This is a genomic window from Candidatus Pedobacter colombiensis (assembly GCA_029202485.1).
Lineage (GTDB): Bacteria > Bacteroidota > Bacteroidia > Sphingobacteriales > Sphingobacteriaceae > Pedobacter > Pedobacter colombiensis.
Genome location: CP119313.1, coordinates 2,652,889 through 2,768,231, shown reverse-complemented (window position 1 = coordinate 2,768,231; position 115,343 = coordinate 2,652,889). Strand labels below are relative to the sequence as shown.

The following is a 115,343-nucleotide window of genomic DNA, read 5'->3' as shown; positions in this document are numbered from 1 at the left end:
TTTATACAACCCACCAATTGCTTTCTTAAAAGCACTTTTGCTAATTTTAAAACGATAGTAAATATCATCCGGAGAGCTTTTATCACCCAATGAAATCACGCCACCACTATCTTTCAGATCTGCAAGCAAAACATCCTTAGTTTCCAGAATGTGGCCATAGCCCATAGGTTGTAAGCTCAGATCTATTTTACCTTCTACACGTATCTTTTTAATCCATCCCTTGCGAGTTTCGCCAGGATTTAGTTCATCGAATAACTCATTGGTATATAAAAGACCAATGTATTTATTATCTATGATGGCATTATAACCCAAATCTGAGCGGTCAACAATCAATAAACTGACCTCATCACCTTCTTCAAGATCTATATCATCTTCCTCAACATAATTTACAAGTTTAGAAGAAGCCACCATACGGTCATTACTTTCATCTAAAAACACGTAAACTACATGTTTGTCACCTTTAAACATTGGGCGCTTCTGCTCGCGTTTAGGCACGTAAATATCCTTACCTAAACCAATATCCATAAATGCACCACCGTCTTCGGTTTCATCAACTACAGTTAAGTAAGCAAAATCACCTACACAGGCATAAGGTTTTTTAGTAGTCGCTTGAAGCCTGCCATCTTTTTGCATGTAAACAAATACATTCAGGTTATCACCAACTTCAGCATTTTGAGGAACATCGACATAGGGTAGTAATACTTCTTTTTCACCTTCCGTTAAAATCAGACCCTCTTCCGTTTTCTTTATTATCCTAAGGTCGTTGTATTGTCCTATTGCTATCATTTCACAAAGGTAGCATTCTATTGTCGTTTTCTATGTTCTTCAATAATTTCTAAGTAATGTTTACCTGTAGTTTTTTTCGTTTCCAGTCCACCGCATTCCAATCCGAACAAAACTTCAAGTTTTCGGGCAATTTTAAATGGAATATCCTCCTTGTCGTGGATAGATATATCCCTGTAGTTGTAAAAAGTGGTTATTCCCTTACCAATAATCTGAGGAATTGCCTTAAGAATGATCTTGTATTCACTTCTTTTTAAGTTATCTAGACATTCCTCGATTTTATATTTTTTAGGCAATAATTGTTTGTTTTGAGCATTTTCTTCCATAATAACAGTATAAATTATTGCAAGTCTATACTGAATGTGATATAAGTTGGTTAAAATATTGGTTTTGTTTTCGTTATTTTTCTCTACAAAATACTTTTGCAGGAAGTATTAAAGAAAATACTTCACCATTAAATGTACCCTTAAGCAGATGCATAGCTATTTTGCTACGTTTACCTGCCGAACAACACAATACAATTCTTTGAGTGGCAGATAATTCATTGAGATGATCATTTAAACTATAAAGAGGGATATTAACTCCACCAATGTTGTATTCCTCATATTCATAGGCTTCTCTAAGATCGACCAATTGATAATCAATTTGATCAGTTTTCCATTGCTCTAAATCTTGGATCTGTATCTCTGCAGTGGTTTCTTTAGCTATATGTTGTAACTGATTATTACCGCTTGTTTTTCCAAAATTAAAACGCTGCGTTTCATTGTTCAGTGCATTAAAAACAAGAAGTTGTCCCGATAAGACCTCACCAAAGCCACAGATGACTTTAATCGCCTCATTAGCCATTATGCTACCAATAATCCCAGGTAAGGTACCAATTACTCCACTTTCCCCACAATTTGGAACCTCATCAGGTAAAGGTGGTTCCGGATAAATCGAACGGTAATCAGGACCTCCATTAAAATTAAATACAGATATCTGCCCTTCAAACTGAAATATAGAACCAAATACAAGTGTTTTATTTAAGGAAACACAAGTGTCATTTACCAGATAGCGGGTAGGGAAATTGTCAGAACCATCAATAACCAGATCGTATTGTCCGATTAGTCTTGCGGCATTTTTATCAGTTAGCCGGAAAGGGTAAGCTGTAAACTGAACGTCAGGATTAAAAAGTTGCAGTTTTGCAGCAGCAACATCAGCTTTATGCCGGCCTATATCTGACATCTGGAACAATACCTGCCTGTGAAGGTTGGTCTCATCCACTATATCATCATCTATGATGCCAATATGGCCAATACCTGCCCCTACAAGATACAGCAGTAGAGGGCAGCCTAAGCCACCTGCGCCTACAACTAGTACCCTGGTATTAAGTAATCTCTGTTGTCCATCAACCCCCAATTCAGGAAGTGTAATTTGTCTGTCGTACCGTTTTAGTGTGCTTAATGGTCTCATCTTTCAAATCTTTATTTCATTCTATCTCAGTGCAGTATCCCAATCTTTCCAAACAGCTTCATAACCTTGTTTGGAAATCATTTCTGCGATTTCAATGGCACTTCGTTCATCCGAAATCTCAAATTGTTCCAGGGATTGAGGTTCTACTGCATAACCACCAGGATTAGTTTTAGAGCCTGCGCTCATTGCTGTAATGCCCAGTTTAATGATGTTATCTCTAAATAGATTGGACTCTCTTGTAGAGATAGACAGTTCTACTTCCTCATTGAACAACCTATAAGCGCATATCAGTTGGACGAGTTCTCTGTCGTTCATTACAACTTTAGGTTCTAATCCTCCACTAAATGGCCTTAACCGAGGAAAAGAGACGCTGTACTTACTTTGCCAATAGGTTTTTTCAAGGTAATCCAGGTGCATTGCAGTATAGAATGAGTCGGTACGCCAATCTTCCAGACCAATCAAAACTCCTAAACCCATTTTATGAATGCCTGCCTGTCCCAATCTGTCCGGCGTTTCCAAACGATACTGGAAGTTTGATTTTTTGCCTTTTGGATGATGCTTTTTATAATCTTCCAGATGATAGGTTTCCTGATATACCAATACAGTGTTTAAGCCATAAGGTCTAAGTTCTTCATAGTCTGTAAGATCTAATGGCTGTACTTCCATAGAAATGTGTGCAAAATGTGGCCCAATCAGTTCCAGTACTTTTTTAAAGTAATCGGTATGTACTGACTGGTTAGCTTCGCCGGTAACTAATAACACGTGGTCGAAGCCCATTTCCTTAATTACAGCAACCTCCTGCATAATCTCTATGGGAGAGAGGGTTTTGCGTTTTACCTTATTGTCGTAACTAAAACCGCAATAGGTGCAAATGTTATTGCATTCATTTGAAAGGTATAAGGGCACATACATTTGTATTACACGGCCAAAGCGCTTCATCGTTAGCTGCTGACTGATCTGTGCCATTTGCTCCAGGTAAGGAGCTGCGGCAGGGGAGATCAGTGCCTTAAAATCTTCCAACGTTCTTTTACGTGCAGATAAAGCACGTTCTACATCAGCGGCAGTTTTGCTGTAAATACTTTTACGGGTTTCATCCCAGTTGCATTGCTCAAAAATGTCATTAAAACCAGGCATAACAATTAATCTAAGAATGAAGTAAGCGGACTGCTGGCTACCGCATGATTGCCAATTGCACCCAATTTTGCTTTATAAGCCATTCTACCAGCCTCAACAGCAATTTTAAAAGCATTGGCCATCAATATTGGATTTTCCGAAACGGCAATGGCTGTATTTACCAATACCGCATCAGCACCAATTTCCATGGCTTTAGCCGCATCAGAAGGCGCGCCAATTCCGGCGTCAATGATCACAGGTACATTGCTTTGATGAATGATGATCTCCAGAAAGTCTATGGTTTTTAGCCCCTTATTACTGCCGATTGGTGATCCTAGAGGCATTACAGCCGCTGTCCCCACATCTTCCAGTCGTTTACATAAAACCGGATCAGCATGTATGTAAGGCAATACAATAAAGCCGAGTTTAACCAGTTCTTCTGTCGCTTTTAAAGTTTCAATAGGGTCGGGCATCAGGTATTTTGGATCAGGATGGATTTCTAGTTTTATCCAGTTGGTTTCCAGTGCTTCCCGGGCTATTTGTGCGGCAAATACAGCCTCTTTTGCATTCCTTACACCCGATGTATTTGGGAGTAAGTTGATATGAGGATATTTTAGGTGTAATAAAATGTCGTCCTCATCGGTATGCATATCCACTCTTTTAAGAGCTACCGTAACCAATTCTGAGCCTGAAGTTAAAAGCGCTTCTTCCATTTGTATAGAAGAACTGAATTTTCCGGTACCTGTAAACAGGCGGGAGGTAAATGTTTTGTCTGCTATTTTTAACATAATAGTTGATTTATGTTGTTTAAAATAATTGCGGTGTTAAGCTGATTGGTCAGTGCTCCAGATACTGCTACGCCGTGTATCCCTGTTTGCATCAGTAAAGGAATATCTACCGTTTCTATTCCACCAATGGCGATAACAGGTAAGTACATACCGGCTTCACGAGCTTGTTTCATAAGCTCGATATATCCCTGCAAACCAATCACCGGGCTTAAATTCTGCTTGGTGGTGGTAAATCTATAAGGACCTAAACCTATATAATTCGCTCCTTCATCGGCTCTTTGCAGCATATGAGCTAAAGTATTTGCTGTTCCACCAATAACCATGTCAGGTCCAACAATAGCCCTTGCTTCTGCTATGGGCATATCAGCTAAACCCAAATGCAGGCCATATGCCTCCGCCTTTAATGCTACCAGCGGGTAATCATTTACAATTAATTTGGCTCCATGTTTTTTACACAAGGCAGCTGCTTCAAGAGCTAATGGTAATACCTCTGCCTCAGTTTGGTCTTTAACCCTTAGCTGTATCCATTTTCCACCAGCAAGTAAAACCCTTTCAATGGATTGTAAATGAGAGCTGCCAATAGGCGATTGAGATATATAATGTAGTTTGTCTATCATAATTTATGATACCCTAAAAGGGTATTATTACTATTTAAAAATTGTTCAATGTATTGTTTGGCAAGGGTACAAGCGTTTAAAAGTGTAAATCCTTTTGCCAGGTAAGCTGTTACAGAAGCAGATAAAACACAGCCTGAACCGTGCTTTTGTTGAATTTCAGATACACCGGGTTTCAGCTCATGTACGATGTCATATTCAAATAGATAATCTGTACCCATATTCGCTTGTTGATGCCCGCCTTTTAATAAAACCGGACAATGAGTTGCCCAGGTAGTCGCAGCAGCGTGTACCTCAGCTTTACCGCCCATACTTAGCATTTCCGGGTAGTTTGGTGTGATCAAATCAATCTGGCTTAAAGCGGGAGAAAGCATTTTTAAACTATCTTCCCAATCATGAAATCCATAGCCGGAGCTGGCTTTTAAAACTGGATCAAGTACAATTTTCATGGTCGGTGCATATAATTTTATGTAAGCCATCACTTCAAGTAAAACCGGAATGTCTTTAATTAACCCAATCTTACAGGCTGTAACCGGAAACTTAGTTAGCAAAGGTGCAAGTTGATCTATAATCTGAGTTGCATCCAGCCAGTCGTTCTTTATAAAGTCACTATCAGTTTGCACCGTTAAAGCGGTACATACACCAAAACCGTAAACCTCATGTTGCTCAAAACACTTCACATCGGCCAACACCCCGGCACCTGCACTTGGATCAAATCCTGCAAGGCTCAATATATAAGGCCGGCTTTCTTTTATGCTTGTCATACTTAATTAAATTGATGAATTGAAGTTTACTTGCTTTTGTTTATAAGTTTTTTAAGGTTATTTACGGCTTCTTCTTTTTTACTCCATATTGCTCCGAGTACTGCAAATCCATCAAAGTCCATTTGTTTAACCTGTTCTATTTTTTCTGCTGTTATTCCGCCAAGGGCAATGACCTTTGTGTGATTACTATGTTCAGGCAAGACAAAATCAGTATTGGCAGTTCCAGTATATCCCGGCTTGGAAATGCTGTTAAAAACAGGACCGTAAAAAGTATAAGCAAAGCCAGCTAAATTCTTCAGATTGGCTAAATGATGAATAGAAGTGCTCAGCGTATAGTTATCCATAATAGCGGCTAAATCACTAGCGATTGTCTCTTTTCGAAGCCACTCCGGGTAGTGAAGGCGCTTGATCAAAGGGAAATCTCCAGCCAGTTCATGAAACTGATGCATAGCGATCCTATCGTGATAACACTCGTCTATTCCGGCAATTAATGCTGCATACGCTTGCCTGGTAAATCCTTCCTTTCTCAAGTGAAAAAGAGACATGCCAGCTTCAAAAAGCCGGTTTATTAAACGCGCCTCATCTTTAAAATAAACAGGATCAGATATGACAATCAGTTTCATTTAAATGGTTTTAATAACTGGTTAGCTTACAGGTATAATTCGCTGCCTTTTTCAGTAAATTCTTTAGATTTATCTGCCATTCCTTTTTCCAATGCTTCTTGCTCATCAACGCCTTGCTTTGCTGCATATTCCCTCACATCCTGTGTAATTTTCATCGAGCAGAAGTTAGGGCCACACATCGAACAGAAGTGGGCAATTTTAGCACCCTCAGCAGGCAAAGTCTCATCATGGAACTCTTTTGCGGTATCAGGATCTAATGATAAATTAAACTGATCTTCCCATCTAAACTCAAATCTGGCCTTGCTTAAAGCATTGTCGCGGTATTGTGCTCCCGGATGTCCTTTAGCTAAATCAGCAGCATGTGCAGCAATTTTATAGGTAATCACGCCATCCTTTACATCTTTTTTATTAGGCAAGCCGAGGTGCTCTTTAGGGGTTACATAGCAAAGCATAGCCGTACCAAACCAGCCGATCATTGCAGCCCCGATGGCCGATGTAATGTGATCATATCCCGGTGCAATGTCAGTCGTTAGCGGACCTAAGGTATAGAACGGAGCTTCAGAGCAATGTTCTAATTGCTTTTCCATGTTCTCCTTAATCAAGTGCATAGGTACGTGTCCCGGGCCCTCAATAATAGTCTGCACATCATGTTTCCAGGCAATTTTAGTCAGCTCACCAAGTGTTTCCAATTCACCAAATTGAGCTTCATCATTGGCATCAGCAATACAACCTGGCCTAAGTCCGTCTCCCAGAGAGAAAGCCACATCATAAGCCTTCATAATCTCGCAAATCTCTTCAAAATGTGTATATAAGAAGTTCTCTTTATGATGCGCTAAACACCATTTAGCCATGATAGAGCCTCCACGTGACACTATTCCGGTTACCCTTTTTGCAGTTAAAGGAACATAACGCAGCAATACACCAGCATGGATGGTAAAATAGTCAACACCTTGTTCTGCCTGCTCAATTAATGTATCTCTAAACAATTCCCAGGTCAGGTCCTCTGCTTTACCATTTACCTTTTCTAAAGCCTGGTAGATCGGAACAGTGCCAATAGGAACAGGAGAGTTGCGTATAATCCATTCGCGGGTCTCGTGGATATTTTTACCGGTAGAAAGGTCCATTATGGTATCTGCACCCCATCTGCAAGCCCATACCGCTTTTTCTACCTCTTCTTCAATAGAGGAGGTAACGGCCGAATTACCAATGTTGGCATTGATCTTTACCAGGAAATTACGCCCAATAATCATAGGTTCCAGCTCTGGATGGTTAATGTTACAAGGAATAACCGCTCTACCGGCAGCGACTTCCTGCCTCACAAATTCTGATGTTATGTAACCTTTAGGCGTATTTGCACCAAAGCTATGCCCTTTATGCTGGTGGCTCATTACATCATATTGTGCACCCAGTTGTTCATTTAATAAATCTATTCTTTGGTTCTCCCTAATGGCGATATATTCCATTTCGGCAGTAATGATACCTTTTTTTGCATAGTGCATTTGTGATACGTTCATGCCTTTTTTTGCTCTGTAAGGCTTGTTAAGATGCGAAAATCTCAGTACATCAAGTTTGGCATCTGCCAAACGCTGCTGTCCGTAATCAGACGATATCTGATCCAGTTGCTCTACGTCTTGCCTGCCGGTTATCCATTTTTCTCTCAGCCTGTTTAAGCCTTGTTTTACGTCTATATTTGCTTCAGGATCAGTGTACGGACCGCTCGTGTCGTAAACTGTTACCGGAGGGTTGGGCTCAGTTAAACCAAATCCATTGTGAATCTTGGTTTCGCTTAAGCTGATTTCTCGCATGGCGACCTCAATGTCGTGCAGCTGACCTTTAACAAATACTTTACGGGAAGCAGGGAAAGGCGTGCGGCTGATCACCTGTGCATTTGGAGTTTTTTCTTGTTTCATAATATGAAGGATTGGTTTATCCGCCTTGGGTGGCTTTGATAAGCATAATCTGATCGCCTTCCTTTAAAAGATGGGCAGACCAGTTGGATTTAGAAATAATAGTTTGATTGATGGCTACAGCGATACCTTTGACTTCGCCTGAAAGCACAATGGAAAGCATTTGTTCAACAGAACAAGTGTCTTTAAACTGGTGAGGTTGATGATTTATAGTTATTTCCATAATTTAAAAAAATTGGAAAAACTATAGAGATTGCCTGTAACAGGAATGGAAAAAGAACAACAAGAGTTGCTCTTACTTTTCCCTTCGGCAGTACTAACTGCATCAGGTTCAAAGGGTATATCTCAGCGCAAGGCACCCCTAAAGTTTTTTGTAAAGCTATACTATTTTTTAATAAAATTAGAAGGGCCTACAAAAAATAAATTTGTAAGCCCCTTTTTGATTAAATTATTGATCCTTAAATGTTCCCGTTATTTTGGTAGCTCCGGTGCGCGCTCTTTCCATGGGATTACCGAAATAGATTCCATAAAGGCAATGATTGCATCTTTTTCTACTTTCGAAAGTCCCAATGGTTTTAACAACTTGTCATTTTTAGGCAGCAATGGGTCATTAACCTGCTCTGGTTTTACGCGCTGAACTGGCATACCTGCATTATACATATTCATTACACCATCCATATCACTAAACAAACCGTTATGGAACCATGGGGCGGTTCTCATCACATTGCGCAGACTTGGTGTTCTAAATTTACCCACATCCTCAGGTTTTTTAGTAATGTTGTATAAACCTAAATCTTCATATTTACGGGCATAATAGGTTAAACCTACATTATGAAACTCTCGATCACTAAATAATGGACCATTATGACAGTTTAAACAGCGTGCTTTTGTTCTGAATAAATGCAAGCCAAGTACCTGCTGATCTGTCAATCGCTTTTTATCGCCCAATAAAAAGTAATCAAAGTCGCCTTTTCTGCTTACTATGGTTTTCTGGTAAGTTGCCAGTGCTGATAAAATACGTTCAGTTGTTATTTTTTTATCTCCAAAAGCATCTGTAAAAAGTATTTGATAACCCTTTATCTTTTGCAGTTTTGCAGGTAGTTTTTTTAAGTCCTGATGCATTTCAATAGGGTTGCTGATAGGATGAGCCGCTTGATCTTCCAATCCTTCTGCGCGACCATCCCAGAACAGTTTTTTAAAGAACCATACATTTTCTAAAGATGGAGTATTACGTTTACCAGCACCATGATCATGTCCAATAGCCTTTTCACGTCCATCAGCCCAATTTAAGTCTGGTGCATGACAACTAGAGCAGGAAATCTGATTAGAACCAGACAAGCGTGGGTCAAAAAATAAGTTTTTACCCAAAGTAATTACTCCTTTAAGCTGCTCTTTTTGATCTTCAATAGGAGACAAGGATACTACGCCCAACTCTACAAAATTAACTCCGGAATCAATAGTCGGTTTTGGCCATTTATCAGGAGATTGCGCGTATACTTTACGAAGGGAATCAATAGGTAGCTGATCGCCATTAATGAAATCGAAAGATCTGAAGGAAAAAAATAATAATATAAATAATAGTGTGCTAAGTGCTAAAAAGACCTTCTTCATGAATTAAAAATAAAGGTTTAGAGAAAGATTTAAATGTAACCTCTGGTGATTTGGTGAAAATGTAGCTTCTGGAAAAGTGAACTTTGAGTTTATTTGTGATAAATAAGTTCCTTGCACAGAAAATCCGGTTTTAAACTCTTTAAATAGATTATTGCTTACGTAGTTTACACCTGCTTTTAATTTGATAAAATCGCTGGTGTCATATTCGTAATTTCCGTAGACTACCCCTTTAACAAAGGTATTTACCGTTTGTAATTCCGGTACATTTAGCGAATGATTTATGGGCTTGCGATAAGAGATTCCAGCCCCAAATGAAAATAAATTATTCTTTTGAGATTTGACATATAAGCTTCCACTTAAGCCAGACTCAATACCAGTGACTTCAGTATTAATTGTAGTAATTACATCAATTTTTTCAAGCCGTTCAAAGCTTAGGCTTGGTCCAAATTCTGTAGATACAGGAGATTGACTGTTTAATCTGATTAGATATTCAGCATCTATGACCTGACGACTGTAATGATAATTCGTAGCTTCATAAAGGCTGCTTTTATCATAGCCGGTACTAGATAAGAAATCGACGGATAACTGCTGTGCAGTTGTTTTGTTCTTGTTTTTTATCAGTACCCTTGCCGTTAGGTCATTTAAGTAGAAAGTACCTAATAAAGAATCATTTATTGAATTGGCAACTTTCATTCTACTTTCTTCCACCAATTCCTTGTAAGCAATCCTGGTCAGGATTTTAAACCTGCTAAAGTCTCCAGAATAATTTAATGCCAATCCTAAATGATTTCCATTACGTCTCATTTTTTGATCATTCTGATAATTTCGCATATTCCCGTAACCATAAACAAGATAGGTTACTCTTTCGGGGTAGGCCGTACTTGTTTTATATGTATCATTTTTGTACATAGAAGTAAAGTCTTCCTTATCATAACCCCAGGTAGCCTGTATGCCCGCGTAATGATTTTTAAACTCATAAACGAGTTCCGGCTTTAATATCAGGCTATAGTTGTTAACCTTAGGTCTTGGGTCAACGGAGCGCGTAGATTCCCTGTAATTGTAATCTACACCAAGCCCGGTATATAATTTTTCTGGAACCAGGCTGTATGACAAGATACCACCAAGCTGATAGTCGGTTCGCTCATATTTGCCGGCTTTAGCGGCAACAAAGTAATAAGTTTGGGCATCAAGTTCTGTTCCCTTGGTAGTCCAGGCTAAACTATCCTGATAAATTCTCGAAAAAGCGAAATAGCCAGAAGCTTTGAACCTTCCAAGTGTATTAACCCCCTCGGTATAGATACTTGTTATGGTGTTGTACTCTGCCTCTTGTGCCTTTCTAAAATGACCTATACTATTTTGGTAAGAAATACTGGCCAAACCAGAACTTTCCAATTTTGAAGCATTTAAATGAGTTGCACTACCATATATATATTGGTTTTCCTTTTCACTTTGCTTGTAAAAATAAATACTGTCAGTGCTAAGTTTTTGCTGAGCAAAACTTAGCACTGGCAATATCAAAGTTGTTATAAAAGCTAAATATCTCAATTGAGTAGTGGTTATTTAAAAACAGTTTTGGTAACATCCGGTCTATCCAATGTTTCAAAATCATTGCTGGAGCTGTTTGTATCTTTCAAAATTCTTCTGCCATTAACAATTTTGGCTGTTTTCCTTATCAATGATTGAGAAGAGTATTGGCCATCCTTAACAAACGTAAAAGTGGCATCAAGGGAGCTTTCCAGTTTTTTCGGAAACTGATTAGTTACTACCGGTGGCTGTGTTTCCACTGCATCTAAAATATATTTTGAAGGAACTCTGATGTAGAGATTCGTTGTGATGTTAATTTCTTTTTCTTCAGGTGTCGGTATTTTAGCGAAGTTGTTAATGTCTTCATTGGTTTTAAAGATAACATAAGCGTCTCTGCCCGTAGGCTGTAGGATCAAATCCCGGTCGCCACCTCTGCTAATTACTTTTAGATTTGGTACAGCAGGATTGTCAATGTCGGTTGCTAATGGATTAATACCAGGCTCATTTCCCAGGTATACTTCAAAGTCAGCTTTACTAAGATCTACAGTTAAGCTAGGGTCTTTCACAGTAACTGCTATTCCTTCTAAATTGGTATATGGGGCTTTATGGTTAATTGCAGTTGCGGCAATAATCAAGCTTTCTCCAGGTTTGACAGGATAGCTTTTTCCCGTACCGGGAATCATGTACATCGTTTTGGCATAGATATAATCTTCATTAGCCCTGTTTACATTGTTTCCAATGGACTTGCTCCAATCGTATTGTTTGTTTGGGCGTAGATAGGTCAGTGAAGCGTCTAAAGATGTTGTTTTTGTATTTAAGCCAAATGCCTGAGAAAAGTATAAGCTATCTGCATACATTAATTCGTTCGAATTATTATAGATTTCAAAAAAAACATCCCTAAAAAGCGCACCATTAGAAGTGTGCGAACCGGCATAGTAAATCTGCTTAAAAACCCAGTCACCAATACGACCTGTGTTAATTTTAAGTATTAAATCATTGGTAGCTTTAACAATAGATTGACCTTTTAATAAACCGCTAAAAGTCACATCTTCTGTCTGTAGATCTCCTGTTATCGTCGAATAATCATTTGCGCTTATTACCAGGGTAGCTTCAATATCGTAATCTCCGGGTGATAAGCTTGCGATGTTAAGCATGCCCTTATCATCGGTTTTAAGTTTGTTTACTTGTCCATTGATCAGATTGGTAAGCTTAATCTCCGTGTTTGCAGGGGAAAAGTTATAATTAATAACACTTTCATCAAGCGCTATTTTTAAACTTAATGTTACCGGTTTTACATCGCTAAGCTCATTTTTTTTGCAAGCCGAAAATGTTGTCAGCATGATACATAGAAATAGTAGTTGTATTCTTTTCATATACATATAATTAAAATTTGATAGACAATTCAGCCCCTACACTTGTAGGGTTGTTATAGGTTGTTCTTTTTTTTGTTACAGTGTTATAATAATTCGGCTGTATGTTTAGGAAATTGTAGGCATTAATGGATAACCTGATCCGTTTTTTTATCTCTTTTGACAGGCGTAAAGAAAGGTTTGCATAAGGGAAGGGGAGTTTTCCTTCACCCTCTTTTGTGCTGGGTAGTGGGAGTAGGTGACCATAATCAGGGTTAGCAGCATCAAAATTTTCTATCTTGTAATAATTGCCGTTTTTATCCAGATAAGCCATTGGGTACTTGAAAGCATCGAAATTCTTTAAATATTGCTGCCAAATCATATCTGCGTATAAACTCACTACAAAGCCGAATTTAGGGATGTGTGTATCACTGTTTAATCTTGATGTTAAACTCCAGTTTCTGTTTCCTGTGCTTTCATAAATAGCATACCATGCTTTTTTTTCAGCCAGGATATCATCTTCGTTGGCTGGTCGCACGGTAAATCCAACGTTATGATAATTACTGAGACTGAATGAAGAATTAAAGCTGAAACTACTCTGTATGGCTTTGATTTTTTTGGTAGAAATAAACCATTCAACACCATAGTTTTCAGAAGTTACGCCATTTTTAATCACGTTTGCATCCAACTTAACATTTATACGAGTGTTTCCTGTATCAAAATACTCCGGCTTTCCTCCAGGGTTAGGAGTAATATCATAAATAGGAATTACCATTGGGTAGTAAGTCTGTTGGGCGTAAAAACCATCTGTGTTATTCTTGAAGTATCCAAAAATAGAAGTACTAAAGTTTTTTTTGTTCCAATTCAATCCTAATTCAAATTGTGTTGATTTTGAGGGTTTTAGATCTCTGTTGTCTGGAGTGTATTTTTGGGTGTAAACCAGAAATAGGTCTGTTTTAGCATTGCCGGTAAAATAATTGAGTAGGGGGATGTCGAAGTAAGTAGGACTAGGGTATCTGTATGCCATCGTTGGAGCTTTAGTGGCGATCCCATAAGCCATATTTACTTTTAAATCTTTTGCTATTGCATAGCTGCTGTTAATTCGTGGTTGCAAGGTTCCAAATCCATTCTGATTGTCATATCTTAAACCGGCACTCACATCAAAGACCTTGGAAAAAAGCTTAAAACTAAATTTATCTTCAATGTATGCACCTGTATTGATCAGGCTGGGAATTAATTCAAAATTATAGGGTCGTTCATTTTGCGAATTCCTTCCTGCCCATCTCGGTCTTTTAGAATCAAATAAAACTCCCTGGCCTTTGTTTGATGATAAAGAAAAGCTACCACCGATAGATAGGAAATGCTTAATTTTACCGGTATTAAATTGATTTAAGAAGCTTAGGTTTGCATTTACATTTATTGGCTTACCTACAATCTGATCTATAGCATTGAAGTTTCCATCTGTATAAAAGCCTTCGTAAACTCCTGTAGTATCCTTATCGGCTGTTGGTTTCGGACTACCACTTAGCCACCATTGGGTATAGGATTCCGTACTAGAAATATCGGCTCCTATAGACAGATTTATTCTGCGAAGGAATTTTCCGTTTATTTCGGCAGACAAACGTTCAGAAAAAGCGAAACGTCTGTTTTTAGAATAGGTCATTAAATCTTTTCCATCATCAGGATCTTCCTTTGCATCATCCAGTTTTTCACTAAAATCGAATGAAATTGTATTTTTTACCCCTTTGGTAAAGTATCCTGTCCACATTAAGCCACCACTTACGCGCTTATACTTTTTGAGTAAGTCTCTTGGATCATCATTACTGTTCAAGTAATTTAGATTAGCATTCAATGAGCCAAGTTTACCATTTAGCTTAAAACCTTTAGATAGAGAAACGTTTGTTGAACCTCCATTAAAACGCGTGTTGAACTGAAAGTCGGTTTTACCTGCCTGTCTGTTAATGATAACAGCTCCATCAGTTAAATCTCCATACTGAGCTGGTGCAACACCGGATATAATTTCAATGTTTTCAATATTATCGGCCGGTATTTCTCTTAAATCAACTCCACCAAATGTTACGTCATAAGAACGGCCATTCGCCCGGTCATTAATTGTTTCCAAACCATATTTGCCAATATTTTTGTTTTGCATATTGGCATTGTTACTTTGCACAAGTCCATCAATAATTATTGCCGTGCCAAGTGCATTGTTTAAGCTGCTGTTTCCTGTTGCATCAGACCTTAAAGTCAGGTTTTTAGCACCCTGAAGATCTAAAGCCGCATAGGTTTTGCCAGGAAGATTATTTAAAACGTCTACCAAACTAAATGCCTGAACCTGTTCAATCGCTTGCCGGTCGAAAAGAATAGAAGAGTTGGATAAGCCTGTAGATTTTCGCACAGCCGATACCTGCACTTCATTTAAACTTAAGTTTAATGTTTTAAGTCTGATTGTAATTGATTTCTGGTAGTCATTTAAATTTATTGTGGTGTCGCTTGATACTTTGCCAACTATGGTGGCGGAAATCGTAATTTGCTTTAATACACTTGAATTAATCGCAAAACTGAATTTTCCTTTATCATTGGTATAGGTGAGCCTGTCTGTATTTAAAAGTTTAACGGTTACAAAATCTAGGGGTTTGCTTTGTTCGTCTACAATGGTTCCATTTATGATTATTACACCTTGTTGTGCACTAATTGGTCCAACATACAGCCATGGCAGTATGATTAATACGTATTTGTAAAGTTGTTTCAATTTAGACTAGTTCTAATTAATGCTGTAAAAGTGTAATTATTATTCCTGTTACGCAAATTATTTAGAATAATTCTAATTTATGTGGTTTTGAACCAATCTATAGTTTTTCTGTACTAATCTAATGCCCAGTTTTTTATGAACGATTTACGCCCAGCTGACAGTATGAAAAAAAACCGAGTAAATGAATTGCTAGATTTGCGCCGCAATATCTATGCAATGATTTCTACAAAAAAACACCGTTTCTTTTTAAGTCTGTTCTTCTTCATGTCGGGTTTAAGCTTTGCTACCTGGGCTTCCAGAATTCCTACCATTAAAGCCACTTTCGATTTTAATGAAGCTGAGTTAGGTAGTCTTTTACTAGCCTTACCCATTGGTTCGTTGCTAGGTTTACCCCTTTCGGGCTGGTTAGTGTCAAAATACAACAGCCGTGTTCCATTAACAGTAGGGTATGGTTTAAATGCATTTTCCCTGGCATTTATTGGCTTTGCGCATCATACTTTTAGCTTGGTCGCTGCAGTTGTTTTATTTGCATTTACCACCAGGATTTTTAATATTTCTGTAAATACACAGGCGCTTACCTTGCAAAAAAGGTACGATAAAAAGATTGTGGGTTCTTTTCATGGATACTGGAGCATAGGTGGAATAGGAGGTATCCTGCTGTCGACACTTTTCCTGAAATTAAATGTACCCTTGCAATATCATTTTTTAGCTGTGGCTATTGTAATGCTTATGGTAACCTTATATTCTTACCAGTTTCTACTAAAAGGTGATCGCTCAGAAACAGGGAATAAGCTAATTTTAGGTAAACCTGATCCGTATATTTTTTATCTTGGAACCGTTGTTTTTCTATGCGCAATATGTGAAGGAGGTATGTTTGATTGGAGTGGGATCTACTTTCAGGAGATTATAAAAGTTGAAATTTTTACTTATGGCTACCTGATCTTTATGACCTTCATGGCCATGTCGAGGTTCGTGTCTGACTTAATTGTAGCGAGGTTTGGGATGCCCAAAACTTATATTATGAGTGCCAGTTGTATCATTTCAGGTATTAGTCTGGCTATTATCTTTCCATTTTTCTGGACGGCGATGGCTGGTTTTTCGTTGGTTGGATTTGGAACTGCTGCCATCATCCCAATGTCGTATGCCTTGGCCGGAGCATCAAAAAAATATTCTGCCGGAATGGCGATATCTATTATTGCAACCTATTCAATTACAGGAATGTTGCTTGGACCACCATTAATAGGTTATCTGGCGCACGCATTTAATTTAAGGGTGTCGTTTGTCATATTTGCCCTATGTGGCATATTGTTAATTCCCATCACGCAAATGTTCTTTAAACATCAAAGGCTTTCAAATAAAGTCTGATTATCCTTTATTTGAAAGCCTTTGCCTTTCCTTTTTCGTTTTAATGGTTGACTTAAGAAATCAAGAGCGGCTAAAAGTCGTGGGCAGCCCCATCAGCGGAATGCTTTAAGCTCGATTTTACTTTTCTTATTTCAGTGTCTTTAAAGTCCTTAAACTCTTTAGAAACCGTAGCTGCTTTACTTTTTACATTGTCGACTACTTGATCTTTCAAATCTACCAGATTATCTTTATGCATTGTTATATGGTCTTTTATGGACTGATAACCGTTTTTAATGCCATCAGCTGCATCCATGGCCTTATCTGAAATTCTTCCCCTTGTCTTTTTTCCACTCTCCGGAGCAAATAATACACCCAATACGGCTCCTACAGCAAGTCCGGCTAGTAATGCAACAACTGAACCGGTGGTGTCAGTGGGATTGTATGAAGGGGTTGGCATACGGCTGGAAATTAATTTCTTATAATTCATAACGATCTCTTTTATTGATTACAACACTTATACTCTTTATTAAACATCCAGTATGCCATTGTGTTTTGATAAATTTCATTAATTTATTTTAACCAGGGTTGGCCAAAGGGTCATTTAAAAAGAATAGGAATAGGGGTATGTAAGCATGCCTATTTTTTTAATCTTTATTAGAACCTTTTTAGGACGTTACTAGGTCCTTGCTAGGTCAAATAACTTAATATAGATTAAATAATGTTTTATAAATATTTTGATAATTTTTTAAAACATATTATCTCTTAGATGTGTTTAACAGTAAGGATTAACATTTTAGATATATCATATGGGAAAATTATTGGGAGGTCTTTATGGACCATTGGTTGGAACTACCGGGAATATAACGAGTTATGTTCTGAACGGGCAAAACGTAACCAGAATGCTTAGGCACAAGAGAACAAGAACCAGCGAAAAGCAGTTTAATAACGAAATGCGGATGAAAGTGATTAATGATTTCTTTTATCTGATGAAACCATTTTTAAAAGCCGGATTTAGTAATGCCGCGAGAAATTCGACTAAAAACTACTATAATCTTGCGGTGTCTTACAATAAAAGAGCGGCATTGAAAGGCTTGTATCCGAATGTAGAGATTGATTATCCAAATGTGGTTTTAAGTGATGGGGATTTACTGCCTGCTGAAAATCCCACCGTAGAAAGGACAGTTGCAGGTCTGGAATTTACCTGGGATACCGATGGTTTTGGTTGGGGAAATGGTGCTGATCAGGTGATGGTATTGGCTTATTTTCCTGAGGCAGAGCAACCTGTGTTTTTTAGTTACGGAGCGGAACGCATGGATGGAAAAGAGCTGTTGCCATTGCATCCTCCATTGCTGGAGTTACCTGCTCACATTTATATCTCTTTTGTTTCACCGGATCGCACAAGCGTTGCCAGAAGCACATATTTAGGAGAGGTTTAAAGTAGACTTTAAAAATTACTAAATAAAGACTAAACAGGGGGAGTTTATTGCCTATTTTTGTGTCGTGTATTTTTTACACTAACTACGATACAAAAATGAAGAAGAGTTTATTGACTTTAACCCTTGGCGGACTGGGGATTGGCATCACAGAATTTGTGATGATGGGCTTGTTACCCGACATTGCAAAAGATTTGTCCATTACCATCCCACAGGCTGGTCATTTGATTTCGGCTTATGCATTAGGGGTCGTTATTGGTGCTCCGCTTTTAGTCGCCATTGCAGGTAGTTATCCTCCCAAAAAGATATTAATGGCCTTGATGATGATGTTTGTTGCTTTTAATGCGCTTTCGGCATTTTCTCCCGATTATACCACCATGTTTATTGCTCGTTTGCTTGCAGGCTTACCTCACGGTGCATTTTTTGGTGTAGGATCGGTTGTAGCGAGTAAGCTTGCCGAAAAAGGAAAAGAAGCACAGGCTGTGTCGCTCATGTTTGCCGGTTTAACCATTGCAAACGTGATAGGGGTGCCTCTTGGAACCTTTATAGGGCACAATTATTCATGGCGATATACCTTTGTGATCATCGTTGTTGTTGGTTTAATTACGCTTTTAAGCTTGAAATTATGGATGCCTGGATTGCCTGCAACTAAAAACAGAGATTTGAAAAAAGAATTGAGTTTCTTTAAACTACCTGAAGCCTGGTTAATCATCTTAATGATTGCTATTGGAACAGGTGGATTGTTCTCCTGGTATAGTTATATCGCTCCTTTACTAACTGATGTTGGCGGTTTTTCACCTAACTCTATTACCTATGTGCTGGTGCTTGCCGGTTTGGGTATGCTGGTTGGTAATTTTATTGGCGGTAAGCTGGCTGATAAGTTTTCGCCTGCAAAAGCTTCAGTTTCATTGCTGATTGCAATGGCGGTTGCCCTGGTTATTGTTCATTTCATATCAACCAATCAGACACTTTCATTGGTTATGACCTTTGTTACCGGTGCGGTGGCTTTTGCACTTGCTGCACCAATTCAAATGTTGATGATCACTACAGCTAAAGGATCAGAGATGATTGCCGCATCTGTTAGCCAGGCTAGTTTTAATATTGGTAATGCTTTGGGGGCATTTTTAGGTGGGTTGCCTCTGGCCGCAGGATATGATTATACCTCGCCGGTAGCGGTAGGGACACTAATGGCATTAACAGGAGCTTTATTTGCCTGGATGCTCATTGCAAGGAATAAAAGACTGGCTATAGCAAGCTAGTTTGAATTGCTTGCTATAATTTGTAATTTTAGTTTCGTCTAGTTTATGATTAAATTATGGAAACAGGTTATTTATCAAGTGTTCAAAAGCAATTTGAATATTATAAAGTATTGGGTGAAAAAACCATTGCACAAGTTCCTGAAGATAAGCTGTTCTGGCAGTATAATGAGAATAGCAATAGCATTGCTACCATCATAAAACACCTGTCGGGTAATATGATTTCCCGCTGGACTGATTTCCTGACAACGGATGGGGAAAAACCTACGCGTAACAGGGAGGCGGAATTTGATAATGATATCAATAACAAAGAAGAGTTGCTTAAGCTGTGGGACGATGGCTGGAAATGTTTTTTAGGAGCATTGTATGCATTGAAAGATGGGGATTTGGGTAAAGAGATCTTTATCCGTAATATGGGCCATAGCATTACCGAAGCTATTAACAGACAACTGGCACATTACCCTTACCATATCGGCCAAATTGTGTTTATAGGCAAAATGATATGTGGAGAAAGCTGGGTTTCTTTATCCATTCCGAGGGGGAAATCGGATGTCTATAATGCAGAGAAATTTGCGAAACCAAAGCATAAGGAACACTTTACGGAAGAATTTACAGCGAAAAAAAGAGGAACGTAATTTATGACGATAATTGTAGCCACAGACTTTTCGGAGGTAGCGGAAAATGCAGTTGAATATGCCGCTGCAATAGCAAAACACAATAATGCTAAATTAATTCTTTACAATTCTTTTGTGATTCCAATGCACGCGGCTAATACACTTATGTCCGGTTCTAGTTTCCAGAAGTTATTAAATGAAAATGAGATCCGAATGATTGAAAGAGCTTTGTCTCTTTCCATAACTTATGATATTGAGGTGGGGCATGAATTTGCTTTTTCATTTATTGAGGACGAATTGAGGGAATTGCTGGTTAAGTATGATGCAGGATTAGTGGTATTGGGAATGCATACAAAGACCTTAGAACAGGATTTGTGGGGTAATACCACGACGACTGCTATAAAGAAATTAAAATTCCCGGTGCTGGCTGTACCGTTGGGGGCTAAATTTGAAGGTGTAAAGAAAGTGCTTTTTGCATGCGATGTATTGAGTGGAGTTTCGGAAAGAGTATTGATGAATGTTAAAGAGCTGGCATTGAGCTTAAATGCCGAAGTAGAGGTTTTTAATGTGAACAGGGCATTGGAAGAATTGAAAAAGGATGGGGCGGACTTGCTGGCTACCAATGCTATTGATGATGGTTTGGAAGGTATTACTTATTACTATAAGAATGTTAAATCAAATGCAGTGATTAAAGAAATTGAAAAGGAAATAGCGGTATTTGGTGCTGATATGTTGATTATGGTTCCGAAAAAATATGGCTTTTGGGCTTCTCTGGTCCATACCAGTAAAACCCGGATCATGGCTTCTGGTTTGAGCATTCCTTTACTTTCTATTCCAATATAAATCTAAATTCTCCGGTTATGGAACAAATTACTACAAAAGGCTTGTTACTTTTGGCTATATTATCGCCCTTATTAGCTGGGGCACAATTGAATAAAACAACACAAAAATCTAGAATGATTTATCCTGAAACGAAAGAAGTAGCTGTAAAAGACAATTATTTTGGAACTGAAGTTAGTGATCCATACCGTTGGCTGGAAGATGACCGATCGGAAGAGACCAAAGCATGGGTAGCTGCAGAGAATGCAGTTACGCAAAAATATATGGCTCAGATTCCTTTTCGTAATCTGATTAAAGCGCGTTTAACCCATTTGATGAATTATGAAAAGTATTCGCAGCCTTTTAAAGAAGGTGCATATACTTATTTTTATAAGAACACGGGTTTGCAAAATCAAAGTGTGTTGTATCGGCAGAAGGGTGATCAGGAGGCAGAGGTTTTTCTTGATCCAAATACCTTTTCCAGGGATGCAACTACTTCAATGGCCAGCATAAATTTTTCAAAGGATGGAAGCCTGTGTGCATATCAACTTTCTGCCGGTGGCTCTGACTGGACAAGTGTAGTGGTGATGAAAACTACTGATAAAACCATTATTGGTGACGCGCTAACTGATGTGAAATTTTCGGGTATTGCCTGGCAGGGTAACGAAGGATTTTATTATTCTAGTTATGATAAACCTAAAGAGGGCAGTCAGTTATCTGGTTTAACCCAATATCACAAGTTATTTTTCCATAAGTTGGGTACGCCTCAAAAGGACGATGTATTGGTCTTTGGTGGCGAAAAAACACCGCGCAGGTATGTTGGGGCCGGGCTTACTGAAGATGAGCATTACCTCATTATCTCGGCAGCGAATACAACTTCGGGGAATGAACTTTACATCAAGGATCTTAAGGTACCTGGATCTGCAATCATTAGTGTTGTCGATAACTTTGACCAAAACCATTCTGTTGTAGATAATGAAGGGACTAAACTTTATATCTATACCAATTTAAACGCGCCAAATGGACGTATCGTTACGGTTGATGCTGCTGATCCGAAACCGGCAAACTGGAAAGAGTTGATCAAGGAAACAGCAAATGTTTTAACGCCCTCTACCGGTGGTGGTAAGTTGTTTGCCAATTATATCGTAGATGCTGTTACCAGGGTGCTGCAATATGATATGAATGGTAAGCTGGAGCATGAAATTGTGCTTCCTGGATTGGGAACTGCAATAGGCTTTAGCAGTAAAAAGCATGAAAAGGAATTGTTTTATACTTTTACCTCTTATGTATATCCTACCACCATTTTTAAATATGATGTGGCCAATGGGAAATCTGTTTTATATAAGAAATCGGGTGTAGATTTTGACCCTTTACAATACGAATCGAAGCAATTCTTCTATGCCTCTAAAGATGGGACAAAAGTACCAATCATCATCACTTATAAAAAGGGTACTCCGCTAAACGGTAAAAATCCTACTGTTTTGTATGGTTACGGAGGTTTTAATATCAGTCTTACGCCAGCTTTCAGTACTTCTGTTGTCGCTTTGTTAGAACAGGGTGGTATCTATGCTGTTGCTAATTTACGTGGTGGTGGTGAATATGGTGAACAATGGCATTTGGCAGGGACAAAGCTGCAAAAGCAAAATGTGTTTGATGATTTCATCGCTGCGGCCGAGTATTTGATTGCTCAGAAATACACTTCTAAGGATTACCTCGCAATTATGGGTGGCTCCAATGGTGGACTGTTGGTAGGGGCTACTATGGCACAACGTCCGGATTTGTTTAAGGTTGCTTTTCCGGCGGTAGGTGTATTGGATATGTTGCGCTATCATAAATTTACCTCAGGAGCAGGCTGGGCTTATGATTATGGCACATCTGAAGATAGTGAGAGGATGTTTGAATACTTGTATAAATACTCACCATTACATGCATTAAAACCGGGTATTGCTTATCCTGCTACATTGGTAACTACTGCCGATCATGATGATCGGGTAGTGCCGGCACACTCTTTCAAATTTGCGGCTACGTTGCAAAAAGATCAGGGCGGGGATGCACCTGTATTGATTAGTATTCAGACCAATGCCGGTCATGGTGCCGGAAAACCTACGGATAAAGCAATTGAAGAGATTGCAGATAAGTGGGCATTTATGTTTTACAATATGGGGTTGACTTATAAATCTGTACAATAATTTATAACTATATTAGGTTTGTAAAACTATAACAACAAACCATGAAACAAACAATTATCTTAATCACATTTACCATTATGAGTTTATTTGCTTCGGCACAATCTAAGGACGAGACTAAAATTGCAGAATTAACTGAAAAACTACGCTTAGCGATGATTAGCGGGAATAAGGCTGACCTGGAAAGCCTGGTAACCCCTAATCTAACTTATGGGCATTCGAACGGGTCAGTACAAGATAAAGCAGCTTTTGTAACCGCTTTATCTACTAAAGCCTCTGATTTTAAAACCATCGAACTATCAGAGCAATCTATTACTGTGGCAGGCAATACTGCTATAGTTCGTCACATTTTAAGAGGTAACACCAACGATGGTGGCATTCCAGGTAAAGTTAATCTTGGTGTGGTGCTGGTATGGGAGAAAGCAGCTGGCGAATGGAAATTATTAGCCAGACGCTCATTCAAGATCAGCTATTAATGATTTATTTTGTCAATTAATTTAGACACATCGCTCTCACCGCTAGTATAGAATTCGAGATTTTTATCTTTTCCATATAAGTACAGAGAAGGAAATTGGTTAGGATGAAACAAGGGAATAAAAACGTGATCTTTGTCTTGTAGTACTGTAACATTTTTCATGGCCTTTAACGGCTTTCCAAAGTTGTCCATAAAATAATTGACGGAACGAAGTTCGTCTTGTGAAACGAGGTAAAAGTTGACGCCAGTCAGCTCTTTACTTCGTTTTGATAAATTTGACGCTACTCTCTGACAATGCTCGCAAGTGGCATCAAATAGCATGATCAAGGATTTCGTACCTTTTGGAATTAGGTCTGTAGAAAAAGTCTTCCCATCGGCTTTATAAAAAACGGCTTTAGGCATGGCAGTGCCTGCGGTTGGTGTTTGTGCAAAAACGGCTACCGAACTCATGGTAATGATAAGGGCAAGGAATAGTTGTTTCATAGCTTATTAATTTTAATACGTTTGCTAATATCTGAATTTTTTAAACAATTTTGGCGAATAGTGCTGAAGGGAAAAATAGGGTAAAAGTGCTGCCTTTGTTTACTTCAGAGCTGACTTTAATTTCAATACCATGGTATTGACAAATGCTTTTTACAATAGAAAGTCCAAGTCCGTGTCCTACGTTTTCGGATAGGTTGGTTTTTCTAAAACGGTCAAATATGAATGCTTGTTCTTCCGTAGAAATACCGATACCGGTGTCGGCAATAGCAATCAGGTATCCTTTATTGATCAGTTGATCGCTTATTGTAATACTTCCATTATCTACATTGTACTTAATGGCGTTATTGATCAGGTTATAGAACAATTGAAATAACAAATCATGATTTACACCTTTTAGTAATGGATTTTGGGTCAGGTTAACTGCTATGTTAAGTCCTTTTTCTTCTAAACGGTGACTGATTTCTTCGATGACTTCATCGATAAGGTCTGCTGGCTTTATTGCATCTGATTTAACGAATTGTTCGTTTTCTATTCTTGATATCAGGAGCAGGGAGTTTGAGATTTTCTTTAGCCTGTTGAGCGTTTTCATCATTTCCATAATTTTGAGTGTCACAGTATCACTCAGTTGTCCGTCGCCAATCAGGTTTTCCATTTTGTTTTGAAGAATGCTGATCGGGGTCATCAATTCATGTGAAGCATTGGCTGTAAATTCGCGTTCTTTTTCGAAGGCCTCATTAATCTGATCCATCAATAATACCAGCGATTCATCAAGGTACTTAAAGTCGTACGTAGAGGTACGAACCGGGGCTGAGTAATCTTTAAAGGGGAATTTCCTGTTGATCAGTTTTGATCTAATGATTCTTCCTAAGGGACTAATGAGGGTTCTGGTAAAGAGGAGGTCGAATAGCAAACTCGCGATAATCAGTCCTATGAGTACATATAAGGCTGTTCGTTGCAAGGGTTTGTTGTATTGATTGATGCTGTTTATGGTTTTTCCGATTTCGAGTAAATAAGGTTTATGATCGAAATTAAAGGTATGCATCAGGATTCTGTAGGTTAGGGTATCCTGTTCTACTACGCGTTGTGCTGTTTTTATGGTATCAATTGTGATCCCTTTGATCGCAGGTTCTAAGGCTATATATTCTTCCTTAAGCATGGTATAACTTCCATAGCTGTCATCGTTTTGCAGGTAGTGCTTTATTCCTTTTTGCTCGACTATTTTGAGTACCTTATCTTGCTGTCTGCGTAAAGAATAGGTGGTGTATTCGGCAACAATTCCATCAACCAGAAAGGGCAATAGAATGATGAAAAGCAAGACTACGGCTAGCTTAGAACCAGTAATAAACAGGATTAATTTTGAAGATAGCTTCACGTTATTTTTTTATTCTATAACCGACCCCACGCACTGTTTCGAGGAAATCTGCGGGTGCCCATGCATTTAATTTCTTTCTGATATTTTTAATGTGGGCGTCAATATAGTTAGAGTCGTAATCGTCGTCTGCAAAGGTACCCCATATATGTTCGCTAAGTTGCATTCTGGTGAGCACGCGGTTGCTATGGAGGAACAGGTAGCTGAGCAGGTCAAATTCTTTGCGCGAAAGTTCTATCTGGTTTTCCTGAAAAAGGATAAGCCGCTTTTGCAGATCGAGCCTAAAATCTCCTAATGCCAATAGTTCTTCTTTGAGATTAAATTTACGACGTGCAATGGCCTGCATTCTGGATTGTAGTTCGAGCAATGAAAATGGTTTTGGCAGGTAATCGTCAGCTCCAAGGTCGAGGCCGGCAATGCGATCTTCGAGTTTACCTCTGGCAGTAAGGATAATATATGCGGCATCTGGATTGTGTTTCTTTGCTTTTGGGAGCAGGGTTAGACCATCTCCATCGGGCAGGCCGAGATCTAGCAGAATGAAATCATAGCTGTTCATCTCCATCTTTTCCAGTCCATCTTTAATATTGTGCGCAAGATCACAGATGTAAAAAGCCTTTTTTAAGAAATCTTCCATTTCATAGGCCAGCGTTTTTTCATCTTCTACAATCAAAACTTTCATGCCGTATGCTTAGTTGTTTTTTCTTTTGTTATCCTGATCGGGCTTTTCTTTTTTGTCAGGCTGTTTAACCTCGCCTGGTTTTTCCTGTTTTCTGGATTGGGGAACTTCTTTTACCTCTGGTTTTTTATTCTCCTGCTTCTTATCTCTTTTATCCTGATAGAAACTTGAATCCGAAATCGCGGATATAGTGGTGCGATTACTGGCGAAAGAACCTATAGGAAGCCATATGATAAGTAGGACTGTAACAATTGACCGGAATAACAGATTAATGTTCATGATGTAAATATACTAAAGCGCCCGAAAAAGAAGTTACCTATTTCAACTATTACAAAGTTGATTATTGAAGATGAAATTAAGATGAAAAAGAAAAATATACTAAATAATTCTAAAATTTCATGTTGATTTCATGTTCAGTTTGGAGATTTGGCTTAACAACACACAAATGAAACATTAAATATTAAGGTTATGAAGAAGTTAGTAGTATTAGGAATCCTTGGTATAATAGGATGGTTGCCGTTTAAGGCAGATGCACAGGTAAGAATCAGTGTAAATATTGGTTCACAGCCTTTATGGGGGCCTGTAGGCTATGATTATGTAGATTATTATTATTTGCCCGATATCGAATGTTATTACAACGTGCCAAAGCGACAGTTCATTTATATGGATAGGAACAGGTGGATCTTCTCTACTTCTCTTCCGTCAAGATATAGGGGATATGATCTTTATGGTGGTTACAAAGTAGTTGTAAACGGCAGAGATCCATATAGAAATTTTGACAGAGATAGGGTTGCTTATGCCAGATACAGACAGGTTAGAGGTCAGCAGGTGATCAGGTATAGCAATGATTCCAGGTATTATGTAGTGAAAGGTCACCCGCACGGAATGCCTCCAGGACAAGCTAAAAAGTATTATTCAAGAGATAACGATAGAGGTCACGGCAAATGGGATCGTGGTGGTGATAGAGGTAGGAATAATCATGAAGGTCGTGGTAATGATCACGGCAGAGGAAGACATTAATAAACACACAATTAAACCGAAAGGGTGCTACATTTACTGTATGCACCCTTTTTTTGTGGTAAAGGGATTCTTTTCCGGTACAGTTTACCTTCGTGTGCAAATGCTACGGTTTGTGATACTCTTGACACGGCCTCTGCAGAGCAGCTTGCTTCTATCAATACAAATTCGGCACTGACATTCGTTTTAGGCCACTCCATATTCCCATCTTTATTTAAGGGAAGTACATTATGGGTTGCAAAACGTAGTGTTCTGGAGAGGTCAAATTCGGTTCGCCAACCGTATAATTCTGCAATCAGGTTGGCTTTCTGAAGCATATTGCCTGAACCGAATGTGCCTATTGGGTTATGTGAGAAAAATATATTAAATAATTCTAAAATTTCATGTTGATTTCATGTTCGGTTTGGAGATTTGACTTAACAACACACAAATGAAACATTAAATATTAAGGTCATGAGAAAGTTAATAGTATTAGGAATCCTCGGTATAATAGGATGGATGCCATTTAAGGCAGATGCACAGGTAAGCATCAATGTAAATATTGGTTCGCAACCATTATGGGGACCAGTAGGTTATGATTATGTAGATTATTATTATTTGCCGGATATCGAATGTTATTACAATGTATCAAGGCAAGAGTTCATTTATTTGGACAACAACAGGTGGATTTTTTCTGCTTCCCTTCCATCAAGATATAGAGGATATGATCTTTACAATGGTTATAAAGTAGTTGTGAATTCCAGAGATCCATATAGGAATTTTGATAGAGATAGGGTTGCTTATGCGAGATATAGACAGGTTAGAGGTCAACAAGTGATCAGGTACAGCAATGATTCCAGGTATTATGTAGTGAATGGTCATCCGCACGGAATGCATCAGGAACAATCTAGAAGGTATTATTCAAGAGATAATGACAGGGATCATGGCAGATGGGATCGTGGTGAAAGGAATCATGATGATAGAGGTCGTGATGACAGAGGCCGCGGCGATAGAGGTAGGAATGACTACGATGGTCGTGGTAATGATCACGGAAGAGGAAGACATTAATAAACACACAATTAAACCGAAAGGGTGCCCGAAAATGCATTGTCCCCAAAAAGTTAGATACTTTCTGGGGACAATGCATTTTTGCCAATATACAAATCGTTTACTTTATTATAGAATGTTTTTATAGATTAGCCAAAAATTAAACATTGAAATAAGAAACAAAAAACAGCTTATAAAATATAAATTATGGCACTTATCAATCCACACATTAATTTCAATGGAAATGCCGAAGAAGCATTCAATTTTTACAAATCAGTATTTGGCGGTGAGTTCGTAAAGATTATACGCTTTAAAGATGTATCAAACCCTGAATATCCATTAGCAGAAAATGATGCAAATAAGATAATGCACATTGCTTTGCCAATTGGCAAGAACATTTTAATGGCCAATGACGTTCCGGAAAGTATGGGACAAGTAAATGAAAATGAAAACAGGTCTAAGATATCTATCAGTGCTGAAAGTCGTGAAGAAGCCGACAAATTATTTAACGGACTTTCAGCAGGCGGAAATATTGAAGTGCCTATTGGAGACAGTCCCTGGGGTTCGTATTTTGGAATGTTTAGAGACAAATTCGGTATTGAATGGATGGTGGATTTTGACCCCAACGCCTAACAGCGGTCATTGTAAAACGACAGTGTTTAAAAAAGAGAAATATTAAAAAGACAGAAATCAGATGACACATACAGAAATTATAACATTGAACTTTGAAGAAATCAGAAGAAGAAGTATTAAACTTTGGACAGGATTAGTACCTGAAACTTACTTTTGGAGACCGGACATCAAAGCAATGAGTTGCCTTGAAATGATAAGGCATGTTTTAGAAGGAGAACATTTATTCCATAAAATCTTGGACAACAGGGGTAATATTGGTGACTATGTTTCGCCTTGGAAAGACATACCCTATACGAACTTGCAAGACGAACTTAACTTTGCAAAACCGTACAGAGAGAAATTCCTTTCGGCAATTAAATCATTTAGTGCAGACGATTTAACTTCCATAGAAATTGTTCGTTCTGAAAAGGGGCAAAGAAGAAGACTGGGAGACTATTTACAGCGAATTGCCTATCACGAAGCAGTCCACGCCGGACAATTACTCTCATATTTCAGGACACTTGGACTTGACAGACCACAAATTTGGGACTAATAAATCCCGGGGTAGTTTTTCACATCCTTTTTTATAAGTTATTATGTAATGAATGGCCATCCGCACGGAATGCCTGAGGAACATCTACTATAAAGACCCTATCTCTTCTATGGAGAGTCCAGTGGTCTCAGCGATAAAGCTTAAAGAAATATTCCCGGCTTTTAATTTGAAAGCCATTTCTTTACGTTCTTCCACACGGCCCTTTTCAAGACCTTTTTCATGACCTATTTCAATACCCCTCTCAAGTGCCTCTTCTTTTATATACTCCATTGCACTATAATTGTCACGTCGTATTTTTAATCTTTGCTGATATTCGTTCATTTCCTCTGGGGTTAAGTTTCCAACTTCTGCAATCTCAAATACTTTGTCATATTCTCCCTTGCCTATCAAAGATAGCGGAATTTCGGATAATTCTTTCAGGTTGTTTAAGATGTAAAGCCACTCTTCCAGTTCATTTTCCAATTCTTCTTCTAGTTTCTTAAATTTAGGCATCTCTATAAAAATATAAGCTAGCTTTGGATAAAACTCCTGGTTCGTATTGATCTCCATCAGCCGGACATCATGTATAAAATGATCCGGGTGGCTGTCATCAAATTTAAAATTCATGATCGCAACAAAATATATTTCAGGAATCTGATAATTCCAATCTGCAATTACACCGACTCCCTGTTCCTGAATCAAATTTGCCGTATAGAAAATACTTCGGTCTTTAAAGTTTTTAACTTTTGCTTTCTGCATTTCCACTATAAATTTCTCGCCCTTGTCGCCAGTACAGTATAAATCAAATACTGTTTTTCTATAATCGTTACCCGAACCCTTATACTCCGTATTATTGTACTGAATATCAATAACTACTTTCCTCCCTTTTAACAGCTGATTCAGAAAACTGATTAGAAAACTCTTGTTGGGTGCTTTACCAAAAATATGCTTAAATCCAAAGTCAGAATAAGGATCGATAAATCTTGTGCTATCTGTTTCTTCGCTCATTTTTCCCTCTGATTATTTCAGTAAACATAACCAGATAATGAATGGTAAACCTTATTGAGTTGAAATACAGTGGAAACCCCCGTTTAATTGAATTTAACCAAATAAAATAGAGCTAAAATTACTTTATTGCTCATGCTTTACACTTTTATAGAAGTAGTGATTTAGACGCTATAGTTAAAGCTGAATTGAAAAAATATGGTCAAAATGAAGTTGGTTTATTCTTTTATATGTTATTGGTTGGTAATAATTTTTCCCTGGATACCATGTTCGGTTTGGCCCGGAGTAACCAAACCGGTTGAAATAATAGTGTAAGATTTACCTGCTTTAAGCTCCATGCTGCTCAATTCTTCTCCTAATCGTGCACCTGTTGCCTTATTTCTGATTTCAAAAACATATGTTTTTGCTTCTACTTCAATAAACTGGCTATTGGCTTTGTAAGCTTTGTTCTCTATGATCACATTTCCTTCTTTAACAGCAAGGTCTAATGCCGGAGCATCTGGTGAAAGGTTTACAAATCTAACGAAGGCTTTAGTAGAACTCACACTACCCAACTCATCTTTGATTTTAAAGAAATCCATATTGGTACCTCTATCAATCAGAAATAGAGAATTAATTGTATTTGCTTCTAACGTTACATCTTTGGTAATTATACTTTCAGTGCTACTGCCAGTTGTGAATTTAACGCTATGCGAACCGGGAGTGATTTGGAAATAGCTGGTACTGCCATTAAATGGTACTGCACCACCAGCATTTATTTTGCTCTGATCAACGTAGATATTAAATGTAGCTAGTGTAGGCGAGGTATTCATAATACTTAAAAAAGCAGTATCTGGTACCGGAGCAGCATTTTTTGTACAGGAATTGAAAAATAAGGAGCTGATAGATAATAGGGTAAATGCGCTAAATCTTTTAAAGTTTTTAATCGTTGGTTGAATAGAAATGTTCATTGTTTAAGTTTTAAGTTTGGTGAATGTAAGTTTTATAAAGACGTACAATGTCATACTAACGCTACAATAATATTAAAAAAATCTAATTACATTAGAGCATTTAACAAGGTGAATATTGTTTATCCATTAAAAATATAGAACAAAATGAAGGTAGTTATAGGTTCAGATCATGCCGGATTCAATTATAAAAGCATATTGATTGTGGTTTTAAAGGAAAAAGGATATGAAGTAATTGATTTGGGAACAAACAGTGTATTACCTACCGATTACCCGGATCATGCCGCTGATGTAGCTCAGGCAGTTCTTGATAAAAGGGGAGAGCGGGGCATTTTGATTTGTGGTAGCGCTGTTGGCGTTAGTATTGCGGCAAATAAATTTAAGGGGATAAGGGCAGGTGTATGCCATGATACCTACTCAGCCCACCAATCTGTTGAGCATGATGATGTAAACATCCTCTGTATGGGCGAACGTGTAATTGGGATTGAACTGGCAAAAGACATTGTTTTTGCTTTTTTAAATGCCACCTTCTCTGGTGAAGAACGTCATGTTAAAAGATTAGCCAAGATCACTGCAATAGAAAATAGAACGCTTTAAATTTAGATGAAATTATACCTGTATATCCTGCTGGCTCTTGTTGTTTTTACACTTTATAAATGCCAAACGCATAAAAAGACGATTGAGGTTAACAAAGAACTAATTCCTGATACTACCCATTCTCCGGTTATTCCAGCTGCTGCCGCTATTAAACTGATGCGGGTAGAGGATGGATTTGAAGTTAAATTGGTAGCAGATGAGCCGCTTGTCGTAGCTCCTGTAGCGTTAACGTTTGATCCTAAAGGCAGAATTTGGGCAGTGGAAATGGTAGGTTATATGCCTGACGTAAATGGAAAGGGTGAAGATAAACCAAACGGGAAAATTGTAATCCTTGAAGATAAGAATGGAGATGGACTGATGGATGATAGAAAGGTTTTTCTGGATTCGTTGGTGTTACCGCGGGCCATTTGTTTGGTTGATGGTGGTATACTGGTGGCAGAGTCTCCCAATCTTTGGTATTATGAAATCAAAAATGATAAGCCAGGTAAGCGGACGCTGGTGGATAACAAGTATGCCGATGAAGGCAATGTAGAGCATCAGCCTAATGGCTTGTTAAGGGCTATGGACAATTGGATTTACAATGCGAAGTCGAGCAAGCGCTACCGCAAAATGGACGATAAATGGATCATAGAGCAAACATGTTTTAGAGGACAATGGGGGATTAGTCAGGATAATTATGGACGGTTGTACTACAATGATAATTCTACCAACCTGATGGGGGATTATTTTACCCCTGGTTTTGGTGCTGAAAACAATAACCAGCGGAGTGTTGATGGTTATTCGGAAAAGATAGTCAAAAATAACAGGGTTTATCCGGCCCGACCTACACCGGGAGTAAACAGAGGATATATGCCTGGGGTTTTGGATGATAGTTTGCGTTTAAGGAATTTTACTGCTGCATGTGGCCCGGTTATTTACCGTGGTGGTTTGTTTGGATCTGCTTATGATTTTAATGCATTTGTTGCAGAACCAGCTGCCAATTTAATCAAACGGAACATACTTAGCGAAAAGGGATATGTAGTAGGTGGTGTACAGGCTTATTCTGGAAAAGAGTTTTTAGCCAGTATCGATGAACGCTTCAGACCGGTTAGCTTATACAATGGTTTTGATGGTGCTTTATATGTTGTTGATATGTACCGTGGTATTATACAGCATAAAACTTATGTTACGCCTTATCTGAGGGATGAAATTTTGAGCAGAAAGCTAACTGAACCACTCAGCTGTGGAAGGATTTATAAGATAGTTCCAAAAAATAAGCAGGCTATAGCCGTAAAGTTTAGTAATGATCCTAAGCTGCTTGTAGATCTGCTCGGAAACAACAATGGTCAGGTACGTGATATGGCTCAGCAGATGTTGATCGATGGAAAAAACAAAGGAGCAATTCCTTTTTTAAGAGCCGCGATTCAAGCTACGGATCAACCTTTGCGTGCAATCCACGCAATGTGGGTGCTAGAGGGCTTATCAGCTTTACAAACGAACGAGGTACTTGCGCTCTTGAAGGCTGAGCAATGGCCGGTGAGGATGCAGGCTTTAAGTGTTTTGCCTTCGATGATCAATGGATCATCCTTTAAGTATTATATGGATGCATTGACTAACTTACTTAAAGAAAATGATGAACTGGCAGCTCCGTATATAGCTTTTGCAGCAAATTATATCAAGCCATTTAATGCAGATGGAGCTGAATCGCTATTGATTGGCCTGGTTAAAAAATATCCAAATAATCCTTATGTTTCCAGTGCTGTGGTAAGTAATTTGGCTTACAGGGAAGAAAATTTTGCTGCCTCAATAGCAAATCTACTACCTGATACGAACCTGATCATCAATAAACAATTAACGGGGATAATTACCAGGGTAAGAAATGCGCAGAAAAATAGGGATCCTCTTTTGCAGGCTAAACTATATCCTAAGGGTGCTGCATTATTTGCTTTTAGTTGTCAAACTTGTCATGCTGCAGATGGGAATGGGATCAATTCACTAGCGCCACCTCTGAACAAATCTGAATGGGTTACGGGAAATAAAGAAAAATTGATTTCGATAGTTTTGTATGGTTTAACAGGGCCTGTTAAGGTCAATGGACATCTGTATGAAGCTCCCGAGATTTCGGCTGATATGCCGGGTATAGCGCATAGTGAGGAAATATCTGACGATGATGTGGCGCAAGTTCTTAGTTTTATACGTGGTTCCTGGCAAAATAATGCAGGTAAAATTAGTGTCGACGAAGTGGAGAAAGTTCGTAAGCGATTTAAAGGTAGAGAGAAGGCTTTTACTATTGAAGAGCTGGGGACAAAATAGTTGATTGGCATGTGAATAACCTGTTGGTAAGTTGTTAGTAAGCTGCGAAAAGCTGTTAATAATTTGATTCAGGTGTGCTTGCTTTATACGATTATTTCCTGTATATTAGATATATCAATTACGAAGTACTTTGGCAGTCTGAAAGAAATATTCCAAAAAGAAATACTTGGCCTCCGGGCAAAAGCTTCTGGAGATTTCGAGGGATCAGCAAGGGATCGGATACAAGGGAAACTGCGAGGAAGACCTAAGATACCATTAGCCGAAAGGCAATGGTCCATCGGCCGAATCTGGAACAGACATTATCATCAATTGAAACAGCCTACGGGATGATCAGGAGAGTAATTTAGACGGGGTTCAAAGTTCTAAGGAACTAAGAATACTACGAATTGTAAAGTAATAAATCGAATTGATGCTTTTCTTACAGCCAAGGCTGCAGGAGAGGTGGAAACGGAGACCTTGAATCGAGAGAAGAGAGGCTCCGTTTTCTTTTATAGATCTATTTCTTCTTCATCTTTTAAAATTCTTATCTGTATTATATAGAGCCTTTTATTGTTTGTAGTAGCTGTTTTGCTATTTGTCTTAATAATGTTACGAATGAAGGTAAATATTTTTTTTATTGTGATTATTTAATCTCTTATCTTGGATTAACACATAAAAAAAATACACAAATGAAAAACAAAATCTTAACTGCTATTGCAGTAATGGCATCCCTGTGCGGGTATGCCCAGACCAAAGGAACCAGCGCAGTCGGCTTTGGTATCAATTCACAAACTAGTAAATATCATTACAAGGATGCATCTGGTGCTGACAAAACTGATGAGAACAAGATTAATTCTTATTCTCTTGGGTATGGTTTTTTTATAAAGGATAATGCTAAACTTGGTGTCGACCTTAATTATGGCAGAAATGAAAACAGTTATGAGGCCAATGTTTCAGGAACAAAGACAGAAACCTATGGTTTTGGAGTGAATTACCAGTATTATTATCCGCTCATTAAAAAACTTTATGCATATGCGGGCGGAAATGTTTCATATAGTCATTCAAGTGCTGAAAATGGCAGTACCAATGCTGAAGATTATAAGGGCAATATGTATTCAGCGGGTGTACAAGGAGGGATTACCTGGTTTGTTTCAAAAAGGTTTGCGCTCGAGACTAGCTTACTTTCTGCAGCGGCTACTTATTCGAAAACCGAAAGAACATCAGGTTCAGCCACTGTAGCTCAGGGATATAAGTATAGCTATACTAACTTTAATTTAAGCAGCACTGGTTCATTGAACAATCTTGGTTTTAAAATATATCTGTTATTTTAAGCATTAACTTCCCTCAAATTAATATCAATGTTAAGGCATCCTCTTTGGATGCCTTAATTGTTTTGGTGCATAAAACAAAACGAATACTCCACAATATTTGGTATTGATCAAATCGATTTGAATATGCTTATATAGTTTATTACTAGGCTAATAGCGTATAATTTTGGAGCTCCATATCAGCTATATTAGTAATGCATATTTTTAACCTCTTAAATCTCAAAGCATTATAATTAATGATACTACCTGTAAATAGGTTGTGTTTTTTGCTAACCTTAAACTGATTTTAATGAAAAACAAATTGATGATAGCCGTAATTTTCGGCTGCTATGCATTTCTTTTTTCTTCTTGTAAAAAAGAAAAGAGTTCAATAACTGAAGAATTAAGTACAAGTAAGGCTACTACCAGTGCTGTCAGCCCATCGGGCACAGTTGGTATTCTATCCGTATTATGGGATGGAGATGCGAATTTAGGGACAGGGGTTTTTAAAACTTTAAATGTGGATACCCCGGCTGATTTAGCTGCGGTAAATAATGCCACTTATGGTAAAATATGGAGATTTACTAAAGCTGTAGGGAGTAACCGCTGCGAAGTCCATGCAGCCAAAAACTTTGATGCGGTAGAAGGGGACGACATCTATCTGGGTTGGAGGTCGCAGTTAAGCATGACTTCCTCTGTAACTACAAATGCATTGTTTCAGTGGAAAGCTTATGGTGCAAATATGACCCAGAATTTTCCTATTGTTATTAAAACTGTAAGCGGTAATTTTAAACTAATGCATACTGCCTCTGGTGGTGCAAGCACATTTATCTGGAGTACGCCGGTAAGTATAAATAACTGGAATACTTTTGTACTAAGAATAAAGGTTTCTCGGGATGCAGCTGTTGGATTTATGGAGTTTTGGTTCAATGGAGTAAAACAAACCCTGAGTAATGGTACGCAAAGGTATTATGGACGCACATTGGATGCTGATTATTGTGATCCTAAATGGGGCGTTTACGGTGCAAGTTCTGAGCTCATTGTAAACAGGGTACATGCATTAAAGATTGCATCGACTTATGCAGAGGTGGCTCCCTGATGTCAATAATTTTTTAAATACAAATTAAGTCAAATAGAGGTTTAAAAATTTTGCTAAAGTATCTATTATTAATATTAGGGCATCCTTTTTGGATGCCTTAATTGTTTTAGCCTTATTGATACAAATCTTTTTTGCTATTTTTATGTGCCATGAAACCATCATGTGCAGCAGAACACAAATCGAAATGAATAAATTTTGATAGCACATGATAGCTTCATAACCTTTAAAAATAAATTATATTCTAATGAAAAAAGTTGCTAAACATCCTTCCTTAGAAAAAAAGATCTTCGTTCTTGATACTTCTGTTATCCTTTATGACCACAATGCCTTTAAAAACTTTCAGGAACATGATGTAGCCATTCCAATACAGGTATTGGAAGAGCTGGATAACATGAAAAATGGTAATGAAACACGAAATGCTGAAGCACGAAGTTTTATCAGGTTAATGGATAATGCTTCGGGTGATCGGATTATGAATCAATGGATACCTTTGAATGGCAGTAAGAGTGGTCGCTTTAAAGTGGTAATGGATTATAAACCAGACAACCTGGATGCAGAAGAGATTTTTGGCAAAGGCAAATTTGATCATCGCATTTTAAATGCTGCATTGAGCCTTAAACAAGAATTTCCTGAAAAGCGGGTAATACTGGTATCTAAGGATATTTGTTTACGATTAAAAGCTAAGTCGCTGGAACTACACGCTGAAGATTATGAAACTGGTAAAATAAAGAATGTTGAAGCGCTATATACTGGAAAGGCAGTCCTTGCAAATGTCTCAGATGAACTTTTTAAAGCACTTAAAACGGATGGTAGTATCGATGCCGCGGCACTTGAACTGCTTGATCGGGAGGCCAATCAATTCTGTATTTTAAAAGGCAAGCGGAAAACTGCAACAACTTATTATCATGCAAAGTCAGGCAGACTTTTTCCGGTATCTCCCCGGACTATATTTAACATATCTCCACGCAATGACGAACAGTCATTTGCTATAAACGCTTTGCTTAATCCTGATATTAAATTGGTTACTATACAGGGGAAAGCCGGAACCGGTAAGACTTTACTGGCTATAGCTAGTGCATTGGAACAGCGTAAAGATTATAGACAGATTTATGTAACTAGGCCAATTGTTGCATTGAGCAATAAGAATATTGGTTTTTTACCTGGCGATGTAAAGTCTAAAATAGATCCGTATATGGCGCCTATATGGGATAATCTGAGATTTATAAAAGAGCAATATCATAGTGATCCGAAAATGCAGGCGAGGATTGATGACTTTGTAAGTACGGAGAAGATTGTAATTACTCCTTTGGCTTACATTAGGGGCAGGACTTTAAGTAAGATATTTTTTATTGTAGATGAAGCACAGAATTTAACCCCGCATGAGATTAAGACAATTATTTCAAGGGCAGGAGAGGATACAAAGATTATTTTTACCGGTGATATTTACCAGATCGACACGCCTTATCTGGATGCGGAGAGTAATGGTTTGTCTTACCTGATTGAAAATGCGAAAGATCACGATTTGTATGCGCACATTACTTTGGATAAAGGCGAAAGAAGTGAATTGGCAAACCTGGCCAACGACCTTCTGTAAATTACTATTGTATATTTTTATTTAAATTGGAGTTACATTATAAAATTGAATATGAAAAGATTAGTGTTGTTATTTGCTATGGGCCTTGTAATAGTAGGCTGCTCTGCGACTAAATCTGGAACAGATAAGAATCTGGTAGTTTTACAAGGAAAAGTAGAGGCGTTGGGTATGTCTACCTTTCAGTATGGCACGCATATACTCCATGCTGCACATAAAACCTATGCATTAAAAAGTAGCAAGGTTAACCTTAAGGATTATGAAGGGAAGAATGTAATTATAAGAGGTTTAAAAGTAGTGGGTTATCCGGTTGATGGTGGTCCTGAATTTATTGATGTGCAGGAAGTGAGTAATAAATAACGTACTCCTTCAGTTAAAAATTTTATAGATTGCGCTGGCAAATCTTATTTCATGAAACGACTAACTTTAATGATCCCCATTCTGATGATTTTATCATGTCAGCAGAATACTAAAAAAACTATTACTGAAAACCAGGTTATGGTTGATGATCCGCATTCTTTTTCTAAGCCTTCAATCGCTTATGTAACACATCTTGATCTTGATTTAAAGGTCAATTTTGAGCAACAACAAATCACAGGAAAGGCAACCTGGACTATTGATAACAAATCAAAAGCCAGAGAGATTGTATTTGACGACAGTAAGCTGAATATCGAAAAGATCACACTAGGTGCTGATGAAAAGGAAACAACTTTCACTTTTGGTCCTGAAACACCATATGTGGGTAAGGCTTTAAAGGTTGCTATTGCTCCTGATACTAAGCTGATAAATATTTACTATACCACAGGTAAGGACGCTAGCGCTTTACAATGGCTTAATCCACAACAAACAGCGGGAAAGAAAAGACCTTATCTGTTTACACAATCCGAAAGTATTGCAGCGCGCAGTTGGGTGCCTTGTCAGGATAGTCCAGGTATAAGGTTTACCTATAATGCGACTGTACAAGTACCTGTAGATTTACTGGCTTTAATGAGTGCTGAAAATCCGCAGTCTAAAAATAAGACAGGTATTTATCAATTTAAACAGGTACATCCAATCCCATCTTATTTACTGGCACTTGCTGTTGGTGATATCGCTTTTAAGGCTGTTGATGAACGCACAGGTGTATATGCTGAGCCTTCGGTGTTGGCAAAGGCAACCTGGGAGTTTGCTGATATGGGTAAAATGGTTCATGCCGCAGAAAAACTTTATGGCCCCTATAGATGGGGTAGGTATGATTTGCTTGTATTGCCTCCTAGTTTCCCTTTTGGGGGGATGGAAAACCCTAACCTAACGTTTATAACGCCAACTATATTAGCTGGTGATCGTTCGCTGGTGAGCATTATATGTCATGAGCTGGCGCATAGCTGGAGTGGTAATCTGGTGACTAATGCTACCTGGAATGATTTCTGGTTAAATGAAGGTTTTACCAATTATTTTGAGCGTCGTATTGATGAGGCTTTATACGGTAAAAATGAAGCAGATATGCAGGAAGTTTTTGCGAAGCAGGCTTTGGAAGATGCTGTGAAAGATATGGGAGCCAATAGTAAAGATACTTATTTAAAAACTGATTATACTGGTCGTAATCCTGACGAAGGGACAAATGATATTGCATACGAAAAAGGCTTTTTCTTTTTAAAGACGATTGAAACGGCTGTAGGAAGAGCAAAGTTTGATGCTTTTTTAAGAGGATATTTTGATAGTCATGCTTTCCAGTCTTTAACTACTGAACAGTTTTTGGATTATCTGAATAAAAACCTGATTAAAGGTGATAAGACACTTGAGGATAAAATAGAGATTGATAAATGGGTGTACGGTCCAGGTATTCCGACCAATATTGTTGCTGTTGGGTCTGAGCGTTTTAAAGCTATTGATGCTTTGCTTGCAAATTGGCGCAAAACAGGTTCGGTTAAAGGTTTGAGTAAAGAAATCGTGTCGAGCAATGAAAGACGTTATTTCATTAGTCAGCTACCTGCCAATCTGACCGCAAATGAAATGGCAGCATTAGACGCTGAGTTTGGTTTTACAGCTTCTAACAATACTGATATACAATTGGCCTGGTATACACTGGCTATTCGTCATCATTATACAGCTGCTGATGCCCGTATTAAGGCTTATTTGTTGGAAAATGGAAGGATGTGGCACATCATTCCTTTGTATAAGGAGATGATGGCTACACCAGAGGGACTAAAAAGGGCAAGGGATATTTATAAACTGGCAAGACCAAATTATCATCCTATGACTTATCAGGCAATTGATAAGTTGTTGAAATAGGACATTTGTATTGGCCGTTAGTTTTTCTGGACAAATTGATGTCTTATTCTACAGATTAGTGTCCTTAAAATAGTATTAAAGTTAATTTTAATTATTGGCACAGAGTTTGTATTTAATAAATCGGTTTAGTTTGGTTTAGGTTGATCTGTGGTGGATCGACCTTATGAACGGGAATAGTCTCTCCGACTTATTCCCGTTTCTCTTTTAAATACCTGTTGGTTTTCAGTTGTGGCGTTCTAAGCTATTTTATTTGGCTAAATTCAATTAAACGGGGATTTCCACTGTATTTCAACTCAATAGGGTTTACCATTCATTATCTGATTATGTTTACTGAAATAATCAGAGGGAAAAATGAGCGAAGAAACAGGGATAACCAGATTTATTGATCCATTAAATAAGGATGAGTTTACACGCTTTATTGACCCTTATTCCGACTTCGGATTTAAACACATTTTTGGTAAAGCGCCCAACCAGAGTTTTTTAATCAGCTTTCTGAATCAAGTGCTAAAAGGCAGGAAAGTAATCGTTGATATTCAATATAATAACACGGAATATAAGGGGGCTGGTAATGATTACAGGAAAACAGTATTTGACTTATACTGTACTGGCGACAAGGGTGAGAAATTTATCGTAGAAATGCAGAAAGCAAAAGTTAAAAACTTTAAAGACCGAAGCATTTTCTATACGGCAAATTTGATTCAGGAGCAGGGAGTTGGTGTAGTTGCAGATTGGAATTATCAGATTCCTGAAATATATTTTGTTGCGATCATGAATTTTAAATTCGATGACAGCCACCCAGATCATTTTATACATGATGTTCGGCTTATGGAGATCAATACGAACCAGGAGTTTTATCCAAAGCTGGCGTATATTTTTATAGAGATGCCTAAATTTAAAAAGGTAGAAGGGGAATTGGAAAATGAACTGGAAGAGTGGCTTTACATTTTAAACAACCTGAAAGAATTATCCGAAATTCCGCTATCTTTGATAGGCAAGGGAGAATATGACAAAGTATTTGAGATTGCAGAAGTTGGCAACTTAACCCCAGAGGAGATGAATGAATACCAGCAAAGATTAAAAGTAAGACGCGATAACTATAGTGCGATGGAGTATGTGAAAGAAGAGGCACTTGAAGAGGGAATAGAAATGGGGTTTAAAATGGGCCGTAAAGAAATGGCTCACAAATTAAAAGTTGAAAATGTTTCTTTAAGCTTTATCTCTAAGATTAGTGGGCTTACTATAGGAGAAATCGAATCTTTGTAGCCAAAATGAACAGGGCAGTATCTCACTTGTATCGGTCAATAAAAACTATTATTAAATTTAGCCGTTGTTAATAAGAGCTTTAATAATCCGGGCAAATAAAAGCTTAGAAAAAAGGTGCCAAATTGATATTCTTTTTTTACAATTGTACTTATGAATAAAGCCAAGTTATATATATCTAAACTTGTTTATAATAAATTCTTCTGGCAACTATTTGTAGCGATTTTTATGATCGCTATGGCCATATTCTTTATCCGACAGGAACACATCGAAGTGATAAAGATTAAGGAAGAACTAAGTCGTAGCCATCCGTTCTATATATTTTTGGGAATAGTTTTAACAGGTGTCTATATTGCTGCCCAGGGGGTGATGTATGTGCACAGTTTTAAAGCTTTAAATAAGCCTTTATCTCTAGCATTAGCTACTAAGCTATTTCTTAAGAGAAATCTGGTCAGTGTCTTTCTACCTGCCGGTGGATTTTCTTCCCTTGTGTTCTTTACCAAGGAGATTGAAGATAAAGGAGTAACTAAATCGCAGATACACCTTGCATCTACATTGTTTGGCTTTTGTAGTATCTTATCTGTAGTTGTCGTGGCCATTCCGGTATTGGCTATAGCTTTACTTTTTACTAAAATTGGAACAACAGAGCTGTTGAGCTTTGTGTTTCTTTTAATGTTGACTGCTGCGTTTATTTTGCTGATCTATTCTGTATCTATAAAAGGAAGGGCTTATCGCTGGCTGTCCAGAATGCGTCCTTCTTTGTCGACTGTACTGGACGAAATGGTTAATGAAGAGATCAATAGAAGACAATTCTGGATGACGCTATTGGTTTCTATTGGTATTGAGGTGATTGGTATTGTTCATCTTTATATTTCGATGCTGGCACTGGGCTTTGATGCCAGTTGGCCCGCAGCAATAATTGGCTATATCGTAATGGTCATTTTATTGATTGCATCACCATTTTTAAGAGGCCTCGGGGCAATTGAAGTATCCTTGACCTTTGTATTGCAACAGTTCGGTTTTCCCATTCTTGCTGCGGCAACGATTACGTTGTTATTTAGGTTTTTTGAATTTTGGATACCATTGCTTATTGGCATATTTAGTTTTATTACCAAGAAAGATAATTTAGTCCTCAGAATATTACCAGCGTGTATCATCCTGGTTTTAGGAATTGTAAATATCATATCGGCCATTACTCCGGCTATTCCAACGCGTTTGCGGATGGTTAAAAACTTGTTGCCTGAAGATTTAATTGTCACCAGCAATACACTTGTGTTGGTTTTTGGTTTGATCCTCGTTATCATTAGTATTTTCTTGTTGCAGGGCTCTAAGCGTGCATGGTATGCTGCTTTGTTCTTAACTGTTTTCTCTTTTTTTGGTCACTTAATTAAGGCAGCAGATTACGAGGAAGCTGTGTTGGCGTTTATAGCTGGTTCTGCATTGTTGTATACGCGTAAATCTTATAGACTTAAACCACATGCCCGATTGGTCTCTATTGATTACATGGTTTTAATATATGCGATACTGGCTGTGTTGGCATATGGAGTGCTGGGTTTTTATTTTATAGATAAAAGGCATTTTGGAATTGATTTTCATTTTATGCAGGCCTTGAAAGCTGTATTACAATTGTTCTTTTTAATTGATTATCATGGCATGACGCCACTTACCCGATTTGGGGAACGTTTTCAGGATTCTATATACATATCTGGGGCCGCAGTGATACTTTTTGTTGTTTTTAGTATGCTTAGGCCTTATTTTTCCAAACCTTACAATTCGACTGAGGATTTTGATCTTGCCCGTCAGTTATTAGGAAAATTTGGTTCATCTGCATTAGATTATTTTAAGGTTTATCCTGATAAATTCTTGTTTTTTAATGCGACTAAAACTGCTTTTATCAGCTTTAAACTCACCCGTCATTTTGCCATAGTACTGGAAGATCCCGTGGGTGAAAGTGAGACTGAGCGAATAGGGATGATTGCTTCTTTTGAAGAGTTTTGCGGACAAAACGGTTTTATAAGTGCTTATTATAGGGTGCCTGAAAAATCTTTGCATATGTATACTACTATGGGATATAAACATATTCCTATTGGCGAGGAGGCTGTACTGGATCTTACTACTTTTACACTTGATGGTGGTAAAATGAAAACCACCAGAAGTGCAATAAGCAGGTTAACTGCGGAAGGGTATTGTTTAAAGGTATATCAGGAGCCAATTAAAGATGGTTTATTACAGAAGTTAGAAAAGGTATCTGACAATTGGTTAGACGAGTTAAATCAAAAGGAAGTAGCTTTTACGCAAGGTGTCTTTGATACCTGTATTCTAAAAAACCAAACGATCATTACTGTTGAGGATGAGGAAGAGAAAGTGTATGCTTTTCTGAATTTAATTCCAGATTATGCACCTGGGGAGGCTACCTACGACTTGATTAGAAAGGTGGCTGATTCGCCTAATGGTGTGTTGGATATGTTGCTGGCAAAGACTTTTATTTATTTGAAGGAGGAGGGGTATAAGTCTGTTAATATGGGGCTTGCGCCACTTTCCGGCATGGAAAAGGTGAATATTACTCAGAAAACAATTAAATATGCTTATGAGAATTTTAAGATGTTCGGGCAGTTTAAAGGCTTAAGAAGATATAAGGAAAAATTCTACCCGAACTGGAATAAGAAGTATTTAATTTATAGCCACAATTATCACCTTTTACAGGTTCCGTCGGCATTAAGAAGAGTTTCTGAAGGTAATTAGCTAGTTTACCAGGCATTTTATTACACTGGCAGCAACAGCCTTCACATCGTCATCATAATGATGAGAGCCTGGAATGGTTATTTTACGAATGTTATTGATTTCTTTTAATTCCTGACTGATATCGGTTTTTTCATCATCTCCATAAATACAAAATACTGGTACTTTTATTTTTAAAAGTTCGGGGTATACTTTGTACTTATCTTTATTGGTGTATTTTGAGTTTAACATATTGATAAATCTAACTTCAAAGCTGTTTGAATAGCCGGGCGAGAGTAAGGCTAGGCTTTTGATCTTTTCTGCAATTGAAGCAGATAGGTGCGCAGGTAGAAATGCGGCTACCTCAGCCCCAAAAGAATAGCCTACAATATAGAAGCTGTCTTTATTCCATTGCTTAAGGTAATTGCTAATAATTGTATTCATATCTGCACCAAAGCCTGTAGGTGTTTTTTGTTGCCAAAAGTACTTTCTGGTATCGAGTGAAATTACGGGGTAACCATTTTTACCAAATTCATCGGCCAATTGTATAGAGAAGTTATTCCAGCCACCATCGCCTGTTAAAAATACCAGAATAGGTTTATTGTTGTTTTTAGGCTGTAAAACATGAATAGGATATTGATTTGTTTGGGCATTTGCCTGAACAAGATTGCAAAGAATTAATAATAAAAGGATTGTTTTAAATTTCATTTTTGGTGTATTCCTTTGGTTATAGTGTTAATGATATCATTATATGACGTTTGATCGTAAGTATGATCTCCGGGCAGCAATTTAAGGTAAAAGTTTGATTTTAGTACCCCTTCAAGTGCTCTGGGATCCTCATCTTGCCCATAAAAGCAATAAATAGGTATTTTAACTTTGTCAACTTCCATTTTTACTTTGTATTTTTTATTGTCTTTAGCAATGTTAAGCAGGTCGGAGGTACGTACTTTAAAATCTGATGTTGCAAATGGAGAGAGCATGCCAAGCACCGCAACTCTGCTTTTTAGGCGTGGATGGAGTCTGTTGTAGACAAAAGGGATTACATCTGCTCCAAAGGAATAACCGCATAGGATGATCTTTTCCGGTCTATATTGCCTTACATAAATCATGAGTAGCATACTGAGGTCATCGGCAGTTTTTCTTGGTGTTCTTCCTGCCCAAAAGTAGTCACGGGAGTTGAAGCCTATGGTATTGAATCCGGAGCTTGAAAATTTAAGGGAAATTTCGTCTTCGAAATCTACCCATCCACCATCGCCGGATAGGATTAAGACCAAAGTGTTATTTTTAATGCTATCTGGTGCGGGGTATAAAAATACTGGTAAGTCGAAATCAGAGCGTTGTATTCCATTGTGTCGGGTAACCCTGTCTCGCTTTAATAAACTACAACTTGATAAGCTGATTAAGCCTGTTATAAATAGAATATTTAGCGATTTATTTAGCATTGAGTTTATGGTCTTTTGAATGGTTTAGTTAGCTTTCTTTTACAAACATTGTTCCTTTAGCTAAGCTATAGTATAATTGTTTGGTAATAATTATGGGTTTGCCAATAATGTTACTTTAACAAGTATTGGTTTTAAGTACGCAAGAAAATAAAAATTACATTAACTTTCCGTACTTTATTGATTTATGATGAAAAAAAGCTTTTTGTTTTCTCTTTATGGTAATTGTTTTGGGTGTAAATACAGGGAATGCCTGTCAAAGTGTGCCAATTGCATTAACTATTAAATAAATATAATGGCAACTTATATTGATGTTACTTGTGCAATTATAGAGAACAAACTTGGTCAAGTCCTGGTTACTCAACGCAGTGCGCAGATGAAGCTTCCATTAAAAATGGAGTTTCCTGGAGGTAAAGTTGAACCGGATGAAAGTCCTGAAGAAAGCTTAATCAGAGAAATTAAGGAAGAGTTAAACCTGGATATTGAAATCGTATTTGGGATGGCCGCAAACCGGCATAGTTATCCTGATTTCTCGATTAATTTGATTCCCTTTATATGCCGGATAAAAGGTGGTGTAATCGTTTTAAGTGAACATACGGCATTTGATTGGGTAGGGGTAGATAAATTGATGAGCTTAGATTGGGCTGAAGCAGATATTCCGATTGTAAGTAATTATATTCGCAAAAAAAAAGAAAATGATAGCTCATCACGTATTATTCTGGCTAAAGGCCGACACATCTGAAGATCAAAAAAAAGCGTTTCGTAAAGGTTTAGAATCGCTGGAGAAAATTGAAGTCATCAAAACCCTTCATATTGGTACACCTGCACCGATAGAACGTGCTGTTGTAGACACAACTTATACTTTTTCATTGGTTTTGTTTTTTGACGATCTGGTTGGACATGATGTTTACCAGGTGCATGAAGTTCATAAAGCATTTTTAGACGAGTTTAGAGTGCTTTTTGAAAAAGTGATCATTTACGATGCACAATAGTATTTTTCCGGCAAAGCCGGAAAAATACATTTATAAGACCGCTTACATATTTGCATGATGGAAGTATTTGCTGAAACAGATAGAATTATATTAAGGGAACTTGTACTAGAGGATGCTCCATATATGTTTATAATGGATGCAGATCCGGAAGTACACAGGTATTTGGGCAAGAAACCGATTCAGACAATTAGAGAAGCAACTGATATGATATTATTTATCAGGAAGCAATACAAGGATTTCGGAATAGGTAGGTGGGCAATTGTTGATAAAGTCACGAATACCTTTATTGGCTGGAGTGGTTTAAAGTTTCATCCTGATACCATAAACAGCCATACTGATTTTTATGAGGTAGGATACAGGTTATCTCGTGAATTTTGGGGACATGGGTATGGTACGGAATCTGCGCTAGCATCTGTTAAATATGCATTTGAGCAACTTGACCTTCCGGCAGTGTATGCAATGGCTGATTGTGAGAATCAGGCATCGAGAAAGGTGCTGTTAAAGGTTGGATTGAAAATTACCGGGCAATTTACTTATGATGGGGAGGCGCATCACTGGTTTGAACTTAAAAAAACTGACTGGAAAAAGTAGCTTTTCCAGTCAGCATATAGTTAGCCGATTTTATAGCGCCACTTTTAATACTATTTTACCTCGGGTATGACCGGCTTCACTTTTTTGTTGTGCTTCTGCTGCCTGCGGTAGGGTTAATACCTCTGCTACAATTGGCTTAAGTTTTCCTTCATCTATTAGATTTGCTAATTTTGTTAAATCATCGGGACTAGATTGTGCCATAAATTGGGCCCCAATCATGCCTTTTGCTTTAATTGCGGCTTCATCTTTTAATCCAACAGTGCTTACCAAAATTCCTCCAGGTTTCAATACTTCCAGAGATTTCCTCTGTGTATCACCACCAACAAGATCAAACACAAGGTCCAGATCTTTTAATTTGCTCTCAAAGGCTTCTTTTTTATAGTCAATAACCTCATCGGCTCCTAGTTTTTTCAAAAAATCCAGATTCTGTTCGGATGCAGTACCTATCACATGGGCGCCCTTCCATTTTGCCAATTGTACAGCATAAGTACCAACGCCACCTGCGGCAGCATGGATCAGTACTTTTTGTCCGGCTTCAAGCTTTCCATGATCAAACAAACCTTGCCAGGCGGTTATACCTGCCAGTGGAACAGCTGCGGCATGAATATGATCGATTGTTTTGGGCTTTAATGCAATCTCAGCAGGGTTAACAGCGACGAATTCAGCGTAAGTGCCATTTCTTGACACATTTGGACGGGCATATACCGCATCTCCTTTCTTAAAATCTTTTACATCAGATCCTGCCATTTCAATGATCCCCGATACGTCCCAACCTAGAATAATAGGGAATGTTCTTTTATCAGAGCCGGGCATATGTCCTTCTCTCACTTTCCAATCCACAGGGTTGATGCTTGTGGCATATACCTTGATTAATACTTCATCCGACTTGATCTCAGGTTTCGGTGCATCCTCATATTTTAATTCGTCGACACCACCGAATTTATAGATTTGAACTGCTTTCATTTTAATAGTTGTTTTGTGTGATAACAATTAAAGGCAAAGTCTGTTTTTTCATCAGGGTACATTTGACCAGCTTTTATTCATTGATTTTAATTAGCTTCGTTTATGATGATTCGAGAAGCACTTCCTTCTGATGCAAATAAAATAGCTAAACTAATTATTCAGGCAATGGATGATCTCGCTGCGAAATTTATTGGCGCTACTGATCCTTATGAGGCTATTCCTTTATTTGAAAGGTTTGCAGGATTACCAGGTAATCAGTATAGCTACGAAAATATATTACTGTATGTGGAAGAAGGAGAAATATGTGGAATGATCAGTGCTTATGATGGTGCTGATCTGGAAATGTTAAGAGCTCCCTTTTTAGCTTACATTGAGCAAACTTATGGTCTAAAACATGTTTTGGAAGCGGAGACACAGGCCGGGGAATATTATCTTGACTGTATTAGTGTTGCTCCTGGTAAACAGGGCAAGGGGATTGGTAAAGAATTAATTAAGGCTATGTTAGATTATGCTGTAGCACATCATCATATTATTGGCCTGTTGGTAAGTAAAGAGAATCCAAAGGCGGAGAAATTGTACGCAAATTTAGGCTTTAAGGTAATAAGGGAAAGAGATTTTATGGGTGGTCAGTATTTTCACATGCAAATAATCAGATAAGATTGGTCTGCATAGTGTCTAATCCATAAAAGAGCAGCGTTTAAGTACTAAGCGCTGCTCTTTTATGTGCCATTTTAAAAATCGTAGCCATAGTTAGGGCAGATAAAATGGTGATAATTAAATAGCTTGCACTTAGGTGATGCTCGTCTTTAGCGGGTAAAACCGAAATGATTCCGTAGCTTAAAAAAGATACGATTACATAGGTAATACCTCCGGTTAAGCCACTTGCAATTCCAGCATTTTTTGGGAACTGCCCAAGGCAAAACGTAAAATAGTTGTTGAATATATAACCGGCTGTGACATGGATCAAAAAGGCAAATAACACCAGGCTATACAGACTGGAAATAAATTGTATTGTAACTATCATGGTTAAAACAAAGGTCCCTTGTAACAGGAGATTTGTTGTCATCTTTTTAAAGAAAGGTCTGTTTATGGTTGCTTTACCAATAAAGCCACCAACCATCCAGGCAAATCCCAACACGAGGGAGCTGTAACCAGCAACTACAGGACTAAGGTTTAAATGGTGTTCTATGATAAATGGTCCTGTCATGTTATAGATCATCACCATGCTATAGGCCAAGCCAAGCATAACAATACCAAGGCTAAAGCTTGCTGTCTTTATCATGGTAACATATATGCCGGTAATCTTTTTTAAAGAGAATTCAGAAAAATGCGTGAGACTTTCACCACTGTAAATCAGTTCTAAAATAGCGAGTACAGTAGCAAGTATCGCCAGAAAATAAAAGTTGGATTCCCAACCAAATGCGGTTTGTAAGTACCCACCAATAAATGGCGCAACGATTGGACCGGTAGACCATATAATGGAAAAGAGACTTAGGTAATGCTTCAGTTTATCTCCCGTAAAAATATCCACAAAATAAGCACGTTTGGCTACGATAATGGTACCTACAGTAAAACCGTGTATGATTCGCATCAGGTAAATGAGGTAAATGTTGTGAGTATTGGCAATGATAATACATGCTGCTGCAAAAATGACTAAGGAAATAAGACTTAGCCTATACCTGCCAAAGCTATCTAATACACTACCTATGAAGAGCTGAGAAATGCCATAGCTGATTAAAAATAAGCTTAAAGTAAGTTGTACTTGTAAACTGCTAATGCCCATGGTGGATGCCATGGTGGGTAATGAGGGGATATATATATCTGTCGCAAAGCCAGATAGTGGTAGTAGGGTAAATGCTAGTAATGTAGAAATACCCTGATGCTGTTTTTTTAGTGTTTTTGTATTGTCCAATTCTGTGTGATCTTATTTTGACGGGTCAAAGTTAGCCTTTCAAAATTCCCAGATATAGATTTTTAAACAGCTTAGTGTAATAATTACATCCTGCTAGTTTCATATTTTATTCTTTAATCTTATTTACAAATACGGACAGCTCTCTGATGTACTGATCTAGTGAAAGTGCTGAAATTTTTAAATAAGAAATTATGGTTTTGAGGTCATCGTTTTCAGCTCTATTTTCATCTAGCAACTGAGATAGTCCAAGGATTTGTACTACAGGTTGTCTCATTTGATGAGAAATTTTGAAAAGCATTTCTTCCATATGTTTAACATTTTGGTCACGCTCTCTTTCTTCGTTGGCCTTTCTATCAGAAATGAGTGTCCTTAATGAAAGGTATTGAAAGGGCTTGCCCATGTTATTTTTAATGGGTACAATCACACTGTCTACCCAATATGGGCTTTTGTCTTTAGCCAGGTTTTTTATTTCACCGTACCATACCTCACCTTGAGCAATGGTCTTCCACATATTTTTGAAGAATTGTTTAGTGTGGTGGCCTGAATTGATGACGTTATGATTTTTACCAACCAACTCATGTGCATTGTATTTAGAAACTTCGCAGAATTTTTGGTTAACGTAGATGATATTCCCCTTAATATCAGTGATGGATGATATTACACTATTGTCTACAGCACGCCGATAAGCAGACAAAACATTAATTAATTCATCTTTTGAATTTGACTGCCCATATCCCAAATTCCCTTCAAGTAAACTCATAATCATGCAAATCTACATAATGAAGGCTTATTTATGCAGTTTTCATTGTAATAAATACCTTGTAATAGGAAAGGTTCTTATGCCTTAGCAGAATTTTGTCATTTGATCCGCCACATCTTTAGCCATAGGATCATCCCTATGATTTAAGTCCTTTATGATGGCATTCTGATTGGTTTTACTTTTATTTTGGCTAAGTTTAAATACGTGTTTCAGGTCTGTAACCACAATTTGGAATCCGGTAATGCCCTTTATTAGTTTTTTTACTTCTGCTTCTCCTATTTTATGGAAGGCAGCTGCACTTGATGATGGGTTTTCGTACTGGTTGGTCAGGTTCTTTAAGGCTTCATAAGTCTCATCATCATTCATCGTCTTAAAAATCCCCTTTGCATGAACGGTCATATAATTCCAGGTCGACACGGCGGCCGGTTGCTCATATACGGATGCGCTGATATAAGTATGCGGGCCATTAAAGAGTGCTAAAACATTAGGGTGATTTGTGTAAGCATTGGCATGATCGGTTTTATTCATTACATGACCAATCAACAAAATCTGATCATCTTTTACAACAACTTGTACCGGTACCTGGGTTGCTACCGGGAATGTTCCGTCAAAACCAATTAAAGTAATAAAGGGGTTTTTGTTCATAAAATCCAGAACCTGGTCCTGGTCGGTCACGGTAAAATTTTCTAAAGAGATCATTGAAATAAGATTTAATGCAAAATACCATTATAGAATAATACTTAGCCATGCACTTAAAAAAGAACAGATTAATATGTCAATTGGCGGACAATAGATAACGTTTCTAAATTAAAATGAGATTCCGGAGTCTCTGGTCATTATTCTAATTTTGCGCCAAACTAATATTACATGTCAAAAACAAAACTTACAATTAATAATAACGGTTCAGTGAAGATTGAAGGCGATTTCGAAATCGTTGACAGGAATGGTGATGTTTATGGATTACAGGGAAGAACTGTGTTATCTATATGTCGTTGCGGTCTTTCTAAAAATAAGCCGTTTTGCGACGGTTCACACAGTGGAAATTTTGAACACGAAGCTATAGCATTTGAACTTCCTCCTAAAAAGGTTTAACTAGAAGGGCAGATTTTAATCTGCCTTTTTTTGTGGGTAAAAAGCCGGTCCGTTTATTCTAAAAGGATTTACTAGCTTTGCCCGAAAAATATTGAGTTAATTTAATAAGTATGAAACCAGGAAATTTTAAGGTAAGTAATGATGGAGACAGCCTCTCGGCTACAATAACAGTAAAGCCGTCACTTGCTCTAAAAATCTCTTTATATTTATTAAATATCTTATTGATAGCTGTTATCATTCTGTTTACTGTTGGTGGGGTTGGCGTCATTGTACTATTTATTGTAGCCTTCGAAATTTTATTTTTAAGGTATTCAATATGGCATATTTATGGTTCTGAAACAATCATCTTAAAGAAAGATACTTTGAGCTATCAGCAGTTTTATGGCTTTTTTAAGTTGTCGGTAAAAACATTTAAGATAAACAAGTCGATCAGGGTAATTCCTTTTCACGAAGATTTTCGGGCAGGTAGCAATGCTATAAAACTTATTTTTGAGTCATTTGATCATTCAAATGAACCTGTTAATCTTTACCAAACTGCCTTGGCGGTTTCTAAACAAGACTACGAAGTCTTTAAAAAGTCATTTGATCGGATGCACTAAGACTTCAGACCCGGGATTTCATCATATTATCAATGTCTTGTAACATAAGATGTTGGAAGGTGTTTAAAATAGTTATGATGGAGAATCATTGGTTCTGCTATATTTGTGCTTTTATTCCGATCCAGATTTGAAAAAGTATATCATTCTCCTGCTTATTTTCATAAGCTTTTCTGTTTATTCCCAAAATGTAACCGTTTGTTCCTGGAACATACAAAATTTTGGTAAATCCAAAAATGATGCTGCGCTAACTTACATTGCAAAAGTTGTCAATAAATTTGATGTGATAGCGATTCAGGAAGTTGTGGCAGGCTATGGAGGTAGTCAGGCTGTAGCCAGACTGGCTGATGAGTTAAACCGCATGGGCAGCAAGTGGGATTATGTGATCAGTGATCCTACCTCAAGTACAGGCAATTCAAAAGAGCGTTATGCGTATGTCTGGAATACGGCTAAAGTCAAAAAAAATGGCAGAGCATGGCTGGAAGAAACCTACGGGCTTTTGATTGAAAGAGAACCCTATTATTGCAGGTTTACCGTTGGGCGTAAGACGTTTACGATGGCTAACTTTCATGCGGTTCCCAAGTCAAAGCAACCTGAAACGGAGATTAAATATTTTAAGTTCCTACCGGATCTTTATCCAAGCGATAACATTATTTTTTGTGGAGATTTTAACCTTCCACAGTCTCATAGTGTGTTTAATCCATTATGGAAAAGCGGACATATTTCAGCTCTTAAAGGTCAGAAAACCTCATTAAAGCAAAAATGTATTAATGGTAATTGTCTGGCTTCTGAGTATGATAATTTCTATTTCAAAGCCGCAGGCATAAATGTGCTAAGGGCGGGGATAGTTCATTTTTATCAGGACTTCGAAGATCTTAAGACTGCAAGGTCAATCTCAGATCATGTACCAATTTATATGCAGTTTTCTTTGGATGTTATCGCTAAATAGGAGAGATGAGATTTAAGATTGTGTCTTCTTAAGAATTCTGGAAGCACTATCAGAAGCACATAATAATCCGCCAGCCATCATAATCACATCTTTTATCACCAAACGGCCAGCTGCTGACAGGTATGGGAAACCGTGATTTGGTCCACCTAAATCCGGAACCCAGGTTTCTTTTGTCGTAATCAGGAAGCTAAGTGTAACCAGCGACATCCCAAAGGTTAATCGCACTATGAAAGTGTATATATACAGTTTCACTCATCATTTTTATTGGGAATTTATGTAGCCATGCAGTTGTAGATCTTCAATGGTATTGATCTTGTAATTGCAGCCGTTATGAAGCAAAACAATGCGAGTAGAGGTACTAAGAATTTGGCGGTAATAATGGTCGGTTAAGATGATCCCTTTCTGTGATTTGAATTTCAGGATGTGCATTTGCATTTCTTCAATAATAAGCGGTGCCAGTTGTGAAAAGGGTTCATCGAGTAGCACAAAATCGCTATCGCTATAGAGAACTAACAAACATTCTACCACGCGTCTTTGTCCGCCAGATAAATTGCCAATGGGCCTGTTAAGGTTAGTGGAAATGACTTCCTGAGTCAGGAGGTCGGCTTTGTACTTATTGGTATATAGCTCAACCAGTTGTTTTATCTTTAAATGTGCGGGAACAAAGTAGCTTTGTGGGAGGTAAGCAAGCTGGCCGGTGAGGTATGCTCTTTTAACCGGTTGTCCGTTCAATTTCATATAGATGTAATCGGGACGAATACTTCCAAATATGATTTTTAAGAGGGTAGATTTCCCAGAGCCATTTCTGCCCAGTAATCCGATTACTTCACCAATCTGACAATTAAGGTACACACTGCTAAGTATGGTACGCTCTCCATAGCGATGTGCCACGCTGTCTACATAAAGCTCTTGCATGTATAGCTGATTAGGATGAGAATAAGAAAGAAAAACAGATCTGCTATGAAAAGTAAGCTAAACAACTTCCTGTAGCTAAACCCCAGGTTACGGTAATGGTATGTCCTCGCTTTGAAAAATAGTTTCTCAACAGAAACTGAGATCGCATAAGCAACAACTTTAAATAGAGCAGCTACCATATACAGGGGATAGTGGTTGTAACCTTTGTACCAAAAAAAGATAGTAAAATATAGGCTTACTGCCAGATTCAAGGCAATGATGAATTTAAAATGTTGAAGGTAGAGAAAGCTTATTTTCCGGAGCATCTGAATTGTTCGTAATAAAATATTCCTTCAATATATGGAATATTTATTTTTTTAGCATCCTGAGTTTAAAGTAATGTCATCATGGGAGAAAAAATCAACAATGCTCAGCTAAGTTTTACCTGTAATCAGGATTGGAATTCGATGAAATCAGAATCTGACGGAAGATTTTGCCACACCTGTCAGAAGAAAGTGTACGATATGACAAATAAAAATGCTGCATATTTTATCAGGATTATGCAGGAAAACAACGATAAAGTTTGTGGTCGATTTACTAACGAGCAATTAGCCATTGCTTCGGAATCAGTAAGTAAACCTTACTGGAAAAGATGGGCAATGGCAGCAATGGTTTTTATTGGTATTGGTACAGTCGGACAGAAAGCAAATGCACAAACAATATTAGGTAAAGTGGCGCCTCAAGCTAAGGACTCGATATGTGATAGCAGCAAAACGTTTCTTATGGGAGTGGTCGCAATAATTCCACTAGCCGATGAATTAAAGTCGTTGCATGAGTATATGGTTCGGAAATGTAAGGGGCCGATTTCCACCAACGGTTGGCTGGTTGCTTCATTTACAGTTAAAAAAGATGGTTCTCTTACCAATTTAGCAACAAGTGAGCAATTGTCTAAAGTCGTTAGGGAAGAGGTGTTGAAGGCTTTGAAAAAAGCGCCTAAATGGGACAGTTCTAAGATTGAAAATGAGCAATCTTATTCCTTGAATCTAACTTTTAAAGATGGAAAGATTATACCTTATTTTAATAAGTAGTATGACTTGAGATTAGAAGACTTCCGTTAAACCCAGAAAGAATCCCTTAGATCCATAATTTCCGAAGGCATAATCCATGCATAAATTGGTTCTGGTAGCTTTGTTGAAGAGTACACGTAAACCCGCACCTCCGGCTGGCTGCCATTTCTGAAATAATTTAGTGCCCAGATCATCATTTGCTGTTTGGATATTGAAAAATGTAACCCCACTAAGAAATTTGTTTGTTGTGATTGGGAATCTGTATTCCAATTCCGAGTAAAAATACTTTGGACCTTTAAAGTATGTTACGGTATAACCCCTTCCGCTACGAAAGTAAGTGTCTCTTCCCGTTCCGGGTAATTCCAGATAGGGTAGGGCACCACCAACCAAATAAGAACCCCAGTTCCAAAAAGCCAAAACATGTTCAGGATTCTCATCAGAGAGGCTCCAATATTTTCTGAAATCCGTAGTAATTTGTACCGAATTCTTTGAACTTCCCATCCAGGTTTGGTTTGCTCGGATGCCAACATCAGCATATATACCTTTGTAAGCACGGTTCTGGTTGTCGCGCGTGGTATATTGTACATTTAAAAATAAACCGTTGGTCTGGTAATGATCCCTGTTAAACCCATATCGGTCACTGTAAATGTTGTAGGGCGTTAAGTCACTTGTATTTAAGCGGTCCTCAATTTTTCTTCTAATATCGAAGGATACGCCAGCTCCAACAAAGAGGCTCTTCTCAATTTGCTTATAGATCTTTTCTCTGAAACTGTAATATATAGCATGGAGCACATAAGGTTTACGATCTGGGTTGGTGAGTATGAAGTCGGCTTCACTAGCATAGGAAGCATTCCCAATTCCCAATCCAAAATCAGGTACAACGGTCTTTGCTGCTACTAAGCTTCCCTGGAGGTTCCATTTATTGCCTGGGGTGTAAACATTATGATTCAGGTAAAAGTAAATGATGCCCTTTGTGGTTATAGATGCTGATGTAGCTGCAATTGACATTAGTGTATTTTTTTCTTTGCCCAATACCTTACCGGCTACGGCTTTTATGCCAATCTGCGCACCAATACTTGGGTTGTAAGCAAAATTGGGTATAATGGTAACAGGCGACTTTTTTTTAAAGGGATTAGGCTTGCTTTTTGGATGAAAAATGCTTGAAAATAAATCTCCAATATCATATTGTGTTTTTGTGGTATCGTTTCTTAAAGTATTCGTTTTTAGGGAATCGACAGAAGGCTTAGCTTGACTATAAGTGTACTGTAATCCTGCTACCAGGGTTACTAATAGCATCAGGCCCTGTTTTAGTGCCCTTTTTATGTGGTACATGTGGTGAAAGTTCAATATGTCATACTCTTATTCAAAGATAATTACAAATATGATAGCCAAGATGTTTTAGGATATTAATTGTTTTTATGAGATAATATTCTAAACTTTGAAATAACCAATGAACAAACGCGACTCAACAATGATCAAAATTCTTTTAACCTTATCAAACCACATTTTTCATGTTTAAAAATCCTTTTTCATTTGAAGGTCGTATCCGCAGATTGGAGTATGGCCTTAGTTATTTAATTTATATTGCTGCAGCTATTTTTATTGGTTTTATTCTTGGATCACTAGGTTTTGAGAAAGAATCCATGAATATGCTTTTATTTTTATTGCTGTTGCCTGCTATCTATTTTTTGATTGCTCAAGGCGCTAAAAGGTGTCATGACAGAGGTAATAGCGGTTGGTGGCAACTGATTCCATTCTATGCTCTTGTAATGATATTTGGCGAAGGTGATCCATTTGAGAATGAATATGGTCAGAATCCTAAAGATTCAGATAACGAATTTGTAGACCCTTTTGCTGTTAATGATCAAGATTAGAAGATGACATTAAAGCTGACGACAAAACGGTTCGTTCTCGCAGTTCTTTTGATTCTGGTGTTACTGGTTATAAGACCAGTAACCTTTCTTCTTTACACTTACATAAAGGATCAGAAAACGAGCGAGCATTTATCTTCTGTAGTCGTAAATGATGCTAGTCAATTAAACCAAACAAAAGTAGATACCGTTGTAAAAGTACCAAAGGAGATCAATCTCGCTATTTCTCAGATTTCTGACTTCATAAAACAAGCCAAAGCTTCAGGAAAGAAGATCTCCATATCCGGTGCCCGACATAGCATGGGAGGGCATACTATTTATCCCGGAGGTATCCAGTTGGATATGAGATCTTTTGATTATATGGTGTTGGATAGTGCTGCGAATGTATTAAATGTTGGTGCTGGAGCATTGTGGAGTCAAGTTATTCCATATCTGGATCAACATGGAAAATCAGTTATGGTAATGCAATCCAATAATTCATTTTCTGTTGGTGGATCTATCAGCGTAAATTGTCACGGCTGGCAGCCCAATTCCCCGCCAATTGCATCAACAGTAATCTCATTAAGATTAATTAACGCTAACGGAGAAGTCGTTAATTGTAGCAGAACCGAAAACAAAGAGCTCTTCTCATTGGTTTTAAGAGGTTACGGGCTTTTTGGGGTGATATTGGATGTTAAATTGCATGTAACTGATAATAAAGTATACAAAGCGGAGCAGTTTGTCGTAAAAAGTGCTGATTATGTTATTGAATTTGAACGATGGATGCAGAAACATCCAAATACCGGATTTGCTTTCGGAAGAATCAATGTCAATCCAGATCATTTCATGGAAGAAGCTATTCTGTCAACTTATAATGTTACCCCTGCACCGGTACAAGAACTCCATCATAAAAATACTTTTTCCGCTTTAAGAAGAGCCATATTTAGAGGTTCTGCAAATAGCAATTATGGTAAAAACTTACGCTGGAAGTTGGAGAAAGCTTCAGCATCATTAGTAAATGGAAAGCTATTTACGCGAAATGAGTTGTTCAATGAAGGGGTAGAGGTGTTTCAAAATACGGATCATGACTACACGGATATTCTGCACGAATACTTTATTCCCAAAGCTGCTGTTCCTGAGTTTATTAAGGCGCTTCAGAATACAGTGCCTGGATATCATGTTGATTTGCTAAATATTACAGTTCGAAATGTGAAGACTGATAAGGATAGTTATTTGAACTATGCGCATGAAGAAGTATTTGGCTTTGTAATGTTGTTTAATCAAAAAAGAAGCAAGGAAGCAGAGGTTGATATGCAAGCGTTAACACGTAAATTGATAACTATTTCCATAGCTTTAAATGGGGCTTATTATCTTCCTTATAGGTTACATGCTTCAAAAGAACAAATGTTTAAGGCATATGCGCAGGCAAGTGCTTTTTTTGAATTGAAAAGAAAGTATGATCCGAATGAAATGTTTAGTAATAATTTTTACAGGGTTTATGGGAGGTTCGGTAACCTAAATTGAGGCTTTAGACGCATCATTATCTAGTAATTTCATTTATCTGCCAATACCCTGTCTTATCTGATCCGATGCGATCAATAATCTGCATTTTGATTAGTTTTTTAACGTTTCTGTATATACTAACTTCGCTAACTCCAATCAGCTTTGATAACCGTGAGAATGTGATGTTTTTATTTTTCTGCATCTCAATGATAATTTTGATCTGATTCTTAGATAGTTTTACACCTACCTTTACACCTACTTTTGCACCTACCTTTACACCTACTTTATCATCCAGTGAATTAGCTATGAATTGCTTTATTTCTGAATAAACTATTACACGAAAACCACCCTGAAACTCTTCAAAAAATGGTTCTTTTAGACCATAATTTACGAAACCTTCTTGTATACGTTTAATCCCTGAACCATACTTTTCAATTAGCTGAGCTTCTTTAAAAGTAGAGGCTATCATTTTATTGCGAACACTAGATATATAGTACCCACTAATCAATTGAGCTATGGAAAATCCTTCGGGTAGCCTTCCAAAATTAAAGAATTCAATACGGTCATTATATACTTTAACAGAAGAGTCTCCTGAGTGCATATAGTCACGATGTACTATCATATTTATCACTATCTCTCTTATGGCTTGTAATGGGTATTCCCATCGTTCTTCTCTTTGAGGATCGCCAGTTATGATGTATTCTTTATTAATGTGTTTTTTGATAAAATCCAGTACCAGTTCTACTTCACTAAATAAATCTGAGCGAATCGTCATTCCGTCTTTAATACTGGTAGGAGTAGAGAATCTTCCAAGTTCAATTACTGCCGAAAACACATCATTTTTCGAAAATAACAAATGGCAGGCAGAGGTAATGCCGGCGTCTTTAATCAATTCAAATTTTTTAAGGACAGTCATTGGATCATCTTGAATTTGTATTTCTTTATCCTTGTTACACTTAATGATAAATTCGTAAACCTTCTCTATGAAATATTCTTTATTGTATAATCAGGATTAACATAGCTATCCCAACTTAAATTAAAAGATCTCAAATGCAATTCTGATATCTCATTTAGGGAGAGTTGATGATTTGAATTTCCTACCCGTTTAAAATATCTACCTCTAAAAGAAGCAGGTTTTATTGGAAATTCTTTTACTGATAATTCAGCTGCTTTTGCATCACTAATTTTAATTATCTCTGCATCAGGGATGATGCTTGGCTGAGTTTTATTTTTAATTTCATTTATCCATTTTTGAAGTGTTTCAGAACCTATGCTAAAGCCTTTCACAGGATTGCCAGCATTGTCTAATCCAATCAGTACTTTTCCACCTTTTGTATTGGCAAAAGCAACTAAACTTTCAATAACACCGTCATTAAAACTACTCTTAAATTCGGTGTGTATATTTTCTTCCATTCAATGCAGTTTATCTATATTCAAACTTATATAAATATCATATAATAACCAAAACGAAATGTTTTACATTTATCAAGAAATTATTTTAGTTTATTAGGATGTTTTGAATAATAAATAGTCTTTTTGTTATAACTTTTTTGTTTCTGGTATTAATGCCAATTCTTTCGTTGAAATTTTGCTTTACTGGAATAAATTCCTAAACTTTGAATAGCCGAATAACCAAGACGCCATTCATCCATGAAAAATCTTTCCTTTTTAGTAAATACTTTCTTTAACTAAAGCTTCTGCATTTAAAGATAATCTGAAACCGGATTTGCATTGTGCTACCTGTAGGGAGTAAAAACTGTTATGCGTGCACAAAGAGTACTGCAAACATTGCAATTCTGGAGGAATGTATGGTGTGTGTAGTTCAACAAGCGGTACTCTGCCAAACAATCGTTTATTATCAAAACCAATTAGAAAAAGCAATAGTTCTGCGAGTACGCAATGCCAGGGTATCACAAAAAAGGAGCGCGATGTAAAAGGATGGTTAAAAAATAATTCAATTCTAACATAACTTCACAAAGGAGAAGCTTCGATTCCTTTAACGCTATATCTTTTTTTGGTTGTAGCCTCTTCTTCATTCTCTGATATTTTGTACTGATAAAATCCATCGCTATACTCAATAATATTAAGTGGGTCGATTGCCTCTTGAAGCGGGCGGCTAGTAGCTTTATTAGTAAAGAATTATTCGGAGAAAGAAGTGTTATATTGGAAAAATGTTCAAATATTTTTTGAGTCATATAAAGATTTGAAATTGATTCCAGAATATTTATTAATTTGAGAGCAAATTTAAATTATTTAATAAATATTAATGGCTAATATTAAATTCGGAGAAATTGACGGGGTAAAGGAGAATGATGTATTTGTTGATAGAAAACATTTAGCATCTGTGGGAGTTCATCGACCATTGCAGGCAGGCATCGATGGCAATGGTAAGGAAGGAAGTTCGTCAATAGTTTTAAATGGTGGCTATGTTGATGATATTGATTTAGGTGAAGTAATTATATATACTGGACATGGGGGTAATGATTCTGATACAAAAAAACAAATAAAGGACCAATCTTGGGGTTCGTCTGGAAATAAGGGATTATTGATCAGTGAAATGCATGGTTTGCCGGTTCGAATTATTAGAGGGGCAAATCACAAGTCTCAATTTAGTCCTAAAATAGGATATAAATATGGTGGCTTATACTTGATAACAGAGCATTCTTATGTGAAAGGTAAGGATGGTTTCGGCATTTGTAGGTTCAGATTGGAAAAGCTCTCAAGTTTACTCATTGCGTCTGAATTTAATGAAGTTGAAGAACAGGTAACTGAAAGTGATGGGGCAACTTCAAGGATTCCAACGACTGTTTTAAGGATTGTTCGTGATACTAAGTTATCTAGGGAAATTAAAAAGATGTATAATTATACTTGTCAAGTATGCGGATTAAGAATTGAATTTAATGGTATCGGTTATGCCGAGGCTGCACATATACGACCATTAGGTAAGCCGCATAATGGGATGGATGTTAAAGGTAATTTATTGTGCTTATGTCCTAACCATCATGTGATGTTTGATAAGGGCCATTTTACAATTAATAATAGGTTTGAACTTATTGGTATTGAGGGAGAATTAAATGTTATTGCTAGCCATAAAATTAATAAGGATTGTATTGATTATCATTATAGTCATTTCAGTTCCGGTAATGATCAATAAGTAAAAGCTATTCTGTCCCTTCTTTTATACTTTGGGCATCTGAGAATTGAACGTAAGTGCCTTAATGTTTTTACTTAACGCTCAAATTCAGATTGAATTGCTACTTTTACATTGAATTTTAACCTCTATGACTGTAATAAAGCTGCAAACCTATATTAATGCTGATCAGCAAATTGTTTTCGATTTATCACGTAATATTGATTTGCACCAGATTTCTACAAAACAAACAAATGAAAAAGCGGTAGCAGGAAGGTGTTCTGGTCTTATTGAACTAAATGAGACGGTTACCTGGCAGGCCAGACATTTTGGAATCACTCAGAAATTAACCTCAAAAATCACCGAATTCAACAATGGGAATTATTTTGTAGATGAAATGGTAAAAGGCATTTTTAAGTCTATCCGACATGAACACCATTTTGCAAAGGAAGGTGACGGAACTTTAATGACTGATGTTTTCAATTATGTTTCGCCATTAGGTCTACTGGGAAAAATAGCAGATATTATTTTTTTATCCGATTACCTAAAAAATCTGCTTATTAAACGCAATAGTGTAATAAAGGAGTATGCAGAGCGCAATTTAAAAGCATAATATATAAGCTTATATTTTATTGTAAATCTCTTTTAAAATACAATCACTTACTTCCTTCGCATTTGAATACACCATAAAATGACCGCCTCCCTTAATGATAATGTCAGGCTTAAGATATCTGATAGGTAAAACAACATCGACCGTTCCATGTATATGGGTTAAATTTGCCGGACGGTCTTTATTTCTCCATTTTAGAATACAGGTTAATGCCCATTTTATGAAATTAGGGTCGCTATCAATGATAAGCTGTTTTAATAATGCTCTCTCGTCTTGGGTCTTGGCACCCATAAAATTCAACCCAATATTATTAATACGCTTGAATAAAGCAATCGGCACTATTTTTTGCAATCTTAACTTTCCGGCCCTTTTGTAATACCAGGGCAAACCTGAAAAAACTGGTGTGCTGGATATTATGAAAGTATGCAGAGGATTTAACTTTTTTGCAATTTCAGTAGCTAACATGCCCCCAAATGATAATCCAACTAAATAGAATGGGGTGGAGGTATCAATTTTAAGCGCTAATCGTTGGGCATAGGCTTCAAGAGATTCATTTGGCTTGGGACTGATCCAGTCAAGGTATATCAATTCGAAATCTGCAGGAAAAACAAGCTTTTTAAAAGCACGTCTATCTGCACCCAGACCGCTAATTAAATAAACCTGTTTAGCCACCATGTTTAAATCTATTCATTATTAGTTTAATCATCAAAATACAATCAAATATTTTATTTTTAATAACTAGATTTAATTGAAATAAACACTGTTTTTAGAAAACTTTATTATTTTTATGAAATATTAATGTCTTTCAATTATGGCAGTAGGTTTTACCCCTAGGTACAGTAACGAATTAGCTTTACCAGATTTAACACAGCAACAATATATTGCACTCGGCATCGAAGCGGCAAAGTCTCTTGGTTGGGACATAGTATATACAAGTAATGCTGGCTTTAAAGCGTATACAAATAAAAATGTCTTCCTTTCTACAAATCAGCTCATAAAAGTTGTAATAGTAGCTGATAATGTATATATGGAGAGTTCATCGCTTGGGAGCGAGATGGTCGATTTTGGTAAAAACAAGAAAAATGTTAATCAATTGATTACCGCTATTGAAGAGTTAACAACTGATTTCAGTACCCAGGAGTTAGAATTGAAATACGAAGCATTAACATTGGTTGCTGATGAAGACGATGACCTTACACGGGCACCGGCAACTGCGTCAGAAAATTTTAAAAGCTTCTTTTCAATTTTTGTCCCACAAAATGGATATTTCATTACGCCTATTTTACTCAATTTAAATTTACTTGTTTTCATTTTAATGTTATTGATGGGGGTAGATGCTTTTAATCCAGATGGTGAAAGTTTAATTAGATGGGGTGCTAATTTTAAACCAGTAACAACTAATGGTGAACCCTGGCGCTTACTTACCAATTGCTTTTTACACATTGGAATTTTGCATCTGTTGATGAACATGTATGCCCTGGTTTATATTGGAGTAATACTCGAACCCTATTTAGGTAAGGTCAGATTTGCAGCTGCATACTTGCTTGCGGGTATAGGAGCTAGCGCGGCTAGTTTATGGTGGCACGACATGACCATTAGTGCCGGCGCTTCAGGTGCTATTTTTGGTATGTATGGCGTTTTTCTGGCTTTGCTTACGACGGATTTTATTCCTAAAGATATAAGAAAGAGTTTACTAACCAGTATTATGGTTTTTGTAGGTTATAATTTATTAAATGGATTAAAGGGTGGGATAGATAACGCCGCCCATATTGGTGGTTTGGCTAGTGGTTTAGTTATTGGCTATGCTTTGATACCTAGCTTAAAGAAGCCGGATATGTCTAAACTGGAATTAAATACAATTCTATTGTTAACGGTATTCATCTTTTGCACATCATTTATGGTGTACAATAAGACATCTTATGATTTTGCAAAGTATGATAATGAGATTAAAGCATTTGTTAGAAATGAGTCTCAGGCCCTGGAAGTTTATAAATTACCTGCAGATGCTACGGATGCTACCCTGATGTACGAGATAAAAGATCGCGGAATTTACTACTGGAATGAAAATATTAAGCTTGTCGGGAAATTGGATAAACTTAATCTTCCGGAAGTGCTTCACGAAAGAAATAGAACGCTTAAAAAGTATTGTGAGCTTCGGATCAAATGTTACGAGTTGATGTATAAGTCCTTGGAAGAAAGGAATAAGGAAAAATATAATACAGAAATACAAGCCTTAGCCCAGCAGATAGAGGGTACAATAAAGGCGGTACAGGGAAAAACAGAGTAGGCAGACATATTTTTTTTCGCTATTTTTTTTGAAACTACAGAATTTCTTCAGAATTATTACGTATGTTTGTACTTGAGAGCGTTAATTTAATAGCCCGTATCCCGGTCTGGGTGCGGGTTATTTCTTTTACATGGTTTTTACTTCTGTCTTTTCATTATATTTACATATATGGATCATAGATAAATAAAACCTTATTCTGATGAAAACATCAATAGCTCACCTGCCAAATACCAAACAAAGGGAAATTGCTCATATACTGAATATCATCAAGGAAGAGGCGAGTCCGGAAAAGGTAATCCTGTTTGGTAGCCATGCCAGAGGCAATTGGGTTGAAGATGAATATGTAGAAGGTGGTATCCATTTTGGTCATATCAGTGATTATGATTTCCTGGTGATCATGAAAAAGGAGAAGATAAAAGAACAAGACATCCTTAGTCACATAGAAAATCGTTGCAATAGTTTTAAGAATGTGATCAGTCCGATTATTCATGATATTGAATACATTAACGAAGGTTTACGGGTAGGTCAGTACTTCTTTTCGGACATCATTGCCAAAGGTATATTAATTCATGATACAGGAAGCTTTCAGTTTGAAAAAGCAAAAGAGCTGACTTCTGAAGAGGAAAAAGAGCGTGCAAGAAGCTATTTTAACATTTGGTATCCGCAAGCATCACAATTTTTAATCGACGCAATTAATGCCGCCGAACGCGGAAAAGACGGTAGAAGAAACAGCGTGTTTTATTTGCACCAGGCTACAGAATGCTTCTACAGCGCTGCCCTATTGGTACACACCGGGTACAAGCCTAAAACCCATAATCTTGCAAAATTAAGAAACTACGCCAAACACGTCTCAATTGATCTGTACACCCTGTTTCGTATGCCGATACTTAATGAGCAAGAGTTTCACCTCTTTGATTTGCTCAAGCGAGGTTATACAGATACCCGTTATAAATTAGATTATGACATCACAGAAGAGGAGTTAAAAGGGCTGATTGATAAAGTTACGAAGATGCAGGAGATTGTGAAGACGATCTGTGAAGAGAAAATCAAATAGATTTTGAAGCACTTTTGATAAGTTCAATTATTCCTTCATTTTGAACAATATACATCCCCAGTCGCTCCATTGAAACCCCATCTTTTAACATCCAGTTGTTCTCTACTAAGATTTAGCGTGATGTTTTGGTCGTAGTAATATTTTATAGCCTCTTTTCTCGAATTTAAAGTGCTAAGATCCGCTACCGGGTTGGACATCATTTCATGAATCTTCTCCCGGCCCCCGATTGTGTTGGTCAGTTTAAAAATGTTAAACAGCGGGTCCAAATCCGAAGAGGATGAAAATATGTTCAGATCTTTATAGGTCTGATTGTCCATATTAAATTTCATAGTAGCGAGCTAATAATATGTTCGAAATGAATTAAGTTCTAATATAATATTAAAGTAGGGAAGATGTCATCTAAATGCTTCATTAAAAATAAAATAGATTTTTCACCAAAATATTTTTTCATATCTTTCAGTTAATACTTTAATTAACGTATATGAAAAAAGTTCAACTCTTATTGTGTGTTGTCGCATCTCTTACCGTAATCAGTTCTTGCAAGAAAGCCCCTTTAAATTGACCTATGTTATATCAGTTAATGCTCATCATTTTCCTCTTTCTTGGTTTTGTAAGTACAAATACCGTTAAAGCGCAGCAGCTGGAGAAGCCATTGACAGAAGTTTTACTTAAAGGTAAGGTTGTTATAGATAATAATGTGCCTTTAGCTTATGCCAGTTTGTTCGTCTTGGATAAGGATAGTATAGTGGTAAAAAAAACTGTTACAGATGTAAATGGTGCATTTGAATTGCGACTTTCGGGCAAAGTAGATTATGTTTTACTAGTTCGGTATACAGGTTATTTGGTTTATAAAATGAAGGTAAGTCCTCTACAAGATAGGAATTTAGGTTTAATCAAATTGCTTCCTGATGCTAAAATGTTAAACGAAGTAACCGTTCGTTCCAATCAAAAGGTGGTAGAAACCGATGGCAGCAACATTATATTTAATGTTTCAAAAAGCATCACGGCTCAGGGAACTACAGCACTAGAAGCCTTAAAAAAGGCTCCTGGGGTATTTGTAGATAATAACGACGTAGTATCGCTAAATGGTAAGCCAGGGGTGATGATACTTTTGGATGGAAAACAAACCTATATGGGGGCTAAAGAGTTGGCCGACCTTTTGAAATCAATGCCATCATCAGGTATTAAATCTATTGAGATCATCAACAGCCCTACGGCGAAGTATGATGCCTCAGGATCGGCCGGAATCATCAATATTAGAACCCAAAAAATGCAGGCAGAAGGCTTGAATGGAACCATCACTACGGGGATTGCGTATGGTGTGTTTGTAAAGCAAAATCAGGACCTGTCTTTCAACTATAGGGATAAAGGCCTTAATATTTACGGAAGTTACAATCATTTTTTTGGTAACTATGCTTATTTGTATGGTTCCAACCGTATACAAGATGGTAAAAGGTATAATAGCAATACCGACGATACCGACAAGAGGAAGAAAATGGGCGCGCGGCTGGGTGCAGATTATGCTATTGATCAAAGGAACACAGTGGGTATCCTGGTAAATGGAAACTTCCTTTTTGGAGGCGGAATAACTGATACCAAGACACTAATCGGCCTGCCAGCGTCAGAAAATATAGAAGAATCACTGGATGCAATAAATGATTATTATTTTCAGCGCACCAATCGGTATAACCTAAACCTGAATTATAAATATGAAGATACGCTGGGTCATATTTTTAATGTAGATGCAGATTACAGTGATTTTAAAAAAGGAAATGGAAACCTACAGTCCAATTCCTACAAAGATCGGAATCAGGCCGTATTGAGCCAGAACCTTTATCATACCTTAAATGATATAGACATTAGTCTGAACGCGTTGAAATTGGATTATACCACCAATATTTTTAAAGGAAAGCTGGAAACAGGAGCAAAGTATTCGGGAATCACGGCTAATAATAGCGCACAATTTTATCATGTTTTGGAAGAAAGGGACAGCCTTGATGATCGTCGTTCAAATACGTTTAAATTTGAAGAGCAGGTTTATAGTGGCTATGTTAATTATAAGAAAATATTAGGTAAATGGTCCTTGCAGGCTGGTTTAAGATTGGAGCATTCGGCTTCTAATGGCGAGTTAAACTATAGGTTTTCGGGTGTTGAAAATAGAGAATACATTGAAAAGAAGGCTACAGATCTTTTTCCATCCTTTAGTATAGCTGTTAAGCCTCAGCAAAATCATAATTTCTCCCTTGGCTATTCTCGACGGATAGATCGGCCGGCATACCAGGATCTGAATCCATTTGTTTATATGCTCGATGAATTATCTTTTTGGCAGGGAAATCCCTTTTTACAACCTCAGCTAAGTCATAGAGCAACCTTGCAATATGTTTATAAAAATTTAACCATTGTAGGGATAACGTATGCCCATACGGATAACTATAGTGCAAGGATTATAGATACGATTGAAACAATAAAGATTGTAATGGTGCCTAGGAATTTAGGTATACAGAAAAGCATTTCCTTATTTATAACGCAAAGTGTAACCTTGGCCAATTGGTGGGAACTGACATTTAATGGGACATTGTTTCAGATTAGAAATATCATCGCATTTGATAAGGATCGGAAGTACGGACTGAAACAATTGGCAGCAAGGATAAACTTACAGCAAACATTTAAACTCCCATTTAAGCTAACTGGCGAAGTTACAGGTTATCTGAATACAAAAAAGCTGGTAGGGGCTAACGAATTTAGTCGAGGTACCAATCAGGTTGATTTGGGGTTACAACGTAAGCTATTAAGAGAGAAAGCTACACTTAGATTGGCTTTGACAGATATTTATAAGGGGAGCAAATCTTATGGTATTCAGCAGGTAGACGGTCTGACTTTAACTAATTATGGATATTATGAAGGGCGTCAGATCAGGTTAAATTTCACGTACAATTTACTCAATAGCAATACAAAAAGTCCCAGAAGCAGAGGTTCGGCTCTTGATCTCGAAAATGGCAGGATTAAGTGATGCTACCAGCACTTAAAAGCAGATTTATCATTGATTTGTCAGTTTAAATAAATACTTAAAACCCGAATAATCTTTTCAAGGTATAAGTAGTCTTAATATCAAAATTGAGAGAGATTATGAAAACGGCAAAATTTAAATGGTTATTTATAGTAGGATCTATCATATTGATGACTGGATTTACTACTAACGATGCATTGGCACAACGTCATGGTGGCGGTGGCGGTCATGGAGCATCACGTCCTTCAGGCGGGTCCAGACCCCCAAGCATAGGTAGGCCAGGTATGGGTAGGCCTCCAGGCCATATCAACAGACCTGGTTACAGACCCGGTAGACCGATTTACAGACCTCACTATAGTTATTACAGACCTGGCTTTTCGTATCGCAGACCTTACTATGGTTTTTATAGCTATTACAGACCCTTTTTAGGAATTAGTTTAAGCGTATTGCCTTTTGGATATTATCCATTTTACTTTGGTCCGGATCAGTATTATTATGCAGGAGGCTTTTTTTACCAGCAAGCTGATAACGGATATAAAGTAGTTGTACCTCCGGTAGGCGCACAAGTGCCGAGCATTCCATCTGAGGCAAAAGCCATTTCAATCAATGGTCAGAATTACTACGAATATAAAGGCGTTTATTATAGCACCAGTGTTGATGCGAATGGTAAAACTGTTTATATAGTTGCAGGTAAAGACGGCGTTTTAGAAACCGGTGGTAACAGCAACAACGGGATGCTTGACGAAAGTGGTACAGCATTGCCCAATGTGGGCGACATTGTAACTGAACTTCCGGACAATACCAGAGACGTGGTGATAAAAGGAGTACTATACTATGTTTCCGAAGATGGTGTTTATTACGAAAAAGTAATGGACGGCAACAAGGTTACTTATAAAGTAATTGGCGTAGGCAACTAAAATAATTAATTATTAAAATATAAGAGCAGCCTGATAAGTTACAATTTATCAGGCTGCTCTTTTGTTAATAGGGTAATGATCCGCTCTTTATCATTGATCTGATCCTTTAAGGTCGCAACCAATTCTTTGCAACTTTTAAGTGTTGCTTTCAAATCTCCATATTCTACATGTGCTTCCGCCACCATATTCTGTTCGGCGTCTAAATCTTCAGCACTTTTGAAAAAACAGCAAGGCGATACTTCCAGTATTTCGGCCATAAGCAAGATATCTTTGTATTTAATAGATTCATTGATCAAGCCCAGTCGTAAACCATCAAAGGTTTTGCCCATACTTATGGCAAGCCAACTTAGCGATCTGTGTTTGTCTCTTATAATTCCGTCAATTATTGCTTTTAATGACATCAGCGTTCCTTTTTTATTGCAAAATAAGAATTTTGTGTTAAAAAGCACACGATTTTTGATAAAATCTCATAAAAATATTGTACGGAAAGTCAAATAACTTATTTAATTAACCATAAAAATTTTGGAATATTATCTAATATTTTATATGAAATAGGACATGGCTAAAAAATTTTTATTCTTTTTCTCTTGACAGTAAAGAATTTTTTCTTAGTTTTACGTTCGAGAGCGTTAATTTGCGGGGGCGTAGTCTTTTAGACTTGCTTCCGCTTTTTTTTTACCTGTCTTTGTAAAATAGCTCTAACAATGGGATCAAGCAAAAAAGTTGGGGAGGGATTAATTTTGTTTAGATTTGCATTAAACAGCAATTATATTGGATTCTACCCTGCTTTCATTAATACTACCAGAAGGTCTTAGCGACTATTTTGAATTCGACCGAGCTGCTACAATTGACGGTTCAACCTATATTTATTTGATAGAAAAGAACATTCATCCACAAGAGTTTTCTGGAGATCATCTTTTATCTAAAGGATTCTACGATGAGGCTTCCGTTCGAGACTTTCCTTTGCGTGGCAAACCTTGTTTTTTAAACCTTAAGCGTCGGAAATGGCTCAACACCCGAACAAGTAAGATCGTTTCCCGGGATTGGCAATTAGTTGCCGAAGGCACAAAGATGACTCAAGAGTTTGCCTTTTTTTTTGAAAGACTATTTGGATTCCACCCCAATAAGCTGTAAAAGTCTTGGCCATTTCTTTGGTGTTGACGGAAAGCGTCTGGAAGAGCAATATGCCCGCCATTTAAGTGATTTTACCAGCTGGGATCAGGCGGAACACTCTGAGAATTGGCTGCTTTTTGCTAATAATATGGGGGAATATTTATCAATTGATGAAACTAGCCTTTCACAAGGAGAGCTCTATACAATACTGACTAATAAAGGGGCAAAAGGGAAGAAAGGTGCTTTGGTAGCAATTGTAAAGGGTACTGAAAGCGAGTCGATCATAAAGGTTCTTCACAGAATGAAGGAGCAGGTAAGGAAACAAGTAAAAGAAGTAACCCTTGATCTGGCTCCGACAATGACCAGAATAGTAAAAAGGAGTTTTCCAAAAGCAAAGCTTGTTTCAGATAGGTTCCATGTACAGCAATTGGCTAATGAAGGTGTCCAGGAAATCAGGATTAAACATAGATGGGATGCTATAGAACAGGAAAACAAAGAAATGGATCTAGCCAGAGAAGTAAAGAAGCCTTGGATTCCCGAACTTCTGGAAAATGGAGATACGATAAAACAGTTACTGGCTAGAAGTAGGTATTTGTTATTTAAAAAAGAAGTAAACTGGACTCCTTCACAAAATCACAGGGCAGAACTGTTATTTAAGCTATACCCAGATTTGCAGCAAGCGTATAAAGCCTCCCAGGAACTGTCTTCAATACTCAGCCATTCAAAAACTAAAATGATTGCCTTTAAAAAGTTAGCCTTATGGTATAACAAGATAGAAAAAATGGACTATAAATCCTTCAATACCATATCAAGAACCATTCAGAACAATTATGAAACAATATTAAACTACTTTGATAACAGATCCACTAATGCCTCCGCAGAATCTTTTAATGCGAAGATTAAAGCTTTTAGAGCGCAATTTAGAGGGGTAAGAAATGTCAAATTTTTCCTATTCAGGTTATCAAAAATATATGCCTAATCCCTCCCCAACTTTTTTGCTTGATCCTAACAATGCGCTAAAGCCTTTTATGGCATATCATTACCCTTTTAAAGTTTAACCTGACGGATGATATTTCTGAGATTTAGCTCAATGATATCAGTCATACTTTTGCATTCAAGGTATAACGGATCATTAAAATAATCGGCCATCCCTAATTTTAAAGTGTCTATATTTTCGGGAGTGGTGAGTACTTCCATTTTGGATACATCCCGCAAATCCGCCAGTCGATGTCTTTCGCTACGAACCCGGTGCAATAAAGAAGACTTTTCTTCCTGCTGATACTGTAAATAAGTTTTATCGGTTAACTGTTCCATTCCCAATTTAACATAGGGGAAGTTCTCTTTAAAGAACTGTGGCAGGTATACCTTTATATTTCCCTCATAAAACTGTTGGTCAAAATCAATGGCCCTAATCCTAAACTGTATGTCATCAAAATCAGGCGTAATCTGTACCACAAAATTATAAGCCCTCATATCGCCCAGCAACATCACCAAACAACGTTCGTTAAATTTTACAAACTCCTTTGCGATACGAGTTGGGTTGTATTCGGAGTTGTGCAGGTAGGTTTTAGCGAATATATCGCCTGGGATTCCTGCAATATGCTCTTCAATCAGCGTTTGCCGATCTACCAGATAGTTGACCTGGTTGGGTGATAGGATGTGTTCCAGTTCTAAACCATATATCCTTGAAGCATCAGCTTTTTTAACATAGAAATAATCGTAAACATCATTTAAGCGGTTTACAATCCTCACTCTGAAAGGATGTGTGTTACCAAAGGTGCAGTATTCAATCTTATCGATGTATTTATGCTGTACAATACGCAAATTGCCTGAGGCCTTTAAGTTGGCATACACTATTTTTAAGCCATTGTGCAGGTCTGCAATCCTGTCGTTTGCATAAATTGGAGCTTCCCATAACGAATCCTTACCATCCTTGTCCATAATGGGAAAAGCCTCACTAAACATCAGCAGGTCATCATAAGTAATAGGTAGTTTAGATTCCCGCTGATAGACTTTAAGGTATTTCTGTAAGGCAGGCGATACCGGGAATATGGGCTTCTTACGGGAAATTCTTACATCGTTGGATTCCATGGGTAGGTAATTTATGTTCAATTTCGGGTATTTCATTTGAATTTCATAATGATGTAGGTTTAAAGTCATATCGTTTCAGATATAAGGAATATACTAACCGTGGAATGTAGTTTTGTGTTAAGATGAAAACACTGCTCAAAAACATTCCTTATTCCGTACTCGACCTCGCAACAGTAATAGAAGGCAAAACACCTGCCGATACTTTTAAAAACAGTTTAGATCTGGCCCAACATGTAGAAGGTTGGGGATACAATCGTTACTGGCTGGCTGAGCACCATAATATGGTTAGCGTGGCAAGTTCTGCCACTTCTGTAGTGATTGGACATATTGCCGGTGGAACCAAAACCATCAGGGTGGGTTCAGGCGGTATCATGCTGCCAAACCATTCGCCTTTAATTATTGCCGAGCAATTTGGTACACTGGCATCTTTATATCCCGGACGTATTGATTTGGGATTGGGCAGGGCTCCGGGTACAGATCAGCTTACCGCAGCAGCGATAAGAGGTGATTTGCGTTTTCAGGCTGCACAGGATTTCCCAAGGGAGGTTGTGAAATTACAGACCTACTTATCTGCTGAGAACAGCAACAGTCATGTAAGGGCTATCCCTGGCGAAGGGTTGGATATCCCGATTTGGATACTGGGCTCAAGTACTGATAGCGCACGTTTGGCAGCTGCAATGGGTTTACCTTATGCCTTTGCCAGCCACTTTGCTCCGGCGCAATTCATCACGGCGATTAATCTATACAGACAAAACTTTAAACCATCTGTTCACCTGAGTGAGCCTTATGTACTGGCTTGTGTAAATGTTGTTGCCGCAGATACTGATGCAGAAGCAAACCGCCTGGTGACTTCGCTTTACCAGCTATTTCTGGGGATTGTTACCGGAAAGCGCAAGTTGTTACAGCCTCCTGTTGACAATATGGATACGGTATGGGATGTATATGAAGAAGAACAGGCCAGTCAAATGCTGGCATGTACATTTGTTGGTAGTAAAGAAACACTTAAGGCAGATCTTCAGCAGTTTGTAGACCAAACCGGAGTTAATGAGATTATGGCTACTTCGCATATATTTGACCATCAGGCCAGATTAAGATCTTATGAACTTTTAGCAGAAGTCTTTAAAGCCTAGTCTTTCTATTTTAACCATTTCCTTTATACAGCAGGAAAAAACACCTAGGCAAAGAAATACCTGGAATCATTGAGTCAATATTATGATTATTTGAAAATAATTATTTAATATTGGTTGTATCTTAATAAAATAAATTTAAAACTTAGTTTTAAGTTTAGATAGGTAAGAAGTTTTAACCAAATGACATCCGGATTGCTTAGTTTATGGAACTGTATAGAGACTTTTCTGATACTGAATTGGTAGACTTATTAAAGTCTGGGAACAGAACTGCATTTACAGAAATCTTTAATCGATATCAATCTTTACTTTACATTTTTGCCTATAAGAAGATTGGTGATAGGGAAGAAGCTAAAGATCTTATTCATGAACTTTTTCTTACATTCTGGGAAAAACGCGATATACTAAATATATCCGGTGGAGTACCTGCTTATCTGTTTACCATCCTTAAAAACCGGATATTTGATTTGTATAAACACAAAAAAGTGTCCCAACGTTATCTCGAAACCTTTCAGAAGTATCTCGATACAGAACAGAATGCCACTGATTATCTGGTGCGCCACAATGAATTGGCTAACCTTATTGAAAAGGAAATCGCTAACCTGCCTTATAAAATGCGTGAAGTATTTGAGCTGAGCCGGAAAACCAACCTGTCCCGTAAAGAAATTGCAACAACACTGAGCTTATCCGAGCAAACCGTTAAAAGCCACATGCATCATGCACTAAAAATATTAAAAACTAAACTGGGGTCGCTGGTGATCCTGGTTTTATAGGTTTATTTTTTTCATTTTTATTTAACCCCTGTGTTCAGCCAAATCGTTATGTAATTAAAATAGCATGAAATGATGCAGCATAATGACGCGGAAAGCTTATTGAAAAAATACCAATCTGGATCATGTAGTCCGGCAGAGCAGAAAATGGTAGAGGATTGGCTTACATATGGCGAGGCAAGAACGTTCGACTTAACAGAAAAGGAACTTGATGAGGATTTAAAGGATTTGCAGATTCGGGTATCCCGCATTCCCGTTGTAAAACGGATCAGCTTATGGCCACGTATTGCTGTGGCAGCAGCAGTACTGCTAACTCTGGGTATTGGCTTTTACTTTTACCCTAAATTTAAGAATGACAATGATATAACTGTAATTGCTGCACATAAAGACATTCCTTGTGGAAAGAATAAAGCCATTTTAACTTTGGCCAATGGGGCTAAGATTTCTATTACTGATGCTTTAAATGGCGAATTGGTAAAGGAATCTGGTGTGGTGATTTCTAAAACTTCCAATGGACAATTGGTTTATCAGGTGACCGACAAAACAGCTGTTTCGGGCACGAAGGAAGCCTATAATACAATTGAAACACCTAAAGGTGGTCAACACCAGGTTATACTGCCTGATGGTACCAGAGTTTGGTTAAACGCAGCATCTTCTATTAAATTCTCCGAAAGATTTACAAATATTCCTGAACGTAGAGTTGAACTTAAGGGGGAGGCCTATTTTGAGGTTAGCAAAGATAAAAAGCACCCTTTTATTGTAAGAACGGATAAGCAGGAAATTGAAGTGTTGGGCACGCATTTTAACATCAATAGCTATGCAGATGAGCAAAAATCCGTCACCACACTATTGGAGGGATCGGTTAAAACAGCACCAGTGGGCTATGAAAATGGGAAAGCTGGTGTGGTACTGCATCAGCTATCAACAATCATTAGTCCCGGTGAACAGGCAAGCTCAACGCATGGTGATATAAAGGTGGCGATTGCCGATATAGAACAGGTTATGGACTGGAAAAATGGTGATTTTATGTTTAAGAAGGAAAGCCTTGCAGGTATCATGAGAAAAGTATCACGCTGGTATGATGTAACGGTTGAATATGATAAAGAAGTGGATCAGAATCAAACCTATAGTGGTTTTGTTTCCAGATCTAAGAACATTTCAGAAGTACTAAAAATTATGCAATCTGCCGGACGGCTTAAGTTCGATATTACTGGCAAAAAGGTAATTGTAATGAAATAAACAAAACAAAACAAAACTTAACCAAACAAACAAGATGAAAAAAGACTACAAAAACAGTACATAAACCGTCATTATAGCAAAATTAAATTTACCGGAAGTGCTGGAAACACCCCCGGTAATTGTTTAATACTTATCCATTAAACCCAAAGATTTGGGTATGGTGTAACCAATTAATTAATGAACGATATGAAGTGTTTCCCCTTGTAAAGTAAGCACTTCATAGATTTAAACAGATTCAAATGTATGAAATTTTACATTAAAAGCCTATGTCGGCCACCGGCTTGCGTAGCCAACTTTTTGTTGATTATGAACCCGTTAAAGGGGATGAACCCAACAATCAAACGACAGATTATTATGAGGGTCAAACTAATTGTAGTATTACTAACAACCACAATTTTACACCTTAGCGCAAGCACTTATAGCCAAAATGTAACCTTAAAGTATAGCAATGCTGCATTGGTAAATGTGTTTAAAGAAATCAGAATGCAAACCGGTTATGATTTCTTTTATAGCGACAAGCTAATGAGTGATGCAAAGCCGGTTAACTTAAACCTGAACAACGTGAGCCTGGACAAAGCTTTAATGATTTGTTTTAAGGACCAGCCACTGAGTTACCGGATAGAAAATAAAACGGTAATTGTAAAGGAAAAGGATGTTTCTGTATTGGACAAAGTGCTTGGCTATTTTGCGATCGTTGATGTACGCGGACGGGTATTGGACGAAAAAGGACTTCCATTGATTGGTGTAAGCGTTAAAGTTAAGGGAAGTACATTAGCCGTGAGTACAAATAGCAATGGTGAATTTGTGATTAAACTTCCCAAGGGGGATGAAACACTTGTGTTTAGCTATATCGGCTATCTAAATAAAGAAGTCGAAGTAAATAACAATACATTAATCAATGTTACACTTTTTGAGGCTAATAAAGGTCTTGAAGAGGTGGTTGTAGTTGGATATGGTACACAAAAGAGGCGAAATGTAATTGGGGCGGTAGCACAGATCAGCAGTGCGGATTTGAAGCAGATGCCAACCATGAACATTACCAATATGCTATCGGGAAGGTTACCCGGGATTACAACCTTGCAGCAATCCGGCCGGCCGGGAGCAGATGATGCCACGCTTAGGATCAGGGGAACCTCTTCTTATCAGGGAAGTCAGGGACCAATTGCCATTGTTGATGGTGTTGAGCGCCCATTTGCTCAATTAGATCCCAATGAAATTGAAAGTATCTCTATCTTAAAAGATGCAGTAGCCCTGTCTGTTTATGGGATACAGGCCGCAAATGGGATCATATTGGTGACCACCAAAAGGGGGAAGGCGCAACAACCAAGCATCAGTTATGATGGCGCCGTTATGGTCAATTCAAACACACGTTTTCCTAAGTTTTTAGATGGCCCTGATTACATGGAGTGGTTTTCGAGAGCAGAAGAAATGGATAATGAATATAGGATTAGCACGGACCAGGACCCTAACCCTTTAACCTACAATAAATCGCAGATCAATGCAATTAGAAATGGGACAAATACCAATCCATTACTGGGAAATACAGATTGGATAGGTGAGTTTTTAGGTAAATCCAGTACTTCTCAAACTCACGGAGTAACAGTTAGAGGCGGAACAGAAAGGGTAAAATACTTCTCTAACATAGGTTACCTGGATCAGGATGGAGTAGTAGCAAATACTGGATATAAGCGGTTTAATCTGCGCACCAATTTGGATGCTAAGTTGAATGATATACTTTCCGTTTCATTTGATATCAACGCCAGGATGCAAAAGACGCATACACCGGGAATATCACCAGACAATGCGTCGTACATGAACCCGTTTTATCAGGCAGTAAGGACTTTGCCGAATATGCCGATGTATGCACCTAATGGGCTGCCAACAGCTTATAACAGTAATGCGGGCTATGTAAATCCAATTGCCTCAGTTTTGAAATCAGGCTATCAGCGAGCTGAAACAAATGTATTTCAGAGTACTTTGGTTTTTAATGTAAAAGTACCCTGGGTAGATGGCCTCTCGGGAAAAGTGCAAACATCGTTTGATAAGAATGCTACAGAGAACAAAGGCTGGGTCACACCCTATCAGTTAATGGGTAGGGGAAGAACGCAGACTACCGGTGATTATACGCTGATTGCCAATCCTCCGGGCATCACCGTGCCTACACTTCGTCAAAGTTACGTTCAAAATAACAGGGTGACTTTCCAACCCAGCTTAACCTATTCCAAAAGCTTTGGTGATCACACCATTAATGCATTGGCACTCTATGAATGGTCGAGATACAACAGTAATTTGTTTTCTGCAGGTGCAAGAAACTTTGCTTTGACTGAGCTGCAAGATATTGATTTTGGCAGTACAGCTGCTGCTGATGTAATTAGTCCAACAGGTTCCAGTGGCTCAACGGCAAGACATGGTTATGTAGGAAGGGTTAATTATTCCTACAAAAATAAATACCTGTTTGAAGTAGCTCTACGTAGCGATGCTTCAATTAATTTCCCTGAAAAAGGACGTTGGGGTTATTTCCCTGGCGCCGGACTGGGATGGGTAGCCAGTGAGGAAAAGTTCTTTGAGCCCTTAAAAAACACAATGGATTTCTTTAAAATCAAGGCTTCTATTGGTATTTTGGGTAAAGAGGAAACCTTGAGTAGTTTTGCTTATCTGCCAACCTTTAGTTTTACAACCAGTCCTGTGGCAGTTATCGGAGGATCAAGTGTCTCTGCATTGTATACCGGGGCACCTCCCAATAAAGACCTTACCTGGGAAAAACATCGGGTTACCAATGTCGGTTTTGAAGCCGAGTTTTGGAAGGGTAAACTGGGGGTAGATTTTGATTACTTCTATAAGGTTGTAACCGACATTCTTACTGGTAGATCGGGCCTTTATCCACCTTCTGTAGGAGGTAATTTCCCTTCGACATTTAATGATGGAATTACCGATAACAGGGGTTTTGACCTTCAGATCAGACACCGCAATACGCTTGGTAAATTTAGTTATGGTATAACGGGTAATTTTAACTGGGCACGAAATAAGATCATTTTAATTAATGAAAATGAGAACCTGCCATCATGGCAAAAAAGAACGGGCAGACCAATAGGTGAGAAACTAGGTTTTGTTGTGGAAGGATTTTACAACACCTGGGAAGAGGCCAGAAATGGTTCTTCACCAAGCAGTGGGATCATAGCCCCGGGGTTCTTTAAATATAAAGATTTGAATGGTGATGGAAAGGTTACCCGCGATGCGGATATGACTTTTGTAGGAAAAAGTAATATGCCAGAAATTATGTATGGGTTAAACATTGAAGCTGCATATGCCGGTTTTGATTTCTCCATGTTGTTTCAGGGAGCAGCGCTATCCAGTGTAGCTTTGGCAGGTGTTTATGAGGGATCATCAGGTACTTCAGGTGTGGAAGACAATACCCCTTTTACCAAAACATTTTACGGGTATGGTAACTCACCATACTATTTGGTTGAGCAGGCCTGGAGGCCTGATAATCAGGATGCCAAATTCCCAAGGTTAACCTCAGGTGGTGTTGCACTTTCGCCGCACAATGCAAATGCTAACTCAGCTTTTATAAAAAACAACGACTATTTAAGGCTGAAGGCTATTCAGATTGGTTATACGTTACCAAGAAGCTTATTTAAATCGAAAATAGAAAAAATGCGCTTTTATGTTTCAGGATTTAACCTGTTTACCTGGGATAAACTGAAATACCTTGATCCGGAAATGCCTAACGTAAATAATGGATTTTATCCTCAGCAGAAGATGATTTCCGCAGGAGTTAACCTAATATTTTAATCTGAGTTATGAGCGTATATTTAAAAACATTAAAAAAATCATTCCTCATAGCAGGTGCAATTCTGGCAATGAGCGGGTGTAAAATAGATACAGATCCATTAGATAAGTACACCGATGTAGCTGTTTATCAGAATCCGGCCAACATCCGCCTTTATATTATAGGGATGTATGCAGAGTTTGGTACTTTTAAATTCGGTACGTTTCCAATCGGTTACGACAATGCTACAGATGCATTAACGGATATCATGAAGTATTCGTCTGGTGTTTCGGGTAACGGAACAGTTAACATCCTTGCGTCGGATGCTTCGAGAGTGAGTGCTGCTGGTCCGATGTTAAATTATTGGACAAGTGCATATGTTAGAATTCGTCGTTTGAATGAATTTTTGGAAGGGTTGGATACCAAAGCACAGGGCCTTGATGAAGGAACTAAACTAAAGTTTCAGGCCGAAGCTCGTTTTATCAGGGGGTATGTTTACTTCTGGTTGGCAAGATTACATGGTAGTGTAATTTTGCTGGATAAACTGACCAGTGAAAAAGACAAGCAACGTTCCAGTGAAGATGATTGCTGGAATTTTATAGCAGCAGATTTTGCCTTTGCAGCCGAATATTTACCTAAAACCTGGGATAGTGCAAATACGGGCAGGGTGACTAAGGGCGCAGCTTACGGAATGCTGGCCAGAACCTGGTTATATGCAGCTTCTATAGCGGAGTACGATAAAAAGCAGTTTAATTCGGATGAATTGACAGGTGTGCCGGCAGCAAAAGCTACTGCTTATTATACCAATGCATCTAAAGCTGCGGACGAAGTGAAGAAACTGGCCGGGGAAGGTTTATATGATCTGGATGCAAATTTCGCTTCTGTTTTTACCAATAAAAACACCAAAGAAGCCATTTTTAAAATAGATTTTATCCGTCCACAGTTAACCCATCAGTACGATCTGGGCTTTGCGCCGCCAAAGGATGCACCTGGACAAGTGTTGGTGTATGGTGTGCCGACTGCAGAGTTAGTGGATGAGTTTGAAATGAGCGATGGCTCAAAGTTTTCATGGTCTAACCCTACAATGGCCGCAAATCCTTATGTGAATAGGGAGCAACGATTTAATGCTTCTATATTATTTAACGGGTCGAGCTGGAAAGGTCGTACGATAAATACAACACCAGGCGATGCGGTTGAAGGGATTACCGAATATGGAGCTTCCACAGATCCTAAAAAGACAGTGAGTGGTTACTATACTAAGAAGTTTCTGGACCCATTGAATACCGATATAGTAGTTAACAAAAGTGACCAGAGCTGGATGGAATTGCGCTATGCAGAGGTGTTATTGATTGATGCAGAAGCAAAATCTAAGATCAATGACATCCCCGGTGCAAAAGCATCATTAAATACGCTGAGAAATAAAAGAGGTTTACCAAATACACCTTCTCAAACGCCTGCAGAGTTAATGCAAGCGGTAGAGCATGAGCGCAAAGTGGAGCTGGCTTTTGAAGGACATCGCTATTGGGATCTTAGAAGATGGAGAAAGGCACATGTTGTGTTGAACAATGTAAGGTTTACCGGCCATAAGGGCGCACCAAATGGGTCATCATTTACCTATAGTACTGTTCCTGTTGACAACGCAAACCGTCAGTTTACACCAGCCTTGTATTACATTCCAATTCCACAGGAAGAGATTTTGAGGAACAATGCAATTACCCAGATAAAGGGATGGTAGTATTTAGTTATAACATTAAACTTTTAGTGATGAAGAGATTATCATTGTTTTTTATAGTTACAGCATTGGCTGGTCTGATGCTTAACTCCTGTAAAAAGGCAGAAAAGGTAGTTCGTAATACGAAGAACGACCTGAGTGATATTTATGGTACGATTGAAGGGATGGGAAGTAGTCGTCTTTTTGAACCTATCTTTAGTGCGAACAGGGATACGATATACTTTGAAATGCCCTATTATTATCCTGTCAATTCGGATAATGCGGTAGATCTGACAAAGATTATCATCAGGTCTACAGTACCATCAGATGCAATGGTAACACCTGCATTGGGTGTTGTTCAGGATGTATCAAAACCTTTTAAATTAAATATAACTTCAGGTTCTGGTGACGTCAGGTCCTTTGTGGTTGTTTCTAAAAAGGTGGGCGATGTTTCGATCACCAAGGCAAAAGTACAGTATCAGACAGGAGCTTCAACACAAGAAATAGAGGCAGTAATTAAAGGCGACGATGTATTGTTTTACATTTTACCTGGGACAGACTTATCGGCAGCAACATTAAACCTGGAGATTAACAGCCACTCTACCAGCTCTATTGCAAGTGGATCAACCATCAATTTGTCAAAGAATTTGCCGCTAACGATTACTGGTGTGGATGGTAGAAAGAAGACATATACCCTAAAAGCCGCAGAACCTGTTAAATTGGATTATGGTGTAGGTATAAATAGAAGGTTATGGTCTAAAACTGCTGCCGAACTAGGTTTTACGGCCAATAATGAACCCTCATTAGCCGTGTCCGGTGATTATCTGGTTACAGTTGTTCGTACAAACCCGGCGGTTTACAGGGTATTTAACAGACATACCGGTGCGTATATTAAGAACATGCCACTGCCATTTAGTGCCCTGGCTATGCAGATTGTAAATGATGCCGATGGCAATTTAATAGGCACAACTTATGCGGCTAAAAATGGCAATTTTATCGTTTACAAGTGGACTGATGTGGATGCTACTCCGGTTAAACTGATTGAGTGGACAAATAACAATCCTGCCGGAATAACCGGTGATGGTGGAGTAGGAAGGCGACTTAATATTTATGGAAGTGTGAATAGCGATGCGGTGATTATGAGTACCGGCGGTCAATCTTCAGTAATCTATAAGTGGAGAATTGTAAATGGGGTACTGGTCAAGAATACACCGGATGTGATTACTTACAAGTCAGTTACAGGTGGTTCAACCACTTTTATGGGCTATCAGGCAGATGCGCAACCTGTTTCTACTGATGCAAATACGGACTATTTTATCAATTACCAATTTGAGATTGCTTTGGTAAATGGTGTTTCGAACGAGCGTAGCATAGGCTTTGCAAATGAGAGTGCTGTATTTGGTTTATTCCATTTTGCTACCGATTACATCGTGTTTAATAAGGCTAAGTATCTTGCAATTCAGAAGTTTGTGAAAACAACGAGTTATAATAATGCCATACTTGGATTGTATGATGTAACCGAGAGTTCGAAGATTAGTCTATCTGCAGCAGATCCAAGGTATCGAACTTTTAACATCTACAACTCTGAAGAGTTTTTAGGGGCAACTGTAAATAGCAACGGTACCGGGGATGTGTGTTTTGGACTTTCGCCGGATAAAGAACGGTTACAGGTATATATGTTGCTTACCAATGGTGGTATACTGGCACATGAGTTTACTAAATACGCTCCTTAATATCTATCAATACCCTGCAGCTTATCGCGTGGTTAGTCGGTAAGCTGCTAATTATGATTAACCTAAAAATTAAATCTGATGAAGAAGATTATTTATAAAATATGCATATGGTCTGCAGTTTTGATTGTCGGTTTTACAGCCTGTAAAAAATCAAATGTTGCCAAAAAATTGTTGCCTGATGAAACGACCAACATCTTGCCGGATACCATGCGCCGCAATGAAGCCATTGCATGGGTAGATGCCCGTTCTAATGTTTTTGGTACTTATGGCAGATTTAACGATACCGCCAAGATCCGAAGAACGTTGGATACGCTTAAGCAGGTTGGTGTAACCGGTCTGGTGCTGGATGTAAAAGGTTCAAATGGGTATACCATGTATCCGAGTAACTATGCTCCCCAGATAACGAGTATGGATGGAAAAACTTTTACACCAGGGGTAGATTATGTCGGGTTTATGATTGCCGAAGCAAAAAAGAGAAACTTTAAGATCTATGCTTCGATTGTAACCTTTGTAGAAGGATCGGCGGGTAAAGGTAAAGTATATGAAGATGCAGTATGGAGAGATCAGTATCAGTCTATTGTATGTGACGAAACCGGAAAACGGGTACCGATTGTATCTACAGGTAAAAATGGCTTTGTAAACCCTTCAATTCCGGCAGTTCAGGAGCGTGCACTCAATATCGTTAAGGAAATAGTAGGTAAGTATGATATTGACGGTTTATTGCTTGATTATGCACGTTACACAGATATCAATGCTGATTTTTCTGATTACAGTAAAAATGATTTTATCAAATTCCTGGAAACGAAATACGATGATAGTCAGGCAAAACGAATGGATTTTCCTTTAGATATTGTTAAAAGCTGGAAAATCGTAAGCGGGGTAGTTACGCCGAATGTTACCGGCAAGTACTATAAACGCTGGTTACTTTATCGTGCTACTGTAATTCATGATTTTTTTGTAAAAGCAAGAGCTGCGGTTAAAAGTGTGAAGCCAAATATGAAGTTTGGTGTTTATGTAGGCGCCTGGTACACGACTTATTACTCGGTAGGAGTAAATTGGGCAAGTGAAGATTATGACCCTTTTAATGATAATGAGTTGCGTTTCGATTGGTCTTATCCGGATTACAATAAAACAGGTTATGCGGAGCAGTTGGATCTTTTAATGACGGGTAACTATTTTACGCAATTGATGCTGGTGGATAATCCGGCGACGGCAGGTTTGGCTTATCACTGGTGGAGTGTAGAAGGCTCCCTGAAAGGTACGAAGTATATCACAAGGAATAAAATGCCTTTATATGGCAGTTTAGATATGGGAAATGTGGATTGGCCCAATCAACAGGCCATTAGCAATACGATTAAATACATTCGGGCAAATGCATCAGGTGGGGTGATGCTTTTTGATGTAGTGCATGTATATGCGCCGCAGTACAATAGACTGAAACAGCCACTCTGGGATGCACTAAGAGAAGGTTTAAAGAAATAATGCGTTAGGTTTGGATAGGGGCGGCTCCCACCCGTCCCGTCCTTTATTTAGCTAAAGGTATAAGTTGTTATTAAATCTTAGTATTTTGCGGCTAAGCGTTTTTAACTATGAAAAGCCTTTATTTTAGAAATTTATTACTGTTCGTATTTGTTTTTCCTGTATCGCTGCCATTACAACTACGAGCGCAAAGTAAATTACAGCAATTTGATGATCAGGTGCTGATCAATCTATCGGAGACAAGAACCCCCGAAAAGACCGGCGTTTTTCTTTTTATATCCAATCACAACGATTGGGTAAATATTGGTGTGCCTATGGGCTTGCTTACCGCAGGAGTCATTAACGATGATAAAGCAATGCGGCAAAATGCATTGTATGTAGCCAGCAGTTCGGCAGTAAATGTGCTCTTTACGATGCTGCTTAAAAGAATCGTAAAACGACCAAGACCTTTTCTGGCCAATGTGAAGATTAAAGCGGTATATCAGCCTTCAGAATATTCATTTCCATCCGGACATACCTCTACGGCTTTTACTACAGCAACTGCGCTTTCTCAGGCTTATCCTAAATGGTATGTTATAGCACCTTCCTATCTATGGGCTGGCGCTGTAGGTTTTTCGCGTTTATATTTAGGTGTACATTATCCTACTGATGTAGTCGCAGGGGCAGCCCTTGGTACCGGAGCAGCTTTTTCGCTGCGGTCATTACGCGGAGATTAACCTGCTAAAAAGCTGCAACAATTGTTGCCTTACATTTGTTATCATTTCTCATAATCATAAAAAACATGAATGCAGTAAAATCTTATGCCGCTAAAAGTGCAGATAAACCATTAGAACCTTTTCAGGTTGATCGTCGTGAGCCTCTGGCAGATGATGTAGAAATAAAGATATTGTATTGTGGAGTATGCCACTCAGATATTCATACTGCACGTAATGAGTGGGGTGGAACCACATATCCTATTGTTCCAGGGCACGAAATTGTAGGTAAAGTAACGCGTATAGGGTCAAATGTAACGCGGTTTAAAGTTGGTGATACCGTTGGTGTGGGCTGCTTTGTAGATTCCTGCGGTCATTGTGGCAATTGCAAGGAAGACAATGAGCAATATTGCTTAAATGGCAACTCTCAAACCTATAATTCCTTACTGCAGGATAAAAAGACCATCACTTATGGTGGCTATTCAACGCATATTGTGGTTACCCAGAAATTTGTTTTGACCATTTCTGATAAACTGCCTTTGGAAAAAGTTGCTCCTTTATTGTGTGCCGGAATTACCACTTACTCTCCTTTAAAACACTGGAATGTAAAAGCAGGAGATAAGGTTGCGGTTGTTGGTTTAGGTGGACTTGGCCACATGGCTGTGAAGCTTGCAGCATCAATGGGTGCAGATGTAACGGTCTTGAGCCGTTCTAAGGAGAAAGAAAAGGATGCGGAGAAATTAGGTGCCCACCATTTTGAGCTGACAACTGATAAAGACAACATGAAAAGATTAGGCAGCAGTTTCAATTTTATCATTGATACGGCTTCTGCTAAACATGATTATAATGAATACCTGGCCTTATTGAAAACCAATGGGGTGATGGTGTTATTGGGTGTACCGCCTACACCGGCTGAGGTGTCTGCATTTCAATTAATTGGTGGTCGCCGTAGTCTGGTAGGCTCATTGGTTGGTGGCATAAAAGAGACTCAGGAAATGCTGGATTATTGTGCAGCGCATAACATTACCTCAGATATAGAGTTGATCAATATTGACCAGATTAACGAAGCTTATGAGCGTACGCTTGCAGGCGATGTACATTATCGCTTTGTAATTGATATGGCATCGTTGAACTAAATCAATTAAGGAAATACTTACCTTTGCTTTTATTTTTGCAGGAAACATTATAAAAGTTAAGGTAAGTATATATGGTTTGGGAAAAGTTATTGTCGTCGAAACGCTGGGGGAATGAAGATAGATTTATTGGCAACCAGAAAGAATCAAGGTCTGAATTTCAACGCGATTACGACAGAATCATCTTTTCCTCGCCCTTTAGAAGATTGCAGAATAAGACCCAGGTATTTCCTTTACCGGGCAGTATATTTGTACACAACAGATTAACCCATAGTTTAGAAGTAGCCAGCGTTGGTCGCTCATTGGGTACCATCTTTTACAATAAAATCAAAGACCAGGATCCTGGTATAGACGATACCTGCCCTTTGCTTTGTGAGGTGGGCAATATCATTGCCTCCGCTTGTTTAGCGCATGATTTGGGTAATCCTGCTTTCGGACATTCCGGTGAAGCGGCCATTTCTCATTATTTTACCGATGGTGATGGCAAGGTTTATAAGGATCAGGTATCACCTGAGCAATGGGAAGATCTGATCCATTTTGAGGGTAATGCAAATGCTTTGCGTATTTTAACACATCCATTTGCCGGAAAAGGAACTGGCGGCTTTGCCCTTACCTACGCTACATTGGCGGCTATTGCAAAATATCCTTGCGCAGCTATAGCCGGACACAATAAACAGCACATTTTTACTAAAAAATATGGCTTCTTCCAATCGGAGCAGGGTGGTTTTGAGAAAATTGCTGCCGAAATGGATCTGATTAAAGTACAGGGATCCCCATTGATCTACAAAAGACATCCTTTGGTGTACCTGGTAGAGGCTGCAGATGACATTTGCTATAACATCATCGATCTTGAAGATGCTCATCGCTTAAAAATTCTTTCTTACAAAGAGGTAGAAACACTGTTACTGCCTTTATGTAAAGACGAAAAGATGCCTGCACGGCTGGCTGAAATAGATGATGATGATGCTAAAATTACTTTGATGCGGGCAAAATCTATCAGCACATTAATAGGTTTGTGTTCTGAGGTATTCTTTAAAGAACAGGAAACCATATTGAATGGCGACTTTAACCAAAGCCTGATGGATGCCATCGAAGAACCATTTCTTTCTGTAATGAAGGAGATTGAAAAGGTCTCAATTAAAAAGATTTATAACTATTCATCTGTAGTACAAATTGAGGTAGCAGGTTACCAGGTGATGGGTGGCTTATTGGAGGAGTTTATTCCTGCTTATCTGCAAAATGAATCAAAATACCATAGGAAACTGGTCGAGTTGATCCCTAAACAGTTTTTAACACAGCAAACAGATGCCTATACTAAAATTCAGTGTGTATTGGATTTTGTATCTGGTATGACGGATATTTATGCTGTCGAGTTGTTTAGGAAGATAAAAGGAATCTCATTTCCATCTATGAGTTAAGTATTACTCAGTTTTTTGCCATATAAATAACATGTTTAGTTATGATTAAATATTAAATTGACTTAACTTTTCTAGCTTTGTTAAATACAAGTTTAATAAAAGCGATGAAAGTAGGAAATTTAGAACCACAGGCACTTTGGAGTAATTTTATAGCATTGAATGCAATACCTCGGGCCTCAAAAAAAGAGGAACGTGTTATAGAATTTATGGAATCTTTTGGTAATCAACTAGGTTTAGAAACCATAAGAGATCATGTAGGTAATGTGGTGATTAAAAAACCGGCAAGTGCTGGTATGGAAGACAGGCAGACTGTGATTCTTCAATCGCATTTGGATATGGTTCACCAGAAGAATAGCGATAGCAACTTTGATTTTGATACTCAGGGGATCGATATGTATGTTGATGAGGACTGGGTAAAAGCCAGGGGTACTACTCTGGGTGCTGATAACGGGATAGGTGTTGCCACCATTATGGCTATATTAGCTGCAGATGATCTTGTTCATCCACCTTTAGAAGCTTTATTTACCATTGATGAGGAGACTGGTATGACTGGTGCGAAACAGCTTGATCCTTCACATCTGTCGGGAACTATTTTATTAAATCTGGATACAGAAGAAGACGATGAATTAACTATTGGTTGTGCCGGAGGGATAGATACGACTACTGTATATAAATATAAACATCATGCTGTTGCTCAGGATAGTATAGCTTTTAAAGTTTCTATTAAAGGATTGCTTGGCGGGCACTCGGGAATGGATATTCATAAGGGAAGAGCTAATGCCAATAAGCTGATGAACCGTTTGCTATACAATGGAAATAAGGTATTGGATCTGCAGCTGAGTAATTTAGAAGGTGGTAGTTTAAGGAATGCTATTCCTCGTGAAGCTAATGCTGTGGTAGCTGTTGCACGCAGTCAGAAAGCTGCGTTTCTTTCTTTTATTGCTGATTATTCGGAAATGATAAAAGCTGAATACCACACTATAGAGCCGGCTTTAAATATTAGTGCTAAAGAGACTGAACTTCCATTGGAAATTTTAGATAAGGATGATTACCATAAGATAGTCAATGCTTTATATGCTGTGCCAAATGGCGTTTTTAGGATGAGTCCTGATATTCCGGATTTGGTAGAAGCTTCTTCTAATCTGGCAAAAGTGATTATTAAGGATGGTGAGTTTATTACCTTATCCTTACAACGAAGCAGTGTAGAAAGTACAAAAGAGGATGTAGCCATAGCGGTAGGTGCAGCATTTGAAAATATGGGTTGTACAGTAACCACCAGTGGTGATTATCCGGGCTGGAAACCTGATGCCAATTCGGAGATTCTTTCCTTAATGACTAAATTATATAAAGTGAGTTTCAATGCCGAGCCCAATGTAAATGCTTGTCACGCTGGTTTAGAGTGCGGTATACTGGGTGCGCATTTGCCGGGTATGGATATGATTTCATTTGGACCTACCATTCATGGAGCACATTCTCCGGATGAAAGGGTAAAGATCTCATCAGTTCGTAAATTCTGGCACTACCTTTTAAACGTGCTGGAGGAAATACCGGCTCGTTAAATAACTAAATAACTATTAATTTCATTTCTTTGTAAGATCTAATTAACGCTTTAATCACAATTCAATGGACGAGGAATTTTATCTTCATATTTTTAACAAACAGAACAGGATTGAGCCTGTGCCCTCTAATCAGGAGATTGCGGATTGGGCTATAAACCTGATGAATCTGTTGTATCCTGAGCGTTTAACTACGCCCGATTATTCGATTAACGAGATTAAGCGCTTCTTTTTAAAACAAGAAAGGGAGCTAGTCAGGCTATTAAATGCAACAAAAGCATGTGAAGATTTTAACAATGAAGGAATCGTTACTGAGTTTTTTAATGGCGTTCCGGAGTTGTACAGAAAGATGAATACCGATATTGCTGCTATTTTAACCGGAGATCCTGCAGCAAAGAATGAATTTGAGATCATTAGAAGCTATCCTGGATTTCTGGCCATAGCACTATATAGAATTGCGCATGCTTTATTGAAAGCCCATGTACCCTTGATCCCAAGAATATTAACAGAATATGGTCATTCACTTACCGGCATAGACATACATCCAGGAGCTGTGATCGGTGAGTATTTATACATCGACCATGGAACAGGATTGGTCATTGGGGAGACTACTGTGATAGGAAACCATGTTAAATTGTATCAGGGAGTAACATTAGGCGCTTTAAGCGTTGAAAAATACATGGCTGATACCAAGAGGCATCCGACAATTGAAGATCATGTGATTATTTACTCAGGAGCAACGATATTGGGTGGAGAAACCATAATCGGTGCGAATTCTATTATCGGTGGAAACGTATGGCTAACTAAAAGTGTACCTGCCGGATCTACTGTATATCACCAATCGTCCGTAAAAGTTATAGAAACAAAAGACACCAAATAAAAATGGGAACCATTGTAGAATTTATAGGAAATACCCCTTTGGTAGAGATCGCCAAATTAAATCCGAACCCAAAAGTGAAGTTGTATGCTAAATTAGAAGGCAATAATCCGGGTGGAAGTGTAAAGGATAGGGCTGCTTTAAATATGATCAGAAGCGCTATGGAGCGTGGAGAGATTAAAAAGGGTACGCGCCTGATCGAAGCGACGAGTGGAAACACGGGCATTGCATTGGCCATGATCGCTGGCATATATGGCTTGGAGATTGAGCTGGTGATGCCTGCGAGCTCTACCAGAGAACGGACCTTAACGATGGAAGCCTTTGGTGCCAAAGTTACCTTATTGGAATCTATAGAAGTTTGCCGGGATTACGCTGAAGAACAGCGTGATAAACACGGATATTTTTTGCTTGATCAGTTTGCAAATCCGGATAACTATCTGGCACACTATAAAACTACAGGTCCTGAAATATGGCGAGATACGGAGCAACAAATTACTCATTTTGTAAGCTCTATGGGTACAACAGGCAGTATTATGGGCAACTCTATGTTTTTAAAAGAACAAAATCCAGCCATTCAGATTGTAGGTTGTCAGCCTACAGAAGATTCCTCTATTCCCGGTATACGCCGTTGGCCTGCAGCTTACTTGCCTAAAATATTCGATGCAAGCCGGGTAGATCGTGTAATGGATGTATCGCAGCAGGAGGCTACAGAAAAGGCACGTCAGTTGGCAAAAGTGGAAGGTATCTTTGCCGGAATGAGCAGTGGCGGGGCTTTAGCCTGTGCTTTAAAGCTATGCGAAGAGCTGGAATCGGGACTAATTGTATTTATTGCCTGCGATAGAGGCGATAGATATTTGAGCAGCGATTTGTTTGGATAGCCTGAATATGCTATTTTTGATTACACAATGAAGCTACAGAGATTATTTTTATTATTCATTCTTATTTCCGTTACCACTACCGTTTTTGCCCAAACCAGTTCTGAACTGAAAAGGAACAAAGAGGCTATACAGCGTGAAATTGATTTGCTACAGCGAAATCTTAATGAGACTTCGAGTAGCAAAAAGCTGACTATGGGTCAGATCAGAGCTATCAATAGTAAGATCAGGCTGATGCAGAATAAAATTGCTGTGATCAACTCAGAAGTGAAGAATCTGGATAATCAAATCCATGAGAATACCAATGAGGTACATTCTTTAAAAAGCCAGTTAGGCCAGTTAAAGAACGAATATGCTGGAATGGTACGTTTTGCGCAGAGAAATCAGAATGCATACGATAAAATGATGTTTATATTTGCCTCCGATAGTTTCAATCAGGCTTATAAGCGCATTAAGTATTTTCAGCAGTTTGGTCAATACCGTAAAAAGCAAGTAGATTATATACAGGGTACTCAAAAGAAAATTGAGTACAAAATTGTGGTGCTGGATAAGAACCTGAAAGAGAAAAGTAATTTGTTAACCGAGCAGGAACACGAAAAAGTAAAGCTAGGTAAAAATAAAACTGAGCAGGCCCAAATGTTGAATCAATTCAATAGACAGGAAAAGCAGTTTAGACAGGATATTGCTGTGCAAAAACGTAAGCAAGCAGAAATTGACCGGGCAATTAGAAGTGCCATTCAGCGCGAGATAGAAATAGCCCGTAAAAAAGCAGAGGAGGAGGAACGTCTTGCTGCGCAAAAGGCCGTTGCCGAAGGCAGACCGGTACCGGTTACGAAAGAGAAAACGACCAGCAATTATTTAACGGCTTCACCGGAATCGGCTAAACTATCTGCAGGTTTTGAAAATAACAGGGGACGCTTGCCCTGGCCTGTTGCTCAGTATTCTATTGTAGAGCGGTTTGGTAATCATACCGAAGGACAAGCAAATTATACCAACGATGGGATTAATATCCTTACCGAGCAAGGTGCAGCTGTTAAAGCTGTATTTGAAGGGGACGTGTTATTTGTAAAGGAACTGTATGGTACTTATATCGTGGCGTTGCGTCATGGAGATTATTTTACCGTCTACCAAAACTTAAAAACCGTTAGTGTAGCCAAGGGTAATAAGGTAGAAACAAAACAAACTTTAGGAATTGTTGCTTCGAAAGAAGATGGCCCGATATTGCATTTTGAAATTATGCGGGGACAAACCAAACTGAATCCGGAAGCCTGGATAGCGAAATAGAATTATAAATGCTTGAGATTGTATATCAGGACGACCATTTAATAGCGATCAATAAACCACATGGATTGCTAGTACACCGCTCGTCAATTGCCAATGATGCCAAAGAATTTGCCTTACAGCTTTTGAGAGATCAGGTAAATCGCCATGTTAGTCCCGTACATAGATTGGATAGAAAAACAGGTGGTCTGTTACTTTTTGCTTTTGAGAAAGATGTAGAGATAGCCATGCAGCAGCAATTTATGAACGGGGAAGTGCAAAAAAAATACCTGGCCGTACTTCGTGGTTATGCTCCAGATCAACTGGATATCGATTATCCGCTGGCTAAGGAGAACGGTACCATTCAGGAAGCCTTCACCTCATTCGTTACTTTAAAGCGGGCCGAAATTGATGTGGCCTTTGGAAAACACTCAACTTCCCGGTATTCGCTGGTAGAAGCAGCACCTACTACCGGTCGCATGCACCAGTTGCGAAAACATTTTGCGCACATCTTTTATCCAATAATAGGAGATAGGAAGCATGGTTGTAATAAACAGAATAAGTTTTTTAAAGAGCAATGGGAGATGACTACAATGTTACTCCATGCATCTGAATTGATATTTAAACATCCTTTAAGTGGACAGCAAATTCATCTAAAAGCTCCGGTTCAAGCCGAGTTTTTAAGGGTGATGGAGTTGATGAAATGGTGAAAGTTTTGCACACTCGCCGGACTTATCAACACGGGGTCTGTGAATAGTGTTTTCTATTCTTTTGCTGCTTAAGGAGTTATAAAAAAGGTCAAATTTTCCCTCCTAATGTTAGTAAATTTTATCATCTTCGCAGTCCCAAAACGACTGGTCTATCCGCCGTTTTATTATTATAAACCATAAAATATTAAAGAAAAATATGCAACACACTTGTACACAAGTATGGAATAACTGTCTCCAAATTATAAAGGATAATATCCCGGCCCAGAGCTTCAAAACCTGGTTCGAACCGATATCAGCCCTTAAGCTTGAAGATAGGGTTTTAACTGTACAGGTACCTAGTTTGTTCTTCTATGAGTGGCTGGAAGAGCATTATGTAGGCTTGCTGCGAAAAACTGTAAAACAACAACTTGGTGATGAAGGTCGGTTAGAGTATAACATCGTTGTCGACAAGTCGACAAATGGTGCTTTACCTTACACCACTAACATGCCGTCAAATGGTAACGGATCTACCAACAGGAAGCAGTCAATGCCAGTTCCTGTAAACATCAACAGGGACATTAAAAATCCTTTTGTAATTCCGGGATTGAAGAAGATGAATGTAGACCCTCAGTTAAACGCAAGTTATACTTTTGAGGCCTATGTAGAGGGAGACTGTAATCGTCTGGCACGTTCGGCCGGACACGCTGTAGCGGCAAAACCTGGTGCTACATCATTTAACCCATTAATGATCTATGGTGCTTCGGGTTTGGGTAAAACTCACCTGGCTCAGGCTATCGGTAATGAAATCAGAAGAAGTTTACCGGATAAGTTGGTGATCTATGTGTCATGCGAGAAATTTTGCCAGCAATTTGTGGAATCGTTGAAAAACAATACGATTAATGATTTCGTGAATTTCTATCAGGCAATGGATGTGATCATCATGGATGATGTACATAACTTTGCGGGCAAAGAAAAGACACAGGATATCTTCTTCCACATTTTTAACCATTTACATCAGTCAGGAAAGCAGATCATCATTACTTCTGATAAGGCGCCTAAAGATTTATCTGGACTTGAAGAACGTCTTTTGAGTCGTTTCAAATGGGGACTTTCAGCTGATCTGCAAGTGCCTGAACTGGAGACAAGAATCGCTATTCTGAGAAAGAAAATGTATGCTGATGGTATTGATCTACCTGATGAAGTTGTAGAATATGTAGCTCATAACATCGATAACAATGTACGTGAACTTGAAGGAGCGATGGTTTCTTTATTGGCACAGTCGACGATGAATAAGAAAGAGATCGATTTACAATTGGCTAAATCTATGCTTAAGAACTTCATTAAGAACACGACTAAAGAAGTTTCAATGGATTATATCCAGAAATTGGTTTGTGATTACTTTGAAGTACCTGTTCATTTGCTTAAAGCACCTACCCGTAAACGTGAGGTTGTACAGGCTCGTCAGATCTCTATGTACCTTGCTAAAGGGATGACCAAAAGTTCACTAAAAACTATCGGTGCATTTTTTGGTGGAAGAGATCATTCGACCGTAATTTATGCTTGCCAGACTGTTGAAGATCTGATTCAGACAGATAAGAAGTTTAGGGCTTACGTGAACGATATTGAAAAGAAATTAAAGATGAGCTAAGGCTCATCTTTAGCCTAAGTGCAATAGGATCAGAATGATCTGAAAAAGGAGTGAGATTTTCTCGAAAAACTTTTAAAAAAAGTTTGAGTGATTGAAAGAGAATACTACCTTTGCAGCGCTGAAAGGCAGAAAATGGCCCGTTCGTCTAGGGGTTAGGACGCCAGATTTTCATTCTGGAAACAGGGGTTCGATTCCCCTACGGGCTACAAAATCGCCCACCTTGGGAACAAGGTGGGAGAGAATTTAAAGAGAATCGTTATAGAAGCCTTTGAACTTTTAGTTCAGAGGCTTTTTACTTATCCCCCAAATTTCTACCTTAATATAGGGTCAAGCGAAATACTCATCGCCAATTGTCGAAATCAGCAATAGATCGCTTTCAAAGGTATTAAGGTTAGATAGCTTATCGGCTGCAAACTCTCCCATCCATGTGATAAGCATCGGAGAGTATTTAAGAAAAGTTTATTAAAAGTCTTCAGAAAATTTGAAAGCTTTTTTACAAAGCTAAATTGTTTCTTAAATTGCAGTATCATGAGACCTAAATTTATCATCTTTATCACCGCTCTCTTTACAATAACTGCCTGCCATCAATCAACCACCCATAGTAGTATCATCAGTAAGCAACAGGTATTCTCAAAAAAAGAAAACTTGTTAAAGAAAACATATCCGCTGACTGACAGCGGCCAGCTAATGCTTCATTTAGACAGTTTATCAAGACCAACGTTTCCATATCTATCAGAAGGTCGCAATTATAGCCCTTTAATTACTATAAGCCTGGCCAAGTTTAAAAATAAGAAGTTATTTAATCTCCCATTAAAATTAATACCAACACAAATTGGCGGAGATCAATTAGATCATGGACTGGAGGTAGACGAAAACGGGATGTTGCCCGACAGTATCAAGGAAACTTTCAATTTGGTTGACAGTGCTACTTATAAAGCAGAAGGAGTTTTGGTGGCAACGACTCCAAAGTTCGTTGTGCTCGATCTGGATGGGACATTAGTAACTATGACTTACGATGTTGAGGTTATAGACGCAATTACTTCATCGGAAGGACACGGTAATAATCACTGGAGTGTGTGGAGAAATACTACAATAAAAAAAGATCTAACTATGGTTATTCGCCAATATTATAAACACGATGTGCCTGGAGATGACGACAAGAAAACCGAATATTGGTTTATTGATTCATCCGGGCAGTTCCAAAAGAAATTATCCAAAGTAAAAAAGCATTGATCAATCTCTCGAACAACATAAGTCGAACTAGAACGAAAAAGTTCAGATTTTGTAAGTTGTCGTCTACTTTTCTCATCCTGGGAACAACATGGGAGTCTATCTCATGAAAATTATTAAAAGAGCCCAAAAAGATTTGAATTAATACATATACTATCCTTTATTTACATTTAAACTGCTATTATACTGTTATTATACTAGTAAAGCAGTAGCATACCAATATAATAGCAGTACAAGACCAGTAGGAGACCAGTATATGTTATACACCAACATAGTTCATTTGACACTCCAGTTTGATAGTATTTGTTTGAGTATTGCTTTTCCTTTTTGAATGACAAATATAGGCGCAACCACAGGAAACCGTATGTTCAAAATCAAAAAAACATATTCTCCTCCCCAGCATTTGGCATTGATTCAAAGATTTTCTGGCCGAAAGAATATTGGTCACAATCCTTTCCGGGGAAGGTTTAAAACTCAATGAAGGTCTTTTTCTCAGAAAACATCATGTCCCTCAAGAGAAGCAAAGACCACTTGTCTTCTTACCAAAACTTTTTATTTAGTTATTTTTTTGTCAAACAGGTTAAAGTTTCGTGTTTAAGTTTTATATTTACGGAAAAAACTTAAAAATGAACGCTAAAATTAATCAGTTACTATTTTTGATACTAGTACTGTCCTCAACCCATTTATTTGCCCAGAGCATTTATTCAGAGAAAATAGACTTTCAGCTTTTGAAACAACCAAAAGTTGCTATTGAAGAAAACCATCGTGACTTTAAAGTTACGGTAACATCCCCTTACAACCTTACTGCTGCCGATGTTGTTAAAAAGGCAAAGGCAGATCATGAAAAAGCGGAGGCTGAGTATGGAACAGTAGTAGCCAACAGTGAAAAGGAATTTCAGCAGAAAACAAAGGATTACGATGCTGATGTAATCAAAGAAAAAGAAAAGTTTGCCCTGGAATCTGCTGAGTTTAAAAAATTGTCAATTCTCGAGCGTTTAACTTTAACTGAACAAAAAAAGAACCCCAGATTGGTGATTCCTTCAAAACCAGTTTATGTTAAACCTGCCCCACCTATATACAGGGAACCCAACTTAAATGAATTTACCATAGTAGATAATAATGTGCTGGCCTCTCAGGTTGTGCTTAATGGTTTTACAAGAGGAACGGGTTTTGTTGATATCCATCTTGATATTAAAGCCGTTAATTTCCAAGATAATGCCGGACAAACATTTGCCAACCAGCCAACAAAACTTGTAATTAAAGTAAACGGCAAAGAAAGTGTCAATACAACCTTTTTTCAGGATTTTGCATTTCTGTCCTCTTCGCCAAGCAATAACATCAATAAAACAATTGAAGAAAAACGTCATTTAGATAAAGTAATCAAATTTGTAAACGATTACTTAAATAATATCTATGGTTTTCAGGCGGAGGCAAAAGCGGTTAAAATACTTAATGTGAAAAACAAAGGGAAGTTTGATGAGCTGGAAAGAGCAGATATTTATGTGAAAACAAATCTGAAAAAATTACAACCTACAAGTTCTGAAGTCAATACAGCAGCATTTTCAGGTATGCAAAAAGGGATAGACATCTGGACGGAGACCTTAACAAAAATAGCTTATAAAGACAGTAAGGCTGACTTTAATGCCAAGATCGCAGGGTATATTTATTTTAATCTGATTAACCTGAACCTTGCTTTAGATAAAAAGACGGAGGCCGAAAAGTATCTGAATCAATTACAGGAAAACCTGGTTTATATCAAGTTGTCGTACGATGAGGAGAATGAAGTAAAAAGAATAGAAAAAGAGATTTACCAAAGTAAAAAATAGGGAGATGAAATTCATTTACATCATTTTGTTTGTCCTTGCTTTCGCTAAAATTAGTGTGGCACAAGAGGGCAATACCAATAAGTTTGAGTTTGATAGCAAAAATGAAAAAGATCCGCAATTTGTACTTAAAGACAATTACAACTATTATTTAATGACGATTATGGACGCTTATGACATTGCGGCTGGTCATGTGATGATTTTGAGAAAGTTTGATCAAAAAAATGTTGTAGTCGAAACTTTTAAATACGAATTTCCAAAAATTGACGAGAAAGCACTATATAAATACCTTGGCTTTGCAGAAAGTGAAAATGGTAAAGTTGCCGTTTTTGTTCAGGTTTATTCGGGCAAGGCCTTGAAAAGTGAAATATATAAGCTTGAATTTGATAAGGCAACGGCCAAATTTACCAGTACAATGTTGGCCAGCAGTCCGATTGTATCTGCGATGAAATCTGGGGGAGTTTATTTAGAAAAATCGGATAATGGAAAGAATGTTGCGATCAATTATCATAGCTACAGGATTAAAGGAATGCCAGACCAAAACCACATTATAGTTTTAGAGGTTAAAACAATGAGTGTTATCTGGCAAAAAGAGCTTTCCTTCACAGACGAATTTACTTCACAAAACTTTGTGATTACAAATTCTGGTAAAGTGGTACTGGTAAGAGACATGAACGGTTCAAAAAAAGGGATTACTTACCTTAGTGTAATTACTGCCGAAGGTAAAGAAGATAAAGCTTTTGAAGCCCAGATCTTCCTGAATGAAATGAAAGCGATATCAATTGGGCAGGATGATTATTTAATTGCGCTCAATTCAGGTTCTAAAAATTTCAGATCTGATTTTTACAATAATCTACTGATGTATGACCTGAAATCGGGTCGGATATTAAACAATACTAAAATTTCAGGGTTTTCCTCTCTAACCGGTCTGGAGGATGTGGTCATTCGAAATATCAGCATCCAGGACAATTCCATATATGTTTTTACTGAGGCTAAAGTAGACGCTGCCACAAAACCGGCTAATGGGGTAAGTACAATGGCCGTTGTAGCAACGAAATACCAATACGGGCCCTCATATATGTATGTTTTGGCTCTGGATGGGCAGCTTAAATCAACAACAAAACTTCAGGTTGATGCAAAGCCAGAAGCACATTTGTACCATTCTTTTGGTGTGATGAGCATTAAAGGTTCCTTTTATGTGAATGCTGGCAATAGCAATGGTGTATACCGGATGAATTTTAATGATGTAAATCCGCACAGAAGTATCATGACTTTCGGAGATTTATATAACGATCGGACTCACTTTGTTCCGCAATTAATGACTTACTTTCCAGATAAGAAGGCTTTGCTTTGTGCTAGAACAGTCGGTATTGATCAGATGGCAATTGTACAGGTGCCTACTCTGGAGTAATACCTTGATCGGTTTGTTTACAGACTAAAAATTCCGCTTTACAATAGTAGAGCGGAATTTTTGTATTTATGAGAAATTGGATCTTCCTCAAAAGTTACGATGCATCTTTTTTGTTGTCATTGAGCCAAGCATTGAATTATAAATAGGTTGACCAAAGCACATTATCTAAGCCCAGAACGCGGTCCATACTGCTTCATCAATCAATTAAAAATCCACACATCCTTGCTTTGTTAATTAATTGAGCGAAACAAATTTAATATTAATAGAATAGTAGAAAATCGTCAAACTATGTAATTTTTCATATATTAGTGATGTCCAAGCATGAACAACAACAGCAAAAGCTGTCCCCCTAAAATTTTTAGTAAAAAATGGAGTGTCATCGGTCTTAAAGGAGACCGATATCAGCGTTATATACTAACTCGGACCTACTTCGTGTCAGGTTCGTCTCTGGTTCGTCTTTGTTCGGTAAAAATTCAAATGAAAATTGTCTAATAACCGAGTAATATATGAGTAGCAAACAGCTATCCTATCCGGCCTGCTTTCGATCCGAAAAAAATTAGGTAAAATTACTTTGAGAAGTCGCTATCACTTCCAGTGTCGCAATTTTTAGCTCTTTAAAGGTGGAAGGTCTTCGCCCAGTCATCTTGTAAAAAGTGTTGCTGAAGGAGGAGATGCTGTCATAGCCTACTTCATAGGCAATTTCACTAATGGTGAGGTCACTTTCCAGTAATTTCTCCATTGCCTTAGTCATTCTTACCAGCTTCAGGTATTGAAAGAAAGAAATTTTGAGGGAAGCCTGAAAGATTCTCGATAAGGTACGTTCGCTAAAGCCAGTGGCGGAAGCAATTATAGGAAGCGTAAGTTCGTTGGCCAGGTGTGTATGGATATATTTTAATGCCGGTCTCAGTCGTTCATTGTCTGTGGTAGGGACTACAAGGGGCAAGGGATGTTTACTGATGACTGGCAAAATGTTTTTTATGGTATCTAAGAAACCATATTCCTGCGAGCCTAGACTGATATTTCCATTCCAGTTTTCCGAAAACTTAAGCATTTCCAGCAATAGATTGTTGACGGGATAGATACCAATTTGGCTAAAAAAAGGGTTGTTTTCTACATCGGCTGTATTAAAGTAAATATTGCGGACAATGGTCGATTTATAACGGTGTTCCAGGTGGTGTTCAATACCAGCAGGAATCCATAAATAATGGCGTGCAGGTAAGAAATAAGATTTATCATTGGTAAACAGAAAGATGACTCCACCTTCTACATAGGTGAGCTGACCTTTGGTATGCTTGTGGTGTCTAAACTTGTCTTCAAATTTACTGTGCCATACAAACGTTGTCTCTGACTTCTCGTCAAGTTCAAACAAAATAGTTTCATTACTTGTTTTTTGCATGTGGCCGTTTTGAACAAATATATGTCAGTTTAGATAAAATAAAGAAGTAATTCTTGTCCGAAATTTGCAGTATTAATTATGAAAATGAATTTTAGCTCGCATAAAAGAAAATTTTGGATATGCATGTCCTTTCTTTTACCTTCCCTTTGGGGCCATGCACAAACAGGAATTACCATTGGAAGCCCATTAACCATTACCCAGGTATGGCAATTAACAGATAGTAACAGCAGAAAGATACAGATGATGCAGCTTGGGGTACAGGCAGCTGATGGAAATGTTAAGGTTGCACGTTCAGAACGCTTGCCTGATGTGGCTATGGAAGGTGTACTGGCACATATTTTTGATATGCCTATTTATGAAAACGGACTTTTTCATACACCTACCCAGTTTCCGGTAGAGCCTAAATATTACAAAGTTTCTGCCGACGCGTACTTGAATTTATATAATGGTGGAAAGGCCAATCGTGAGATTGCCGCATCGAAAAAGGAGCGGGAAATTGCAGTGGCGAAAAAACAATTGAGTGGACAAGAAATCCACTTTACAGCTGCTGTATATTTTTATGATGTATACCGAAATAAATCTTATAAAGAATTACTGGAACAGGACATTAAAGACCGCGAAAAACAATTGGGTGAAATCAATGCGCTTTATAAAAATGGGATGGTCTTAAAAAGTGATGTCCTTAGAGCAGAGCTTAGGTTGTCTCAGCAAAAGATGCTCCTTATAGAGATTGAAAATAGCATCAAGATCGCTTCTCAAAAGTTAAATCTTTTAATTGGAAGGCCTGATCATATCTTGCTAGATCCTATAGTTCCCGAATCTGCAGCTGATCCGATATTTTTAAAAGGAATAGCCGATTATATGAATGAGGCAGAATCGAAGTCATTTAAGGTAGAGATTTCTAAGAAGGAACAGGAGTTAAGCGCATTCAAACTGAAGCAAGTGAAATCGAATGTTTTGCCTTCTCTGGGGTTGTTTGGTGAGTATTTTTATGCCTATCCCCAGGTTCAGTTTTATCCCTATGCACTTTCTCTATATAGTAATGGGATGGCTGGATTAAAGTTGAAGATTCCTATTTCTTCATTTTACCAAAATAAAGATAAAGTTAAGGTTGCTGAAGCTCAGTTGCGCCGCCAGGAGGTTGAAGATGAGGATGTGAAAGAGAATATTCGTCAGGAGGTTCAGGAAGCCTATATCCGTTATACAGAATCTTTGAAACGCATCGATGTAGCCACAGAAAATATTCAACAAGCTGCTGAAAGCTACAGGATCGTACAAAATACTTACTTCAATCAGCTAGCCTTATTAACCGATTTGCTAGATGCAGAAACGCAGTTGCTACAATCAAAGTTTGAACTGACCACGGCGAAAGTTAATGCCAGAATTCAATATTATCAATTACAAAAAGCAGTAGGAAATCTATAAAAATGAGCACTCAAAAACAAAACAAAACAGATCGGATCATTACACGTATCACGACGATCATTGCTGCAGTTGTATTCGTGATATTGTTGATTTGGGGCATCAAGACGGTATTCGGTTATTTAAGATATGAAGAAACCAATGATGCGCAAATAGATGAATATATTAACCCGGTTACAGCCAGGGTAAATGGCTATATAAAATCAGTCCGCTATGTAGAAAATCAGGTGGTAAATAAGGGGGATACATTGGTGGTGATAGACGATAGTGATTACCTGACCCAGCAGGATGAAGCGGCGGCTTCCTTAACCAATGCAAAAGCGCAGGTAGCAGTATTGGAAAGTACAGTACAGACATCAGGTACTGCCGCTGGGGCCAGCAAAGCAAAGATTGCAGCTGCTAGAGCAAAGTTATGGAAGCAGCAGGCGGATTATGATCGATATAAAAAATTGTATGATGCAGAGTCGGCTACACGTCAGCAATTGGAAACCATGCAAAGTATGCTGGAAGTGGCGCAGGCAGATTATAAGGCTGCACAGGAAGAATATGCTGCTGCATTGTCTAAAACCAATGATATAAGAGCACAGTCTGGCGTCTTAAAATCTGAGATTCAAAGGAGGGAGGCTGTTTTGAAAAGAAATGATTTGAATACCTCTTATACTGTGATTGTTGCCCCTTATAATGGAAAGATGGGTAGAAGAACTATACAGCCGGGACAGTTGGTTCAAAATGGACAAACCATCGCTTATATTGTAGATCGTGATGCAGGGAAATGGGTAACTGCTAATTTCAAAGAAACTCAGATTGGAAAAATGCAGATTGGGGAGTCGGTGAGGGTAGAGGTAGATGCTTTTCCAGGGAAAGAATTTTCAGGAAAGGTTGAATCTTTCTCCGGAGCCACTGGATCAAGGTTTTCCCTTTTACCACCAGATAATGCGACAGGTAACTTCGTGAAAATTGCCCAGCGCATTCCTGTTCGGATTCGTCTGGAAGGAAGTATTGCAGAGCTGGAAAACCTTAGAGCAGGAATGAGTGCCATTGTGCGCATTAAAAAGGATAGGGCTCATGAATAACTCGAAACCCATATTTAAAACATGGGTGCCGGAATGGCTGATTAAGCTAAGCATTTTATTCCTCTTATTGGCTTCTGTATTGCTTTTTGCTTTGTCTACAGCCGACGGCAGTGCTGCGGCCGGATATTATGGCATGGAGCCCGCAGATGTACAGTTTTCTTTATTGATGTTTTATGCAGCAGTAGCCAGCTTTTCTGGGGTAGAAAAGCGTTTCTTTGAGCGTATTGTGACCAAAGACTACCTGTTGATCTGTATTTTACTGGAAATATTGATTGCTTACGCCTGTTACCATACACGGGAAATCTGGCTTGTATTTACCTTTAGGTTTTTGCAGGGCCTCGTAAATTGTGGTATCACCAGTATTTGTCTGAACCTGTTGTTCGGGCGATTAAAATCTGAGCATTCCAGAGAAGTGGGATATACTATATTTTATGGAATGATTTTATGTGTATCGCCTGTAACCGCGCTTTTTGCAGCCCCATTAGTAGAGAATTTTGAGTATAATACGCTGTATAAGGCCATTATTTTTTGTTTCCTGCCAAGTGCGGCTTTGTTATTCCTGATTTTAAACCGGGTTAGGATTCTTAAGAAAAGACCTTTATATCAGCTTGACTGGGCCAGCTTTTTTCTTTTTGTGTTGATGTTGCTCCTGATTGCTTATGTGTTGGTTTATGGTCAGCAAATGGATTGGCTGGAGGAGCCTACTATCGTTTACAGTATTTTAGGTATCCTGCTTTTATTTATTACTTCCATATTGAGACAGCGTTCTATGAAGCGCCCTACAGTATATCTTGACGTTTTTAAATACCGAAATTTTAGCATTGGCATTGTTTTTCTAGTGATCCTTTACTTGATACGCGGTGCTTTTGGTTTAACCACTACTTATTTTATCACTGTTCTGGGAATGGATGCTTTGCATGCCAATGAGCTAATGATTTATAATATTCTGGGCATTATTGCAGGTTCCTTTATCGCGATTCGCTTTTTGATAAAGCAACAGCTGCTGCGGATATTGTGGATAGCAGGGTTTGCTTTATTGGGGGTGTTTTTTCTGATGATGTGTTTTCTTTTTGCTTCAAATGCGGATGCGGAAACATTTATTGTTCCACTATTTTTGCAAGGACTGGGCGCAGGAATGGTCATGTCTCCAATTATTATGTTTATAGTTTCTTCAGTGCCATTGTCTATGGGGCAATCTGCAGCTTCTGTTGGGGTCTTTGTTCGCTTTTCGACCTTTTGCCTAAGTATTGCCCTGATCAATTTCTATCAGCTGTATTTTAGAGGTGTTCATACAGATATTATGGGTAGAAGCTTATCTTTATTGGATACTGAACTACCTGAACGATTAAGGATGTACCAATCAGCATTAGCCGGTAGGGGCATGTTAAAGGATGAAGCGGCAAAAGCGGCTACAGGACTTTTAAGTAAAGCGGTGCAGAAACAGGCCTTTCTGCAATTCTGTGTCAACTATTATGAGCTGGTTGCGCTTCTTTGTCTGGTTACTATTGTGCTGATTGCATTGCAGCCGGTGATTAGCAGAACGATTATCAATGTGCAGAATAGACGTCCGGCACCTGCTGGATTTTAGTTCTATCATTTGAGTGATTTAGACCAAGAAGAGGTGCATATAGTTAGTAAATTTAAAATGATAAATACTATCTTGGTTCTATAAAATATGAATTGTATGAAAGCTATTGAAATTATTTCTATACCGGTTACCGATCAGATCAGAGCTAAAGAGTTTTATCTGAAGCTGGGTTTTAAGGTCATTGTGGAGGCACCTTTTCAGGGAGATCAGAAATGGATTCAACTTGGGTTACCAGACGGTGGGGTTTCTATTACCTTGGTAACATGGTTTGACAATATGCCTGCTGGCTGTATTAATGGATTGGTGATCAAAACTGATGATCTGGCTAAGGATAAAGAAGAACTGATCAGTAAAGGTTTGGAAGTGGGTGAAATTGATCAGACTCCCTGGGGACAGTTTATGCCTGTTGTTGATCCTGATGGAAATAGAATTAGTTTACACCAAGGTAAGTAGAAATTATATTATGAGCTTTCTAAGTAAAAAAACAAGTTGGTCCAACGCAGAATTTATTGTGTTCAAGCTGTGTGTAGCTTCCATATACATTATAGTGGGTGCCTATTTCCATAATTTTTTCAGCAACTACTATGTCCCCTTATTTATTGTATTCGGGATAGCATGTGTATGGACTCTTTATTTATGGTTAAGTAAAATGAAGGCTAAAACCTAAAGCAGTTTATTAAATATTTCTAATCATCTTTTAACTGGCCCTTTAGTTCTTGCTAAGGGCTTTTTAATTTCTGGATAATAGCTTTGTAATCAATCAGATTAATCGATTTTTTACAAGTTATTATTTAAGATTTATGAAGAAAATATTGCTCACATGCTTATTACTAAATTGTGCTTTTATGGTATTTGCTCAAAGCAGAAACATAAAAGGAATTATCAGAGATGCGATAACTGCCGAACCCCTAATTGGAGCAACAGTAGTAGTTTCAAACACCAAAAACGGGGCAACCAGTAATGTAGAAGGGAAGTTCCAAATTGTACTTCCATTAGAAGCAGCTGTAATTAAGTGTGCCTATGTTGGCTACAAAGATACTATGATTACCGTTAATCCTGGGATTGAACACATTGAAATTTTATTACAGCCCTCTTTACAATATCTTCAGGATATTGTAGTCACAGGATATACCCGTCAAAGCAGATCAAAACTTACTGGTGCAATTTCAAAGGTGGATGGTGCTGCTGTAAGTGCTGCACCTGTTGCATCACTTGATCAGGCGTTGCAGGGGCGTGTTCCGGGTTTGTACGTCGCATCAGCATCTGGCCTGCCAGGTACACCGGGGAGGGTAACGATTCGGGGAATAGCATCATTGCAGGGCGGTAATACAGATCCATTGTATATTGTTGATGGAGTTCCTGTAGAAGCAGCCTCAGTTTCGGCGCTTAACCCGGAAGATTTTGAATCTTATAGTGTATTGAAAGATGCAGCTTCAACGGCACAATATGGATCAAGAGCGGCCAATGGGGTGATTGTTATTACTACAAAAAAAGGAAAACCTGGTATCGACGGTAGAACCCAGGTCAATTATCAAAATCAATTTGGGTTTTCTAAGGTAGATCAATCCCGCTGGAATATGATGAACAGCGCTCAACGTCTTCAGTTTGAGGAAATTTTACAGGACCCGGCTTTTCCCGGATGGCAATATTCCAGAAAGAACGATAAAAATGCTGACGGATCATCAAAAACCGAATCAGATTTTGCATATGGTGACGAGGTGCTCAATACCTTACGCGGTAGTAATAATGAGCTGAATAAAAAGATATTACGTAGCGCTTTTACTCAGTCTCATAATCTGGATGTATCAGGTGGTTCGGAAAAAACTACATACTATTTATCAGGTGGCTATTTCCAACAAGAGGGTGTCCTCCATAATTCGGGACTTGATCGATATAACCTGCGTTCTAATATTCAGCATATCAATGGCAGACTAAAACTAGGTTTAAATATTGGTCTTGGTTATGTAAACTCCAGAGTTACTGAGGGTGATTTTGATGTATCGGAAACCAATCCGGTTGCCGCTATGTACTTCTCGTTACCTTATGAAAGCCTATATAATAAAGATGGTAGTCTGGCTACAGGCACCAATAAGTATGGTGCAAACGCATTATCTATGTATAGTGATATCAATAGGAAACAGAATCGGTTAAAAGGGCTTATATCAACCAATATATCCTATCAGATTGCACCCGGACTGAATGCAACCGGTACGTTTGGGGTAGATTATCAACAGGAAAACCACATTGCCTATATCCGTCCGGATTCTTATTTGGGTAGTTTGGTAGATCCGGGTGGTCAGGGTAGCTATCACAATGAATACCTTAATAATCTGGGACTAATTGCTACCGGAGGTTTGATGTACAACAAAGCCTGGGGGCGCCATGACATTGAGGTTAATCTATTGGCAGAGATCAATCAGAAAAACTACAGCAGTTCCGGCTTCACAGGGTACGGTTTAATCCCTGGTTTAGAAAATACACCAGCCGGGATTACTCAAGGGACCGCCGAAAACAGCTTTATTCCCATAATTAGTGGCGGGCGCTCCCAAAACAGACTGATTTCTCAGATTGGTATATTCAGGTACTCTTATGCTGACAAATATACTTTCACAGCCAGTTTAAGAGGGGATGGAACATCCAGGGCACCAGAGGCCAATAGAAATCGACTCTTTTATGCTTTAGGAGCAGGGTGGAATATGTCTAAGGAAGCATTTATGGAGGATGTTAAAGCAATAAGTAGCTTAAGATTGCGGGCGAGTTATGGAAGGACCGGAAATGCTTCTGGATTTGCCAGTGATTTTGGATATAGGGGATTATATGGTGGAGGAAATTATGGTGGAATGCCTGCTCTAATCCCTGTTTATCCAAACAACCCAGCATACAATTGGGAACTTAACGACATTGCTGATATTGGTGTAGAATTTGGATTGTTTAAAGACCGATTAAGGGGAGGCATAGATGTTTACAACAGGATCACCTCTAATCTTTTTCTAAACAAACGCTTATCGTATACTTCTGGTTTTGAGACTATGGCAACAAACTCCGGCAGGATTCGCAACAGTGGGGTAGAGTTGTTCCTGGAAGGAGATGTAATTAAACAACGTGATTTCTCCTTTACAGCCGGACTAAATTTAGGTTACAACCGCAACAGGATTTTAAATCTTGGTGCAGAGGATGAGCTTGTAACCGATGACTATTCTATTAACAAGGTTGGGATGCCACTTGGTCAATTTTACATGGTGAGATGGGCGGGGGTAGATCCACAAACTGGAAGCCCACTTTATCTGGATGCAGAAGGAAATAAAACTACTACTTTTAATCCGGATGATGCAGTTCCGGTAAAGGGTTCATTTGACCCACCTTTAAAAGGAGGACTCACCTTAAATCTGCGCTACAAAAAACTGGAGCTTTCTTCTCTGTTTACTTTCATTAAAGGCATGTACCGTTTAAATACGGCAGAATTATTCAGAACATCCGCTGATGCGAACTACCGTCAGTATAATCAAGCTGTTGATATGCTTAATATCTGGCAAAAACCTGGGGATATTACTGATCAGCCTGGAGCAATGTATCCACGGTATATGACTGACAGAGAATTACAAAATGCAGATTACATTAAATTAAGAAATATCAGGCTAGGTTATACTTTTGGTGATTCGAAGAAACCTAATGGTTCTATTCGCATTTTCAAAGTATTTGTGCAGGGCCAGAACCTTTATACCTGGACGAAATTTAAGGCTTTTGATCCTGAAGATGACAACAACTGGTACCAGTATGAATATCCTTTACCACGTATACTAACGGCTGGCTTTAATCTTTCTTTTTAATCCTATAACCATTAACCTTAGAATAATGAATTTACATAAAATCACTATAAGATCAATTGTCAGTTGTCTGGCTGTTAGTCTGTTGCTTACAATCGGGGCCTGTAAAAAAATGCTGGATTTAAAGCCTATCGATCAGCTGGATGAAAAAGACATTTTCTTGTCAGTCGATAAGTTGGAAAGTGCCGTTTTAGGTGCATACCAAGGCTGGTATCCTGAGTATACTTTGCGGATAGCTTCAGTGATGTCAGATGAATGCCGTCTGGGCTTACAAAACTCCGGGGTATCTTCAGCAGGACAAAACCTATTTCGTTGGACTTACTCTTCGGCGGATGAAGAAATATTAGATCCCTGGAAAAATGGCTATATGGTAATAGATCGTGTAAACCGGTTATTAACCGGTTTGAATAATGTACCCGTTCATAATGATACCGACAAAGAAAGGCTAAACCATCTTAAAGGCGAATTGTTAGCCATCAGGGCTTACCAGCATTTTGACCTGTATCGTCTTTATGGTTCGGGAGGAATTTATAAAGATAATAATTATGCTGTACCCTATATGAGGAAATCTGATATTGGAAGTCAGCCCTCGAGACCTAATTCGGCGACTTTCTTTGAGTTTTTCTGGGGGGATATAGCAACTGCTGAATCATTGATTAATGAGCATTCAAATATACGGATCGGACTATCTGCTGTTTATGCATTACATGCCAGAGCTGCATTGTATACCGGAAAATTTGATGAGGCCATATCGTTTGCAACTAAAGTAATTGATAAATATCCGTTAGCAGGCAGCCAGGAATTTGCAGATGTGTGGAAAGACAAAAGCAACGCTGAAGTTATTTTTAAATTAAAACGCACGAATGTAAGCACCATCAGACCTGGAGATATTTTTTACAATATTGGTGCTGACCGGATTTTATTTGCACCGGCGTTAAAACTATTGGATCTATATGATCAGGAAAATGATGTCAGATATTCCAGTTGGTTTGAAAACGATCCTCAGCTTGTGAACAAAGGAGATTTACCTAATATTATCAAAAAATACGAAGGTGATGAAGCGGCACAAAATAGAAATGATGTAAAATTATTCAGGACTGGTGAAATGTTCCTGATCCGGGCAGAAGCTTATTTGCAAAATGGGAACCGTCCTGCAGCAACCGACGATTTAAATAGGTTAAGATTGGCAAGGATTACGGATTATATCCCTGTGCGCTTTAAAAGCATCAGCAGTTTAAAATTGGCCATAGAACAGGAAAGATATAAAGAGTTACCTTATGAAGGGCATCGATATTTTGATCTGAAGAGACAAGAACAACCTATTCAAAGAGATGAACAGGATGCGGAAGATAACTTTCTGACTTTACAAGCTAATGCAAAAAGTTATTACCTTCCGATTCCTCAGGCAGAAATATTGTCAAATAACAATATCAAACCAAATAATCCAGGATGGTAATGAACTTAATGAACAATAAATGAGTCCAATTACGTTATTTAATGACTGGCATAAAATTGAACTTGAGCTGAATACGCTCAAGTTCGCCTCTGCCTGTTGTCTTTCCACCATTGGTTTAGATGGATATCCGAATGCCAGATTTGTGTCTTTAAAAAAGATTATTGAAGATTCCTTTTTGATTGTGGGATCATTAACCTCTAAAAAAGGACTTGAATTGCAATACTGTAATAAAGCATCATTAACTTTTTGGTTTCCTTTTACTCAAAAACAAATTCGTATTCAGGGAGACGTACATTTTGTGACAAATGAAGAAGCGGATCGGTGTTTTCAGCTCAGGCCACGTGAGGAGCAGCTGATTGCACTGGTCAGCGAACAGAGTGAAGAAATATATCATCCTGAAATATTGCAAATTAAATACAGTCAGGCTGCTGTCCAGTTTAAAAAGAAGCCTATTCCAAGACCGTTAAGTTGGGGTGGATTTTTATTAAAACCGATAAGGATGGAGTTTTTTAGCTTTAAAAATAATGGGTTTCCAAATAGAATTTTGTTTACTAAGGTTCAGCATTTATGGGAGACTAAGATTCTACAACCTTGAGCTTAATAAAAACATAACTTCAAAATGTTGGTTTGTAAGATATATTGATATTTAGATTCATAAAATGACAGCCTTAATTGAAGAACTGAAAAAACTATTAAAAGGCGGCGGTGCTCATGTGGGATTACAAGACGCTACAGCAGATATTCCCTTTGGTCTACTTGGCGAAAGACCGCATGATTTGCCTTATAGTATCTGGCAGCTTGTTGAACACATTAGAATTGCCCAATGGGACATGGTGGAATTTAGTAAAGATGGAAGTCATAAATCGCCAAGGTGGCCAGATGGGTATTGGCCAAAAGAAACTGCTCCGGCAGATAAAAGTATCTGGGATAACACCTTGAAAGAGATTGATGATGATTTAAAGGAATTCATTGACCTGCTGGAGATGAAGGATTTATATGAGCCTATCCCTCATGGGAGTGGACAAAGTATTTTGAGGGAAGCACTTCAGATTGCAGATCATGCAGCTTATCATATTGGAGAGATAGTGGTTATCCGTCGTTTGTTGGGCGTTTGGGGAACACCAGTTTCCTCATTATAACTTTTATAAACAGATTTTCCTTCTTTTATGGTTTCCAATACTTTAATTTCTCTTATTTTTTCCGGATTTATAGTTAAGGGATCTTGATCCAGGATTACCATGTCTGCAAGTTTGCCTACTTTAAGAGAGCCTTTTGTGCTTTCTTCGTGATACTGATAAGCAGCATTAATAGTTATCGCTTTAAGCGCTTCTATGGGCTTAATTCGTTCGTTGGGGCCAAGTACCCTTCCTGAACGTGTTTTTCTGTTTACAGCAGCATATACAGCTGTAAGAAGATCAGGAGGAGTTACAGGAGCATCATGGTGCATCGTGAAAAGAATACCGGCTTTTAGTGCTGAATTAGCGGGGCTGATAAATGCAGCTCTTTCTGGACCAAAAACGCTCGAATAGTGCCAATCCCCCCATAAATAAACATGCGTTGAAAAATAGGAAGGAATTACGCCAAGATCCTTAATTTTCTGGATATGGTCCGGGCGACTGTTCTGTACATGTATGAGTGTTGCCCGTAATTCCGGTTTATAGATGCCTTCATCTTTCAATTTTTTAATTACCCTGATCGCCTGATCAATAGCTGCATCGCCATTGACATGAAGTTGCGCGGTTATTCCATTTTGGAAAAGTATTTTTAAGTCATTATATAAAACTGAATCCGTAAATATCGGGAATCCTTTGTAATCTGGGGCCTGACCTTCAGGTGGAATGAGATAAGGTATGGTTAACCATGCTGTTTTACCTTGTGGCGAGCCATCGTCGGAGAACTTGAAGCCACCTAGCTTTAAGCGGTTACTATACTTCATGTATTCCGGTTTAAATTTGTCAAGCTGATTCTTGAAATATTCAAAATCAGGGAAATAAACTACATCAGCTTTTAATAATTTTCTGGCTGCTGCTTCTTTTAAAAGTGAAACACTTTCACCCATTGTTCTACCATCGCAAATTGTGGTCTGACCATAACTTAACCACTCGTCCTGAGCTATCATTAGGTTTTTCATAGATTGAGTTAGATTGGTGTCTGGATCTAATACATAAGTATCTTCCACATTATCTACTTTTGCCCCATTGTCCTTATCTATTTTCCTGGTTAATGTGAGCAGTGCGGTAAAACAAGCGTTCTCTTCTAATTTTCCATTCAATTTTCCTGTTTTTTTATCCCGACCATAATGTCCGCCATCTGGATCTTTGGAGTTTTCATCGATGCCCACGAACTTAAGCATCGCTGAATTTGCAACGCTGGCATGTCCTGAGGCATGTATCACAATGATTGGATTGGTTTCGCTAATGGCATCCAGTTCCTGACGAGTTGGATGTCGGTGTTCTATCATAATTGCATCATCATAGCCATTGCCAATAAGGGGTATTTCGGTTGGGATTTTATGGTCTTTGATGTATTTTTTAATTGCGTTTTGTAAATCAGGAATAGAGTTTACAGTTCCATAAGGGGTCGGTGATAAGTCGACAGTCTGAATCATTCCTGCACGGGAAGTAATATGACCATGAGCATCTATAAAACCGGGTAAAAGTGTTTTTCCTTTAAGATCATATGTTTTTGTTGAATCGCCCAGATATTTATCGGCGTCAGTTTTTTTTCCGGTGAAGATGATTTTTCCATCTTTTACAACAACGGCTTCCACAGTAGGAGTTGCATCTTCCATGGTTATTATAGTTCCACCAAAATATATAGTATCAGCTTTATCTTGAGTTGTTTTGTTTTTACAGTCAACAAGTAAAAAGGTAATAATAAGTGGGAGAAAGTAGCGTATTCTCATAGGGTTGTTTTTGATACATAACAACTTATCAGAGAAAATGTTGAGAAAAATCATGCTGTCATAAGAGAGAACAAAGTGAGCCATTAATTGTTGGTTTAGGGTAAGTATGACATGTTGAAACTAATTACGAACCATGAAAACTAAAATTAATTCACTAGCCGATTTGATGGCGACATTAAATAATAACATCCCAACAAATTTAGAATTGCAGACTTCTATACTTTGTCCTTATACCATTATCTTGCCTGTCGGTTTTAGTTTAACAGGTGTGGATCAGGAGAAGTGCATTATTAGTTTTAACAATGGTGATGGTATTGGCTTGACTGCAAACAATGAGGTGGCAAATCTTACCATTCAAACGAGTCCAAATAACCGGGCCATTTATGCCTTAAGCAATCATCCTGATTTAGGAACTTTATCTTTAAAGCACCTAACTGTTTCAGGGCAGGTACAAATATTAACAAGGGCGGGTACAGTTAAAACAAGGTTAATTGCAGATCATGTGGATATTGCAGCTTGTGATGCCCGCAGGTATTGTGAGCAACCACAGAAATATGGTGTAAATGTGTTTCAGGGGGCTTTTACCATTTATAATTTTAACAGTGATCCGGAGAGCGTGATCAATGCAACTTTGACTAATATTAGTTTAGGTAGGAAGGGGGCGCCGGTAATTGGTTCTGGTTTGTTTATTTGTGGCTTTGGTGACAATGGTGGTTGGGTAATTGCAGATACGATAACAACCGGTGATATTTATTCGAATGGAATGCTGCCTTATGGACAGCCAGATATGATTACTGCTGGTGTTTTTATTGTTAACGGGACAAAGGTGAATAGCATTACACATTATGGTTCGGTAACCACTTATGGGGTAAATGATATGGTGTTGGATACTTGGGGACATGTAGAGAAATGGGTAGCCGAAAAGCCTATTGTGTCCTACGGGCCAAGTGGTATTGGCTTTGTAAATTTTGGTACTGTGGATGCGTTTGAAGCTAAAGATAAAATTGAAACTTTTGGTTTAGGAGCAAGAGGATTTAACCAGTACGATGGCACCGTTGGGAAAGCGGTTTTTCATTCCATCACCACTCACGGCAATGGATCTATTGGGATGCAGTTTAGTAAACCAGTTGGTAGTATCGAAGTGAAGCATGGTGTGGTTACCAATGGATCGGAAGGACAAACACTAGTTAAAGGTGTTATTATGACACTTCCTGCGGATGCTATTAGTGTAAAACCTGGAGGAGAGATTAAGGAACTAAAAATTTCTGGCGGTATAAAAACGTATGGAAGTAATGTGCATTCCTATCATGTGGAGGGGGGAGTTGTACACATATTTAAGGTAAAAGGGGATGTAATGGCAAGTGGAGAGGGGGGCATTGCAGTGGCTGTAACTGATAAAGGTGAAACGCCACTAACCAATATTTCAGCAATATCTAAAAAAGGCATAGCTGTTCAAATTTCCAATGGGAGTATTACGGATCGTACAGGCCTTTTAGCCAGTGGAAAAACGGGTGATATTTTTGTAGATTAAATTATTGGAGATGAAAGCAATTAAACAGCATTACCAGAATCTAATTATAGGCTTCGGAAAAGGTGGGAAAACATTAGCAGCATACCTGGCTAAGCATGGTCAGGAAGTTGTTTTAATTGAAAAGTCGGAAAAGATGTATGGCGGAACTTGCATTAATATTGGCTGTATTCCTACTAAAGCTTTAATAGTAAGTGCTGAAAGAAAAGTACCATATGTTATTGCGCATGATAAAAAGGATAAATTAACAGCCTTGTTAAGGGCTAAAAACCTCGAAAGTTTAGAAAATCTGGACCTGGCTTCCGTTATAACAGGGGAGGCGTCTTTTGTCTCTCCCAGCGAGGTTTTGGTAAAGCTAAATAACAGTGTATCGGATATCCAAATCCAGGCCGACCGTATTTTCATTAATACAGGCACATTGCCATTTATACCGCCAATTCCAGGCCTTGAATCTTCGAAAAAAGTGTTCACCAGTACTTCCATTATGGAACAATCTGTGTTGCCCGCTAGGCTTGCTATTGTTGGAGCTGGATTTATAGGGTTGGAATTTGCGGACATGTATTCAAAGTTTGGTGGAGAAGTTGTACTCTTAAATAGTGAAAAGATGTTTCTCCCTCATGAGGACAAAGATATTGCAGATGAAATTTTTAAGGTATTGAGTGCAAAGGGAATTCACATTGCAAATGACGTGAAAATTGAAAGCGTA

The 115,343-nt window shown here is 38.2% G+C and carries 106 protein-coding genes, 1 tRNA gene and 1 riboswitch (2 of these 108 only partly in view); of the genes, 68 read left to right on the top strand and 39 right to left on the bottom strand.

Annotated features, from left to right (window positions below; all coding sequences use genetic code 11):
- The 14 genes from P0Y49_11880 to P0Y49_11815 form a co-directional block, all read right to left on the bottom strand.
- Positions 1–786, bottom strand: the 5' portion of a protein-coding gene (locus P0Y49_11880; GenBank protein ID WEK17494.1) for a S1-like domain-containing RNA-binding protein. The gene continues 63 nt to the left of window position 1, outside the view; only the first 786 of its 849 coding nucleotides appear in the window; the start codon lies at positions 784–786; its stop codon lies off the left edge, out of view.
- Positions 787–803: 17 nt separating this feature from the next.
- On the bottom strand, positions 804–1,109 hold the full coding sequence (locus P0Y49_11875; GenBank protein WEK17493.1) for a hypothetical protein: 306 nt from the start codon (positions 1,107–1,109) through the stop codon (positions 804–806).
- A gap of 73 nt (positions 1,110–1,182) precedes the next feature.
- Complete coding sequence (locus P0Y49_11870) at positions 1,183–2,235, bottom strand: HesA/MoeB/ThiF family protein (GenBank protein WEK17492.1); 1,053 nt, start codon at positions 2,233–2,235, stop codon at positions 1,183–1,185.
- Positions 2,236–2,256: 21 nt separating this feature from the next.
- Entirely contained in the window at positions 2,257–3,369 is a 1,113-nt protein-coding gene (gene thiH / locus P0Y49_11865; GenBank protein ID WEK17491.1) for a 2-iminoacetate synthase ThiH, read from the bottom strand.
- Between the two features lie 5 nt (positions 3,370–3,374).
- On the bottom strand, positions 3,375–4,136 hold the full coding sequence (locus tag P0Y49_11860) for a thiazole synthase (GenBank protein WEK17490.1): 762 nt from the start codon (positions 4,134–4,136) through the stop codon (positions 3,375–3,377).
- Positions 4,130–4,753 carry a thiamine phosphate synthase gene (locus P0Y49_11855; protein ID WEK17489.1) on the bottom strand — a complete coding sequence of 208 codons (624 nt, stop codon included), beginning with the start codon at positions 4,751–4,753 and terminating at the stop codon, positions 4,130–4,132. Before P0Y49_11855 ends, P0Y49_11860 begins: the two co-directional genes overlap by 7 nt.
- Positions 4,750–5,514 (bottom strand): hydroxymethylpyrimidine/phosphomethylpyrimidine kinase, encoded by a 765-nt coding sequence (locus tag P0Y49_11850; GenBank protein WEK17488.1) that lies wholly within the window; start codon positions 5,512–5,514, stop codon positions 4,750–4,752. Before P0Y49_11850 ends, P0Y49_11855 begins: the two co-directional genes overlap by 4 nt.
- Before the next feature lie 26 nt (positions 5,515–5,540).
- Positions 5,541–6,137: a thiamine phosphate synthase gene (locus P0Y49_11845; GenBank protein WEK17487.1), complete on the bottom strand. Its 597-nt coding sequence runs from the start codon at positions 6,135–6,137 to the stop codon at positions 5,541–5,543.
- A gap of 26 nt (positions 6,138–6,163) precedes the next feature.
- Entirely contained in the window at positions 6,164–8,047 is a 1,884-nt protein-coding gene (gene thiC / locus P0Y49_11840; protein WEK17486.1) for a phosphomethylpyrimidine synthase ThiC, read from the bottom strand.
- 16 nt (positions 8,048–8,063) lie between these two features.
- Positions 8,064–8,267: a sulfur carrier protein ThiS gene (gene thiS, locus P0Y49_11835; protein ID WEK17485.1), complete on the bottom strand. Its 204-nt coding sequence runs from the start codon at positions 8,265–8,267 to the stop codon at positions 8,064–8,066.
- A gap of 62 nt (positions 8,268–8,329) precedes the next feature.
- Positions 8,330–8,417, bottom strand: a riboswitch (TPP riboswitch).
- Between the two features lie 98 nt (positions 8,418–8,515).
- Positions 8,516–9,655, bottom strand: coding sequence for a cytochrome c peroxidase (locus tag P0Y49_11830; GenBank protein ID WEK17484.1), 1,140 nt, complete (start codon positions 9,653–9,655; stop codon positions 8,516–8,518).
- A gap of 3 nt (positions 9,656–9,658) precedes the next feature.
- The gene (locus P0Y49_11825; GenBank protein WEK17483.1) at positions 9,659–11,200 is read right to left on the bottom strand and encodes a hypothetical protein; all 1,542 of its coding nucleotides are present in this window, start codon (positions 11,198–11,200) and stop codon (positions 9,659–9,661) included.
- A gap of 11 nt (positions 11,201–11,211) precedes the next feature.
- Positions 11,212–12,552 (bottom strand): DUF4876 domain-containing protein, encoded by a 1,341-nt coding sequence (locus P0Y49_11820; GenBank protein ID WEK17482.1) that lies wholly within the window; start codon positions 12,550–12,552, stop codon positions 11,212–11,214.
- Between the two features lie 10 nt (positions 12,553–12,562).
- On the bottom strand, positions 12,563–15,280 hold the full coding sequence (locus P0Y49_11815; protein WEK17481.1) for a TonB-dependent receptor: 2,718 nt from the start codon (positions 15,278–15,280) through the stop codon (positions 12,563–12,565).
- A gap of 162 nt (positions 15,281–15,442) precedes the next feature.
- Here P0Y49_11815 and P0Y49_11810 point away from each other — a divergent pair, with 162 nt between their 5' ends.
- Positions 15,443–16,645, top strand: coding sequence for an MFS transporter (locus tag P0Y49_11810; GenBank protein ID WEK17480.1), 1,203 nt, complete (start codon positions 15,443–15,445; stop codon positions 16,643–16,645).
- Positions 16,646–16,715: 70 nt separating this feature from the next.
- On the opposite strand, the gene P0Y49_11805 is transcribed toward P0Y49_11810, so the two are convergent.
- On the bottom strand, positions 16,716–17,111 hold the full coding sequence (locus P0Y49_11805; protein ID WEK17479.1) for a YtxH domain-containing protein: 396 nt from the start codon (positions 17,109–17,111) through the stop codon (positions 16,716–16,718).
- A 319-nt stretch (positions 17,112–17,430) separates the two neighbouring features.
- On the opposite strand from P0Y49_11805, the gene P0Y49_11800 reads away from it, so the two are divergent.
- From P0Y49_11800 to P0Y49_11775, 6 genes are all read left to right on the top strand, one after another.
- Positions 17,431–18,060 (top strand): DUF6266 family protein, encoded by a 630-nt coding sequence (locus P0Y49_11800; protein ID WEK17478.1) that lies wholly within the window; start codon positions 17,431–17,433, stop codon positions 18,058–18,060.
- A gap of 95 nt (positions 18,061–18,155) precedes the next feature.
- Positions 18,156–19,316 carry an MFS transporter gene (locus P0Y49_11795; GenBank protein WEK17477.1) on the top strand — a complete coding sequence of 387 codons (1,161 nt, stop codon included), beginning with the start codon at positions 18,156–18,158 and terminating at the stop codon, positions 19,314–19,316.
- A gap of 56 nt (positions 19,317–19,372) precedes the next feature.
- Positions 19,373–19,948, top strand: a complete 576-nt coding sequence (locus P0Y49_11790) for a DUF1572 family protein (protein ID WEK17476.1) — start codon at positions 19,373–19,375, stop codon at positions 19,946–19,948.
- A 3-nt stretch (positions 19,949–19,951) separates the two neighbouring features.
- Positions 19,952–20,770, top strand: coding sequence for a universal stress protein (locus tag P0Y49_11785; GenBank protein WEK17475.1), 819 nt, complete (start codon positions 19,952–19,954; stop codon positions 20,768–20,770).
- A 113-nt stretch (positions 20,771–20,883) separates the two neighbouring features.
- Positions 20,884–22,935, top strand: coding sequence for a prolyl oligopeptidase family serine peptidase (locus P0Y49_11780; GenBank protein WEK21792.1), 2,052 nt, complete (start codon positions 20,884–20,886; stop codon positions 22,933–22,935).
- Positions 22,936–22,976: 41 nt separating this feature from the next.
- Positions 22,977–23,408, top strand: a complete 432-nt coding sequence (locus tag P0Y49_11775; GenBank protein WEK17474.1) for a nuclear transport factor 2 family protein — start codon at positions 22,977–22,979, stop codon at positions 23,406–23,408.
- Here the strand turns inward: P0Y49_11775 and P0Y49_11770 are convergent.
- The 4 genes from P0Y49_11770 to P0Y49_11755 are packed head-to-tail and all read right to left on the bottom strand — an operon-like array spanning position 23,405 to position 26,214.
- Complete coding sequence (locus P0Y49_11770; protein WEK17473.1) at positions 23,405–23,890, bottom strand: redoxin domain-containing protein; 486 nt, start codon at positions 23,888–23,890, stop codon at positions 23,405–23,407. The two genes, P0Y49_11775 and P0Y49_11770, sit on opposite strands and share 4 nt — an antisense overlap.
- A gap of 40 nt (positions 23,891–23,930) precedes the next feature.
- Positions 23,931–25,262 carry a HAMP domain-containing sensor histidine kinase gene (locus P0Y49_11765; GenBank protein WEK17472.1) on the bottom strand — a complete coding sequence of 444 codons (1,332 nt, stop codon included), beginning with the start codon at positions 25,260–25,262 and terminating at the stop codon, positions 23,931–23,933.
- A 1-nt stretch (position 25,263) separates the two neighbouring features.
- Positions 25,264–25,938 (bottom strand): response regulator transcription factor, encoded by a 675-nt coding sequence (locus P0Y49_11760; GenBank protein WEK17471.1) that lies wholly within the window; start codon positions 25,936–25,938, stop codon positions 25,264–25,266.
- 9 nt (positions 25,939–25,947) lie between these two features.
- Positions 25,948–26,214, bottom strand: a complete 267-nt coding sequence (locus tag P0Y49_11755; GenBank protein WEK17470.1) for a hypothetical protein — start codon at positions 26,212–26,214, stop codon at positions 25,948–25,950.
- Positions 26,215–26,403: 189 nt separating this feature from the next.
- Between P0Y49_11755 and P0Y49_11750 the strand changes: the two genes are divergently transcribed.
- On the top strand, positions 26,404–26,955 hold the full coding sequence (locus tag P0Y49_11750; GenBank protein ID WEK17469.1) for a hypothetical protein: 552 nt from the start codon (positions 26,404–26,406) through the stop codon (positions 26,953–26,955).
- 11 nt (positions 26,956–26,966) lie between these two features.
- Here the strand turns inward: P0Y49_11750 and P0Y49_11745 are convergent, their stop codons facing one another.
- Positions 26,967–27,269 (bottom strand): hypothetical protein, encoded by a 303-nt coding sequence (locus P0Y49_11745; GenBank protein WEK17468.1) that lies wholly within the window; start codon positions 27,267–27,269, stop codon positions 26,967–26,969.
- 136 nt (positions 27,270–27,405) lie between these two features.
- Between P0Y49_11745 and P0Y49_11740 the strand changes: the two genes are divergently transcribed.
- The 3 genes from P0Y49_11740 (at position 27,406) to P0Y49_11730 (ending at position 29,143) form a co-directional block, all read left to right on the top strand.
- Complete coding sequence (locus P0Y49_11740) at positions 27,406–27,999, top strand: hypothetical protein (protein ID WEK17467.1); 594 nt, start codon at positions 27,406–27,408, stop codon at positions 27,997–27,999.
- A gap of 186 nt (positions 28,000–28,185) precedes the next feature.
- Positions 28,186–28,611, top strand: coding sequence for a VOC family protein (locus P0Y49_11735; GenBank protein WEK17466.1), 426 nt, complete (start codon positions 28,186–28,188; stop codon positions 28,609–28,611).
- Positions 28,612–28,672: 61 nt separating this feature from the next.
- On the top strand, positions 28,673–29,143 hold the full coding sequence (locus P0Y49_11730) for a DinB family protein (GenBank protein WEK17465.1): 471 nt from the start codon (positions 28,673–28,675) through the stop codon (positions 29,141–29,143).
- 87 nt (positions 29,144–29,230) lie between these two features.
- Here the strand turns inward: P0Y49_11730 and P0Y49_11725 are convergent, their stop codons facing one another.
- Both P0Y49_11725 and P0Y49_11720 read right to left on the bottom strand, forming a co-directional pair.
- Positions 29,231–30,130: an Rpn family recombination-promoting nuclease/putative transposase gene (locus tag P0Y49_11725; protein WEK17464.1), complete on the bottom strand. Its 900-nt coding sequence runs from the start codon at positions 30,128–30,130 to the stop codon at positions 29,231–29,233.
- A gap of 230 nt (positions 30,131–30,360) precedes the next feature.
- The gene (locus tag P0Y49_11720) at positions 30,361–31,077 is read right to left on the bottom strand and encodes a DUF4397 domain-containing protein (GenBank protein WEK17463.1); all 717 of its coding nucleotides are present in this window, start codon (positions 31,075–31,077) and stop codon (positions 30,361–30,363) included.
- Positions 31,078–31,221: 144 nt separating this feature from the next.
- Here P0Y49_11720 and rpiB point away from each other — a divergent pair, with 144 nt between their 5' ends.
- From rpiB to P0Y49_11675, 9 genes are all read left to right on the top strand, one after another.
- Positions 31,222–31,671, top strand: a complete 450-nt coding sequence (rpiB, locus tag P0Y49_11715) for a ribose 5-phosphate isomerase B (GenBank protein ID WEK17462.1) — start codon at positions 31,222–31,224, stop codon at positions 31,669–31,671.
- Between the two features lie 6 nt (positions 31,672–31,677).
- Positions 31,678–33,963, top strand: coding sequence for a c-type cytochrome (locus tag P0Y49_11710; protein ID WEK17461.1), 2,286 nt, complete (start codon positions 31,678–31,680; stop codon positions 33,961–33,963).
- A gap of 668 nt (positions 33,964–34,631) precedes the next feature.
- The gene (locus P0Y49_11705; GenBank protein WEK17460.1) at positions 34,632–35,273 is read left to right on the top strand and encodes an autotransporter domain-containing protein; all 642 of its coding nucleotides are present in this window, start codon (positions 34,632–34,634) and stop codon (positions 35,271–35,273) included.
- Between the two features lie 286 nt (positions 35,274–35,559).
- Positions 35,560–36,348 carry a heparin lyase I family protein gene (locus P0Y49_11700; GenBank protein ID WEK17459.1) on the top strand — a complete coding sequence of 263 codons (789 nt, stop codon included), beginning with the start codon at positions 35,560–35,562 and terminating at the stop codon, positions 36,346–36,348.
- Positions 36,349–36,592: 244 nt separating this feature from the next.
- A complete protein-coding gene (locus P0Y49_11695) occupies positions 36,593–37,942 on the top strand; it encodes a PhoH family protein (protein ID WEK17458.1) in 1,350 nt (449 codons plus the stop codon).
- A gap of 51 nt (positions 37,943–37,993) precedes the next feature.
- The gene (locus P0Y49_11690) at positions 37,994–38,299 is read left to right on the top strand and encodes a hypothetical protein (protein WEK17457.1); all 306 of its coding nucleotides are present in this window, start codon (positions 37,994–37,996) and stop codon (positions 38,297–38,299) included.
- Positions 38,300–38,350: 51 nt separating this feature from the next.
- A complete protein-coding gene (locus tag P0Y49_11685; GenBank protein ID WEK17456.1) occupies positions 38,351–40,210 on the top strand; it encodes a M1 family metallopeptidase in 1,860 nt (619 codons plus the stop codon).
- A gap of 351 nt (positions 40,211–40,561) precedes the next feature.
- Entirely contained in the window at positions 40,562–41,473 is a 912-nt protein-coding gene (locus tag P0Y49_11680) for an Rpn family recombination-promoting nuclease/putative transposase (protein ID WEK17455.1), read from the top strand.
- Positions 41,474–41,623: 150 nt separating this feature from the next.
- Entirely contained in the window at positions 41,624–44,212 is a 2,589-nt protein-coding gene (locus P0Y49_11675) for a phosphatidylglycerol lysyltransferase domain-containing protein (protein ID WEK17454.1), read from the top strand.
- Here the strand turns inward: P0Y49_11675 and P0Y49_11670 are convergent, their stop codons facing one another.
- A complete protein-coding gene (locus P0Y49_11670; protein ID WEK17453.1) occupies positions 44,213–44,896 on the bottom strand; it encodes an alpha/beta fold hydrolase in 684 nt (227 codons plus the stop codon).
- Entirely contained in the window at positions 44,893–45,630 is a 738-nt protein-coding gene (locus tag P0Y49_11665; protein WEK17452.1) for a hypothetical protein, read from the bottom strand. Before P0Y49_11665 ends, P0Y49_11670 begins: the two co-directional genes overlap by 4 nt.
- Positions 45,631–45,922: 292 nt before the next feature.
- Between P0Y49_11665 and P0Y49_11660 the strand changes: the two genes are divergently transcribed.
- From P0Y49_11660 to P0Y49_11650, 3 genes are read left to right on the top strand one after another with little or no spacing between them, the layout of a single operon-like run.
- Entirely contained in the window at positions 45,923–46,369 is a 447-nt protein-coding gene (locus P0Y49_11660) for a (deoxy)nucleoside triphosphate pyrophosphohydrolase (protein ID WEK17451.1), read from the top strand.
- Complete coding sequence (locus tag P0Y49_11655) at positions 46,323–46,619, top strand: Dabb family protein (protein WEK17450.1); 297 nt, start codon at positions 46,323–46,325, stop codon at positions 46,617–46,619. Before P0Y49_11660 ends, P0Y49_11655 begins: the two co-directional genes overlap by 47 nt.
- Positions 46,620–46,673: 54 nt before the next feature.
- Positions 46,674–47,210 (top strand): GNAT family N-acetyltransferase, encoded by a 537-nt coding sequence (locus P0Y49_11650; protein ID WEK17449.1) that lies wholly within the window; start codon positions 46,674–46,676, stop codon positions 47,208–47,210.
- A gap of 30 nt (positions 47,211–47,240) precedes the next feature.
- On the opposite strand, the gene P0Y49_11645 is transcribed toward P0Y49_11650, so the two are convergent.
- Complete coding sequence (locus tag P0Y49_11645; GenBank protein WEK17448.1) at positions 47,241–48,173, bottom strand: NADP-dependent oxidoreductase; 933 nt, start codon at positions 48,171–48,173, stop codon at positions 47,241–47,243.
- Positions 48,174–48,275: 102 nt separating this feature from the next.
- Between P0Y49_11645 and P0Y49_11640 the strand changes: the two genes are divergently transcribed.
- Complete coding sequence (locus P0Y49_11640) at positions 48,276–48,830, top strand: N-acetyltransferase (GenBank protein ID WEK17447.1); 555 nt, start codon at positions 48,276–48,278, stop codon at positions 48,828–48,830.
- A gap of 40 nt (positions 48,831–48,870) precedes the next feature.
- On the opposite strand, the gene P0Y49_11635 is transcribed toward P0Y49_11640, so the two are convergent.
- The 3 genes from P0Y49_11635 to P0Y49_11625 form a co-directional block, all read right to left on the bottom strand.
- Positions 48,871–50,085: an MFS transporter gene (locus P0Y49_11635; GenBank protein ID WEK17446.1), complete on the bottom strand. Its 1,215-nt coding sequence runs from the start codon at positions 50,083–50,085 to the stop codon at positions 48,871–48,873.
- 106 nt (positions 50,086–50,191) lie between these two features.
- Positions 50,192–50,845, bottom strand: a complete 654-nt coding sequence (locus tag P0Y49_11630; protein ID WEK17445.1) for a PAS domain S-box protein — start codon at positions 50,843–50,845, stop codon at positions 50,192–50,194.
- Between the two features lie 84 nt (positions 50,846–50,929).
- Entirely contained in the window at positions 50,930–51,544 is a 615-nt protein-coding gene (locus tag P0Y49_11625) for an FMN-binding negative transcriptional regulator (GenBank protein ID WEK17444.1), read from the bottom strand.
- Positions 51,545–51,712: 168 nt separating this feature from the next.
- Between P0Y49_11625 and P0Y49_11620 the strand changes: the two genes are divergently transcribed.
- From P0Y49_11620 to P0Y49_11610, 3 genes are all read left to right on the top strand, one after another.
- A complete protein-coding gene (locus P0Y49_11620; GenBank protein WEK17443.1) occupies positions 51,713–51,937 on the top strand; it encodes a CDGSH iron-sulfur domain-containing protein in 225 nt (74 codons plus the stop codon).
- A gap of 110 nt (positions 51,938–52,047) precedes the next feature.
- The gene (locus tag P0Y49_11615; protein WEK17442.1) at positions 52,048–52,536 is read left to right on the top strand and encodes a hypothetical protein; all 489 of its coding nucleotides are present in this window, start codon (positions 52,048–52,050) and stop codon (positions 52,534–52,536) included.
- A 127-nt stretch (positions 52,537–52,663) separates the two neighbouring features.
- The gene (locus P0Y49_11610; protein ID WEK17441.1) at positions 52,664–53,482 is read left to right on the top strand and encodes an endonuclease/exonuclease/phosphatase family protein; all 819 of its coding nucleotides are present in this window, start codon (positions 52,664–52,666) and stop codon (positions 53,480–53,482) included.
- Between the two features lie 12 nt (positions 53,483–53,494).
- On the opposite strand, the gene P0Y49_11605 is transcribed toward P0Y49_11610, so the two are convergent.
- Together P0Y49_11605 and P0Y49_11600 are read right to left on the bottom strand one after the other, a co-directional pair.
- Positions 53,495–53,734 (bottom strand): DUF417 family protein, encoded by a 240-nt coding sequence (locus P0Y49_11605; protein ID WEK17440.1) that lies wholly within the window; start codon positions 53,732–53,734, stop codon positions 53,495–53,497.
- Between the two features lie 9 nt (positions 53,735–53,743).
- Positions 53,744–54,397: an ATP-binding cassette domain-containing protein gene (locus P0Y49_11600; GenBank protein ID WEK17439.1), complete on the bottom strand. Its 654-nt coding sequence runs from the start codon at positions 54,395–54,397 to the stop codon at positions 53,744–53,746.
- A 386-nt stretch (positions 54,398–54,783) separates the two neighbouring features.
- Here P0Y49_11600 and P0Y49_11595 point away from each other — a divergent pair, with 386 nt between their 5' ends.
- Complete coding sequence (locus P0Y49_11595; GenBank protein ID WEK17438.1) at positions 54,784–55,464, top strand: hypothetical protein; 681 nt, start codon at positions 54,784–54,786, stop codon at positions 55,462–55,464.
- 12 nt (positions 55,465–55,476) lie between these two features.
- On the opposite strand, the gene P0Y49_11590 is transcribed toward P0Y49_11595, so the two are convergent.
- Positions 55,477–56,739 (bottom strand): BamA/TamA family outer membrane protein, encoded by a 1,263-nt coding sequence (locus tag P0Y49_11590; GenBank protein WEK17437.1) that lies wholly within the window; start codon positions 56,737–56,739, stop codon positions 55,477–55,479.
- A gap of 215 nt (positions 56,740–56,954) precedes the next feature.
- On the opposite strand from P0Y49_11590, the gene P0Y49_11585 reads away from it, so the two are divergent.
- Both P0Y49_11585 and P0Y49_11580 read left to right on the top strand, forming a co-directional pair.
- Complete coding sequence (locus tag P0Y49_11585; protein ID WEK17436.1) at positions 56,955–57,317, top strand: DUF805 domain-containing protein; 363 nt, start codon at positions 56,955–56,957, stop codon at positions 57,315–57,317.
- A 3-nt stretch (positions 57,318–57,320) separates the two neighbouring features.
- Positions 57,321–58,817 carry an FAD-binding oxidoreductase gene (locus P0Y49_11580; GenBank protein ID WEK17435.1) on the top strand — a complete coding sequence of 499 codons (1,497 nt, stop codon included), beginning with the start codon at positions 57,321–57,323 and terminating at the stop codon, positions 58,815–58,817.
- Between the two features lie 16 nt (positions 58,818–58,833).
- Here the strand turns inward: P0Y49_11580 and P0Y49_11575 are convergent, their stop codons facing one another.
- The gene (locus tag P0Y49_11575) at positions 58,834–59,688 is read right to left on the bottom strand and encodes an ATP-binding protein (protein WEK17434.1); all 855 of its coding nucleotides are present in this window, start codon (positions 59,686–59,688) and stop codon (positions 58,834–58,836) included.
- A gap of 89 nt (positions 59,689–59,777) precedes the next feature.
- Positions 59,778–60,209, bottom strand: coding sequence for a putative DNA binding domain-containing protein (locus tag P0Y49_11570; GenBank protein WEK17433.1), 432 nt, complete (start codon positions 60,207–60,209; stop codon positions 59,778–59,780).
- 853 nt (positions 60,210–61,062) lie between these two features.
- Here P0Y49_11570 and P0Y49_11565 point away from each other — a divergent pair.
- Together P0Y49_11565 and P0Y49_11560 are read left to right on the top strand one after the other, a co-directional pair.
- The gene (locus tag P0Y49_11565) at positions 61,063–61,950 is read left to right on the top strand and encodes a YDG/SRA domain-containing protein (protein ID WEK17432.1); all 888 of its coding nucleotides are present in this window, start codon (positions 61,063–61,065) and stop codon (positions 61,948–61,950) included.
- Positions 61,951–62,077: 127 nt separating this feature from the next.
- Positions 62,078–62,539, top strand: coding sequence for an SRPBCC family protein (locus P0Y49_11560; GenBank protein WEK17431.1), 462 nt, complete (start codon positions 62,078–62,080; stop codon positions 62,537–62,539).
- 9 nt (positions 62,540–62,548) lie between these two features.
- Here the strand turns inward: P0Y49_11560 and P0Y49_11555 are convergent, their stop codons facing one another.
- Entirely contained in the window at positions 62,549–63,211 is a 663-nt protein-coding gene (locus P0Y49_11555; protein ID WEK17430.1) for an alpha/beta hydrolase, read from the bottom strand.
- A 136-nt stretch (positions 63,212–63,347) separates the two neighbouring features.
- Between P0Y49_11555 and P0Y49_11550 the strand changes: the two genes are divergently transcribed.
- Both P0Y49_11550 and P0Y49_11545 read left to right on the top strand, forming a co-directional pair.
- Positions 63,348–64,823: a rhomboid family intramembrane serine protease gene (locus P0Y49_11550; GenBank protein ID WEK17429.1), complete on the top strand. Its 1,476-nt coding sequence runs from the start codon at positions 63,348–63,350 to the stop codon at positions 64,821–64,823.
- Positions 64,824–65,022: 199 nt separating this feature from the next.
- On the top strand, positions 65,023–65,877 hold the full coding sequence (locus tag P0Y49_11545; protein WEK17428.1) for a HEPN domain-containing protein: 855 nt from the start codon (positions 65,023–65,025) through the stop codon (positions 65,875–65,877).
- Between the two features lie 35 nt (positions 65,878–65,912).
- Here P0Y49_11545 and P0Y49_11540 read toward each other — a convergent pair whose 3' ends face one another.
- Complete coding sequence (locus P0Y49_11540) at positions 65,913–66,206, bottom strand: hypothetical protein (GenBank protein ID WEK17427.1); 294 nt, start codon at positions 66,204–66,206, stop codon at positions 65,913–65,915.
- 236 nt (positions 66,207–66,442) lie between these two features.
- On the opposite strand from P0Y49_11540, the gene P0Y49_11535 reads away from it, so the two are divergent.
- Together P0Y49_11535 and P0Y49_11530 are read left to right on the top strand one after the other, a co-directional pair.
- Positions 66,443–68,887, top strand: coding sequence for an outer membrane beta-barrel family protein (locus P0Y49_11535; protein WEK17426.1), 2,445 nt, complete (start codon positions 66,443–66,445; stop codon positions 68,885–68,887).
- 116 nt (positions 68,888–69,003) lie between these two features.
- Positions 69,004–69,801, top strand: coding sequence for a hypothetical protein (locus P0Y49_11530; protein ID WEK17425.1), 798 nt, complete (start codon positions 69,004–69,006; stop codon positions 69,799–69,801).
- A 38-nt stretch (positions 69,802–69,839) separates the two neighbouring features.
- Here the strand turns inward: P0Y49_11530 and P0Y49_11525 are convergent, their stop codons facing one another.
- A complete protein-coding gene (locus P0Y49_11525) occupies positions 69,840–70,202 on the bottom strand; it encodes a hypothetical protein (protein ID WEK17424.1) in 363 nt (120 codons plus the stop codon).
- A 370-nt stretch (positions 70,203–70,572) separates the two neighbouring features.
- Between P0Y49_11525 and P0Y49_11520 the strand changes: the two genes are divergently transcribed.
- Together P0Y49_11520 and P0Y49_11515 are read left to right on the top strand one after the other, a co-directional pair.
- Positions 70,573–70,935, top strand: a complete 363-nt coding sequence (locus P0Y49_11520) for a hypothetical protein (protein WEK17423.1) — start codon at positions 70,573–70,575, stop codon at positions 70,933–70,935.
- Complete coding sequence (locus P0Y49_11515) at positions 70,898–71,893, top strand: transposase (GenBank protein ID WEK17422.1); 996 nt, start codon at positions 70,898–70,900, stop codon at positions 71,891–71,893. The genes P0Y49_11520 and P0Y49_11515 overlap by 38 nt, the downstream gene beginning before the upstream one ends.
- Before the next feature lie 68 nt (positions 71,894–71,961).
- Here P0Y49_11515 and P0Y49_11510 read toward each other — a convergent pair whose 3' ends face one another.
- Positions 71,962–73,005, bottom strand: coding sequence for a hypothetical protein (locus tag P0Y49_11510; GenBank protein ID WEK17421.1), 1,044 nt, complete (start codon positions 73,003–73,005; stop codon positions 71,962–71,964).
- A 122-nt stretch (positions 73,006–73,127) separates the two neighbouring features.
- Between P0Y49_11510 and P0Y49_11505 the strand changes: the two genes are divergently transcribed.
- The 20 genes from P0Y49_11505 to P0Y49_11410 all read left to right on the top strand — a co-directional run bounded on the left by P0Y49_11505 (position 73,128) and on the right by P0Y49_11410 (position 99,445).
- Positions 73,128–74,135, top strand: a complete 1,008-nt coding sequence (locus P0Y49_11505) for an LLM class flavin-dependent oxidoreductase (protein ID WEK21759.1) — start codon at positions 73,128–73,130, stop codon at positions 74,133–74,135.
- A 203-nt stretch (positions 74,136–74,338) separates the two neighbouring features.
- Positions 74,339–74,905 (top strand): RNA polymerase sigma-70 factor, encoded by a 567-nt coding sequence (locus P0Y49_11500; GenBank protein ID WEK21758.1) that lies wholly within the window; start codon positions 74,339–74,341, stop codon positions 74,903–74,905.
- Positions 74,906–74,974: 69 nt separating this feature from the next.
- A complete protein-coding gene (locus P0Y49_11495; protein ID WEK21757.1) occupies positions 74,975–76,141 on the top strand; it encodes a FecR family protein in 1,167 nt (388 codons plus the stop codon).
- A 354-nt stretch (positions 76,142–76,495) separates the two neighbouring features.
- Entirely contained in the window at positions 76,496–79,933 is a 3,438-nt protein-coding gene (locus P0Y49_11490; protein ID WEK21756.1) for a TonB-dependent receptor, read from the top strand.
- An 8-nt stretch (positions 79,934–79,941) separates the two neighbouring features.
- Entirely contained in the window at positions 79,942–81,645 is a 1,704-nt protein-coding gene (locus tag P0Y49_11485) for a RagB/SusD family nutrient uptake outer membrane protein (GenBank protein ID WEK21755.1), read from the top strand.
- A 29-nt stretch (positions 81,646–81,674) separates the two neighbouring features.
- The gene (locus P0Y49_11480; protein WEK21754.1) at positions 81,675–83,354 is read left to right on the top strand and encodes a DUF5018 domain-containing protein; all 1,680 of its coding nucleotides are present in this window, start codon (positions 81,675–81,677) and stop codon (positions 83,352–83,354) included.
- 78 nt (positions 83,355–83,432) lie between these two features.
- A complete protein-coding gene (locus P0Y49_11475) occupies positions 83,433–84,836 on the top strand; it encodes a family 10 glycosylhydrolase (GenBank protein ID WEK21753.1) in 1,404 nt (467 codons plus the stop codon).
- A gap of 107 nt (positions 84,837–84,943) precedes the next feature.
- The gene (locus P0Y49_11470) at positions 84,944–85,549 is read left to right on the top strand and encodes a phosphatase PAP2 family protein (protein WEK21752.1); all 606 of its coding nucleotides are present in this window, start codon (positions 84,944–84,946) and stop codon (positions 85,547–85,549) included.
- A 65-nt stretch (positions 85,550–85,614) separates the two neighbouring features.
- Positions 85,615–86,661, top strand: coding sequence for an NAD(P)-dependent alcohol dehydrogenase (locus P0Y49_11465; GenBank protein WEK21751.1), 1,047 nt, complete (start codon positions 85,615–85,617; stop codon positions 86,659–86,661).
- 71 nt (positions 86,662–86,732) lie between these two features.
- Positions 86,733–88,076, top strand: coding sequence for a deoxyguanosinetriphosphate triphosphohydrolase (locus P0Y49_11460; GenBank protein ID WEK21750.1), 1,344 nt, complete (start codon positions 86,733–86,735; stop codon positions 88,074–88,076).
- A 104-nt stretch (positions 88,077–88,180) separates the two neighbouring features.
- On the top strand, positions 88,181–89,635 hold the full coding sequence (locus P0Y49_11455; protein ID WEK21749.1) for an aminoacyl-histidine dipeptidase: 1,455 nt from the start codon (positions 88,181–88,183) through the stop codon (positions 89,633–89,635).
- A gap of 64 nt (positions 89,636–89,699) precedes the next feature.
- Positions 89,700–90,512: a serine acetyltransferase gene (locus tag P0Y49_11450; GenBank protein ID WEK21748.1), complete on the top strand. Its 813-nt coding sequence runs from the start codon at positions 89,700–89,702 to the stop codon at positions 90,510–90,512.
- Positions 90,513–90,514: 2 nt separating this feature from the next.
- Positions 90,515–91,387, top strand: coding sequence for a cysteine synthase CysM (gene cysM / locus P0Y49_11445; protein WEK21747.1), 873 nt, complete (start codon positions 90,515–90,517; stop codon positions 91,385–91,387).
- Between the two features lie 27 nt (positions 91,388–91,414).
- Complete coding sequence (locus P0Y49_11440) at positions 91,415–92,668, top strand: peptidoglycan DD-metalloendopeptidase family protein (GenBank protein ID WEK21746.1); 1,254 nt, start codon at positions 91,415–91,417, stop codon at positions 92,666–92,668.
- Between the two features lie 8 nt (positions 92,669–92,676).
- Positions 92,677–93,354, top strand: a complete 678-nt coding sequence (locus P0Y49_11435; protein WEK21745.1) for a pseudouridine synthase — start codon at positions 92,677–92,679, stop codon at positions 93,352–93,354.
- A 196-nt stretch (positions 93,355–93,550) separates the two neighbouring features.
- Positions 93,551–94,981 carry a chromosomal replication initiator protein DnaA gene (gene dnaA, locus P0Y49_11430; protein WEK21744.1) on the top strand — a complete coding sequence of 477 codons (1,431 nt, stop codon included), beginning with the start codon at positions 93,551–93,553 and terminating at the stop codon, positions 94,979–94,981.
- 134 nt (positions 94,982–95,115) lie between these two features.
- Positions 95,116–95,187, top strand: a tRNA-Glu gene (locus P0Y49_11425).
- A 322-nt stretch (positions 95,188–95,509) separates the two neighbouring features.
- Positions 95,510–96,214, top strand: a complete 705-nt coding sequence (locus tag P0Y49_11420; GenBank protein WEK21743.1) for a hypothetical protein — start codon at positions 95,510–95,512, stop codon at positions 96,212–96,214.
- A gap of 623 nt (positions 96,215–96,837) precedes the next feature.
- On the top strand, positions 96,838–98,037 hold the full coding sequence (locus P0Y49_11415) for a hypothetical protein (protein WEK21742.1): 1,200 nt from the start codon (positions 96,838–96,840) through the stop codon (positions 98,035–98,037).
- Positions 98,038–98,041: 4 nt separating this feature from the next.
- Positions 98,042–99,445, top strand: a complete 1,404-nt coding sequence (locus tag P0Y49_11410; GenBank protein WEK21741.1) for a hypothetical protein — start codon at positions 98,042–98,044, stop codon at positions 99,443–99,445.
- 556 nt (positions 99,446–100,001) lie between these two features.
- Here P0Y49_11410 and P0Y49_11405 read toward each other — a convergent pair.
- A complete protein-coding gene (locus tag P0Y49_11405) occupies positions 100,002–100,841 on the bottom strand; it encodes an AraC family transcriptional regulator (GenBank protein WEK21740.1) in 840 nt (279 codons plus the stop codon).
- Between the two features lie 123 nt (positions 100,842–100,964).
- On the opposite strand from P0Y49_11405, the gene P0Y49_11400 reads away from it, so the two are divergent.
- The 8 genes from P0Y49_11400 to P0Y49_11365 all read left to right on the top strand — a co-directional run bounded on the left by P0Y49_11400 (position 100,965) and on the right by P0Y49_11365 (position 111,343).
- Complete coding sequence (locus tag P0Y49_11400) at positions 100,965–102,266, top strand: TolC family protein (GenBank protein WEK21739.1); 1,302 nt, start codon at positions 100,965–100,967, stop codon at positions 102,264–102,266.
- 2 nt (positions 102,267–102,268) lie between these two features.
- On the top strand, positions 102,269–103,336 hold the full coding sequence (locus P0Y49_11395) for an HlyD family secretion protein (protein WEK21738.1): 1,068 nt from the start codon (positions 102,269–102,271) through the stop codon (positions 103,334–103,336).
- Positions 103,329–104,924: an MFS transporter gene (locus P0Y49_11390; GenBank protein ID WEK21737.1), complete on the top strand. Its 1,596-nt coding sequence runs from the start codon at positions 103,329–103,331 to the stop codon at positions 104,922–104,924. The genes P0Y49_11395 and P0Y49_11390 overlap by 8 nt, the downstream gene beginning before the upstream one ends.
- A gap of 96 nt (positions 104,925–105,020) precedes the next feature.
- Entirely contained in the window at positions 105,021–105,377 is a 357-nt protein-coding gene (locus P0Y49_11385) for a glyoxalase superfamily protein (GenBank protein WEK21736.1), read from the top strand.
- Positions 105,378–105,769: 392 nt separating this feature from the next.
- The gene (locus tag P0Y49_11380) at positions 105,770–108,751 is read left to right on the top strand and encodes a SusC/RagA family TonB-linked outer membrane protein (protein WEK21735.1); all 2,982 of its coding nucleotides are present in this window, start codon (positions 105,770–105,772) and stop codon (positions 108,749–108,751) included.
- Between the two features lie 25 nt (positions 108,752–108,776).
- The gene (locus P0Y49_11375) at positions 108,777–110,204 is read left to right on the top strand and encodes a RagB/SusD family nutrient uptake outer membrane protein (GenBank protein ID WEK21734.1); all 1,428 of its coding nucleotides are present in this window, start codon (positions 108,777–108,779) and stop codon (positions 110,202–110,204) included.
- Between the two features lie 19 nt (positions 110,205–110,223).
- Positions 110,224–110,799, top strand: a complete 576-nt coding sequence (locus P0Y49_11370; protein WEK21733.1) for a pyridoxal 5'-phosphate synthase — start codon at positions 110,224–110,226, stop codon at positions 110,797–110,799.
- A 64-nt stretch (positions 110,800–110,863) separates the two neighbouring features.
- A complete protein-coding gene (locus P0Y49_11365; protein ID WEK21732.1) occupies positions 110,864–111,343 on the top strand; it encodes a DinB family protein in 480 nt (159 codons plus the stop codon).
- Here the strand turns inward: P0Y49_11365 and P0Y49_11360 are convergent.
- Positions 111,274–113,109, bottom strand: a complete 1,836-nt coding sequence (locus P0Y49_11360) for an amidohydrolase family protein (protein ID WEK21731.1) — start codon at positions 113,107–113,109, stop codon at positions 111,274–111,276. The two genes, P0Y49_11365 and P0Y49_11360, sit on opposite strands and share 70 nt — an antisense overlap.
- 133 nt (positions 113,110–113,242) lie before the next feature.
- On the opposite strand from P0Y49_11360, the gene P0Y49_11355 reads away from it, so the two are divergent.
- Together P0Y49_11355 and P0Y49_11350 are read left to right on the top strand one after the other, a co-directional pair.
- Positions 113,243–114,640 carry a hypothetical protein gene (locus P0Y49_11355; GenBank protein WEK21730.1) on the top strand — a complete coding sequence of 466 codons (1,398 nt, stop codon included), beginning with the start codon at positions 113,243–113,245 and terminating at the stop codon, positions 114,638–114,640.
- 10 nt (positions 114,641–114,650) lie between these two features.
- Positions 114,651–115,343, top strand: the 5' portion of a protein-coding gene (locus P0Y49_11350) for an FAD-dependent oxidoreductase (GenBank protein WEK21729.1). It continues 663 nt past the right edge of the window; the window shows 693 of its 1,356 coding nt (coding positions 1–693); the start codon lies at positions 114,651–114,653; the stop codon falls past the right edge of the window.

Excerpts from the sequence above, each read along its gene's own strand:
- P0Y49_11415 (WEK21742.1), top strand. The coding sequence starts at position 96,838 with ATGAACGCTAAAATTAATCAGTTACTATTTTTGATACTAGTACTGTCC.
- P0Y49_11570 (WEK17433.1), bottom strand. The coding sequence starts at position 60,209 with ATGGAAGAAAATATACACACCGAATTTAAGAGTAGTTTTAATGACGGT.
- P0Y49_11615 (WEK17442.1), top strand. The coding sequence starts at position 52,048 with ATGAAACCAGGAAATTTTAAGGTAAGTAATGATGGAGACAGCCTCTCG.
- P0Y49_11405 (WEK21740.1), bottom strand. The coding sequence starts at position 100,841 with ATGCAAAAAACAAGTAATGAAACTATTTTGTTTGAACTTGACGAGAAG.
- P0Y49_11450 (WEK21748.1), top strand. The coding sequence starts at position 89,700 with ATGGACGAGGAATTTTATCTTCATATTTTTAACAAACAGAACAGGATT.
- P0Y49_11590 (WEK17437.1), bottom strand. The coding sequence starts at position 56,739 with ATGCTATTAGTAACCCTGGTAGCAGGATTACAGTACACTTATAGTCAA.
- P0Y49_11510 (WEK17421.1), bottom strand. The coding sequence starts at position 73,005 with ATGGAATCCAACGATGTAAGAATTTCCCGTAAGAAGCCCATATTCCCG.
- P0Y49_11620 (WEK17443.1), top strand. The coding sequence starts at position 51,713 with ATGTCAAAAACAAAACTTACAATTAATAATAACGGTTCAGTGAAGATT.
- P0Y49_11495 (WEK21757.1), top strand. The coding sequence starts at position 74,975 with ATGATGCAGCATAATGACGCGGAAAGCTTATTGAAAAAATACCAATCT.
- thiC (WEK17486.1), bottom strand. The coding sequence starts at position 8,047 with ATGAAACAAGAAAAAACTCCAAATGCACAGGTGATCAGCCGCACGCCT.
- P0Y49_11875 (WEK17493.1), bottom strand. The coding sequence starts at position 1,109 with ATGGAAGAAAATGCTCAAAACAAACAATTATTGCCTAAAAAATATAAA.
- P0Y49_11720 (WEK17463.1), bottom strand. The coding sequence starts at position 31,077 with ATGAACATTTCTATTCAACCAACGATTAAAAACTTTAAAAGATTTAGC.
- P0Y49_11400 (WEK21739.1), top strand. The coding sequence starts at position 100,965 with ATGTCCTTTCTTTTACCTTCCCTTTGGGGCCATGCACAAACAGGAATT.
- P0Y49_11485 (WEK21755.1), top strand. The coding sequence starts at position 79,942 with ATGAGCGTATATTTAAAAACATTAAAAAAATCATTCCTCATAGCAGGT.
- P0Y49_11555 (WEK17430.1), bottom strand. The coding sequence starts at position 63,211 with ATGGTGGCTAAACAGGTTTATTTAATTAGCGGTCTGGGTGCAGATAGA.
- P0Y49_11855 (WEK17489.1), bottom strand. The coding sequence starts at position 4,753 with ATGATAGACAAACTACATTATATATCTCAATCGCCTATTGGCAGCTCT.
- P0Y49_11730 (WEK17465.1), top strand. The coding sequence starts at position 28,673 with ATGACACATACAGAAATTATAACATTGAACTTTGAAGAAATCAGAAGA.
- P0Y49_11535 (WEK17426.1), top strand. The coding sequence starts at position 66,443 with ATGTTATATCAGTTAATGCTCATCATTTTCCTCTTTCTTGGTTTTGTA.
- P0Y49_11545 (WEK17428.1), top strand. The coding sequence starts at position 65,023 with ATGAAAACATCAATAGCTCACCTGCCAAATACCAAACAAAGGGAAATT.
- dnaA (WEK21744.1), top strand. The coding sequence starts at position 93,551 with ATGCAACACACTTGTACACAAGTATGGAATAACTGTCTCCAAATTATA.
- P0Y49_11595 (WEK17438.1), top strand. The coding sequence starts at position 54,784 with ATGGGAGAAAAAATCAACAATGCTCAGCTAAGTTTTACCTGTAATCAG.
- P0Y49_11380 (WEK21735.1), top strand. The coding sequence starts at position 105,770 with ATGGTATTTGCTCAAAGCAGAAACATAAAAGGAATTATCAGAGATGCG.
- P0Y49_11665 (WEK17452.1), bottom strand. The coding sequence starts at position 45,630 with ATGCTAAATAAATCGCTAAATATTCTATTTATAACAGGCTTAATCAGC.
- P0Y49_11780 (WEK21792.1), top strand. The coding sequence starts at position 20,884 with ATGATTTATCCTGAAACGAAAGAAGTAGCTGTAAAAGACAATTATTTT.
- P0Y49_11770 (WEK17473.1), bottom strand. The coding sequence starts at position 23,890 with ATGAAACAACTATTCCTTGCCCTTATCATTACCATGAGTTCGGTAGCC.
- P0Y49_11585 (WEK17436.1), top strand. The coding sequence starts at position 56,955 with ATGTTTAAAAATCCTTTTTCATTTGAAGGTCGTATCCGCAGATTGGAG.
- P0Y49_11775 (WEK17474.1), top strand. The coding sequence starts at position 22,977 with ATGAAACAAACAATTATCTTAATCACATTTACCATTATGAGTTTATTT.
- P0Y49_11560 (WEK17431.1), top strand. The coding sequence starts at position 62,078 with ATGACTGTAATAAAGCTGCAAACCTATATTAATGCTGATCAGCAAATT.
- P0Y49_11650 (WEK17449.1), top strand. The coding sequence starts at position 46,674 with ATGATGGAAGTATTTGCTGAAACAGATAGAATTATATTAAGGGAACTT.
- rpiB (WEK17462.1), top strand. The coding sequence starts at position 31,222 with ATGAAGGTAGTTATAGGTTCAGATCATGCCGGATTCAATTATAAAAGC.
- P0Y49_11800 (WEK17478.1), top strand. The coding sequence starts at position 17,431 with ATGGGAAAATTATTGGGAGGTCTTTATGGACCATTGGTTGGAACTACC.
- P0Y49_11390 (WEK21737.1), top strand. The coding sequence starts at position 103,329 with ATGAATAACTCGAAACCCATATTTAAAACATGGGTGCCGGAATGGCTG.
- P0Y49_11420 (WEK21743.1), top strand. The coding sequence starts at position 95,510 with ATGAGACCTAAATTTATCATCTTTATCACCGCTCTCTTTACAATAACT.
- P0Y49_11795 (WEK17477.1), top strand. The coding sequence starts at position 18,156 with ATGAAGAAGAGTTTATTGACTTTAACCCTTGGCGGACTGGGGATTGGC.
- P0Y49_11660 (WEK17451.1), top strand. The coding sequence starts at position 45,923 with ATGGCAACTTATATTGATGTTACTTGTGCAATTATAGAGAACAAACTT.
- P0Y49_11355 (WEK21730.1), top strand. The coding sequence starts at position 113,243 with ATGAAAACTAAAATTAATTCACTAGCCGATTTGATGGCGACATTAAAT.
- P0Y49_11475 (WEK21753.1), top strand. The coding sequence starts at position 83,433 with ATGAAGAAGATTATTTATAAAATATGCATATGGTCTGCAGTTTTGATT.
- thiS (WEK17485.1), bottom strand. The coding sequence starts at position 8,267 with ATGGAAATAACTATAAATCATCAACCTCACCAGTTTAAAGACACTTGT.
- P0Y49_11395 (WEK21738.1), top strand. The coding sequence starts at position 102,269 with ATGAGCACTCAAAAACAAAACAAAACAGATCGGATCATTACACGTATC.
- P0Y49_11500 (WEK21758.1), top strand. The coding sequence starts at position 74,339 with ATGGAACTGTATAGAGACTTTTCTGATACTGAATTGGTAGACTTATTA.
- P0Y49_11845 (WEK17487.1), bottom strand. The coding sequence starts at position 6,137 with ATGAAACTGATTGTCATATCTGATCCTGTTTATTTTAAAGATGAGGCG.
- P0Y49_11505 (WEK21759.1), top strand. The coding sequence starts at position 73,128 with ATGAAAACACTGCTCAAAAACATTCCTTATTCCGTACTCGACCTCGCA.
- P0Y49_11695 (WEK17458.1), top strand. The coding sequence starts at position 36,593 with ATGAAAAAAGTTGCTAAACATCCTTCCTTAGAAAAAAAGATCTTCGTT.
- P0Y49_11550 (WEK17429.1), top strand. The coding sequence starts at position 63,348 with ATGGCAGTAGGTTTTACCCCTAGGTACAGTAACGAATTAGCTTTACCA.
- P0Y49_11365 (WEK21732.1), top strand. The coding sequence starts at position 110,864 with ATGACAGCCTTAATTGAAGAACTGAAAAAACTATTAAAAGGCGGCGGT.
- P0Y49_11460 (WEK21750.1), top strand. The coding sequence starts at position 86,733 with ATGGTTTGGGAAAAGTTATTGTCGTCGAAACGCTGGGGGAATGAAGAT.
- P0Y49_11680 (WEK17455.1), top strand. The coding sequence starts at position 40,562 with ATGAGCGAAGAAACAGGGATAACCAGATTTATTGATCCATTAAATAAG.
- P0Y49_11410 (WEK21741.1), top strand. The coding sequence starts at position 98,042 with ATGAAATTCATTTACATCATTTTGTTTGTCCTTGCTTTCGCTAAAATT.
- P0Y49_11670 (WEK17453.1), bottom strand. The coding sequence starts at position 44,896 with ATGAAATTTAAAACAATCCTTTTATTATTAATTCTTTGCAATCTTGTT.
- P0Y49_11810 (WEK17480.1), top strand. The coding sequence starts at position 15,443 with ATGAAAAAAAACCGAGTAAATGAATTGCTAGATTTGCGCCGCAATATC.
- P0Y49_11580 (WEK17435.1), top strand. The coding sequence starts at position 57,321 with ATGACATTAAAGCTGACGACAAAACGGTTCGTTCTCGCAGTTCTTTTG.
- P0Y49_11440 (WEK21746.1), top strand. The coding sequence starts at position 91,415 with ATGAAGCTACAGAGATTATTTTTATTATTCATTCTTATTTCCGTTACC.
- P0Y49_11465 (WEK21751.1), top strand. The coding sequence starts at position 85,615 with ATGAATGCAGTAAAATCTTATGCCGCTAAAAGTGCAGATAAACCATTA.
- P0Y49_11700 (WEK17459.1), top strand. The coding sequence starts at position 35,560 with ATGAAAAACAAATTGATGATAGCCGTAATTTTCGGCTGCTATGCATTT.
- P0Y49_11655 (WEK17450.1), top strand. The coding sequence starts at position 46,323 with ATGATAGCTCATCACGTATTATTCTGGCTAAAGGCCGACACATCTGAA.
- P0Y49_11630 (WEK17445.1), bottom strand. The coding sequence starts at position 50,845 with ATGAGTTTACTTGAAGGGAATTTGGGATATGGGCAGTCAAATTCAAAA.
- P0Y49_11710 (WEK17461.1), top strand. The coding sequence starts at position 31,678 with ATGAAATTATACCTGTATATCCTGCTGGCTCTTGTTGTTTTTACACTT.
- P0Y49_11360 (WEK21731.1), bottom strand. The coding sequence starts at position 113,109 with ATGAGAATACGCTACTTTCTCCCACTTATTATTACCTTTTTACTTGTT.
- P0Y49_11565 (WEK17432.1), top strand. The coding sequence starts at position 61,063 with ATGGCTAATATTAAATTCGGAGAAATTGACGGGGTAAAGGAGAATGAT.
- P0Y49_11860 (WEK17490.1), bottom strand. The coding sequence starts at position 4,136 with ATGTTAAAAATAGCAGACAAAACATTTACCTCCCGCCTGTTTACAGGT.
- cysM (WEK21747.1), top strand. The coding sequence starts at position 90,515 with ATGGGAACCATTGTAGAATTTATAGGAAATACCCCTTTGGTAGAGATC.
- P0Y49_11820 (WEK17482.1), bottom strand. The coding sequence starts at position 12,552 with ATGAAAAGAATACAACTACTATTTCTATGTATCATGCTGACAACATTT.
- P0Y49_11750 (WEK17469.1), top strand. The coding sequence starts at position 26,404 with ATGAAGAAGTTAGTAGTATTAGGAATCCTTGGTATAATAGGATGGTTG.
- P0Y49_11480 (WEK21754.1), top strand. The coding sequence starts at position 81,675 with ATGAAGAGATTATCATTGTTTTTTATAGTTACAGCATTGGCTGGTCTG.
- P0Y49_11435 (WEK21745.1), top strand. The coding sequence starts at position 92,677 with ATGCTTGAGATTGTATATCAGGACGACCATTTAATAGCGATCAATAAA.
- P0Y49_11385 (WEK21736.1), top strand. The coding sequence starts at position 105,021 with ATGAAAGCTATTGAAATTATTTCTATACCGGTTACCGATCAGATCAGA.
- P0Y49_11490 (WEK21756.1), top strand. The coding sequence starts at position 76,496 with ATGAGGGTCAAACTAATTGTAGTATTACTAACAACCACAATTTTACAC.
- P0Y49_11690 (WEK17457.1), top strand. The coding sequence starts at position 37,994 with ATGAAAAGATTAGTGTTGTTATTTGCTATGGGCCTTGTAATAGTAGGC.
- P0Y49_11640 (WEK17447.1), top strand. The coding sequence starts at position 48,276 with ATGATGATTCGAGAAGCACTTCCTTCTGATGCAAATAAAATAGCTAAA.
- P0Y49_11645 (WEK17448.1), bottom strand. The coding sequence starts at position 48,173 with ATGAAAGCAGTTCAAATCTATAAATTCGGTGGTGTCGACGAATTAAAA.
- P0Y49_11745 (WEK17468.1), bottom strand. The coding sequence starts at position 27,269 with ATGCTTCAGAAAGCCAACCTGATTGCAGAATTATACGGTTGGCGAACC.
- P0Y49_11625 (WEK17444.1), bottom strand. The coding sequence starts at position 51,544 with ATGATCTCTTTAGAAAATTTTACCGTGACCGACCAGGACCAGGTTCTG.
- P0Y49_11850 (WEK17488.1), bottom strand. The coding sequence starts at position 5,514 with ATGACAAGCATAAAAGAAAGCCGGCCTTATATATTGAGCCTTGCAGGA.
- P0Y49_11530 (WEK17425.1), top strand. The coding sequence starts at position 69,004 with ATGAAAACGGCAAAATTTAAATGGTTATTTATAGTAGGATCTATCATA.
- P0Y49_11675 (WEK17454.1), top strand. The coding sequence starts at position 41,624 with ATGAATAAAGCCAAGTTATATATATCTAAACTTGTTTATAATAAATTC.
- P0Y49_11370 (WEK21733.1), top strand. The coding sequence starts at position 110,224 with ATGAGTCCAATTACGTTATTTAATGACTGGCATAAAATTGAACTTGAG.
- thiH (WEK17491.1), bottom strand. The coding sequence starts at position 3,369 with ATGCCTGGTTTTAATGACATTTTTGAGCAATGCAACTGGGATGAAACC.
- P0Y49_11830 (WEK17484.1), bottom strand. The coding sequence starts at position 9,655 with ATGAAGAAGGTCTTTTTAGCACTTAGCACACTATTATTTATATTATTA.
- P0Y49_11790 (WEK17476.1), top strand. The coding sequence starts at position 19,373 with ATGGAAACAGGTTATTTATCAAGTGTTCAAAAGCAATTTGAATATTAT.
- P0Y49_11805 (WEK17479.1), bottom strand. The coding sequence starts at position 17,111 with ATGAATTATAAGAAATTAATTTCCAGCCGTATGCCAACCCCTTCATAC.
- P0Y49_11870 (WEK17492.1), bottom strand. The coding sequence starts at position 2,235 with ATGAGACCATTAAGCACACTAAAACGGTACGACAGACAAATTACACTT.
- P0Y49_11685 (WEK17456.1), top strand. The coding sequence starts at position 38,351 with ATGAAACGACTAACTTTAATGATCCCCATTCTGATGATTTTATCATGT.
- P0Y49_11705 (WEK17460.1), top strand. The coding sequence starts at position 34,632 with ATGAAAAACAAAATCTTAACTGCTATTGCAGTAATGGCATCCCTGTGC.
- P0Y49_11735 (WEK17466.1), top strand. The coding sequence starts at position 28,186 with ATGGCACTTATCAATCCACACATTAATTTCAATGGAAATGCCGAAGAA.
- P0Y49_11470 (WEK21752.1), top strand. The coding sequence starts at position 84,944 with ATGAAAAGCCTTTATTTTAGAAATTTATTACTGTTCGTATTTGTTTTT.
- P0Y49_11540 (WEK17427.1), bottom strand. The coding sequence starts at position 66,206 with ATGAAATTTAATATGGACAATCAGACCTATAAAGATCTGAACATATTT.
- P0Y49_11725 (WEK17464.1), bottom strand. The coding sequence starts at position 30,130 with ATGAGCGAAGAAACAGATAGCACAAGATTTATCGATCCTTATTCTGAC.
- P0Y49_11740 (WEK17467.1), top strand. The coding sequence starts at position 27,406 with ATGAGAAAGTTAATAGTATTAGGAATCCTCGGTATAATAGGATGGATG.
- P0Y49_11760 (WEK17471.1), bottom strand. The coding sequence starts at position 25,938 with ATGAAAGTTTTGATTGTAGAAGATGAAAAAACGCTGGCCTATGAAATG.
- P0Y49_11375 (WEK21734.1), top strand. The coding sequence starts at position 108,777 with ATGAATTTACATAAAATCACTATAAGATCAATTGTCAGTTGTCTGGCT.
- P0Y49_11525 (WEK17424.1), bottom strand. The coding sequence starts at position 70,202 with ATGTCATTAAAAGCAATAATTGACGGAATTATAAGAGACAAACACAGA.
- P0Y49_11455 (WEK21749.1), top strand. The coding sequence starts at position 88,181 with ATGAAAGTAGGAAATTTAGAACCACAGGCACTTTGGAGTAATTTTATA.
- P0Y49_11600 (WEK17439.1), bottom strand. The coding sequence starts at position 54,397 with ATGCAAGAGCTTTATGTAGACAGCGTGGCACATCGCTATGGAGAGCGT.
- P0Y49_11785 (WEK17475.1), top strand. The coding sequence starts at position 19,952 with ATGACGATAATTGTAGCCACAGACTTTTCGGAGGTAGCGGAAAATGCA.
- P0Y49_11755 (WEK17470.1), bottom strand. The coding sequence starts at position 26,214 with ATGAACATTAATCTGTTATTCCGGTCAATTGTTACAGTCCTACTTATC.